The sequence below is a fragment of the Psychrosphaera haliotis genome, assembly GCF_009728465.1.
Lineage (GTDB): Bacteria > Pseudomonadota > Gammaproteobacteria > Enterobacterales > Alteromonadaceae > Psychrosphaera > Psychrosphaera haliotis.
Genome location: NZ_WOCD01000001.1, coordinates 692,059 through 800,579, shown reverse-complemented (window position 1 = coordinate 800,579; position 108,521 = coordinate 692,059). Strand labels below are relative to the sequence as shown.

Sequence of the window (108,521 nt, the reverse complement as noted above, 5' to 3'; positions counted from 1 at the left end):
TGGATGGCTAGAGTGCGACAGAGGGTGGTAGAATTTCAGGTGTAGCGGTGAAATGCGTAGAGATCTGAAGGAATACCAATGGCGAAGGCAGCCACCTGGGTCGACACTGACGCTCATGTACAAAGCGTGGGTAGCAACAGATTAGATACCCTGGTAGTCCACGCCGTAACGATGTCTACTAGCAGTTTGAGCTTAAGCTCTGTCTTGCGCAGCTAACGCATTAAGTAGACCGCCTGGGGAGTACGGCCGCAGGTTAAAACTCAAATGAATTGACGGGGCCCGCACAAGCGGTGGAGCATGTGGTTTATTCGATGCAACGCGAAGAACCTTACCATCTCTTGACATCCAGAGAATTTAGCAGAGACGCTTTAGTGCCTTCGGGAACTCTGAGACAGGTGCTGCATGGCTGTCGTCAGCTCGTGTTGTGAAATGTTGGGTTAGTCCCGCAACGAGCGCAACCCTTATCCTTTGCCAGCACGTAATGGTGGGAACTCTAAGGAGACTGCCGGTGACAAACCGGAGGAAGTGTGGGCGACGTCCAAGTCATCATGGCCCTTACGAGATGGGCTACACACGTGCTACAATGGCAAGTACAAAGGTTGCAAACTCGCGAGAGTAAGCGGATCCATAAAGCTTGTCGTAGTCCGGATTGGAGTCTGCAACTCGACTCCATGAAGTCGGAATCGCTAGTAATCGTGGATCAGAATGCCACGGTGAATACGTTCCCGGCCTTGTACACACCGCCCGTCACACCATGGGAGTGGGCTGCAAAAGAAGTGGATAGCTTAACCTTCGGAGGGCGTTCACCACTTTGTGGTTCATGACTGGGGTGAAGTCGTAACAAGGTAGCCGTAGGGGAACCGCGGCTGGATCACCTCCTTATATACGAAGTTCACCTTCGAAGTGTTCACACAATAATTAATTACGAATAATGAGCGAGAAAGCTGCAAGCTGTTAGCTGCATTCGAGAGTTGTAGCATAAACGATAGGCCTGTAGCTCAGCTGGTTAGAGCGCACCCCTGATAAGGGTGAGGTCGGCAGTTCAAGTCTGCCCAGGCCTACCAAAATCTCACCTGACTGCGTTATTTCGTTACTTGTTTAGATAGTCTAAACCGCGTAACAAATGCCTTGTCAATGTGATTTGGACAATCGTTTTAATGACGTGACTTCAGTATGGGGCTATAGCTCAGCTGGGAGAGCGCTTGATTGCATTCAAGAGGTCCGCGGTTCGATCCCGCGTAGCTCCACCATACTGACACTCAGTTTCTCGATTCAAAACCCTAAACCTACACATTAGTTAGTGTGCATCGTTTAGAGTTTTTTTATAAACTCATGCTCTTTAACAATTTGGAAAGCTGATAAAAAAATAAGGTAAACATTTTGTTATTTTATTTGTTATTCAACAACTAAAAAATAATTTGATTATCACTGTAAGAGAAAACTCAAGCGTTATTTTGTCAGGTTCTTGACCTTATACAAGTCAAGTAACCAATAAATATGACACATAAATACGACTGAATCTGCGAGAGCATTAAGGTTGTATGGTTAAGTGAATAAGCGTATACGGTGGATGCCTTGGCAATTGGAGGCGATGAAGGACGTGTTAATCTGCGATAAGTCTGGTTAAGGTGATAAAAACCGTTATAAACCCAATTTCCGAATGGGGAAACCACCCTTTTTAGGGTATCGTATAGTGAATACATAGCTATACGAAGCGAACCCGGAGAACTGAAACATCTAAGTACCCGGAGGAAAAGAAATCAACCGAGATTTCCTAAGTAGCGGCGAGCGAACGGGAAACAGCCGAATCAGCATGGTTTAGTGGAATGCTCTGGAAAGTGCAACGATAGTGGGTGATAGTCCCGTACACGACAAGCCATGTTGGACATATTAAGTAGGTCGGAGCACGAGAAACTTTGACTGAAGATAGGGGGACCATCCTCTAAGGCTAAATACTCCCAATTGACCGATAGTGAACCAGTACCGTGAGGGAAAGGCGAAAAGAACCCCTGTGAGGGGAGTGAAATAGAACCTGAAACCGTATACGTACAAGCAGTAGGAGCAGACTTGTTCTGTGACTGCGTACCTTTTGTATAATGGGTCAACGACTTATATTTTGTAGCAAGGTTAACCGAATAGGGGAGCCGTAGGGAAACCGAGTCTTAACTGGGCGAATAAGTTGCAAGGTATAGACCCGAAACCCGGTGATCTAGCCATGGGCAGGTTGAAGGTTGAGTAACATCAACTGGAGGACCGACCCACTAACGTTGAAAAGTTAGGGGATGACCTGTGGCTAGGAGTGAAAGGCTAATCAAACCGGGAGATAGCTGGTTCTCCCCGAAATCTATTTAGGTAGAGCCTCGGACGAATACTTACGGGGGTAGAGCACTGTTTGGGCTAGGGGGCCATCCCGGCTTACCAACCCCATGCAAACTCCGAATACCGTAAAGTAATATCCGGGAGACACACGGCGGGTGCTAACGTTCGTCGTGGAGAGGGAAACAACCCAGACCGCCAGCTAAGGTCCCAAAGTTTATGCTAAGTGGGAAACGATGTGGGAAGGCTTAGACAGCTAGGAGGTTGGCTTAGAAGCAGCCACCCTTTAAAGAAAGCGTAATAGCTCACTAGTCGAGTCGGCCTGCGCGGAAGATGTAACGGGGCTAAGCATAACACCGAAGCTGCGGTAGCGAATTTATTCGCTAGGTAGGGGAGCGTTCTGTAAGTGGTTGAAGGTGGATTGAGAAGTCTGCTGGACATATCAGAAGTGCGAATGTTGACATGAGTAACGATAATGGGGGTGAAAAACCCCCACGCCGAAAGACCAAGGGTTCCTATCCCATGCTAATCAGGGTAGGGTAAGTCGGCCCCTAAGGCGAGGCAGAAATGCGTAGTCGATGGGAAACAGATTAATATTTCTGTACTTTTAATCATTGCGATGGGGGGACGGAGAAGGCTAGGTGAGCACGGCGATGGTTGTCCGTGTGAAAGTGTGTAGGTAGGCTGCTTAGGTAAATCCGGGCGGCTAATACTGAGACACGAGACGAGTCACTAAGGTGATGAAGTCATTGATGCCATACTTCCAGGAAAAGCCTCTAAGCTTCAGATGATTAAGAACCGTACCCCAAACCGACACAGGTGGTCAGGTAGAGAATACTAAGGCGCTTGAGAGAACTCGGGTGAAGGAACTAGGCAAAATGGTACCGTAACTTCGGGAGAAGGTACGCCCACGTAGGTGAAGGCACTTGCTGCCGGAGCTGAAGTGGGTCGCAGTGACCTGGTGGCTGCAACTGTTTATTAAAAACACAGCACTGTGCTAAATCGAAAGATGACGTATACGGTGTGACACCTGCCCGGTGCCGGAAGGTTAATTGATTGGGTTATCTTCGGAGAAGCTCATGATCGAAGCCCCGGTAAACGGCGGCCGTAACTATAACGGTCCTAAGGTAGCGAAATTCCTTGTCGGGTAAGTTCCGACCTGCACGAATGGTGTAATGATGGCCACGCTGTCTCCACCCGAGACTCAGTGAAATTGAAATCGCAGTGAAGATGCTGTGTACCCGCGGCTAGACGGAAAGACCCCGTGAACCTTTACTACAGCTTGACACTGAACATTGAACCTACATGTGTAGGATAGGTGGGAGGCTATGAAACTTGGACGCCAGTTCAGGTGGAGCCATCCTTGAAATACCACCCTTGTATGTTTGATGTTCTAACATTGGCCCCTTATCGGGGTTGTGGACAGTGTCTGGTGGGTAGTTTGACTGGGGCGGTCTCCTCCCAAAGAGTAACGGAGGAGCACGAAGGTTTGCTAAGTACGGTCGGACATCGTACGGTTAGTGTAATGGTAGAAGCAAGCTTAACTGCGAGACGGACATGTCGAGCAGGTACGAAAGTAGGTCATAGTGATCCGGTGGCTCTGTATGGAAGGGCCATCGCTCAACGGATAAAAGGTACTCCGGGGATAACAGGCTGATACCGCCCAAGAGTTCATATCGACGGCGGTGTTTGGCACCTCGATGTCGGCTCATCACATCCTGGGGCTGAAGTCGGTCCAAGGGTATGGCTGTTCGCCATTTAAAGTGGTACGCGAGCTGGGTTTAGAACGTCGTGAGACAGTTCGGTCCCTATCTGCCGTGGGCGTTGGATGATTGAGAGGGGCTGCTCCTAGTACGAGAGGACCGGAGTGGACGAACCGCTGGTGTTCGGGTTGTCATGCCAATGGCATTGCCCGGTAGCTACGTTCGGAATCGATAACCGCTGAAAGCATCTAAGCGGGAAGCGAGCCTCGAGATGAGTCATCCCTGACAGTTTAACTGTCCTAAAGGGTCGTTGAAGACTACAACGTTGATAGGTAAGGTGTGGAAGTGCTGTGAGGCATTAAGCTAACTTATACTAATTGCCCGTGAGGCTTAACCATACAACGCTTAAGTGTTCTTGAGCACTGATGGTCAGAATTATTACAAACAATATTACCTTATTTCAGCTTTCTAATTGTTAAGACAATTTAAGTAAGCGGTGTTTATAAAACATCGATTACAAACAGCTTTGCCTGGTGGCAATAGCGCTGTGGACCCACCTGATTCCATTTCGAACTCAGAAGTGAAACGCAGCTGCGGCGATGGTAGTGTAGCATTTGCTATGCGAGAGTAGCTCACCGCCAGGCTCCCAATTGAATAATCCCTCGTACATATGTGCGGGGGATTTTTTCGTTCTAGGCGTTAAGCAATTAAGGCGGCTCGCTAAAGCTCTAGATTGCTCGTTCCCGACGCAATCAACCGACTGCATCCATGCAGTCGACCGGCAGGCTCCCATACTGACCCCTTGCACGTTGTGCGAGGGGTTTTTATTGCCTGCGATTTATCCAATTCACTCGAAATGCGCTCTCCCTCGGTCGCTCCTAGGCATCCATGCCTTCGCAGCACTTGAGTACCCTGTTTTGCGTCGGGGTTTTATTGCTTGGAATTCGACTGACGTCTCTGTTATCTCGTTTTTTTGGTTTATTGTTTCTACAACGTTCTTCCAACGAACGCTTCCTTCCTATGAACTTTTTTAAAAATCATGAATAATTGCGCAATAACTTTGGAAATTAGCGCTTTTTATGTCTACTTTTATCACTAAGCCATGCGTGGTTTTATTCTTGTAGCGTTTTTAAGCTAATTAATAACTGTGAATGATGGCTATTTTACTTTGAATAGATTCGAACACGGAAAAGCTTTGTGAGATGACTGGGGCGGAATAAAAACCAGTAGAAAAAGAGGTTGTCCTATAGTCTAGTTTTTTTAGTTTATACCCATAAAAGCGTCAAACACGCTTGTATTTGCAGTCCCAAGCGGCCAAACACTCGGTATCTATAAACGCTGGCAATACATTGCAGCTGGTTCCAAACAGCATTAAGTAGAGTGATTTTTTAATCAAAACTGACAGTTGTCGTATGAAAACAACCCATATCGATACATATTTAGCCGAACAACAAGAAAAACACACTTTTTTAACAAAAGCGCTTGCGCAACGTAATTAGATCTCTATAATGCGTCCTCGTTGTCAGGGAGACATCAAACGGCTTGAAACGTTAAGTGAAGGTGGTTTGGATTGACTCAAAACGGTTTAGAAAACTTCTTCAAAATAACGAAAAAGATTTACTAAAAACGTTGACAACGAATTAGGGAAGTGTAGAATGCGCATCCCGGTTGAGACAGAGTCGAGACCAAGAGCAGAAAGGCTCTAAACGTTCTTTAACAATTTGTAATTAATTATTTGTGTGGGCACTCCGATGAGTAGTAACAAAACACACTAAGGTTCTTCTTCGGAAGGCAGCTTAGTACTTGTAACTATCAATTGAGTGTCTGAACGAAATTTATTTGAACAGAATTCAATGGGTAGCGATTAAACTTTTAAGTGAAGAGTTTGATCATGGCTCAGATTGAACGCTGGCGGCAGGCCTAACACATGCAAGTCGAACGGTAACAGAACTAGCTTGCTAGTTGCTGACGAGTGGCGGACGGGTGAGTAATGCTTGGGAATTTGCCTTTAGGTGGGGGACAACAGTTGGAAACGACTGCTAATACCGCATGATAGCTACGGCTCAAAGGGGGCTTCGGCTCCCGCCTTTAGAGAAGCCCAAGTGGGATTAGGTAGTTGGTGAGGTAAAGGCTCACCAAGCCCACGATCCCTAGCTGGTCTGAGAGGATGATCAGCCACACTGGAACTGAGACACGGTCCAGACTCCTACGGGAGGCAGCAGTGGGGAATATTGCACAATGGGCGAAAGCCTGATGCAGCCATGCCGCGTGTGTGAAGAAGGCCTTCGGGTTGTAAAGCACTTTCAGCGAGGAGGAAAGCTTAGTCGTTAATACCGGCTAGGTGTGACGTTACTCGCAGAAGAAGCACCGGCTAACTCCGTGCCAGCAGCCGCGGTAATACGGAGGGTGCGAGCGTTAATCGGAATTACTGGGCGTAAAGCGTACGCAGGCGGCCATTTAAGTCAGATGTGAAAGCCCCGGGCTCAACCTGGGAACTGCATTTGAAACTGGATGGCTAGAGTGCGACAGAGGGTGGTAGAATTTCAGGTGTAGCGGTGAAATGCGTAGAGATCTGAAGGAATACCAATGGCGAAGGCAGCCACCTGGGTCGACACTGACGCTCATGTACGAAAGCGTGGGTAGCAAACAGGATTAGATACCCTGGTAGTCCACGCCGTAAACGATGTCTACTAGCAGTTTGGAGCTTAAGCTCTGTCTTGCGCAGCTAACGCATTAAGTAGACCGCCTGGGGAGTACGGCCGCAAGGTTAAAACTCAAATGAATTGACGGGGGCCCGCACAAGCGGTGGAGCATGTGGTTTAATTCGATGCAACGCGAAGAACCTTACCATCTCTTGACATCCAGAGAATTTAGCAGAGACGCTTTAGTGCCTTCGGGAACTCTGAGACAGGTGCTGCATGGCTGTCGTCAGCTCGTGTTGTGAAATGTTGGGTTAAGTCCCGCAACGAGCGCAACCCTTATCCTTAGTTGCCAGCACGTAATGGTGGGAACTCTAAGGAGACTGCCGGTGACAAACCGGAGGAAGGTGGGGACGACGTCAAGTCATCATGGCCCTTACGAGATGGGCTACACACGTGCTACAATGGCAAGTACAAAGGGTTGCAAACTCGCGAGAGTAAGCGGATCCCATAAAGCTTGTCGTAGTCCGGATTGGAGTCTGCAACTCGACTCCATGAAGTCGGAATCGCTAGTAATCGTGGATCAGAATGCCACGGTGAATACGTTCCCGGGCCTTGTACACACCGCCCGTCACACCATGGGAGTGGGCTGCAAAAGAAGTGGATAGCTTAACCTTCGGGAGGGCGTTCACCACTTTGTGGTTCATGACTGGGGTGAAGTCGTAACAAGGTAGCCGTAGGGGAACCTGCGGCTGGATCACCTCCTTATATACGAAGTTACACCTTCGAAGTGTTCACACAAATAATTAATTACGAATAATGAGCGAGAAAGCTGCAAGCTGTTAGCTGCATTCGAGAGTTTGTAGCATAAACGATAGGCCTGTAGCTCAGCTGGTTAGAGCGCACCCCTGATAAGGGTGAGGTCGGCAGTTCAAGTCTGCCCAGGCCTACCAAAATCTCACCTGACTGCGTTATTTCGTTACTTGTTTAGATAGTCTAAACCGCGTAACAAAATGCCTTGTCAAATGTGATTTGGACAATCGTTTTAATGACGTGACTTCAGTATGGGGCTATAGCTCAGCTGGGAGAGCGCTTGATTTGCATTCAAGAGGTCCGCGGTTCGATCCCGCGTAGCTCCACCATACTGACACTCAGTTTCTCGATTCAAAACCCTAAACCATACACATTAGTTAGTGTGCATCGTTTAGAGTTTTTTATAAACTCATGCTCTTTAACAATTTGGAAAGCTGATAAAAAATAAGGTAAACATTATTGTTTATTTATTTGTTATTCAACAACTAAAAAAATAATTTTGATTATCACTGTAAGAGAAAACTCAAGCGTTATTTATGTCAGGTTCTTGGCCTTATACAAGTCAAGTAACCAATAAATATGACACATAATATACTACTGAATCTGCGAGAGCATTTAAGGTTGTATGGTTAAGTGAATAAGCGTATACGGTGGATGCCTTGGCAATTGGAGGCGATGAAGGACGTGTTAATCTGCGATAAGTCTGGTTAAGGTGATAAAAACCGTTATAAACCAGAATTTCCGAATGGGGAAACCCACCCTTTTTAGGGTATCGTATAGTGAATACATAGCTATACGAAGCGAACCCGGAGAACTGAAACATCTAAGTACCCGGAGGAAAAGAAATCAACCGAGATTTCCTAAGTAGCGGCGAGCGAACGGGAAACAGCCGAATCAGCATGGTTTAGTGGAATGCTCTGGAAAGTGCAACGATAGTGGGTGATAGTCCCGTACACGACAAGCCATGTTGGACATATTAAGTAGGTCGGAGCACGAGAAACTTTGACTGAAGATAGGGGGACCATCCTCTAAGGCTAAATACTCCCAATTGACCGATAGTGAACCAGTACCGTGAGGGAAAGGCGAAAAGAACCCCTGTGAGGGGAGTGAAATAGAACCTGAAACCGTATACGTACAAGCAGTAGGAGCAGACTTGTTCTGTGACTGCGTACCTTTTGTATAATGGGTCAACGACTTATATTTTGTAGCAAGGTTAACCGAATAGGGGAGCCGTAGGGAAACCGAGTCTTAACTGGGCGAATAAGTTGCAAGGTATAGACCCGAAACCCGGTGATCTAGCCATGGGCAGGTTGAAGGTTGAGTAACATCAACTGGAGGACCGAACCCACTAACGTTGAAAAGTTAGGGGATGACCTGTGGCTAGGAGTGAAAGGCTAATCAAACCGGGAGATAGCTGGTTCTCCCCGAAATCTATTTAGGTAGAGCCTCGGACGAATACTTACGGGGGTAGAGCACTGTTTGGGCTAGGGGGCCATCCCGGCTTACCAACCCCATGCAAACTCCGAATACCGTAAAGTAATATCCGGGAGACACACGGCGGGTGCTAACGTTCGTCGTGGAGAGGGAAACAACCCAGACCGCCAGCTAAGGTCCCAAAGTTTATGCTAAGTGGGAAACGATGTGGGAAGGCTTAGACAGCTAGGAGGTTGGCTTAGAAGCAGCCACCCTTTAAAGAAAGCGTAATAGCTCACTAGTCGAGTCGGCCTGCGCGGAAGATGTAACGGGGCTAAGCATAACACCGAAGCTGCGGTAGCGAATTTATTCGCTAGGTAGGGGAGCGTTCTGTAAGTGGTTGAAGGTGGATTGAGAAGTCTGCTGGACATATCAGAAGTGCGAATGTTGACATGAGTAACGATAATGGGGGTGAAAAACCCCCACGCCGAAAGACCAAGGGTTCCTATCCCATGCTAATCAGGGTAGGGTAAGTCGGCCCCTAAGGCGAGGCAGAAATGCGTAGTCGATGGGAAACAGATTAATATTTCTGTACTTTTAATCATTGCGATGGGGGGACGGAGAAGGCTAGGTGAGCACGGCGATGGTTGTCCGTGTGAAAGTGTGTAGGTAGGCTGCTTAGGTAAATCCGGGCGGCTAATACTGAGACACGAGACGAGTCACTAAGGTGATGAAGTCATTGATGCCATACTTCCAGGAAAAGCCTCTAAGCTTCAGATGATTAAGAACCGTACCCCAAACCGACACAGGTGGTCAGGTAGAGAATACTAAGGCGCTTGAGAGAACTCGGGTGAAGGAACTAGGCAAAATGGTACCGTAACTTCGGGAGAAGGTACGCCCACGTTAGGTGAAGGCACTTGCTGCCGGAGCTGAAGTGGGTCGCAGTGACCTGGTGGCTGCAACTGTTTATTAAAAACACAGCACTGTGCTAAATCGAAAGATGACGTATACGGTGTGACACCTGCCCGGTGCCGGAAGGTTAATTGATTGGGTTATCTTCGGAGAAGCTCATGATCGAAGCCCCGGTAAACGGCGGCCGTAACTATAACGGTCCTAAGGTAGCGAAATTCCTTGTCGGGTAAGTTCCGACCTGCACGAATGGTGTAATGATGGCCACGCTGTCTCCACCCGAGACTCAGTGAAATTGAAATCGCAGTGAAGATGCTGTGTACCCGCGGCTAGACGGAAAGACCCCGTGAACCTTTACTACAGCTTGACACTGAACATTGAACCTACATGTGTAGGATAGGTGGGAGGCTATGAAACTTGGACGCCAGTTCAGGTGGAGCCATCCTTGAAATACCACCCTTGTATGTTTGATGTTCTAACATTGGCCCCTTATCGGGGTTGTGGACAGTGTCTGGTGGGTAGTTTGACTGGGGCGGTCTCCTCCCAAAGAGTAACGGAGGAGCACGAAGGTTTGCTAAGTACGGTCGGACATCGTACGGTTAGTGTAATGGTAGAAGCAAGCTTAACTGCGAGACGGACATGTCGAGCAGGTACGAAAGTAGGTCATAGTGATCCGGTGGCTCTGTATGGAAGGGCCATCGCTCAACGGATAAAAGGTACTCCGGGGATAACAGGCTGATACCGCCCAAGAGTTCATATCGACGGCGGTGTTTGGCACCTCGATGTCGGCTCATCACATCCTGGGGCTGAAGTCGGTCCCAAGGGTATGGCTGTTCGCCATTTAAAGTGGTACGCGAGCTGGGTTTAGAACGTCGTGAGACAGTTCGGTCCCTATCTGCCGTGGGCGTTGGATGATTGAGAGGGGCTGCTCCTAGTACGAGAGGACCGGAGTGGACGAACCGCTGGTGTTCGGGTTGTCATGCCAATGGCATTGCCCGGTAGCTACGTTCGGAATCGATAACCGCTGAAAGCATCTAAGCGGGAAGCGAGCCTCGAGATGAGTCATCCCTGACAGTTTAACTGTCCTAAAGGGTCGTTGAAGACTACAACGTTGATAGGTAAGGTGTGGAAGTGCTGTGAGGCATTAAGCTAACTTATACTAATTGCCCGTGAGGCTTAACCATACAACGCTTAAGTGTTCTTGAGCACTGATGGTCAGAATTATTACAAACAATATTACCTTATTTCAGCTTTCTAATTGTTAAGACAATTTAAGTAAGCGGTGTTTATAAAACATCGATTACAAACAGCTTTGCCTGGTGGCAATAGCGCTGTGGACCCACCTGATTCCATTTCGAACTCAGAAGTGAAACGCAGCTGCGGCGATGGTAGTGTAGCATTTGCTATGCGAGAGTAGCTCACCGCCAGGCTCCCAATTGAATAATCCCTCGTACATATGTGCGGGGGATTTTTTCGTTCTAGGCGTTAAGCAATTAAGGCGGCTCGCTAAAGCTCTAGATTGCTCGTTCCCGACGCAATCAACCGACTGCATCCATGCAGTCGACCGGCAGGCTCCCATACTGACCCCTTGCACGTTGTGCGAGGGGTTTTTTTATTGCCTGGAATTTACCACCTGACTACTTTTTCTCGGTTTTATGTTTGGAATTCAGCGTTTAAACCTTTGGAATAGCTATTATAAATTTACAACCCTTTCCTATTGCTGTTTCTAATTTGATTGACCCTTTTAATGAAGTCGCGACAATATTAAAGATAATATGGCCGCCTAAGCCACTGCCGCCTGAACCTCTTTTTGTGGTAAAAAATGGGTCAAAGAACTTTGTACTTTGCTCTTCGTCCATACCTTTACCATTATCTTTATAGATAATCTCTAATTTACTATCTTGTTCAGTGACTATTATCTCAATTTCACCACGCTTGACGTCTTCAAAACCGTGAATAAATGAGTTAGTAATTAAATTAGTTATTAGTTGCGATAGCGCACCGGGTTGGGTTTTAAGTTCTAAACAATCAGGGCTGGTTACGGTAATAGAATGTTTAGTTTTTTTAATGAGAGGGTTTAGTGATTGGATAGTTTCGTTAATATAGTTTTTAATATTAATTAATCGTATTGTTTCTGATGACTGGTCGACTGCGACTTGTTTAAAGCTTGAGATTAATCGACTCGCTCTCTCAACATTACTTTTAATGATGCTGCAAGTTTCACCTACATCTTCGATAAAATTGTTAAATTGCTTTTCAGTGACAAGCCCGTTTACAGCTGCTTTTTTGAAGACGGTATGCTCTTCATAAAGGTTTGATATACCAGTTACACAGACGCCAAGAGGGGTATTTATTTCATGTGCTATACCTGCAACTAGTTGGCCCAATGAAGCCATTTTATCCTTTTGTAACATTTCCTCTCTAATTAGTTTATCCTCGGCCTCAATTCGTTTTTGTTGCATTAAAATATTTATGTTTGAGCCGACAAAAGTCAGAATTTCTAAGTCTCTTTCGCTATAGGTAAAACTAGGTGAGTAACTTTGGACTATTATTAATCCAAAAACGTCTTTGCCATTGATAATAGGAATGCCGATCCAACTATGGCACATGGTTCCATAGATACGCTCTATTTGACCACTGCTTTGAAGCTTTAATATCTCGCTTTGGTCAAGTTTAATAGGTTTTTTTGCGTTAATAGCAAATGCTGATAGGCCATTTCCAATATCTATTGTTTTATCTTGAAATGAGTTGCCATCCATTTCGTCAACAAAATAATTCAGTTTCATTGTTTGGTTAAAGTTATTAACCTCTGCTATTGCTATATTGCGAACCAAGATCACTTTGCTTATGATTTGGTGTATTTTTTCATATAAATCAGAAGATTTACTTTTTTCTGTGATAAGTTTCGAAATGTCAATTAACGCAGTAATAATATCTTTATCTGATACAGCAAGACTGTTATCTGAAATAGTATTGGAAGGCATAATAGATACTACTCCTCGCTATCAGTGAGTTCAGTATTTGCTATTATGAGCTTTTCAATGCACTCAAAAAATGCATCTACCACTTCAGGATCAAAATGCTTACCTCTTTGTTCTTCTATAAGGCTAAGAACATCGTTAAGAGTCCATGCAGGCTTATAGCAACGCTTGTGAAGTAATGCGTCGAATACATCTGCGACAGCAACTATCCTTGAATATATATGGATCTCACTTCCCTTTAGCCCATGGGGATATCCGCTACCATCAAACTTTTCGTGATGTTGATGAGCTATCGTCGCTGCAGCTACAATAATGGGGAGTTCTGAACCAGCTAATATCTCATAGCCGATGGTGGCGTGCTGCTTCATTATTTCAAATTCTGACAAGTCCAATCGTCCCGGTTTAAGCAAAATACTATCCGGTGTCGCAATCTTTCCAATGTCGTGCATTGGAGTTGCTAATTCTAGGATTTCACACTCATAAGTAGATAGTTTTAATTGCTCAGCGATAATACCTGAGAAGGCAGACATTCTTCTTATATGGTTCCCTGACTCTTTGGACCTAGACTCTACGGCATTTCCTAAACGATTAATTACTTCAGCTTGGGTGTTTTGCACTTGGGTTTTCATCATCAGATTGTCGAAGGCTATACCTGCGCTTCTACAAAACATTTGCAACAGTTTGATATCTATTTCTTTGATTTGGTTTAAATCAACACCTTTGAGATAAATAAGGCTTTCTTGCGCTGATAGAGAGGGTAAATAAGCGATAAAGGTATCATCTTCAAATACGGACTCCTCAATTTTTATTGCAGTGTTCATGAGGTTTTTAAGATTCTCATCTAACTGATTTTCTAGATCAGTTCCAATTTGAGTTATGACTTTAAAATCACTTTTGTCATAAATTGTTCCTCCCGCATTGGTAATTTTTATTAATGCCCCCTTTTGTTCAAACCTTAAAATAGATAAAACTTGTTGAAGTAACCCTTGGAAAAAGCTAGTCAACCTCTGTTCTTCCATGACATTTGCTGTTGCTTCAATTACTTTTTCAAGGCCATGTTTAAACTCTTGTTCATACTTCCTTGTTTCATCAATCTCTCTGAGGTCACGGTAGCCTCTTAAAGCTGAAATAACTGCGGTAAAAAGACGTCTTCTATCAAGCTCAGTCTTTTGTTTATAATCATTAATGTCGTATTTCATAATGACTTCTTCTTCCGGCGCTTGACCAGGCTGCCCGGTTCTTAAAATCACTCTTGTCATTTGGTTTTTATTTTCGTTTCGAAGCCATTCTACAAATTGAAGGCCAGCATCATCCGTTTCCATAACGACATCTAGAAAGATAAGTGCTAGCTCTTTATATTCTTGTAATGTTTCGCGAGCTTCTTCAGCACTGTAAGCACTAATAAAGTTAAGTGACTTTCCCTCAAATTCAAAGCGCTTTAACGCCATTTTGGTAATGGTATGAATATCCTCTTCATCATCCACAATGAGAACATTCCATTGTTCTTGAGGAACGTCGATGTTGCTTTTAGATAAGAAATCAAGAGTCATATGGGAAGTTCAAGTTAGTATATGTAACTTTAAATATAGACACTGTTTATAAATTTATGCGGGTTTGTATTTATTTGAGGTAAAAAAAAGCCACTGCGTTTAGCAATGGCTTTTGATGATATTCGTTTTAACTAAAACGAGTTGTGATGCTTACTTACCTTTTGGCAATAGGATTCGAGGTTCTTTAGCCTGTTTGAACAGTACTAAGGTTTTACCTATAAGCTGAACTTTAACCGCTTTGCTCTCACGAATAATAGCATCCACATAAAGGTTTAATTCTTCTCGGTCTTGAGCCGGGATTTTAACTTTTATAAGCTCGTGAATTTCTAAAGAGTTTTCGATTTCAGCCAAAACACCTTCAGTAAATCCATTTGAACCTAATTGAACGACAGGCTTAAGCGAATGCGCTTCGCCACGTAAAAATTGTATTTGTTTATTAGTTAATTTCATCTAGTCTCAAATTTAACAATGATAATTACTTGAATTAACGATATTCTACCCCACCTTAAGCTTATTACCAATTTATAAACTGACATATGGCAAAAGATAAACGTTCGGCTAGTAGTAAACGCTGGTTAGAAGAGCACGTAAATGACAAATACGTAAAAGAAGCGAATAAACGCGGATTGCGTTCACGTGCCTATTTCAAAATAGAAGAGCTTCAAAAGAAAGACAAGTTGATGAAGCCAGGTGATACTGTGGTAGACCTCGGTGCAGCCCCTGGCGGATGGTCTCAGTATGCGGCTGATTACATTGGTAACAGCGGTACTCTTATCGCTTGCGACATATTGCCTATGGATCCAATTGTAGGTGTTGACTTTTTACAAGGCGACTTTAGAGAAGAAAGTGTTCTAAATGCGTTGTTAGATCGTATAAACGGACGTACTGTAGATTTAGTTATGTCTGACATGGCTCCAAACTTAAGTGGTAATGACGCGATCGATCAGTCAGGTTCTATGTATTTGGTAGAACTGGCACTTGATATGTGTAATCAAGTACTAGGAAAAGATGGCAAGTTTGTGGTTAAAGTGTTCCAAGGCGAAGGCTTTGACCAGTTTGTAAAAGACATGAGAGCAGCGTTTAAAGTTGTGAAAATAAGAAAACCGGAATCCTCAAGAGCGAGATCTCGAGAGGTGTACGTAGTAGCGACAGGTTACAAACTGTAGTAATCTTAAATTAATTAATAACAGGAAGAGGTTATTCCTTTGAGTGATATGGCTAAAAATTTAATAATCTGGTTAGTTGTGGCTGTCGCTTTGATGTCAGTGTTTAACAACATTACACCGAGTGAATCCGCTAGTGGCGCTGAAAACTATACGCAGTTCATCAAAGACGTTCGTCAGGGTCAAATTCGTGAAGTTAAAATTTCAGATCGCCAGATCAAAGGAATTAAACGCAGCGGTGAAAAGTTTGAAACTTTAATTCCAACTGCATATGACAAAGACTTACTGAATGATTTAATCGAAAACGACGTAAGAATTATTGGTGTTCCGCCTGAAGAGCCATCGTTGTTTACGTCTATTTTAATTTCTTGGTTCCCAATGTTACTACTAATTGGTGTTTGGATTTTCTTCATGCGCCAAATGCAAGGTGGGGGCGGTAAAGGCGCCATGTCATTCGGTAAAAGTAAAGCTCGTTTAATGGGCGAAGACCAAATCAAAACGACATTTAAAGACGTAGCTGGTTGTGACGAAGCTAAAGAAGAAGTTCAAGAGTTGGTTGATTACTTAAAAGACCCTTCTAAATTCCAAAAGCTTGGCGGTAAAATACCGAAAGGCGTATTAATGGTAGGCCAGCCTGGTACAGGTAAAACGCTATTAGCAAAAGCGGTAGCTGGTGAAGCAAAAGTACCGTTCTTCGCAATTTCTGGTTCAGACTTTGTTGAAATGTTTGTTGGTGTAGGTGCTTCTCGTGTAAGAGACATGTTTGACCAAGCTAAAAAGTCGGCTCCATGTATTATCTTTATAGATGAGATTGATGCTGTAGGTCGTCAACGTGGTGCTGGTATGGGCGGTGGTCATGATGAACGTGAACAAACGCTTAACCAAATGTTAGTTGAAATGGACGGTTTTGAGGGTAATGAAGGTATCATCGTTATTGCTGCTACTAACCGACCTGACGTATTAGACCCAGCGTTACTTCGCCCAGGTCGCTTTGATAGACAAGTTGTTGTTGGGTTGCCGGATGTTCGCGGCCGTGAACAAATACTAAATGTTCATATGCGCAAAGTTCCTTTAAGCAATGATGTAGAGCCTGCACTTATTGCACGTGGTACTCCTGGTTTTTCTGGTGCTGATCTAGCGAACCTAGTGAATGAAGCTGCTCTGTTTGCTGCAAGAAGTGACAAGCGTTTAGTTGATATGACTGACTTCGAAAAAGCAAAAGACAAGATCATGATGGGTGCTGAGCGTAAGACCATGGTAATGGACGACGCTGAAAAAGAAATGACGGCATATCATGAAGCTGGCCACGCAATTGTTGGCCGCATGGTTCCTGAACACGATCCAGTTTATAAAGTAAGTATTATACCTCGTGGTAGAGCCCTTGGTGTAACTATGTACTTGCCTGAAAAAGATCGTTTTAGTCACTCTAAACAGCATTTAGAAAGTAATATCTCTAGCTTATATGGTGGTCGTTTAGCTGAGCAAATTATCTACGGTGATGAAAAAGTTTCTACTGGCGCGTCAAACGATATTGAACGTGCAACTGATTTGGCATCTAAGATGGTGACTCAGTGGGGTCTTTCTGAAAAACTTGGTCCTTTACTTTATGCCGAAGAAGAAGGTGAAGTATTCATGGGTCGCAGTTCTGCGAAGCATAAGAATATTTCAGATGAGACTGCTCGTTTAATCGATAAAGAAGTACGTGCCATTATTGATAAAAACTATGAACGTGCTCGTCAGATTTTACAAGACAACATGGACATACTTCATTCAATGAAAGATGCATTAATGAAATATGAAACTATTGATGCAAAACAAATTGATGATTTAATGGAGCGTAAAGAAGTTCGCGAACCAGCGGGTTGGAATGAAAAAGGTGATAAATCTAATAACTCTAACAATGACAATACAGAAGAACAGAAAGAAGAGTCTTCTACGTCATCGGATCAAGAACAACCAAAAGACGCATAATTAAATACGAATAATTTGATAAGGCTCCTAATTATAGGAGCCTTTTTTATTTAACATCTAGAAATAGCAAGCAGGATACTTTTGTGAGTAATTTATTCGACTTCAAACAACCTAAAATTATGGGCATCTTAAATGTTACGCCAGATTCTTTTTCTGATGGTGGCGAATTTAACTCGTTAAATAGGGCTCTAAAGCAAGCCGAACGAATGTTAAAAGACGGTGCTGATATTATTGATATAGGTGGGGAGTCAACTAGGCCAGGTGCACCTAAGGTGAGTGTTGAAACTGAACTAGCTAGAGTCATTCCAGTAATAAAAAAACTCAAGTCGGAATTTGATTGTATTATTTCTTTAGATACTTCTAAAGCCGATGTAATGGCTGAAGGTTTGGCGAATGGAATAGACATAATTAATGATGTTTGTGCATTGGGGCAACCTGGTGCGTTAGAGGTAGCTGCGCAGGCTGAAGTGCCTATTTGTTTAATGCATATGCAAGGTACCCCGCAAACGATGCAAAACAAACCAGAATATAAAAACATCGTCGGCGAAATTAAGCACTTTTTTGATCAAAAAATAGTTGAATGTGAACGTGCAGGAATCGTCAAAGAGCGGCTTTGGCTTGATCCAGGCTTTGGTTTTGGCAAGACACTGGATGATAATTACAAACTTTTGGGTGATTTAGATCAATTTGTTACATATAAAATGCCAATTTTAGCCGGTTTATCGAGGAAATCGATGATTGGTAATTTATTAAATGTAGAAACAAATGATAGAATGCTGGGAAGTGTAATAGCTGCTACGTTAGCCCTAAGTAACGGGGCAAACATTCTTCGAGTCCATGATGTCGCAGAGACTCACCAAGCAGTTACCATTTACAATGCGATGAACAAAGGAATTATTAATGAGTAAAAAGTATTTTGGAACAGATGGAATTAGAGGCTTAGTTGGACAAGGTGCAATTACACCTGAGTTTGCACTAAAACTAGGTTGGGCTGCCGGCAAAGTTTTTGCTAGCAATGGCAACAGAAAAGTACTTATTGGTAAAGACACACGTATTTCCGGTTACATGTTAGAAACGGCGCTTGAATCAGGTTTAATCGCTGCTGGTGTAGATGTAGGATTGCTTGGGCCTATGCCAACACCTGCAATTTCATATTTAACTCAAACGTTCAGAGCTGACGCTGGTATTGTTATTAGCGCATCGCACAACCCATATTATGATAATGGTATTAAATTCTTCTCAGCAGAAGGTACTAAATTACCGGATGACGTAGAGCATGAAATTGAAAGAATGATTGAGCAAGAGCTTACTTGCGTAGAGTCTGAAAAGTTAGGCAAAGCCTTTAGAATAAATGATGCTGCTGGTCGATATATTGAGTTTTGTAAGAGCCGTTTTGCTCTTGAATCACTAAAAGGCATGAAAATTGTTGTTGATACAGCAAACGGGGCTACCTACCACATCGCACCAAATGTATTTAGAGAGTTAGGTGCAGACGTTATTTCTATTTTTGCTGAGCCAAACGGTTTAAACATCAACGATCATTGTGGAGCAACGCACACAGATGCGTTGCGACAAGCCGTTCTTCAGCACAATGCTGATGTTGGTATTGCATTAGATGGTGACGGTGACCGTTTGATTATGGTTGATGAAAAGGGCATGGAAGTCGATGGCGACGAACTTGTCTTTATCTTAGCGCGTCAAGCCCTTAAAAAAGGTGAGCTTAAAGGTGGTGTTGTTGGCACATTAATGTCTAACTTAGGTTTAGAAGTAGCACTTAAGAATCTTAGTATACCGTTTAAAAGAGCAAATGTTGGCGACCGCTACGTTATGCAACTTTTAAAAGAAAATGGCTGGACAATAGGTGGTGAGTCTTCGGGGCATGTTATTAATCTAGATCATATACCAACCGGCGACGGTACTATTTCTGCAGTTCAAATTTTGGCGGCTATTGTAGATACCGGCATGACGTTATCTGAACTTAAATCTGGCATGGAAAAGTACCCTCAAAAATTAATTAACGTTCGTACAGCGCCTAATAAATATCCACTAGAAGTTGATGAAGTAAAGTTAGCAATTCAAGCTGCAGAAGTTGAATTAGGTGATGAAGGTAGAATATTAATTAGAAAATCTGGTACAGAACCGCTTATTCGAGTTATGACTGAAGGTAAAGATGGTAAGTTAATAAAACGAGTAGCACAAAAAGTAGCCGACAAAGTGGCGGAACACGCAGAATAACGAATCCATTACTTGTACTTTTTGGGGAGTTTGTTACTATCTCGCCGCTTAAATGAAGGAGAGGCTAATGGCCATTCGATTACCGCTAGTAGTAGCGAATTGGAAACTAAACGGCGATAGCCAACTGCTAACTGAAATGGTTAACAATATCCAACAGTTAGATGCTGATAATGTTGAAGCTGTGCTTTGCCCACCGTTTGTTTATCTTAATGAAGATACACAAGACGTTAAAAAAGGCGCACAGACAATAGCTATCCAAGATTCAGGCGCATTCACAGGTGAAATTTCTGGAAGAATGTTGAGGGATGTTGGCTGTCAGTATGTTATTGTAGGTCACTCTGAACGTCGTTCATTGTTTAATGAAACAAATGAGATAGTTGCAAAGAAGGTTTTATCTACTTTAGCCGCTGGTCTAATACCGATAATTTGTATCGGTGAAACAGATGAACAAAGAGAAAATGGTGAAACAACAGCTGTAATAACTGAACAAGTTAAAGCTGTGTTAGATGTATTACCAAATTACTCCGACAGTATTGTATTTGCTTATGAGCCTGTATGGGCAATAGGTACGGGTAAAACAGCAACAGGCGATCAAGCAGAAGAAATTCACGCGATGATCCGCAAAACGTTAGCTGGTTATAGCCAAGAATTAGCAGATTTAACACGCATCTTATATGGTGGCAGTGTTAAGGCAGAAAATAGTGAAGAATTGTTTTCCAAGGAAAACATCGACGGCGGCCTAATTGGTGGCGCGAGTTTAGATGTGGAAGCGTTCAGAAACATTTGTAAAAACGCAGTAGCTTAAGGTAAAAGCATGTACGAAATTTTAATAGTAGTTTATTTAATTATCGCAATAGCATTAGTTGGACTTATTCTTATTCAACAAGGCAAAGGCGCAGATATGGGCGCGTCGTTTGGTGCTGGAGCATCAGCAACGTTGTTTGGTTCTAATGGTTCAGGTAACTTCCTGACGAAGACAACCACATTTCTAGCAACTGCATTTTTTATCCTAAGTATTTTCTTAGGTAGCATGACAGCAAACTCAGTAAAACAAGAAGATGCGTTTAGCGATCTTTCTGTTCCAACTGAAACAGCGCCAGCAACGATGGATATGGAGTTACCTTCTGAAATTCCTGCTGGAGATGCGCAAGAGTCTAACGGTTCAGACGACGTACCAGTTAACTAATTTTTGCATATAAATATGCGGATGTGGTGAAATTGGTAGACACGCAGGCATGAGGTGCCTGTGCCGCAAGGCGTGAGAGTTCAAGTCTCTCCATCCGCACCATTATAAGGTTCATTAAGAACCACAAAAGCCAGAATAGCTTAGTAAAATAGGCATTCTGGTTTTTTTATGCCTCAAATTCTTCAAACAAGAGAGTGAAAAAGCCCCCTCAATTAGGTAGAATCCGCGGCCGTAATTTATATAGTAGGCAGTTTTAATGATAGGTTTTGACTACGGCACTTCAAATTGTGCTGTTGCGACAATGCAAAATGGGCAACCAAAAATGTTAACGTTAGGTGAGCACGGCAAATTTATGTCTTCGTCACTTTATGCCCCAAGTCGAGACGTTATCCCAAACTGGTTACATAAAAATATCAACGAACCTTATAAGTCCACATTTGCTAACTCTCGAGGTTTCTTAATTTCGAAAGGGCAAGAGGCCTTAGAGGACCTTCGTTATGATGGTATACCGGAGCATCTATCTTTTGGTAAGTCGGCCTTAGAACGCTACTTAGACGATCCAAGTGAAGGTTATTATATAAAGTCTCCTAAATCATTATTAGGGACGAGTGGCTTGCTGCCTCAGCAAATTGTATTTTTTGAGCATATTGTTGCAGCTATGATGGCACACGTTAAGCATCACGTTGAAGAAGAGTTACAGCACGACGTCACTAAAGTTGTAATAGGGCGACCAATTAATTTCCAAGGTCGTAATAGTGAACAAAGCAACAAACAAGCAATTGAAGTATTAACGAATGCCGCTAGACATGTTGGTTATCAAGATATTGAGTTTCAGTATGAGCCTGTGGCTGCAGGTTTTGAGTACGAAGCAAGTTTAAAACAAGAAACAAGAGTATTGGTTGTTGATATTGGTGGTGGTACCACGGATTGCTCAATGCTTCTTATGGGACCAGAGTTAATGAACAAAGCCGATCGTTCAGCGGCTCTGTTGGGACACAGCGGTTTAAGAGTCGGCGGGAATGACTTTGATATTCAGCTGGCTTTAAAAGGTGTTATGCCTAACCTAGGTATCAACGGTAAGTTAAAGTCTGGCAAACCAATGCCAGTGAATAGTTATTTTAAAGCAGTGGCTATTAATGACGTAAATGCTCAAACAGACTTTTATAGTGACGCAAACGGACGCTTTTTAGAGCAGTTACAACGAGACTCTGAGCAACCAGAAATATTGGGTCGATTATTAAAAGCTTACAATGAAAAGCTTAGCTACCAGCTCGTGAATAGTGCGGAACAAGCTAAAATATTATTAACAGAAAGTAATTCAAACAATATTGATTTAGGTTATCTAACGGAAAATCTAAGCCAAGATGTGGACCGAAACCTTTTTTTAGAAGCGTCAGAGAATCAGCTTAATAGTATTGCAAAGCTAATGAGTGAAGCGGTCAACCAAGGTGGTGCAGAGCCTGATGTTATTTTTGTTACTGGCGGTACGGCAAAGTCACCAGTCATTAACGACTTTATAAAATCTAAATTTGGTAATAAGCCTGTTGTTGTTGGCGATCACTTTGGTAGCGTTACGGCAGGATTAAGTCGTTGGGCTGAAACTATATTCAAATAAACGGAAAGTGCAGTGTTGCCTAATCCTAACCTTACAAAATTAAAGTATATAAGTAATTATCCCGGCTCAATTATTGAGTCGGTTCAACACCTTATTGATACTAAAAAGCTCACGGCATATTTAAAAAATAAATACCCACATCCGCACCATTTTAATAATGACAAATTACTGCGGGAATATGTTCTCGAACTTAAAGCCCAGTTTTTAAAAAGTCTCAACCGATCAGTAAGATTGAATACGACAACAAATTACATGTTATAAAAAATGCGTTAGGGACTCATACCAGCATAGCAAGAGTTCAAGGTTCTAAGCTCAAACGTAAATATGAAATAAGAATAAGTTCTATATTTAAGAATGCACCGCCAGAATTTCTCGCTATGATAGTGGTACATGAACTCGCTCACTTTAAAGAGTATGACCACAACAAAGCATTCTATAAACTTTGCGAGTACATGTTACCTAACTACCATCAACTAGAGTTAGATGTGCGTATTTACTTAACCCACTTAGAGTTAATAGGTGAGGTTTACTAAATCAAGGCTAACCTGATCTAAACTTGCTGATGGTCGTCACCTATTCAAACAGTAAGGAGTTGTTATGTCAGAAAATACCTATACGCCACCAAAAGTTTGGAGTTGGGATAAAGAAAATGGTGGAGAGTGGGCTAGTTTAAATAGACCAGATTCCGGCTCTCGTTTTGAGCAATCATTACCTGTAGGAGAGCATCCATTCCAACTTTATTCATTAGCGACCCCGAATGGTGTAAAAGCCACCGTTATGTTTGAAGAGTTGTTAGCGGCAGGTGTAGCCGGTGCAGAGTATGATGCACATCTAATAAAGATCCAAGACGCAGATCAATTCAGTAGCGGTTTTGTGGATATTAATCCTAACTCAAAAATTCCAGCGTTAGTTGATAAGTCAGGGACCAATAACGTCAATGTATTTGAATCCGGCGCTATTTTATTGCACTTGGCTGAAAAGTTTGGACGCTTCATTCCAAGCTCACCGAATGATAAAGCTGCTTGTTTGTCTTGGCTGTTTTGGCAAGTTGGAAGCGGGCCTTATTTAGGTGGAGGATTTGGTCACTTTTACGCTTATGCCCCTGAAAAGTTTGAATACCCGATTGACAGGTTTACCATGGAAACGAAAAGGCAACTTGACGTTTTGGACAAGCATCTTGCTAATAATGACTACATGGCAGGCAAAGAATACACTATTGCTGACATTGCTATTTGGCCATGGTACGGAGCGTTGGTTTTAGGCGAATTGTATGACGCCGCCGAGTTTTTAGATGTGGAAAGTTATACACACTTAGTGGCTTGGGCAGAAAAGATAGCACAAAGACCTGCGGTAAAACGAGGTAAGATTGTAAACAAAACCTGGGGTGACGAATCCCAGCAGGTGCATGAACGTCATTCTAAAACTGACTTTGATAACATCAAATTCTAAAGCACTAAATTCTAAATCACTAAATTTTAAAATACGGGCTTCTAAAATGTGGGCTTTTAAAGCACTGACTTTTAGAATACGGACTTTTAAACCTGATTGAACTTTAAGTTCGCACCTTCGTTGTTTTTGACTATCTTAAATATAACTTAAGAATTAAACAGAAGGTGCGATGACTTGTTTTTGTTAAAAACATTGATAGTAGGTATAACACTGTCTATTTCTTTTTCTGCATTTAGTAATGAGTCCTATTCTGCAGAGGGAGACACGATTCGTATTGTTTCTTCAGTACCCTTAAACTACAACTCAGTAGACTACTACTCTGAGCTTCTACAGCTTGCACTCACTAAAACCGAGACTGAATTCGGACCCTTTAAAATTAATTACGTTAATCGAGATATAATTCAAGAACGTGCATTACACGAGTTAAACACAAGGCGAAGCATTGACGTTTACTGGTCTGTATCAACTAAAGCTAGGGAGGGCGTCGCAAGGCCAATAAGGATACCTTTGTTAAAGGGGTTAATAGGTTATCGTGTTTCCTTGATATTAAAAGATCGCCTTCAAGAGTTTCAAAACATAGAGAGCATCGATAAATTTCGGGAGCTAGCCGCAGGACAAGGGCACGATTGGCCGGATTATGACATCTTAAAGTTTAATAAATTTAGTGTTTTCCCCGCAAGTTTATATGGTTCAATTATTGAGTTGTTGCACCTTAAAAGAATTGATCACTTCCCGCGTGGGTTAAATGAAATATTAAGAGAGTTTGAGCTTATGAATGATGAAAGCATAATGATCGAACCAAAATTTGTTTTACATTACCCGTCATACGTTTACTTTTTTGTCGCGATGGAAAATATGCGGCTTGCTGAACGTATTGAAAAAGGCCTTCTATTGGCACAACAGGACGGCACTTTTAATAAACTGTTTAGAGAGTTTGTTCATTTTGATAAATTGAATGAGGTTTTGAATTTAGAAAGTCGTAAAATAATTGAGCTTAAAAACCCAATAAGCACAAAAGCTAAAATTAAAGGAGAAAGCCCGATAAAAGAGCTCTCTAAGTTAATTAGCAGTTAAATGCTTAGGAATTATATAGCGGCTGATATTTGGGCTTTAAAAGACTCAAGCAACACAATATATTGCTCAAATTGAGAATTGATAACGTCCCCATTGTTTTCCTTACCTGCCTTTTCTAATTCAGCGGACGCGTCTTGAACTATATGCGCACCTACACTAGCAGCCGCACCTTTGATGCCATGACAAGCCTTGCCTAAACCTATCCAGTCTTGGGTATTGTAAAACTGTCTAACCATTGGAATATCTTGGTCTAATTGAATAACGAACATTGAGATAACATCTTTATAAAGTTGTTCATCATCCATGCAATTTGTAAGGCCTGTTTTTAAATCTAAGCCGTCAATCGACTGCAGTGCTGCAATTGTCATTGTTTTCCCCGTTAGGCGCCAAATTGATTATATTTTGGACTCAAAAATTTCATCGTAAATAATAGCTAAAGACTATAGCAAATTAATTAAATTCAAAACAGAAACCTACCAATCTGTAGACCAGTCTTTTAGCTCAATCACATCGTTTACCTGCACGTTACTCATAAAGTCTTTATCCAAGGATTCAGCAATCGCAGAGTTTTCATACACTTTTGTTATTCGAACTCGATAAGGACTAATTACAAAGTTGGTCAGCAGGTTCCCTGAGTTATCTATAATGTCAGCACGATAAGAGACTCGGTATTCTTGGCCTATAAAAACGCCTTGACCACGACCAATATTGAGCTGGATTTGTTTCCCTTCTTGAATTGCTAATATTTTGCTTTGAAGTTGCTGACAGCTAAGTTGCCCAAGAATGTCATCTCGCATGTCAGTTAGGTTACGCTCAATGGCCGAGCCATATTCAGAGTTCCAGAATTTACGGCTATTAACATTTACAGTCTCCCTCATGTCAAAAGTCCATTCGGCTTCCGTGTGGAAACTGTTTTTATATATAACTTCATGAGTAAGTGCGTTTGCAATCATAAGTTCGAAAGTGAAAAAGCGCTCAAACTCATCGTCTTCCCAAAAACTATAAGAATTAGACATATCGCCAAAAGACAAGTCACTGATACGACCAAACATGACAAATTGCGAGTTGGCGTTTTGAGCAACGGCATCAATCAGTTCATGGCGAACTTTTCCCTGCTGGTCAAAATCTTGATGCACACTAAGTTTTTTATCTAACCACGCAACTGGGTATATTGTTGAACTGCCGGACTGAAGCATAGCCACAATTTTTCGAGGGATCTCTTTTTCTAGGCCATATAGGCCACCTACTTTAGCGTGTTCCCAATGTTGAATTGGGAATTGAGTGATGGCTACTTTTTTGCCAAACTCTGCAGCATAACAAGCTCTTTCTTCAGGAAATATATCGGCTCGTATTGTTACCGATATAGAGTCACCTTTTTGCTGTTCACTTACAATTTCTATACGATTGACAGCGCCATTAGCTCTAACTTGGATAGAATCGTCAACTAATAAACCTTTTGAAATCTGTTGAATGCTTGCAACATTAGCGCCCGCAAATAGCATAGCCTGCTTAACGGCATCTTGTGTGGCTCTGGTTTTAGCGCTAGCGACATCGCCATATCTTACTTTTGCTTGTCCAGTTGCCTCATACCAATCAGCCTGTGCCGCAAAAGACAAAACTAAAAATAGTGCTAATGCTATGAATTTATTTAATGCAGGGTTAATCATGTTTTGCTTCTCTTCATGGTTAGGTTCTACCCGTCAAAGTATTGTCGTTTGAGTTTAAACGATAAAGGCAATACGTAGTTTGTAGTCAATTCTGCAATTTACAGACCATTTTGGCATCATAACTTGCTAACCGGCCTGTACTAATTGTTAACTGAGAGCCTACGGATAAACTGGCCTAAAATTTGAATGGTTTGCTATCAATAGATTGGGCTTGAAGGTGAATTATGAAAATTCGAATTATTGCGATGTTGTTTTTAGCACTGTTAGTAACAGGTTGCACATCATTGCTGGATAAACATGTTAGTTGGGAATATGAAAAGCCTGAGCAGTTTCCTGTTCTTCGGGCGGTAGGTTATGCACCAATATCAGCTCAAGGCGGCAATGATCCACAAATTAGGCAAATAATGGCAATGCGAGCATCAAAATTAGACGCTTATAGAGAATTAGCCGAGCAGGTTTATGGTTACCAGATCAAAGGAAAGTCGGAAGTTAAGAATTTAATCGCTCAAGATGATCAACTTAAAGCAAAAGTTGAAGGTGTGATCCGAGGTGCCAGACTAGTCAAGTCTTATCCTGTTGGAGACACTTACGCCACAGAACTTGAACTCGATATGAAACTAGTTTTCGATTTGTATCGTATCAATACCCGCCCAAGAAAAATAAAGAAAGTAGAATACTACTAACAATCTGTAAATGTTCAGATAAGGTGATTGAAACTCAAGCCAAATCACATGGCTGATTTACCCCAATAAGGTATGATTCTACTATAATTTTTAAATCATTTATTAGTAGGATCTATTCATGTTCAGAAACCCAATTCTTTGGATTGTTATTGTTTTGTCAGGTATGTTGGCTATCGCTTTTTGGCCAGCAGAGCAAAAGAGTGGAATGCAACGAGGTGGTGGCTCAATATTAATAGAAGTAGCTGAAGCAAAAACAATTCCATACAACGAGGAAATTGCAGCACTCGGTACCGCACAAGCCAATGAATCGATTGATTTAAAAGCCAATAGCACAGACAGAGTTGATATTGTTCACTTTGACGATGGTCAGTTTGTTGAGGCAGGACAATTATTGGTAACAATGCGTCACGATGAAGAAAAAGCCAACGTAAATGAATTCAAGGCAACCTTAAACGAACACAGAAGACAACTTAAGCGTTTAAAAGATCTTGAAAAGCAAAGCGCGACGGCGGCCAGTGCAATTGAAAAGCAAGAAAGCTTGATCGAATCCACAGAAGCACAACAGCAAGTTGCGAAAGTCAGACTCGATGAAAAGTTCATCAAAGCCCCATTTTCAGGTCAAGTTGGCCTACGTCAAATAAGCCCAGGGCAACTGATAACAACAAGCACTAATATTGTTACTTTAGATGACGTAAATAAAATAAAAGTCGAATTCCAATTATCTGAAAAGTACCTAACTGCAGTAGAAGTTGGCCAACAGGTAAGCGCCATGCATGTTGCATTCAAAGCGCCCTTTGTAGGTGTCATAGACAGTATCTCTTCAAGAGTCGATAAAACTTCAAGGGCGTTTTCAGTAAGAGCCATTTTTAATAACGAAGCTAAGTCTTTAAGACCTGGCATGTTACTGCAAATAAAGGTAACTACAGAAGCAAGCAACGCTTTGGTTATTCCAGAATCTGCAATTATCCCAATAAATAACCAGCATTTTGTTTATGTTTTAAATGGCGATAATAGTGTTTCTAAAACAGAGGTGGTTTTAGGAAGAAGAAAGCCTGGTTCAGCGGAAGTGGTGAAAGGTTTGTCAGCCGGTGCTCAAGTCGTATTTAAAGGTGTACTAAAAGTGCGTGACGGCGCTCAAGTGACAACACCGAATAAGGATGCGTAATTATGTTGCTCTCTGATATCTCCGTAAAACGACCGGTTTTTGCAACGGTTGTAAACCTACTGCTAGTTACCTTCGGTATTGTTGCCTTCTTTATGTTGGCCCTTAGGCAATACCCTGATATTGACCCTCCAATTGTGTCGGTAAGTACTTCCTACCCTGGTGCGTCAGCAGAAATAGTTGAAAGCAAAATAACTCAAATCCTAGAGTCTCGTATATCGGGGATCTCAGGTGTTAAAAATATTAACTCGAGCTCACGTAATGGTCGCTCAAACATCACCATAGAATTTAAAACAGCGGTGGATATTGATGCCGCAGCCAATGATGTAAGAGAACGAGTTTCTAGAGCTCTGCGCAGTTTACCTGACCAAGCGTTACCACCAGAAGTATTCAAAGCCAATGACGATGAAGATGTGGTTGTATGGTTTGTATTGAACTCAGAAACCATGAATACATTAGAGCTGACAGACTATGCTAAACGTTACATTGTAGACAGATTTGCTGTTGTAAATGGGGTTGCTCGTGTGAGGCTTGGCGGAAGTCGAGATTACTCGATGAAAGTATGGCTGGATAAAGATGCCATGGCCGCTCGTGGAGTGACGGTTGCTGATATTGAAAATGTACTTCGTCGCGAAAATGTGGAATTGCCAGCGGGCGAAATAAAATCTATTGATCGCGAATTTAACGTTCGAATAGCAAGAGCTTATAAAACCCCAGAGCAATACCAGTCTATGGTAGTAGCAAAAGGTGATGATGGTTATTTAGTAAGGTTAGGCGACGTTACAAAAGTTGAGTTAACCGCACAAGATGATGAAAATACCTTTAGAGGGAACGGCGCAAACATGATTGGCTTAGGGATCATTAAACAGTCCAAAGCCAATACGTTAGATGTTGTAGAGGCCGCGAGAGCTGAGATGGACAATATCCGAGCGACATTGCCGGAAGGGACATCAATTGAAGACTCCTATGATTCATCGGTTTTTATCGCTAAGTCTATTGATGAAGTTTATAACACGCTATTTATCGCTATATTTTTAGTGGTTCTGGTTATCTACCTATTCTTAGGTAATGTGCGCGCTACCTTTATTCCAGCTATTACTGTGCCAGTTGCATTGGTTTCTACCTTTACGGTACTTATGGTTTTAGGCTTTTCTATTAATTTACTTACTTTATTAGCGTTAGTTCTAGCCATTGGTTTGGTAGTAGATGACTCTATTGTAGTGCTAGAAAATATTTATCGAAGAATGGAAGAGGGCGAACCACCACTATTAGCTGCTTATCAGGGCGCGAGAGAAGTAGGGTTTGCCGTTATAGCCACTACACTAGTATTGGTTGCGGTATTTATACCGCTGGTATTCTTAGAAGGAAATGTTGGTCGCTTATTTGTTGAGTTTGCCATTGCTGTAACCGCCGCTGTTATATTTTCAAGCTTTACGGCACTGACATTGTCACCGATGTTGTGTTCAAAAATATTACAATACCGAGAGCGCGAATCAAAAGTAGGCCAGTGGTTAGATAAAGGTTTTCATAAATTAGAAACAAGCTACGAAGCACAGCTGAACAAAACCGTGTCTAACAAAACTGGTTTAGTTGTTGTTATGCTTATGTCTCTTGCTCTTATTTACGGGCTATTTAAAACAATCCCACAAGAACTTGCACCACAAGAAGACCGTGGTAACTTTTTCATGATCGTACAAGCAGCCGAAGGTGCGAGCTATAAAAGTAACTTGGCCAATATGGACAAGGTTGAAGAAAAGCTACTGAAGTATTACGAACGCGGTGAAGTAGACCGAGTAATTGTGAGAACACCAGGCTTTGGTGGTGGTGCCGGTATTGCGATTATTGGTATGCCAGATTGGGACCACCGTATAAAACCGACTGAACAAGTGATGGGCGAAATTTCTGCGGAAATGCAGTCGTTAACGGATGTTCGTGCGTTTGCCATTATGAGAAGTGGTCTTGGCGGACGAGGTTTAGGTCGACCGGTTCAGTTTGTATTGCAAGGCGATACTTATGAGCAATTAGCACAATGGCGAGACATAATTTTAGAAGAAGCTCGTAAAAACCCTAAATTGCTTCGTTTAGACAGTAATTATAAAGAAACTTTGCCACAGGTGCTGGTGGAGATTGATACGCTGAGAGCTGCGGATTTAGGTGTGTCGGTTTCGGATATTGGCCGCACATTAGAGGCAACGTTGGGGCAACGTCGCGCGACAACTTACATTGAACGCGGACAAGAATATGAAGTGGTTTTAGAAGGCCCAGATGAAGCATTTGCAACACCTTCTGCGCTTAATGATTTGTACGTGAGATCTGCTAGAACGCAGCAACTCATTCCATTGTCTAACTTAGTTACTATTAAAGAACAAGCGACAGCGGGCACGTTAAATCGTTATAACAGAATGCGCAGCATTACTATTGAAGCAAACTTGGCCGATGGATATAAGTTAGGCGAGGCGTTAGATTTCCTAAATCAAGTTGTTGCTGAGAATATTACTGATGCGGTTCAAGTTGACTATAAAGGTGAGTCTGCGCTTTACAAAGAGTCAGGCAGCTCTATTGCATTTGTTATGTTGATGGCCATGGCTATTACTTACTTGGTGTTAGCGGCACAGTTTGAAAGCTTTGTTCATCCACTGGTGATCATGTTGGCGGTACCATTAGCTGCCGTTGGAGCTTTGATGGGTTTGGAAATCGCGGGCCTAAGTTTAAACATTTACAGTCAAATTGGTTTGGTGATGTTGATAGGTTTAGCCGCCAAAAACGGGATACTCATTGTCGAGTTTACCAATCAGTTGCGAGATAAAGGCGGAGACTTTAAAACGTCGTTAATACGCGCTGCTAAGCAACGTTTACGCCCAATTGTTATGACATCATTCTCTACGGTAATGAGTGCGGTTCCGTTAATGTTAGCCAGCGGTGCTGGCGCGGAAAGCCGAGAAGTTATTGGTGTTGTTATATTTTCTGGTGTTGCCTTTTCTACTGTGCTTACGCTTTATGTTGTACCAATGGCTTACTTTTGGATTGCCAGAAATACAGGTTCCCCTAAAGCGGTTGAAAACAAATTAAATGAGCAGTTAGAACAGCAGGCAAACCCTAAAAGTTAATTAAAAGTGACTGAGAACTTAAAACCAGACTCCTTTTTTAATAGGATTTGTTTTAAGCTGATGGAATAAATACAGCGACATAACTAAATGAAGGATGTTGATAGTGATGACAGGCAACCAAAAATTGGCTTTTCGCGTGAAGGCGTGGCAAAAACTATGTGCAGTAGTGTTGGTAAGTTGCATATCGGTGGGCTCATTATCAGCGGTTGCCGGGCCAGGTGAAAAAGCACCAGAAAGAAAATCGAGCGAAGGCCTTCAAGCTGATCGTATTATTTTTCGAGGTGGTATTTTAATAAATGGTGAAGGCGCACCAGCCAGAGGTCCTGTTGACATCCTAATTGAAAAAGGACGAATTAAAAACATTCGTTCAGTAGGTTACCCTGGAGTGCCAATAAAAGAACAGGGCAGACTAAAAGCAAAGCCAGGCGATGTTGAAATTGATATTGAAGGTCAATTTGTACTACCAGGCTTTGTTGATATGCATGGTCACATTGGAGGCTCAACTGACGGAGTACCAGCAGAGTATGTATTTAAGTTGTGGCTTGGCCACGGTATTACCACTATTCGTGAACCGGGTAGTTTTAACGGCTTGGATTGGGTGCTAGAGCACAAAAGACGCAGTGAAAAAAATACCATTGTTGCACCTCGCATCGTACCTTACGTTGGATTTGGAATGGGTCATAAAGGGCCTATTTATACTGCTAAACAAGCCAGAGAATGGGTTCAGTTGATAGCAAGTAAAGGCGCAAAAGGCATTAAGTTTTTTGGCGCAACACCTAAGGTAATGGCTGCGGCGCTAGATGAAGCAAAAAAGCAAGGTCTAAGAACCATGATGCATCACGCTCAGCTTAACGTAATGAGCATGAGTGCTTTAGATTCAGCACGTTTAGGTCTTACGACAATGGAGCATTGGTACGGATTACCCGAGGCTTTATTTGAAGACAAGACTATTCAACATTACCCTGCAAACTACAATTACAACAACGAACAACATCGTTTTGCCGAAGCTGGAAAGCTTTGGAACCAAGCTACCGATATTGGCTCTGAGCACTGGCAGCAAGTTCGTGATGAACTTATCAGTCTCGATTTTACATTAAACCCAACCATGACCATTTATGAAGCAAGCCGCGATCTTATGCGAGAGCGACAAGCGATTTGGCATGAAGAATATACCTTACCTGTGCTGTGGAAGTTTTTTGAACCAAGCCGCTACGCACACGGAAGCTATTGGTTTGATTGGACTACGGCCGACGAGATAAATTGGAAAAACAACTTTAAAAAGTGGATGACGTTTTTAAACGATTATAAAAACCATGGCGGTCGAGTTACTACCGGCTCCGATTCGGGCTATATTTATAAGATATTTGGTTTTGGTTATATTCGTGAACTGGAATTATTACAAGAAGCTGGATTTCATCCGCTAGAAGTGATTCAATCCGCAACCTTAAACGGCGCAGAAGCGCTAGGTATGGAAGATGAGATAGGCAGTATCAGTATTGGTAAACGAGCCGATCTAATTATAAGTACTGAAAATCCGTTACATAACTTTAAAGTTTTGTATGGAACTGGACATTACAAGTTGGATGATAATAACCAGCCAACCAGAGTTAAAGGTTTACGATTTACGGTTAAAGACGGCATAGTTTACGACTCTCAACAGTTGCTAAAAGATGTGCGTGAAATAGTTAAAGACGCAAAGAATTCAAAATAAAAGGTTACCCATGGCACAAATGTCATTACAAGAGCAGCTTTTAAAGGCTGGCTTAACAAACGAAAAAAAAGCAAAAAAGGCTAAAAAAGCCAGTAAAAAAACACGTGATATGAAGCGTGAAGTAAAAGCTGCCGCTGAAGAAAAGCGTGCGGCGCAATTAAGTAAAGATAAAGAGCTAAATAACCAAATCAAGCATCAAGCTGAGCAAAAAGCGTTAAAAGCGCAAATTAAGCAGCTAATTGAAATGAATATGCTTGAGCTAAGAGGTGACGTTACTTATAACTTTATGGATGACAATAAAGTTAAAACGTTGAAGGTCAATTCAGCCGTTCAGAAACAATTGGCTAATGGCCTTTTATCCATTGTTAATTATAACGATGATTATGCCGTTATCCCTTCTGTGGTCTCCGATAAAATTGCACTAAGAGATGACTCAGCGTTAGTATCACAAAATGAAATAGAAGAGCCGGACGAGGACGATCCGTACGCTGACTATGTCATTCCAGATGATTTAATGTGGTAATAGCTCAATAGCTAGGCATCTTGCCAGTTTTTGAAATGCTCTACTAAATAATCTATTGCCAATCGAGCTCTAGCGGGCAGGTACTGTTTGTTTGCATAAACAATCCAAGTAGGTATCTGCTTTTTCCAATAGGGCTCTAGTATTGGCACTACGCTCTTATCAATTAAGCTGGTTCCATAGCTAGATTGAGGCATATAAGAAATCCCCATACCTGACTCAACAGCTTGAACTAAACTACGGCCACTATTAGAGCGCCACTTAGGTTTTACTTTTACCGTAATTTCTTTTTTCTCATGCTCAAAACGCCAATGATCCGATATCGCTACAATACAGTCATGATTTATTAACTCTTGAGGCGTCTGGGGCGTGCCAAATTTTTCCAGATATTCAGCACTGGCTGCCGCTACGAGTTGTCTATCAACTAACTTTCTGGCAATCAAAGATGAGTCTTTAAGCTGACCATAACGTATTGAAAAGTCGATGCCCTCTTGAACAAAGTCGACATATTTTGAGTTGAAATCGATATCAATATTTAGGTTTGGGTGTAACTTAGCGAAGTCTAACAAAACGGGCACTATGTAAAGCTCAGCAAACTCTCCCGCGGCGGAGACTCTTAACGTGCCTGTAAGCTCAACTTGCTGATAACTTACCTCTTCATTGGCTTGCGCTAGGCCATCAAGTAAACCTTGGCAGTGCTGGTAATAATTAAAACCCGCGTCGGTCAGTTTTACTTGTCTTGTTGTTCGAGCAAAAAGCGCAACGCCTAAATGCTTTTCAACTTTAGCGATCTGTCTACTAATATGAGACGTAGAAACATTGAGTCGTTTAGCTGCACTTGTGAAACCGTGAGTTTCAGCAACGGCAACAAATTCAGAAATACCGTCAAATGAAAGAGAAGTGCTCATAGTTAAAACCTTTGATAAATGTGATTGTTGCATTATAGCAATAATGTTTTCTAGATAAAGGTTATTATCATAATTGAGGAAACGGTCTACTATATTGATACACACTTATAAATAATCGATAAGGAAAGAAGATGTCTTCAACTTCAAACAAGATTTTAGTATTAGTTACAAATCACGCAACACTAGGCGAGACTGATGAGGCTAATGGCACATACGCGCCAGAAATTACACACGCAATTGATGTATTCAATAAAGCTGGATTGGAATATGACATAGCATCAATTAAAGGCGGTTCAGCTCCTTTATACGGCACTGATGCAGAAGGTGATGACGTTAATGCCGCAATCTTAAAAGATAAAACCTTTAGCACAAAAATTGAAAATACACTACTTGCTTCATCGTTAGAACTAGGGCAATACAACGCGGTATTTTACCCTGGTGGTTTTGGTTTATTAACAGACCTGGCTAGCAATGAAGATGTTGCTAAACAGACAGCAAGCCTATACGAATCTGGTGCCGTTGTTGGTGCTGTATGTCATGGTCCTGCTGGCTTATTACCAATTAAATTATCAAACGGTAAGTTACTAATTGAAGATATTGAAGTAACAGGTTTTACTCGTGAAGAAGAAGTTGAGTTTGGTACTATTGACAAAATACCATACGTATTAGAAGAAAGCCTTACTCGCACTGCTGGCCGTTATGTTAAGACTGCGCCGTGGAGTGAATTTGTTTCTAAACAAGACCGAGTAATTACAGGTCAAAACCCAGCGTCTGCTCATGCTGTCGCAGTTGCAATGGTTGAACGCTTAAATGCGTAATTGATCATAGCTGGCTTTAATCAGGTATTGAATTAGAGAATAAAAAGATTGAGGGGGAATAACATGACGACAAAAACCATTTCTAACACAAAAGCGTTACTAAAGGATCCAACTTTAGTTAAAACAGGCTCTTATATAAATGGTGAATGGCATCAGTCCGATGTTACGTTTGATGTTATTAACCCTTACGACCAATCTTTGTTGGTTTCAGTCAGTGAAGTATCGAAAGACAACGATATGAGCTTGGTCAATTCTGCAATTGGTGCTGCAAAAAAAGCACAAGCGGAATGGCAAAGTAAAACGGCCTATGAGCGTTATGACTTAATGATGGCGTGGTTCGACTTGATGCAAAAACATAAAGACGACCTCGCTATTATAATGACCTTAGAGCAAGGGAAACCGCTTAAAGAGTCTCTAGGCGAAGTTGAATATGGAGCCAGTTACGTGAGATGGTTTGCCGAAGAAGGTAAACGAATTTATGGCGATACGATCCCAGCTTTAGCGCCAAATCAAACCATAACAGTCATAAAGCAACCTGTAGGTGTGGTCGCGGCAATTACGCCATGGAATTTCCCAAACTCAATGTTAGCAAGAAAAATAGCGCCAGCGATAGCTGCAGGTAATACAATTGTTGCCAGACCAACAGAGTTAACGCCTTTATCAGCATTAGTTCTAGCGGAATTAGCCGAAAGAGCAGGTGTTCCAAAAGGTGTTATTAATATCGTTGTTGGAAGCAATGCCAAGGAAATAGGCGAAGTATTAACCACTCATGATGATGTAGATAAATTCAGTTTCACCGGCTCAACTAATGTTGGTAAGCAGTTGATGAAGCAGTGCGCATCAACCGTTAAAAAAGTGTCATTTGAGCTTGGAGGCAATGCGCCCTTTATCGTTTTTGATGACGCGGATATCGATGCCGCCGTTGAAGGTGCAATTAAAGCTAAATTTAGAAACGCGGGTCAAACCTGTGTTTGCGTCAATCGTATATTAGTCCATTCAGCTGTTCATGATGAATTTGTTGAAAAGTTTATAGAACAAACAAAATTACTCGATGTTGGTAATGGTTTAGATGATGTAGATATTGGACCCTTGATACATAAGCAAGCTGCGGACTCCGTTCGAGAGTTAGTGGCCAGCGCCATTGAGCAAGGAGCAACCCAAAGTTACGGACAAATCCTAAGCGATACAATGCAGTCGCCTATTGTATTAACCAATGTTAACAACGAAATGGAAATTGCTCAGAACGAGATATTTGGTCCAGTCGCTGCTATTCAAAAGTTTGAAACCGAAAAACAAGCTGTACAACTAGCCAATGATACGCCATTTGGATTAGCCTCCTACTTTTACAGCCAAAACATTAGTAGAGTAGAGCGTGTTAGCCGAGCCTTAAAGTACGGTATTGTAGGTGTTAATGAAGGGCTAATATCTAACGCTGCCGCGCCATTTGGCGGCGTAAAACAATCAGGATTTGGTAGAGAGGGCTCTTTGTACGGACTCGATGATTATTTAAATATTAAGTACATCTGCACAACCTATTAACGGTTCCGTTTATTGGTACTTGGCTTGCTAAATATCAAATGTGTTATTAGACTTGGTGTTTATTTAAACGTTTACGTTCTATTTGTAACAAGGAAACGTTATGAACATTAAACTATTGTCAGTACCAATAGCAGTACCACTACTACTTTCGGTCTTATCACTGTCTGGATGCCAAACCCACAATACAAAATCGACAAACCTAACCAATAGTCAAAATGCTGAAGGCCAAGTAACAGTAGAGCAAATGCTAAGCCTTGCCTCAAATCAACTCAATAAAACATTACCTAAAATGATAGATACCGAAACTCGGTTAGATAATTCATATGTAAAAGGGAATCGCTTCTATTACAAAAGCACTTTACTAAATTATTACGTAGATAATATGGATGTTGATGTTTTTAATGAAGAAATGTCAGAGAATACAGGGAACTACATTTGTAACTCGTCTGATATGCTCTTTTTTAAAGAGAATAAAATAATTCTTGTATATTCTTATTACGACGACGACGCTAAGTTTATAAGTGATGTGATCATTGATACTGGAGCTTGCGACAAATTAACGTCAGCAAGCTCAGATACTGAAGAGTGAGCCTTAAGGCTACTTTTCATCTAATTTAGCGCGCAAGTATTTCAACTCTTTAAGAATGTCATCCATTTTATCGTCTTGTTCTGCGGCATGCTCTTCATTAAGGGCTTGTTCCTTTTCGAACCTAGCCTTTCGGTGCTCCTCTTCCATTACATTAACCACAATACCAATAACCATGTTTAAAAAAGCAAAAGCCGTAAAGAATATAAAGGTTAAGTAGAATATCCAGCTCATTGGATAAACGGCCATTGTTTCGTACATTACATCAGTCCAATCCTCAAAGGTCATTACCCTGAATAAGGTAAGTAGGGAAATGGTAATATCGCCCCAAAGATCAGGATTTATATCTTCGAATAACGTACTTCCTATTGCTGCATAAATGTAGAAAATAATAAACATCAGCAGCATGACATAACCAAGCTGAGGCATTGCCTTTATTAAAGACGTTAACAAAATACGGAGCTCTGGAATGAAGGAAATCATTCTTAATACTCTGAACACCCTAACCAGTCTAGCGATAAGGGCCATGTCAGTATTTTCAATTGGTATTAAACTAATTGCCACGATAATCGTATCGAACAGATTCCAAAAGTCATGAAAGAACCGCTTTTTATTGTCTTCAGTACTGAACCTTATGGCGATTTCAACGATAAAAAAGGCGGTAATAAACCAGTCTAAGTAAACCGTGACTTTGTGCATAGTTGAAGAAACGTCATAAGTTTTCACACCAACTAATAGTGCAGACGCAATAATGACGGATATAACAAATAATTCAAAAAGCTTGTTATGACGAATTTTGACTAATTTGTTTTGGATGGATTCTAAGTTCATTTGTTTCTATTTCTCTAGGGTTCGATATTGAAATTGATGTGCAACGAGTAAGTCGGTTAACGTTGATAATTCTGCCTCTGGTATTTCCATTGTTACATTTACTTCTGACTGATAATTAACTTTTAGGATGTTTCCAGACAACTGATCGCACTGATGCCTCAACCACTGCTCGTTGGCAAATGGTAAAACTATGTCAAGAGTGGCTTTTGGTACAATAGGGAGCAGTGTAGCGAGTTGAAAGCTTTGTTCAACAGCTTGAGAGTAAGCTCTTACTAACCCTCCTGCACCAAGTTTTATTCCTCCAAAGTAACGTATAACAATAACCATTACATTATTGGCTGGCTTATGTTGCAGAACATTCAGCATTGGCTTACCGGCCGTTCCACTCGGCTCACCATCATCAGACATGGCGGCTGATTGTGAATTTGGCGAATCGCCTAAAACATAGGCCCAGCAATGATGCCTTGCGTCGGGGTATTCCGTTTTTGATTTTGCTAACCACTCCATTCCCTCTGCACGGTCGGCAATAGGAATAAGCCACGTTATAAACTGACTCTTTTTTATTTCTAATGTGTTTTTTATTGTCTCAGCTAACTGATAACGCATTAAAGACTCTGCTTAGTTGGGTTTAATTTTGGATTAATTACTGATAAGTTAGGAACAGTAATTTAAATGGCGAGATTATGCCACGGCATAGTAAACAAAGGCCAGATACATCTAATTAGAAATTGATATGGAAGTTTCATGAAAACGCTTATGTTGTTGCTAACACTTGGCTTATTAATAGTAAGTCCGTTCAGCCAAGCTGAGATATTCAAATGTATTGAAAATGGAGTTGCTAAGTTTTCGGCATATCCTTGCAAAGATCCTGCTTCGCAAGAGGCTTACGATATAAATCGTTCAGAATCTATGTCGTCATACTTTTCTCGTCAAAAAGAAAAGCTGCAAATCAAACTAGATGAACAACGAGCTCGTGCTGAAAAGTATATATCGGGCTATCCAGCCATACCTAAAGACATCAAAGAAGCCATATTAGAATGTAAAATAATAAGAGGCATGACCAAAAAGCAGGTTTATTATGCTTGGAGTATTTACCAGAAGAACATAAAAGTAGTGTTACAAGAGAGTCTTCACTGACCTACTACAAATACAAACGTGCGCCTATCTGTGCCAACGATAGGTTTAAAGAAGCTGATCTTACTTTTGACAACCGCACTAAATTATTGGTTGGCTGGAACATTCAATACTAACTATGACAGACTTTGCAAAAAAGATAAGTGCAATCCGCTCGTACTCGAGAAACGCGAGTACTAATTATGACCATCAGTATTTATCAGAGCAATTTGAAAGTGATCGTGGCCGAATTATCCAATCGGCGGCAATAAGAAGGCTACAGCAAAAAACGCAGGTTTTCCCTCTAGAAAAGAATTCAGCAGTTCGAAGCCGATTAACGCACTCTTTAGAAGTTCAGCAAACGGGCAGACACATTGTTAGAACCATTTTTAAGAAATTAACAAACGAGCAGTCTGTAGCGATAGGCCTAAAAGATTTTGAAAGAGAAGTAGAAACCTTAGTTGAAATGGCTTGCTTAATGCACGATATAGGCAACCCGCCATTTGGTCACTTTGGTGAATCTGCAATTAATCATTGGTTTGAGTCTGAGTTAGATAACCACGTTGTTTTAGTCAAGCCAACGACAAGATGCTAGGTTTGCAGTTAAAGTTAGAATTAAAGAGTTTTGAAGGTAATGCGCAGGCATTCAGGATTATTTTCAATTTATTGAAGTTAAATTTAACCTATTCACAAGCGGCCAGTATTCTTAAGTACACGCGCAGCGGTCTAGAAAGAAAACCAGATAAAGACAAACCACTATCGTATTTGAAGAAAAAAGTTGGCTATTACTATTCTGAGTTAGAAGACATTAATGCGATGCGTGAGCACCTAGAAATAAAACTAGGACACAGGTTTCCATTAGCGTATTTGATGGAAGCGGCCGATGACATCAGTTACTGCTTAGCGGATATTGAAGATGGCGTTGAAAAAGGCATTTTGGATTGTCAAAAGCTAGCCAGTAAATTAAAAGAAACCTTTGAATATATTGCTGGTGAACAAGCATCAACTCCATTGGCTAAAAATAAAACCTTTGCCGATGCCGTTGACTATGCATTAAGTCGAAGTGAAAAAGAGCCAATTAATAAAGCGCATGAATTTTTTGTATGGCTTAGAGTTCAGTTGATTCACCCGTTAGTAGAACATGCTGCACAAACATTTATTGATAATGTTGATACGTGTTTTGATGGCAGTCTAAATAGAGCGCTCTTAGAAGACAGTAGCGTGTTCCATCATATGATTGAAACCTTTAAGTCCGTTGCTATACGATATATTTTTAGTACTAATGAAGTGGAAACCAAAGAGCTTCAAGGTTATCGAATTATCACTGGTCTTTTAAATGCATACTCACCTTTACTTAAATACCCACACGAAAAGTTTTTAGCTATGGTGGATGGCAGTGAACGTGGTGGTTTAATAGAGGCTAGGTTATACAAACGTTTACCTAAAAAGCATTTAAAAGCCTACCAAGAAGCGTTAAAAGAACGAAGAAGCAGCCACGATTTTGCTGTTTTGAGTTTTACTATCGCTGCCGTTTAATTCAAGATTTTGTTAGCGGCATGACTGATCAGTTTGCACTGGAAGAAGCCAATAACTTGTCAGCCATATAGCGCGTTAAGCTGTATTGATGAGTATATTAAATTGAAATCGTTAATCGCGATATAGTGATAGCGGCTATTAGCAAAATAAGCTAACAAATCTCCAACAATTTTGACCATCGGGATTCAAAACTTACTCGGCTTGCAGTACACTGCAGGCCATTATTTTTCCAATTAAAAAGCATGACTCATGACAGATATCAATCAAGCGTTTGCTGAGATAAAACGCGGAGCAGATGAAATTCTGCCAGAACAAGATCTAATCGACAAACTTAAGACAGGTAAAACGTTAAAAATTAAAGCCGGCTTTGATCCAACAGCACCTGATCTTCACTTAGGTCACACCGTTTTAATTAATAAACTAAAAACGTTCCAAGACTTGGGTCATGAAGTCATTTTTTTAATCGGTGATTTCACTGGTTTGATTGGTGATCCTACGGGTAAAAGTGCAACTCGTAAGCCGTTAACCAAAGAAGATGTTTTACAAAATGCAGAAACCTACAAAGAACAGGTTTTCAAAATCTTAGATCCAGCGAAAACAACCATTGCATTTAATTCAACGTGGTTTGATAAATTTGGCGCAGCGGACATGATCAAACTTGCAGCACGTCAAACTGTTGCGCGTATGTTAGAGCGTGATGATTTCAAAAAGCGTTATGCTGGTGGCCATTCAATCGCAATACATGAGTTTTTATACCCATTAGTGCAAGGTTGGGACTCGGTTGCCTTGGAAGCTGATGTTGAGCTTGGTGGAACAGACCAAAGATTTAACCTATTAATGGGTCGTGAGCTTCAAAAAGATGAAGGTCAAACACCTCAAGCTGTTTTGATGATGCCATTATTAGAAGGTTTAGATGGCGTTCAAAAGATGTCAAAGTCGCTTAATAACTACATTGGCATTACAGATGCACCAAATGACATGTTTGGTAAAGTAATGTCTATTAGTGATGAATTAATGTGGCGTTATTACGACTTATTAAGCTTCCGACCTTTAGCTGAAGTGGCAGAACTAAAAGCCAAGGTAGAAGCCGGTGCAAACCCACGTGATACTAAAATTGAATTAGCGAAAGAGCTTATTGCTCGTTTCCATTCTGAAGATGATGCTGAAGCGGCGCACGCTGACTTTATCAAGCGATTCCAAAAAAATGCATTACCTGATGACATTCCGGAAATAGCAGTTGCGGCGACAGAAGCAATGGGAATTGCTAATGTACTTAAAGAAGCTGGTTTAGTGGGCAGTACTTCTGAAGCAATGCGCATGATAAAACAAGGTGCGGTAAAGCTTGATGGAAAAGAGAAAGTAACTGACAGTAAAATGATGGTTGAACTTGGCTCTACTCAAATATTCCAAGTAGGTAAACGTAAGTTTGGTAAAATTACGTTAGGGTAGGCATAAACGCTACTTTACCCAGCTGAATATATTTCCAGCGGGTTATATTTAAAAAAGCCAGTCTTAGACTGGCTTTTTTGTTATTTGATCGGGCAAATGCCCACAACCAATAAAATCAGTGGTAGTGTTGGTATTAGAGTAATAATAAGTTTTAATTATTCATAATTAATCTAAAACATATAAAGGGGAGAGCCTAGCAATGTTAGTTAAAAAGCTTACTTTGCTAATGACTGCAGCGTTGGTTGTAACGGGTTGTGCAAGTATTGACAGTTCGCCTACAGCAGAACAAAAGTCGCAGGAATTATCACTAGAACGAATTTATCAGGACCGTGAGTTTAAAAGCGAACGTGGTACTTATTTTAAATGGTTAAAAGACGGGTCGGGTTATACGGTACTAGAACGTCGTCAAATTGAGAAAAAGGTCACGCCCGTCAAAGATGGTGAAGTGGCCAGTGATATTGATGCGCTAGATGATAAAGATGCTGATAGTACAAAGGGCATTTCAGGCAATGACATTGTTTTTTATAACCCTGATAGTACAGGCCGTAAGGTATTAGTTAATTTTGAAAACCTAATTCCTGAAGGACAAGACAAGCCGTTGAGCATCGAAAGCTACGACTGGTCTAAAGATGGTAAATGGCTAATGGTTTTTACCAATGGTCAAAAAGTATGGCGCTCACGTAGTCGTGGTGATTTTGGTTACTTAATTTAGAAACCAACAAGTTAATGCAACTAGGCGGTGAAGAGCCTGCAAGTGCAAAATTAATGTTCGCTAAGTTTTCTCCAAACAGTGAAAAAGTAGCTTACGTTCAAGACAATAATATTTTTGTTCAGCCAGTTGGCAGCAACAAAGTCACTCAGCTAACAACCGACGGCAGTGACATTATTGTAAATGGTAATTTTGATTGGGTTTACGAAGAAGAGTTCTCAATTCGAGACGGTTTCCGTTGGAGTCCAGATAATAAAAGTATTGCATACTGGCAGTTAGATACGTCGGGTGTAAAAAACTTTATCATGATCAATAACACGGATGAGCTGTATCCTACGTTAACTCAATTTCCATATCCTAAAGCCGGCGAGCAAAACTCAGCCGTTAAAGTCGGTGTGGTAAGTTTAAGTGATAAAAAAACACGCTGGGCTGAGTTAAAGGGCGACAACAGAGATCGCTACATTCCAAGAATTTCTTGGGCTGGCAACGGTGACTCACTATTAATACAAGATGTAAATCGTCCACAAAATACTAATAAACTGTGGGTGTTTAACTGGAAATCTGACAGTTTAACTAACATTTACACTGATAAAGACGAAGCGTTTCTTGAGTGGTTTTACGACGCTCAATTTATTAATGAAGGCAAAGACTTCATTTGGCACAGTGAACGAGACGGTTGGCGTCACCTTTACAAAGTGTCTCGTGATGGCAAAAGCATTGTTGATTTAACACCAGGCGAGTTTGATATTGTAGACATGTTAGGTTTGAGCGAAGAAAACAATGCGATTTTCTTTACTGCAAGTCCGGATGATGTTTCACAGCGTTACTTATTTAAAGCGACGTTAGACGGCTCTGCGCCAGTGACTCGAATTACCCCAACGGAATTTTCGGGTACGAACAACTATTACATGTCAGAAGACACTTCTTGGGCAAGACATTCATTTAGTAGCTTTGCTAAACCAACTATGCGCCAAGTTATTTCAGTAAATGATCACAAGGCAATAAAAAGCTTAGTGAAAAATGAAGAACTTACGGCACAGTTAGCCAAAGAAAACTTACCTACACACGAGTTTTTCCAGGTGAAAGCGCGTGATGGCGTAAAGTTAGATGGTTATATTATGTTTCCTCCAAACATGGATAAATCAAAAAAATATCCAATCATTTTTTATGTTTACGGTGAACCATGGGGACAAACAGTAAAAGACAGCTGGCGTGGAAATAGCTATCTGTGGGATTCGATGATGGCTCAAAAAGGGTACATTATTGCCTCGGTAGATAACCGTGGTACGCGTGCTCCCAAAGGTCGTGATTGGCGAAAGTCTATCTATAAAAAGCTAGGTGACATTACTGCTAGAGATCAGGCCGATGCATTAGGTGAAATGGCAAAACGCTGGTCATTTATAGATACTGATCGTGTTGGCGTTTGGGGTCACTCTGGTGGTGGTACTCAAACATTAAACTTGTTGTTCCGTCACAATGACAAGTATAAAGCAGGTGTAGCCGTTGCAGCGGTTCCAGACCTAAGCTTGTACGATACTATTTATCAAGAACGTTATTCGGGTAACCCTAAAACAGATCCTGATTCGTACAAAAATAGCTCAGCATTAAACTTTGCTGATGGCTTAGAAGGTAAGTTACTACTGATCCATGGTACAGGAGACGACAACGTTCATTATCAAGGCGCGGAACGTTTAATTAATGAGTTGATTAAACACAATAAGCAATTTGAATTTATGTCTTATCCAAACCGCAGCCATGGTATTTACGAAGGTAAAAATACCACGCTTCATTTGAAGACAATGTTACGAGACTTTTTCATCGAAAACTTGTAATCAAATAACGTGGATGAGATTTCAGCTAACTAGGCTAGTTAATAGTTAATAGTTAATAGTTAATAGTTAATAGTTAATAGCTAGCTGGAATTCATGAGCAATAGAAATTTACTTAGAAGAGGCGCTTAGCGCCTTTTTTGTGTCTGTAGTTAGCACTAAAAACTAAAACGCTTTATTAATTTCGGCAGGATGTTAAAGCTAGTTATTTGTTTAAATAAGGAAATAACTGGTTTACTTCATCCGTGGTCAATTGTTCCATTTTCTCCATATTGCGCTCTGGAATTAGCTCAGGATCAGGATACTGCTTGAGTACTCGGCTCATACTACCTTCTCTAATAATATGAATTATTGGATAAGGAGCTCGGTTCGTTAAGTTTTCTCTAGCGTCTGCTTCAGCACCATCAAATTGATAGTCTGGGTGGAAACTGGCAAGCTGAAACACACCTTCAAACCCTAAGTCAGAGTTAATGGTATTTGCACTGTCCAAGAAGTCTAAATAAACATAAAAGTCTTCTAGTAAGTGTGGGATAACAAAAACTGTTGTATCTGTTTGTTCAGCCGGTGTTTTACTGAGTTTGAGTAACGCTTTTTCAAAATCTTCGCTAATAGCCACCATCGACGGTTTATTACTAACATGCAATTCGATTTGTTGTTGCGTTCTTGGCTTTTTGCAAAGGGACACAAATTAAGTCCAATCACCACAGAATCTAACCATTGCCATACTTCTGTTTCAATTGCAGAATTAACATCGGTATTAATAGCTGAATCAATATTACTGCTAATCTTAGGAGTAACGTTGTTCTCTAGACAGGGCTTTTGAACGTCAGATATATTTTTACTTATTTTATTAGACGGCATTGTGTTTCCTGTTTAGTTTGTTCTAGGTTAGTTTGATAGTGTTTAGCTTTTAAGGCCTGACTGACTCCGCTATGTTATGGTTAGTCTAAGTTAAACTGCTGTTTTAATAGTTCATGAGTAAATTGGCTGCGCAAGTAAAACCCTTTTGGTGGAGCCATCGTTGGCGAACCATCATTACTTATTGCTGCGGTTTCTTATGCTTGAATCTGCAGCTTTAGGTCTGAGCTGTATTACTTCGCCGTGGTGTGCGGTAATTTTATCATGCTCACCCATTACAATAAATTCAGTTAACTCTAGCCAGTCTTGTTGAAGCTTTTGCTCCGATTTAGCGTCCATTTGCCATAAAAAGGGCATAGCTATTTGACGGTCAGGAACGGGAATATGGCGCTCGGCAATAATAGGCACCCATAAAACATGGCGTAGTTTTTTATATACGCCGCTGTCTTGCCATTGATGTCCGGCTGCTAGCAATAATGGCGCGACACAAACAAACGTAGTTTCTAGAGGCTTTCCTTCGGCATTGATTGGTAAGGTTTTTAGTTCAATACCAAGCTCTTGGAAATCAGGCTCAGGCAAGTTACCCGCTGTTGCGCCTAAATAAGCTTCAAGCAATTGTCCGCTCCAACCTTTATCAACTAACAAGTTTTCTGGCACTGCCACTTGCAACTCTTCGGCAATTTCACCCAAAGACAAACCGGCGACAGCGTCGATACGTGATTGTAATTCTTCAATAGTTTTTGGTGGATTGGGTAATTTCATATCAATTAGCTTCGTTATTTTGAATCTATATTATCTATCGTCCATTTAATTGATGCTAGTGCTAATTTACGTTTGCGCTAATACTTCGTTTGTGGAAGAATCAAGTCATATATAAGAATTAGAAGACAGGTGAAACTGTGATTGATGCCGAAGGGTTTCGACCTAACGTTGGCATCGTGATTTGCAACCACAAAGGCCAGGTGTTTTGGGCTCGTAGATACGGACAACACTCTTGGCAGTATCCTCAAGGCGGTGTGGATGAAGGCGAAACGCCTGAACAAACAATGTACCGTGAACTTGAAGAGGAAGTGGGGCTTAAGCCAGATGATGTAGAAATTCTGGCGGTGAGTAAAAACTGGCTTCGTTATCGTTTACCTAAGCGACTTATCCGTCGCGAAAGTATGCCGATATGTATAGGTCAAAAACAGAAATGGTTTTTACTGCGCTTGCGATGCAAAGAATCCGATGTAGATTTATTAAAGTCAAACCATCCAGAATTTGATGATTGGCGCTGGGTAAGTTACTGGTATCCAATTAGAAATGTCGTATCGTTCAAAAGAGACGTTTATCGACGTGTAATGAAAGAGTTTGCTCATATTGTGATGCCTATGGGAAGACAGCAGTCATCACGTGGTGATCATATGGGTAATAAGTCGGCTAATCACCGATTTAAACGACGAAATCAAAAGTCTCAACAACCAAGGAATAAAGCTCAAAAACAACAATAACGTTTTTATATTATGCTAGACGAACTGAGACGCATCACCCACAACTTTGTTCAAGAGCCAAATTTAGACTTGGCTCTTGCAAGTCTCGTCAGCGATATAAAGTACTGTTTGAATACAGATTGTTGTTCTATCTACCTTGCCGAACCAGATCAAAAATTATTACGCCTCAAAGCCACTGATGGATTAAATATTGACGCTGTTGGTCAAACTATAATGCGGTTTGACGAAGGATTAACGGGTTGGGTCGCTGAACGTGGCGAACCCATTAAAGTTCATAATGCGCTCCAACATGCTCGCTTTAAACAATTCCCTGCAATAGAAGAAGATACTTATTCTGGCTTTTTAGGGGTGCCAATTATGCACCGTAGAAAAATACTCGGTGTTATTTCACTTCAACAATCAGAGTCTCGATATTTTGAGCAACAAGAAGAAGCCTTCCTGGTTACCTTGAGTGCTCAACTAGCCTCAACCTTTGCTAACGTAACATTACGACTGCGCTCTCAAGACGTTCAAACTAATGAACATGCCGGTTTGGTTTTACAAGGCGCATCCGGTGCTCGCGGTGTTGGCATAGGCCATTCATATTTAGTCCAAACGAACATTGAATTCTCTGACGTTTCATTAAAAAAGTAAGTGAAAGCGAACCAGAAAAGGCGCGTTATTTTAATGCGGTAGAAAATACTCGAGCAGACATTATTCAAATGACGCAGCGTATGTCAGATCAACTGCCTAAAGACGCTCTGGCTATTTTTGATGTATACCAACAGCTATTGGATGCTGCGAGTTTAGGCAATGAAGTTGTTGATAAAATTAATCAAGGCTGGTGCGCTGTTTCAGCGTTGAAGATTGTCGTTGAAAAGTACATCGCCGAGTTTGAAAAAATGGATGACCCATACATCCGCGAGCGCGCCGTTGATGTAAAAGACTTAAGTCGACGTTTACTTGAACATTTAACGGCAAAAGCGAATAGGGCGTTGGCAATTCCTACATCGGCAATTATTATTGCGGAAGAAGTAACAGCGTCAATGTTGGCTGAGATCCCTCGTGAACAAATCACTGGCATTGTATCTTTTAAAGGTGCTGAAAACTCTCATGCAGCCATTATGGCCAGAGCGCTGGGTATTCCTGCGGTGATAGGCGTTAGAGATGTGCCTATTTTGCAACTTGACGACGTTGATATCATTGTTGATGGTTACAGCGGCAAAGTATTCATCTGCCCAAATGAAGCTATTTTAGACGAATACAGAAAGTTAGAGTCTGAAGATAAAGCCTTCGCCGATTTATTAAAACAAGAAGCCGATGAGTATGCTCAAACGGCATGCGGTCGTCGAATTTCAATGTATATTAATTCAGGTATGGGTTTTGAAGGCGACATTGCTGAACAACAACACATTGAAGGCATAGGTTTATACCGAACAGAATATCTATTTATGATGCGTCAGCGTTTTCCATCAGAGCAGGAGCAACAAGCTTTTTACCAAGAAGTTTTAGGTGATTTTGATGGTAAGCCAGTAATCATGAGAACACTGGATGTGGGTGGTGATAAACAATTGCCATACTTTCCAATTATCGAAGAAAACCCTTTTTTAGGGTGGCGGGGTATTAGACTTACGCTTGATCATTCAGAAATATTTTTAGTTCAAATTAGAGCCATGATCAAAGCGAATATCCTGACTAATAATTTACACATTATGTTGCCAATGGTATCGGATATTGGTGAAATTGAAGAAGCGTCAAGGTTAATCAAACAAGCGCATCGAGAAGTCGAAAAAGAAATGTTTGACGCTGATAATGCGGCGCGTGTACCAATGCCAAAAATTGGTGTGATGATTGAAGTACCAAGCATGATTTTTCAATTGGATAAATTAAAAGGCAAGATTGATTTTTGCTCCATTGGTACAAATGATTTAACCCAATATCTATTAGCAGTTGATCGAAATAATGATAAAGTGTCGGGTCTTTATGATGCTTATCACCCTACGGTTTTAACGGCGATTAAAATGATTGCAGATGAAACCAAAAAAATAGGTATTCCCTGCAGTGTGTGTGGTGAGTTAGCAGGTGATCCCGGTGGCGCAATGTTGTTGACGGGTATGGGTTTTGACCAACTGAGTATGAATACTCAAAACGTATTACGTGTTAAATGGGTATTGAAAAAAGCAGATCATCTAGTACTGCAAAAATTGGTTGAAGATGTACTCGATTGCACCAGACCAGACCAAGTTAAATTTAGAGTAAACAGAACCATCTTAAACATCGGTGCGGCTGGCATTCTTAGAGCCGGCAATTAAATTGGATTTAACGTGACAGACCTACTTATTTTTACGCCTATTCTTGGCATTATTGCTGGCTTTTTGTCGGGCCTTTTAGGTATAGGCGGCGGTATTGTTATTATACCTGTGCTGCTTTATTTATTGCCTCAGTTGCCTCAGGTTGATGAAAGTAATGTGGCTATTATCGCAATTGCTACTTCGCTATTTACTATTTGTATCACTGCATTTTCGTCAGGACGTAGTCATTATAAAAATGGCAATGTAGATTGGCTAATAACGCGACCAGTTATTGTAACTGTCGGTTTATCAGCAATGATTGCATCACAAATTGCGGTACAATTATCCTCTGCTTGGTTAACCAAAATATTTGCTGTATTACTTATTATTCTTGCAATACTAATGTGGCGTGGAAAACATGATGTTGCTGATGAAGATCATGAAATAAATAATACTAAATTAGGCTTTGGTGGCATTTTAACTGGCACCTTAGCTGCAATGGCTGGTTTAGGCGGTGGCGCAATTCTTGTTCCATATATGACCTTTATAGGTGTGCACGTAAGGCAAGCTATAGCAACCGCTGCCATTTCCGGTGTTATAGTTGCAGTGTTTGGTACCATTGGCTATTTATGGGCTGGCTGGGGTTGGACAGACTCCGTAGACTTTTTAGGTTATGTTCATTGGCCAACGGCCCTTATGATCATGGCTTTTTCATATTTTTCAGCGCCATGGGGCGTTAAAGCAGGACAAAAATTACAACAAGCGCAACTAAAGAAGGTTTTTGCTGTCTTTATGATGCTTGTTTCAATTAAATTATTATTAGAGGTATTGCAGGTTTGGTAGATCCGATTATATTCCCACAGATTGATCCCGTTATATTTTCAATTGGCCCTTTAGCCGTTCGTTGGTATGGATTGATGTACTTAATAGGATTAGGCTTTGCTTATTTCCTAGGTATGAAAGCCGTTAAAAGTGGTCGTTCGCCATTTACAGAGCAGCAACTTTCTGACCTTTTGTTTTATGGATTTATGGGTGCAGTACTAGGCGGTCGTCTAGGTTATGTATTCTTTTATCAGTTTGAACGATTTATCGAAGATCCATTATATCTATTTATGATCCATCAAGGTGGTATGTCTTTCCATGGTGGCTTGTTGGGCGTAATTGCTGTGTTGTTCATATTTAGTCGAATTACTAAAGTATCGTTCTTACAAATTGGAGACTTTGTTGCGCCACTGGTTCCAATTGGTTTGGGTGCTGGTAGATTAGGCAATTTTTTAAATGCAGAGTTGTGGGGCCGCACTACAGATGCACCATGGGGCATTGTATTCCCTAACGCTGGGCCTTTACCTAGACACCCTTCGCAATTGTATGAGTTCTTTTTAGAGGGATTTGTCTTATTCTTTGTTGTTTATTGGTATTCAAAAAAACCAAGAGCCGTTGGCTCTGCAAGTGGTTTGTTCTTAATGGGTTATGGCTCGTTTCGTTTTATCGTTGAATATTTTAGGCAGCCAGATGATCACTTAGGCCTACTTACTTTAGGTATGTCGATGGGACAGTGGTTGTCATTACCAATGGCATTGGCTGGACTTGGCTTAATGGTGTGGTCTATAAAAACCAACCCAAAAGCAGAAAATGGAAAGTTGATTACACCTTAAGATGTAAAACTTTAGGGCCTTAAATCCTAGCGTCTTACACTTCAAGACTTTTAAGCTGGTCTTTTAGCAGATTTTTTGAGAATTATTATGAAACAGTATTTAGATTTGTGTCGCCGAATAGTAGAAGAAGGCGAGTGGGTAGAAAACAAGCGCACAGGTAAGCGCTGTCTTACGGTGATTAATGCTGAGTTAAATTATGATGTGGCAGGTAATAAATTTCCGCTTATCACTACGCGCAAAAGTTTTTGGAAAGCAGCCATTGCTGAACTACTTGGTTACTTAAAAGGTTATGACAACGCCGCAGACTTTAGAGCTATTGGATGTAATACTTGGAACGCAAATGCCAACGAAAATGAAGCTTGGCTAAACAACCCACACCGTAAAGGTGAAGATGACATGGGTCGTGTTTACGGTGTTCAAGGCCGTGCATGGGCAAAACCGGATGGTGGTTTTGTAGATCAGTTGAAGAAGCTGGTGGATGATCTTTCAAACGGTATTGATGACCGTGGTGAGATTTTATCTTTTTATAATCCTGGTGAATTTCACATGGGTTGCCTACGTCCATGTATGCATACCCACACGTTTTCACTTTTAGGCGATACATTACACTTAACTAGTTATCAACGTTCTTGCGACGTGCCGTTAGGCCTTAACTTTAATCAAATTCAAGTATTTGTTTTATTAGCATTAGTAGCGCAAATTACTGGGAATAAACCGGGCAAGGCGTATCATAAAATTGTTAACGCACATATTTATGAAGATCAACTTGAGTTGATGCGAGATGTTCAGCTTAAGCGTGAACCATTTGAATCTCCTAAGCTGCATATCAACCCAAAAATCAAATCGTTAGAAGATATTGAAACCTGGGTTACCTTGGATGACTTTACCGTTGAAGGTTATGAGTGCCACGAAGCTATTAAATATCCTTTTTCTGTTTAGTTAGAGAGGGGTAACCTGTATGAGAACCGTTATTACATTGTTGTTGGGTTTGTTATTGTCTTCCTGCTCAAAGAAGCCGACATTTGAAGACCTAGTGAATAACTATCAACTCAACAGTAATGTATTTAACGAGCTCTCAGCACTGGCTTGTAAGCTAGCAAAGTCCGCTAGAATTGAAAGATATACTCCTAGAAAAAATAACCAAGAAAGTTCTACTGAGCTCGATCAACTATTGGCTAAGGTTTCTGGAAAATACATTGAATATAGAATAGGAAACGATAGTCAATGTACCCTTGAAGTATTGGTTTATGCTGAGGGTTTTGCTGGGGTTGGGCAAAAGTTCTCATACACTTATCAAGTTCAGCCATCTAAACTATTCAACAAAAAAATCCACACCTACGATAAAATCATTGCTGCAAGAGACAATACAACATTTGATATGCCGTTGATTGCAAATGACAAATTTACTGGATGGTATTTTAATTTTACTTACAACCATAAATTTTAATTTTCTTCACAAAGTTCTCCGCTAACTTTTATTTGTCACTGAAGTTAAATCTCAATCAATTCACTTTCGCTGCAAATAGGCAGTGCTAGCAAGGTGTTTTTCTGGTTATTTTTTAATTTAAACAATCACTTGTATTAAATGGTATTCCAGCTTTGTGCTGGGTTTTTTGTTACAGTTGGCCAATAGACAAATTAAAAACTTGTGATAGTCTGAATAAATAATAATAAAAAAATAGCAATTAGCTACTTCAGAAAAGAGAGATGGTATGAACTTTGTCGCCATTGCAATTCCATTCTTTTTGTTGCTTGTAGGCCTAGAGTTACTCGTCAATTGGTGGCGAAAGACCAACTACTATTCAACAAATGATGCAATAAACTCGCTGCACCTAGGTGTTTTAAGTCAGTTAACTGGACTTGCTAAAAAAGCAGTTCAATTCTCTGTATACGCTTGGATCTTTCCTTACATATCTTTATTTGAGTTAAACAGCCAATCTGTTTGGGTTTGGGTTGCCGGTTTTGTTGTATATGACTTCTGTTATTACCTTTATCATCGCTGCTCGCACGAAATAAATGGTTTATGGGCGTCGCATGTTGTTCATCATCAAAGCGAAGAATACAACCTAACAACAGCGTTGAGACAAACCAGCGGTGGAGTCGTTAACTTTGTATTTTATATTCCATTGGCAATTTTAGGCTTTGAGCCGATTATATTTATTGCGGTAGGCTCACTGAACCTTGTATACCAATTTTGGGTTCACACAAGGCATATAGATAAAATGCCAGCTTGGTTCGAGTTCGTTTTTGTGACGCCAAGTAATCATCGAGTCCATCATGGCCAAAACCCTGTTTATCTTGATAAAAACCACGGCGGCGTTTTCATTTTGTGGGATAGACTTTTAGGCACATACCAAAAAGAGTTAGATGAAGAGCCTGTTATTTATGGGGTTACAGTCCCTCTTGCGAGTTGGAATCCAATTTGGGCAAACTTTGAAGTTTACTGGGTGCTATTGCAAGACTCAGTTAGAACAAAAAAATGGTCGGATAAATTTAGGGTTTGGTACAAAAAAACTGGCTGGCGTCCCGATGACGTTTCTGAAAAGTATCCTGGCCCTAAATTTGACCCTTATAAGCAAGTTAAATTTGATGTCGCCAATTCAATAACAACAAAAACTTATATTCTGTACCAACATATAGTGACACTTTGTTTGTCGTTAGTTATTTTGTATCAAGCTCCAAAGGTGGACAATTCCTTTAATGTAGTTAGCATGATAGTTATAGGGTTTGGTTTGTTTACATTAGGTAAATTACAACAAAACACAAAATGGTCTCATCAGCTTGAAACGTTAAAAATTGCTCTTTGGGGAAGCTTTATTGTTTTGTCACCGTACCAATTTGAATGGCCGTTAGAAATTTCGATGCTTTATGGTCTCAGTAGTTTGATTTGGCTGGCAGGAAGTTACCGGTCAAAAAGTAATAACATAAATATAAAAAAAATAATTCCAGGAAATTAACATGTTAAATAATTCTTCAGTAGTTAGCTTTAAGAAAAGCAAATTGTCACTCGCGGTTGTCTTTTCATTGCTATCTTCAGGCGCATACGCCATGGATGAAGTTCCAGAAAAAAAAGTCGGTTTAGAAGTAATCGAAGTGAGTGCCCAAAAGCGAGTGGAAAGTATTCAAGATGTTCCCATCACAATAACGGCCTTTGGTGAAGCTGATATAGAGAAAATGGGCATTCAAAGTGCGAATGACCTTGGTCTTATTACCCCTGGATTAGAGACCAATAATGCCACGGCAACACAAACCACTTTTAATATTCGTGGCATAACAACAAACGACATGGGAATTGGCCTAGATGCTGCTGTTGCTGTGTATATTGACGGTGTTTATGTTGGTCGTAGGGGTACTTCAAATCTTAACTTTAATGATGTTGAAAGGGTTGAGGTTCTTAAAGGGCCACAAGGTACTTTATTTGGCAGAAACTCCGCCGCAGGCGCTATCCATATTATTACTAAAAATCCAACAGATGATAACGAAGGCGGAATTAAGTTTACGGTTGGAGAATATAACAAACGTAAAATAGAACTGTGGGCGAATACACAAATTAATGAAGAGTTGTCTTTTAGAGGCAGTTTTAACTCAAACCATCGCGGTGGTTATTTAGATATAAAAGACAGTGAAGAAAAGTACGGAAACCAAAGAGATTGGTCAGCTCGTGGTGCGTTATTATGGCAAGCAGCTGATGACTTAGAAGTGATTTTCAGGGGCGATATAAACGATACTAATCAACAAGGTAGACCTGCAGTTACGTTAAACACTTCTTACGGCAGTGGCGACCCATTTGCACCTATCGAATTTGACTTTGAAGGTAAAGAAACACGCCAGGCTGGTGGTATCTCTGCGGAAGTGAATTACTTTGCAGATGGCTTAACGTACACCTCCATTACCGGCTATCGCCAGTTTGAGCGTTATAATGCAATGGAAGATGATGGCTCTGCAATGCAGAGAGCTTATTTTGAAAGTTTGCTAGATGAAGATCAAAGCCAGTTCAGCCAGGAGTTTAGAGTAGTAGACTCTGAAGGTGACTTTAAGTGGACTGCAGGCACAACCTTCTTCTATGAAGATATTGAGCAAGATGTTGTTGCTAACTTTAATACGCTAAGCTTTGATGCATTAGCGATTGTACAGCTTGGCTTGGACCCTCGTATTTTGCCAGACTTTCCATTTGGACAAGGCGTTGCTGGTTCTTATATGACGTTAGGACCAATTGAAGCGCAACAAGCTATTGGTTTAGAAATTCAACGCCGCATGATGGCGGGTCAGGACTTTGAAACAGCGCAGGCAACCGTTGGACAAGACTTGATCAATGCCAATTTAACTAAGGTTTTTGGTCAGCATGAAGAGCGCTTTTATCATCATGCAACGACTTCAAGTTTTGCGGCATACTTTGACGGCACCTATGCCGCGACTGACAAGTTAGATTTAACATTTGGTTTACGTTATACCTACGATGATAAGAACTTCAAGCTATCTTCTGTGCCACAAAATACTTACTACGTGCCATTTGAAGGTGCCGATGCTCAAATTGTTGGTGATGTGCCGCTAGCGGTAGCTTTCCAACCTGAAGATGCTCGACAAGAAGAGAGTTGGGATAAGTGGACACCGCGTGTTGTTGTTGATTACAAATGGACTGATACCTTCATGACATTTGCTTCGTACGCCGAGGGCTTTAAATCAGGCGGCTTCAATGGTGTAGGCAAAGCGCCACCAGTAAAAGAAGAAACCGTTAAAAACACGGAAATTGGGGTTAAGTCTTCATGGTTAGATAACCGTATTAGACTCAATGTGTCGGCCTTTGAATACAAATATAAAAACCTTCAACAACTTGAGCTATTTGGTGCGCCAATACCTACTTATAATCTTCGAAATGTAGATGCAGAAGGGGAAGGGTTTGATATTGAAACGGTTATCCAAGTAACACCAGATTTAATTGTTACGGCAAATTATGGAAAAACGATTGCCGAATATACTAAGTGGGACTTCTTTGAGGGCGAAGATGTTAACGATGGTCGAGTTGGTGAACCGATTTCAGGCATGCCAGAAGATCAAAGTAATATTCGCGTAGACTATTTCTTTGAAGGTCTAGATGGTCAATTTAACCTCCATGTTAGTTACGCTGACACAGGTGAGAGAACTCAAGGCGTAGAAGGACCTGCATTGCCAGTGTTACCTTTTGAGCCAGGTACAGTGACGGGCTTAAATGCAGATAATAGAATTTCTGGATACAGCTTAGTAAATACGCGTATTAGTTGGCAAAGTGACAACCACCCAATTTATGCCGCCTTTTTTATTAATAACCTAACGGACGAAAAATACTTAATTCAAACAGGCGGGCAAGCTATGGCGCTTGGTTCTCCTATCGCAACGCCAGGACTTCCTAGAATGTATGGTTTTGAGTTTGGAATGGAATTTTAAGGTTTGTTTCTAAAATAAATACGGTTATTATCGGCTCCATGATGGAGCCGTTTTTATAGATGAAGGAGTAACATAAATGGCCTACTTGGATACACTTGGTGAACTAATCTTAATTTTTTCGCTGCTGGCGTTTGTAATCAATTTAAACAAAACAAACTCTTTTGAGTCACCGTATAGACTCCTATTAACCCTTGGTTTGTTGTTCATTGTTATCACTGCTTCTTTTGGTGCTGTGCGTTTTGCTGGTGTAGATCAAGTAATACCCATCCATGACTATTTGTCTTTATTAAGTACAAAGGTTGCTATGGTGATTTACGTATTTAGTCTTCCTATGGTGATTCTATCTTGTAAAAGTAATGACGCCATCTTCAATACTAATATGTCTTCTTCAACTACTGAAAAAGAAGAATTAACAGGTAACCAAAATGCGCCTGTTAGTACTAAATTAGAGTACTTAAATGGTCACTTTTCGGAGCAGGGGATTGTTAAAGTTGCGAAGTTTGTAATGGTATTTTTGCTGACGTTTAATATTCTAACTGTAAGTTTTTCCATCGAAACTAATAAGCTAATTACAGATGCAAGTATCATTCTCGGATTTGTTTTGTTTGCTTTAGTCGCTAAAGAAAAAGGGTTAGTGTTCTTATCTATTGTCACGCTTTTGTTGGTTCCAGCGTCGACGACACTGCACATTAGTGATGATTTAAGTATGGCTATTTTCCATTTACTGCTTGCCATCCATTTTTTACTTATAAATAGAGTGTTCACCTTAGAGCTGTCACAACCAAGTTTTAATGAAGTCAGCGAGCAAAATCGCCTATAATGGCTAATAGACTTTAAAAAGGTGATGTATGACAGAAACTAAACTAGATCCAAATCGATTTGTTGAAATCAAAAGCTGGAGCCAAGATAAGCGTTTAAAATACTTATTAATGCAAATACTGGAACAGCAGCAGGTTTGGATTTTAACCGACGAACACGGCGCTGTGATGCTAACAACGGATGATGAAGACTGCATTCCAGTTTGGCCTCATTTTGAATTTGCTCACGAATGGGCAACGGGTGATTGGAACGGTTTTGAACCTAAAGCTATTTCATTAAAAGATTGGCAGAAGAAGTGGAGTCATGGCCTTGAAGATGATGAATTGTTAATAGTGGCATTTCCAGTCCCTGATGAAGACGGCATTATCCTTGAACCGTTTGAGCTAGAAGATGAATTAGAACAGCAAAAACGAAAGCTTCACCCTCGCTAGAATCAAAAGCCCAAGTCTACGATTTGGGCTTCTTCAAAAAGATAACATCCTTATCTACAAACTCTAAAGTTAATCCAAATTTCTTCGCAATAAACTCAAAGGTTGGTTGGCTGAAAAAGCTGATATGAGTAGGATCGTTTTTATAGTGCCAATTGGCAAAACGTTGTTTATCGATGACGAGTTTTGTCATTATGGCTAGTAACCCGTCAGGCTTTATCATCTCAATAAGTTGGCTCAACTCTTTACTTGGGGTATTAAAATGCTCTATTACTTCTGTACTGGTTATAAAGTCATATTGCTTGTTGAGTAGTGATTTATCGTCGGCGTAATAAATATCATATTCGCTGATGTTTAAACCAAGTCTCCTAAGCTCAAATGCCAAGGCAGGTCCAGGTCCACAACCAAAATCGAGACCAGTGAGGTCGCCTTTCTTTTTACCTAAGGGCTTTTCATTTAAACGTTTGTCATTTTCAAACTTTCCATCTGATGTGACAAAGCTAGCAGAGTTAATAGAGTTAACAAGATTATTGGAGTTTGAAGAGTTAATAGAGTTGGAGTGAGAACTATAAGATTCCGGCTTAGAAAGTTGACTAGCAAACTCGCCAGCAAAATCAGCGTCAACCAATTGCGTTAACAGCGGCTTGGCTAACCGACTAAGAAAAGTTAGGTATCCTAAATCTTCAAGCTGGTTTTCATGTTTGTCATACTCTGACTTTTCATTAGATGTTGATAGGTGAAATTCGGCAGGAACAAAAACCAAGGAGCATTGTTGGCACTGTAGGTAATCACGTTTTTTGTCAGTAAAATAGTGTGCGACCTTTGTATGGTCGCACAATGGGCATAAGTGATTAGTCACTTACTACCTCAAAACTTAACATTTTCATATACTTTGCCATGTCTTCAGCTGATTTAGCTGGGCGCACGTTTTTATCGATCATGACAATTTTGCCTGTCTTGTCGATGTAAAATGTATGACGCTTTGCATATCCCATAAAGCTGACATCGTAAGCATCTGCAACTTCGCCTTCAGGGTCGCTCAATAACGGAAAGTCGGCTTTAGTTTCTTGCGCAAATCGCTCATTGTCTGACGCGTCATCTGTACTTGCCATAAAATATTGAGCATTAAACTCTTTAAGCAAATGTCCGTTTTCCGCTAACGATTTACATTCAATGGTACAGCCCGATGTAAATGCTTTTGGAAACCAAGCTAAAACAACGTTTTGTTTTCCTTTGTAGTCAGATAGTGAATAGGTTTTTCCGTCGCTTCCTTTCATTGTGAAATCAGGGGCCTGATCTCCAACTTTTAGCGATGCAAACGTTGTGACACTAAATAACAATGCCGAAGTTAGTGCGATAGTACTTAATAGTCTTTGTAACATATTGCGTTTCCTTATTAATAATCTGACGGTTGTACGCAGTAATAACCTTGGTCGATCAGTTTGTTACCGGTAATTGTTTGAATGTAGAGATAACAAAATCCAGTGTAACGACAAAAGGGATTTTTGCTTTTAGTGTTGTTAAATTTTCTTCTGACGTTTTCCACCCAAAAGGCGTCATCGTCAATAAATTACTGAGGTCCGATTCTTCAGTAATTTGAGTCTCCATGCTAACCGAGTCATGTTTTTCTAACTCAAACATATCGGGTGCTTTAGGTGTTTCGTGTAAATCAGCAGTAGGGTAAATGACCTGCTTAATTTCAAATAGATGATGCGGGCCAGGTGAAACGGATAATATTTTCCCTTGCTCCACTAAAATACGCTGGCATTCTTTGCCAATAAGAGGTGCGAAAACGTTCATTACTAAGTCTACACTGTCTGTAGCTAATGGCACGTGAGCATTTGTTGCTACGGCGTAATGAACTTGCTTGTTTCTCTTGGCGGCATATTTCACGGCAGATTTGGAAATATCAAAACCGTAAACGGCTTTATCGTCCATCTGTTTTTTAACTTCACTTGTGTAATAACCTTCACCACATCCTAAGTCAACAACAGTGTTTGGTGATAACTCAGCAATAAGTTCTATTAACTTGCTGCGCATAAACTCATAGTGACCTAACTGCAGAAACTCTCTTCGTGCTACCACCATGTTTAAGTCGTCACCTGGTTGAAGCGACTTCTTTAGCTGCACTGGTAATAAATTAACGTAACCTTCTTTGGCATAATCAAAAGCATGATTATTTGAACATCTTAATGTTTGTCCCTCTTTCTCTAATGAAGAAGAGCAGATAGGGCAGGTAAATTTAGCGTGTTCAGACATAAAAACTTATTCAAATAATTCAAAGACAACGCAATTATAACGCAGAGCTACTAAAATTGGTTTTAGTTTTAACAGTTGGTTTGTACATTAAATGTCCGAACGAGCGGTAAACCGTAAAATAAATGAAATTTACCCTTTACCTTAGGCATTCGCACAGTATAATTGCCGGACTTTGATGCAGGGGCGTAGTTCCAATTGGTAGAACAGCGGTCTCCAAAACCGATGGCTGGGGGTTCGAGTCCCTCCGCCCCTGCCAAGTCAAAGAAATTAAACCGCTTAGTTGCGGTTTTTTTGTGCCTGAAGTTTAGGATGTTTATGTAGCATCGAATTAGCCAGTTAGCTGCATGATTTTAGAACAGCGGTCTCCACTCTTCATAAAAGACGCGATGGCTGAGGGTTCGAGTCCCTCCGCCCCTGCCAAGTCAAAGAAATTAAACCGCTTAGTTGCGGTTTTTTTGTGCCTGGAGTTTAGGATGTTTATGTAGCATCGAATTAGCCAGTTAGCTGCATGATTTTAGAACAGCGGTCTCCACTCTTCATAAAAGACGCGATGGCTGGGGGTTCGAGTCCCTCCGCCCCTGCCAAGTCAAAGAAATTAAACCGCTTAGTTGCGGTTTTTTTGTGCCTAAAATTCACGAGCTCAAACGCTTCATTTAAGTGCTTTGCTAACATGGACAGTTAATTTAGTTAATTAAATCTCTAATGGCTCAACTCCGTAAATTTAGATATCATTAATTTTTACTTCTTAATTTTGGTTCAACTGTGTACACACCTCATCAAATAGAATGCATGAAAAAGCTTGGCATTAAATTTCTGCAAGCTGGCTCTCTCGATGCATCACCAGAAGAATCGTTGACTAAAGATATGGTGCTAGAGCCATCATTTGAAAAAGACTTGTTGGTTCTCTTTCCTCAAATGAAAGTGGTGGGCCAAAAGGTTCAGCTTACCGAAAGCTTTTCGTGGTTGATTGAAGGTAAATCTACCCGTGTTATCGCTACTAAAACACAATTAATAACAGCACCGATAAGTGATTTATCAAGCGCTCAAAAACAGCAGGTTTGGTCAACGTTGGCACCTTTGGTTAGCCAGTAATAAAAAACTAAAAACAAACACTAGCCGATGAATTTAAGCTAATAAAAGCCAGCTCATGAAAACAAGAATAGAACCATTAAACCATTCTCATATCTCCGAAATTATGGAAATTGAAAACACTGCGCACTTAGCACCTTGGAGTGAGCGTATTGTTTCTTCTAGTTTTGGCCCGCGTAGTCATAATATGGGCTTGTTTAAAATAGAGAAAAAACAATATCAACTTATCGGATATTATTTTTCAGACCATGTTGCTGGCGAAGTGTCTTTGGAAAACATATGTATTGCCAAAGATCACCAAGGTAAAGGCTTAAGCAAAGCGTTAATGAATGATTTGTTTACGTATAGTGAAAGCATACAGGCAGAAGAAATTTGGTTAGAAGTGAGAGAGAGCAACCAAGCTGCGGTTGCTCTTTATGAGTCATTTGGCTTTGTAATACAGAGCGTCAGAAAAAATTACTACTCAGTGCCTAACAGCGTTGAAAAAGAACACGCACTGTCTATGAAAAAAGCACTGTAGCAAGCAGCACAAACTCTAGTTAAGCTTTAATACCGACAACAAGCTTGAGTAATCGTCGGTCCAATTAACGGTTGCTCCGTCAGCCATTAAAATACCTGAGCCTAATGACTTTACCGTTGGTTGAGCCAAGTACTTCTTATTATTAGTAAATACTACCCACTCAGTTGTGTGAATGTTTGCATCTTCAGACTCGGCTTTAAAATAAACCGCCGTCATTTTTAATTGCTTAGCAATACTTCGCATCACAGGTTTTAGGTTTAAATAGCTATTTGAAATATGGAATGCCATTAAGCCATTTTGTTTAAGATGATGTTGGTAAAGGTTTATTGCTTCCTCAGTAAGCAAGTGAACCGGAATGGCATCACTCGAAAAGGCATCAACCACCAACAGATCAAACTGCTGGCTACCCTCATTATTCATCTCTTGTTCCAACATGACTCTAGCATCACCTAATTTAATATCTACCTGAGCGCGCGAACGCTTTAGATAATCAAAATAGGTATTGGCCACAAAAGCCACGTCGGGATTTAACTCATAAAATACATAATTATCATTGGACTGACCGTAATAGGCTAATGCACCAACACCTAAACCAATAAGTCCTACTTTTCGTGACGCTTGCTGTGTAGGCATTTGCAAAGTGAGACCAATACCCGATGCCGGACGGTAGTAACTAAGAGGTTCTAAATCAACTTTTTCAGCAGAGCTCGACGAGTCATTTATGGCAGGCAGGCGTTGAGCGCCATGTGCGGTATAACCATCAACCAGTCGACGTTCTGGCGGTGAGATATTCAGTAAATCTTTAACTGCGAGTGAGCCGTAAAAGTTGCGACTTTCATAAACATTAAACTGATTAAATTGAGCGTTTAAAAAGTTGAAAAAGAAACCAAAAACGACAAACCCAGCAAGACTAGTGAATGTCAGCTTATTGTCTGGTTTGGCGTTGAACGAGGCTGCATCAATATCAGTCTCTGATCTTTTCAGTGTTTTATTATGGCTAAAAATAGACAGGGGCAACAAAGCGTAAATCGCCATAAAGCCAATAATGTATTCATAGTTTTGCGTGAAAAATTGAGTAGCAAAAAAGGAAGCGAACAAACTTCCTGCTGCGCCGCCTGCGGCTAGTAATAAATAAAACAGAGTAAGGTGCTGAGTATCGGGTTTTGTTTTCACCAATTCGCCATGACAAACCATGGTGGCAATAAACATGGTTAATAAATAAAGTGATATTTGTGAAATAGCACTGAAATGTGTGCCTATATAAAACAGCAGCAATGCAATAACGGAGCTAACTATAAACGCCGCCAGCCAATACCAGCGGGCGTAAAGTCTTTCATTATGGAAGGTTAAAATAAACGTCACGAGGTAAACCGCAAGTGGTGTGATCCATAAAAAAGGAATAGGTGGAATGTTTTGTGTCATTTTGCTGGTGGTAGCAATCAGCAATACAACGCCGGCAGCGGACAGCAGAAACCAGCTAAGCATTTTCAAAAAGCTTGGCGTCGCCTCAATGGAATGTGCTTCTGTCTGCTCCGGTAAACGCTCCGGTGCCAGCTTTAACGCGGTATATATACTTAAACCAATCGTCGCGGAAAAAAGCAAGTAAACACCAGACCAGTAAAAGGTTTGATTGTTGAGTGTCAGCTGGTGCTCAATAATGAATGGGTAACTAAATAAGGCGAGCAGCGCGGCAATGTTAGAAACTGAATATAAGCGATAAGCTTTAGACTTTAATGAAGTTTGCCCTAACCAATGCTGAATCAAAGGGGCCGTTGTTGATAATACAAAATACGGCACGCCAATAGTGTAAAACAACAGTTTAAATACGTCCCAAAATGGCGATTGAACGTCAACAAATATGGCGTTAGACCAATCATTGGAAACGGGCATTAAGGTGGCGGCAATCAAAACTATCACCGCATGAAACTTGGCTTGAAAGCTAGTGTTTTTTAACTTACTTAAAATAAATGAGTAAAGGTAACCAGCCAGTAACATTGTTTGAAAAAACAATAAACACGCGGTCCAAACGGCACTGCCACCACCTAAGTTCGGCAATATCAGTTTTGCGTAAATAGGTTGAATTGAGAAAAGTAAAAATGAACTGAGAAAAATGGTTAAAACAAAAGACGCTTTCAAGTTGTTGTTCACTCGTGTGATAGCCGAAAACAGGCATGATACACGGCTTTTAGCTAAGGTTAAAATAGTGGCAGAAAAAACGCAGTTTAAGGTGAATCAGCGCCTTACTTTTAATCCTAATTCGGCTATAATACGCGGCTAAAATTTTATTCTCTTTTTCAATTCATATTTAATACAGGTAATTTGCATGTCTGCGCAACAACAGCAAGTCGACATTCGACGCACATTCGCGATCATCTCGCACCCGGATGCCGGTAAAACAACTATCACCGAAAAGGTATTGTTGTTCGGACAACACCTTCAAACAGCAGGTACTGTTAAAGGTCGTGGTTCAAACCAGCATGCAAAATCTGACTGGATGGAGATGGAAAAAGATCGTGGTATTTCAATTACTACGTCTGTTATGCAATTCCCATATAACGAATGTTTGGTCAATTTACTCGATACTCCAGGACACGAAGACTTCTCTGAAGATACTTACCGTACATTAACTGCAGTTGATTCCTGCCTAATGGTTATTGATACCGCGAAGGGTGTAGAAGATAGAACTCGTAAGTTAATGGAGGTTACTCGCCTTCGTGATACACCAATCATAACGTTCATGAATAAATTGGACCGTGACATTCGTGATCCAATGGAAGTTATGGATGAAGTTGAATCGGAACTAAAAATTGCATGTTCACCAATCACTTGGCCAATCGGTTGCGGTAAATTGTTCAAAGGTGTTTATCATATTCTTCGTGACGAAGTTATTTTATATGCCACAGGCCAAGGCCACACAATCCAAGAAGTTCGTACGATTAAAGGTGTTGATAACCCTGAGATAGATGCCGCAGTAGGTGAAGACCTTGCAGAACAATTACGTGAAGAACTAGAGCTAGTGGTTGGTGCGTCACATGAATTTGATAGAGAGTTGTTTTTAGCAGGCGAATTAACACCAGTATTTTTTGGTACCGCTTTAGGTAACTTTGGTGTCGACCACATGCTAGATGGTTTAACTGAATGGGCGCCAACGCCAATGCCTCGTGAAACTAACGAACGTTCTGTATCAGCAGAAGAGTCAAACTTCAGTGGTTTTGTATTCAAAATACAAGCAAACATGGATCCTAAACACCGTGACCGTGTTGCCTTCATGCGTATCGTTTCTGGTAAATATGAAAAAGGCATGAAAATGAAACACGTTCGTTTAGGAAAAGACGTTCGAATTTCAGATGCGTTAACTTTTGTTGCGGGTGACCGTGCCCAAGTTGAAGAAGCATGGCCGGGCGACATCATTGGTTTGCATAACCACGGCACTATTAAGATTGGTGACACCTTTACACATGGTGAAGACTTTAAATTTAGTGGTATTCCAAACTTCGCACCAGAATTATTCCGTCGTATCCGTCTTAAAGATCCACTGAAGCAAAAGCAGTTATTAAAAGGCCTTATTCAATTATCAGAAGAAGGTGCTGTACAGGTATTCCGTCCGCTTGAAAACAACGATTTGATTGTAGGCGCGGTTGGTGTACTTCAGTTTGATGTTGTTGTTCAACGATTAAAATCGGAATACAACGTTGAAGCAATTTATGAAAATGTAAACGTGGCAACTGCTCGTTGGGTAGAGTGCGACGATGACAAAAAACTAGATGAGTTCCGCCGTAAATGTGCTACTAACTTAGCGTTAGATGGTGGTGACAGCTTGGCGTACATTGCGCCGACAAGAGTGAACTTAAACTTATCGATGGAACGTTACCCAGATGTACGTTTCTTAGAAACTCGTGAACACTAATTAGGCACTAAAGAAAATGAATGTATTTCAATTAGTTCAAGACAGATTTAAACAAGCATTAAGCAACATTGAAGGCGCAGAAGGCGCACCAGCACCATTGGCTCGCAGTACTCGACCTGAATTTGGTGAATATCAATTTAACGGTGCTATGGCACTGGCGAAAATTTTAAAACAAAAGCCTCGTGATATTGCAGAGACTATTGTTGAGCAAGTAAACCTAGATGATATGGCTGATAGCTTAGAAATTGCTGGTCCTGGTTTTATCAATGTAAAGCTTCGTCCTGAGTGGTTAGCCGCACAGGTTGAAACAGCACTGGCAGATCCTCGTTTAGCCATCGAAAAAGAGTTGGCTAAAAAAGTTGTTGTTGATTTGTCTTCACCAAACCTAGCCAAAGAAATGCACGTTGGTCACCTTCGTTCAACGATTATAGGTGATGCCGTTGCACGCGTTATTGAGTTCTTAGGTCACGATGTGATTCGCCAAAACCACATGGGTGATTGGGGAACACAGTTCGGAATGTTGATCGCGCATTTACAAGACAAGCTGCAAGCATCTGAAGTTGCAACAACGGCACTGTCAGACTTAGAAGACTTTTACCGCGAAGCAAAAATTCGTTTTGATGACGAACAAGGGTTTGCTGACCGAGCTCGTGAGTATGTTGTTAAGCTTCAAGGCGGTGACGCTGAGTGTAAAGCTCTGTGGCAGCAGTTTATCGAAGTGTCTATTCAACACTCAGAAGAAGTATACGAGAAGCTGAACGTTAAGCTAACTAACGATGACATTATGGGCGAAAGTGCTTATAACCCAATGTTACCAGGTGTGGTTGCTGACTTAAAAGAGCAAGGCATTGTGGTTGAAGACCAAGGTGCGCAAGTTGTATTCATTGAAGAGTTAGCGAATAAAGACGGTGAGCCATCAGTATTTATCGTTGAAAAGTCAGGCGGTGGTTTCTTGTATTCAACCACTGATTTAGCGGCAATGAAGTATCGCTCATTTGAATTAGATGCGGACAGAATCATTATCTTTACCGATGCTCGTCAAGCTTACCACTTTAAGCAAGCTGAAATAGTTGGCCGTAAAGGTGGATTGTTACGTGAAGAAACGACCTATGAGCATGGCCCATTTGGCATGATGTTAGGTAAAGACGGCAAACCATTTAAAACTCGTACTGGCGGTACGGTAAAACTAGCTGATTTATTAGATGAAGCCGTTGAGCGCGCAGGCAAATTATTAGCAGAACGAAATAGTGATCTATCTGCAGATGAGCAAAATGAGATTGCTCGTAAAGTCGGTATTGGTGCTATTAAATATGCAGACTTAAGCAAAAATCGTACAACGGATTACATTTTTGACTGGGATACCATGTTGAGCTTTGAAGGCGATACGGCTCCTTATTTGCAATATGCATTTGCGCGTATTCAAAGTATTTTCCGCAAAGCAGGAATTAATACTGAAGATTTTTCTGCCAATGTTGTTATTGCAGAAGCTCAAGAAAAAGCGTTAGCAATGAAGCTATTGCAGTTTGTTGAAGTAATGAATGCGGTTAGCCAAAACTTAACGCCTCATGTGTTATGTACTTACCTTTATGAGTTAGCTAGCTTGTTCATGACATTCTACGAAGCGTGCCCAATCTTAAAAGATGGTGTGCCAGAAGAAACAAAACAAAGCCGTTTAGCGCTAAGCTTGTTGGTATCTAAAACAATGAAGCAAGGTTTAGACTTGTTAGGCATTGAAACAATGGAAAAAATGTAAGTATAAAATGTTTAAACCTGAACTCTAACCTTGGGTTTAGATTTGTCATATACTTTCTGAAAAGCGGAGCCTAGTGCTCCGTTTTTTGTTTTGACTTTAAACGATGCCGTTTACTGTTGTGTCCTGAAGCTAGACTAGGTGAGTTATTTCCAAACTAAGCTTGGCATCAACTGGGTGTTGAAACTCATCACCTATTTGTTTGGATTTCATGGCTCCGCCCAGGGGTGACGATAAGGTAATGACGGTAACGACTTCGTCTGATACCTCGATTTTTAAACCACCAGAATAATTGCCGATTAAAAACATTTTTGAAATTTCATCTGAATCAATGAGCTCAACTAAAGCCCCTGCGTCGATACTAGACTCATTACTGAATACTTTGTGTTGTAAAACTTTCCAATCCTCTATGGCATTGGCTAAGTCTGCAGCACGTTGTGAATGGCCATGTGCTAAATATGAAGCTTCGAGTCCAACCGTATCATACTGAGTTTCTGGTTTACTCTGTTCGTGAGTTGCCAATTGACGCGCCCCTTCTGCAGCATCGGAGGCTGCGAGAAAGGACTTTTCTAACTGAATAAATAATTCTGAAAATACTGCTAATTTGTCAATGTTCATAGATTGGTTTAAACAATTTCCAATGTGTCTGGTTCTTTCACAAAGTATACCGCAAGCATGGCTAAGGTGAATGGAAATAGCAGTAAATTAAATACAGAGAAAATCACAGTTACTTGTAGAATGCTCACCACTAAAAGCAATACAGAAAAGACTTTCAACATACTGCTGATTTGTTGGTGGTTGATTAGTATTACAATACTGCAAATAAAGGTAGAAAACGCTAATAAAACTAGTGCAGCAATGCCGAAAAACAAACCCACTGCAACTATGCTATCTGTTGATGAGTTTGGTAACGCACCACTTGTCATCGCTAAAGCAACATCAAAGATCACCGTTCCATGAAATAGGGCACTGGCTATCGCCATTACAATAAGCAAAATAGAAGCAAAGCGCGAGTTAAGTTGGACTTTTAGTGCTTTGCTTAAACTCAAATAAACGTAAACTTCAAGTGCGCCCATGATCACAAACATCAAATCACTGAAGCCAAGTGTCATCATATCGGCTTTTATAAATGCAAAAATATCATTATTAAAGCTTGCTGAGTAAAACGCACTGCTCCAATAAATGGGGAATACGATGGCGAGCAGCAAAGTGGCTATCGCTGGTTTTATGTATTGATTGTTCATTTAAATCTCCAGTTTTAAAATAAGTAAAGTCAGAGTTAGTTAATCGACTTTTAAAATAGATTAACTCCCATCTTTCTCTTTAATTTCATACACCAAAATATCGCCGGGCTGACAACTTAATGCCTTGCATATAGCCTCTAGCGTACTAAATCGAATCGCTTTAACCTTGCCGTTTTTCAACAAGGATAGATTAGTCATTGAAATGCCGATTTGTTGAGACAATTCAGTTAATGACATTTTCTGTTTCGCGAGTTCTATGTCTAAGTTAATTCGTATATTCATGTTATTTACAATAGTGACTTGTTTTATGTTAGTCAAATTAAATTTTATGATAAACGTAAATTTTATTTCGATTAGCATAAGGTGTCGTGGTTTGAGAACACAACTTCATTGACTAAATTTACACAGGAAAGTGAGCATATGTAAGTACTAGCTGGTGGTTTTAAAAATTTAAATTGGGACGATACTAACTGCGAATGCAATTAAATGGATATTGGCTGAGAATAGTTTACACAGAGGCATTCAAATATATAAAAACGGCTCGCTATATATTATTATTATCAGTTATTAAGGTTGGTAAAGGCTATCCTATATACTGCCAACTAAATCAGAGCGTTAAGGAACAATTATGTACGACTTGCCAGTGGTCAGCTTAAAAGACTCAGTGTCTGAACAAGAATGGCAGACGCGTGTGGAATTGGCCGCATGTTATCGATTATTAGTGATGCACGGTTGGGACGACTTAATTCATTCTCATATCTCAGCTCGCATTCCGGGTACAGATCATTTGCTGTTGAATGCTTTTGGCCTTACGTTTGACGAAATTACAGCATCAAATTTAGTTAAAATTGATATTGAAGGCAACATTGTTCAAGAAGACTGTCCTTTTACGATTAATCCAGCTGGCTTCACTATTCATAGCGCATTACATGAAGCAAGGCATGAAGATCAATGCACCTTGCACGTTCATACAAATGAAACCGTTGCAGTTGCAAGTTTAGAAGAAGGTTTATTGCCGTTGAGTCAGTATTCAATGTTTGCATTGGCGTCCCTTGCTTACCACGACTATGAAGGTTTAGCTGTTAATGATAAAGAAAAACAAAGACTCAAAGATGATTTGGGTAATGCTAATTTTTTCCTGCTTAAAAACCATGGTGCAATCACACTAGGTAAAACTATTGGTGATGCCTTTATGCATATGTACGATTTAACTCGTGCTTGTGAGATTCAATTGCAAGTTCAAGCAACGGGTCAATCTGCGTTTATGGTCGATCAAAGCATAGTGGATGGTATAAAAGCGCAGGCGAATATCGTCCATTCAGGTCAAACTGGTGGTCAAAAAGCATGGCCAGCCATGATGCGAAAAGTTAAGCGCGCCTATCCTGACTTTGATAAGTAAAGAGTAATAGGTAAAGGCGGATAATTAAGACCGACATCTAATTTGAACGCGTGACCAAGGGTCGCGAACAAAAACAACAAAGAATTTAATTAAAAGAGACCAAAATGAAAATCACTCACGTAGAAATATTTGATATTCACTGCCCAGAGCGCCCACCATGGAATCCTGTTTTTATCCGTATTCACACTGACGAAGGCATTTCAGGCGTTGGTGAGGCTGGTTTAGCCTACGATTGGGGACACAGTGCGGCTGCCGCTATGATTAAAGAAATAGCTGAAGCGGTTTTAATTGGTTTTAACCCGTTTAATACTGAATTGTTGTGGAGTCGTATGCTGCGAGAAAGCTTTTGGGGCTTAGGCGGCGGACCGGTTTTATATTCTGCAATGAGTGCAATTGATACAGCATTGTGGGATATCAAAGGTAAAGCCTTTGGCGTTCCTGTTTATCAATTATTAGGTGGTAAAACGAATGACAAGTTGAGAACTTATGCCAGCCAATTACAGTTTGACTGGGATAAAGACATCACTAAGCTTATTCAGCCAGAACAGTACGCAGAAGCGGCATTAAAAGCCGTTGCTGAAGGGTATGACGCAGTGAAAGTTGACCCAATTGTTTATGATGCAGATGGTGGCTCGTCGTTTGATAGAACTAAGTTATTCACAAAACCACAAATGCGCTTATTTGGTGATCGCCTTCGTGCAATCCGAAATGCGGTAGGCGAGGACGTGGATATTATCTTTGAATCACACTCGTTAATGGGCGCGGCTTCTGCAATTCAAATGGGTGCGATAGTGGAAGAAGTGGGCTGTATGATGTACGAAGAGCCTGTGAATTATTTAAATTCAGCGGTTCACAAAAAAGTGTCTGATAACGTAAATGTTCCAATTGCTGGTGGCGAACGCTTATATCATCGCTGGGATGTGCGTCCTTATTTTGAAGATCAAAGTATTGACGTTTTGCAGCCAGATGTTGGTTTATGTGGTGGTTTCACAGAAGCGAAAAAAGTGTGTGATTATGCCGATGTTTACGACATTCGTGTACAAGCGCACGTTTGTGGTGGTCCAGTTGCAACGGCAGCGTCATTACATTTAGAAACGGCGATTCCAAACTTCTTAATTCATGAGCACCATACTTATGCAATCAAGTCGTGGAACCGTGAGCTTTGTATTCAAGATCCACAACCGGTTGACGGTTTTTTCCAAGCACCTGATACTCCGGGAATTGGTATTGAACTGAATGATGACGTTGTTAAACGTTCGCCAAATGTGACGGTTAAGTAAGTTTTTTTAAGTGCCGTGTCTTTTGACGCGGCTTTTTTTTTGATTGAGAGACCTATTTGTTAAGGAGAGGGTGTCGGTTTATTTCGTTTGCAGCGCTCAGAGCAATAAATGACATTGTCCCAATTCTTTTCCCATTTTTTTCGCCAATTGAAAGGGCGATTGCAGACTGGGCAAGTTTTAGATGGTAAATGAAGCTTTTTGTGAGCCATTAAATAACATCCCCAAAATGCATGAACAGTCGATTTTATTTGAAATAGAAAGCAACGGCATTGTCATGAAGTAGCTTCTGCTGATGAGCTTGCGGAATATTTAGATTGTTTAACACCAAAACTATATTTTGCCAATATTCTGCATAGGTCTTGCTGAAAGTACATAACGGAAAATTGCTGGCCATCATGACACGTTCAATCCCAAATACATTTATGACACTTTTAATCTTAAGCTCCATAGCAGCAAGCGTGTAATTTCGGTTACTCATTTCCCAGCCTGAACACTTTATCGAAACGTTTGAAAACGCGCTTAATCGTTTAATCCCAGCAAGCCAGTTGGCCCATTCGTCTTTGTTGTGATTAGGATCTGAAGGGGGAAACCCAGCATGATTAATAACAACTTTTAAATCACCGAGCGGTAAAGAGCTCAATGATTTTGTAATACTGTCTACGATGAGTATATCGAATAGGTTCGCCTGAAGTTCAAAGATTAAATTTTGAGACTCTAAATAACTGAGATTGCCTAAGCAATTAGCTGAGTTAAGAATGGCAACTGCGTTTTCATCTAAAATATGGCGCACACCAGCAACAGAAGAATAAAGCTTAAGTTCGCTTATCTGACTTTTAAATTCTTCAGGCTCCAAAAGTAAATTGGCAGTGGCGATAGATTTAAAAGGCTTAGTGACGGTTTTTTCCAACCATTCGACTTCTTGGCTTGGGTGTTCATTGTTGAATCCAGCTTCAATGTGAACAAATGAAGATAGCTCAAATTGCTCAAACACGATTAGGTTCTGCTCCGAAAAGTCCCGATTTATTTTAGACTTATCGCTCCAAAAAGGAGGATACTCTGGCTTCAACCATTGATATTCGCCTTTGACCAGATCAAATAAGTGGAGGTGTGGGTCACTAATTTTCATTTATTGCGCCGTATACCCGCCATCAATAACTTGCAGGCTACCAGTTATAAAACTGGCCTTTTCACTCGCTAAAAATAGGGCAAACTGAGCGACTTCTTCTGGTTGGCCTAATCGACCAATTGGCTGGAGAGATGCTTCTTCTCGATGGATTTCGTCTTTATTTGCCCCTGAGCGCGCAACGTAATTGTCGATAGCCTTATGGTATAAAGGGGTTTCAATGGTGCCAGGGCATAATGCATTTGAGCGTATATTAAATTCGGCGTAATCGAGGGCTGTTGTTTTGGCCATAGAAGCCAACGCAGTTTTACTAAGGTTGTAAGCAAAAGAGTTTTGTTTAGCTATCAAGGCTTGGTCTGAAGCAATAAGTATTATTGAACCGTCGCGATGCTTTTTCATGCTCGGTAAAACGGCTTGTATTGCCGCATAAGCACCTTTTACATTGATATCTAAAACCCGATCAAATTCAGCGTCAGATGTGTTTTCAATAGTACCGGAGAAATGAATTCCCGCATTGGATATCAGAGTATCGATTTTATAACTACGGGCAATATTAGAAATGCTTTCGCGTACGGCATTCAGGTTCGTTATATCACAATGTATATACTCACCTTTGTCGCTAGGTTGTAAATCAAGATTAAAAACTTGGTAACCATTTTCTAGGAACAGTTCGACGCAACTAAGGCCAATTCCCGAAGAGCCACCCGTGATAATGCATGTTTTTTTCATTTCTAATAAAACCCTAAAATTAACCTACGGAATAGACCGCTAATTATGCAGAAAAAAGCACGCCGCCGCACGGTTAATTTTAAAACTGAGCTCTATTGAAGCTCTGTATAAATTTTGTCTAACACTGCTATTAACTTGTTCTGATTTGATTCGTTTGTCGCATAGCTATCTGGAGTCGCAAAGGCTTTTTTATCATTATCAAAATACTTGCCGTTGGATTCTTTAAAGCTGTCAGATAACGAAGCGTCCGTTAACAGGTTTACTCCAATAGAGATGTCATTACCTTCAACACCAAAACCCGCTTTCACCATTTTTGTTGCTAGCAATGAACCTGGGTTTACCGCTAAGAAAACCTGCCTTTTGGTGTCTACTAACTTTGCCATGGCTAACGTCCACGCCGTGATTGCAAGCTTACTTTCAGCATAGGCTTGCATTTCGTTGGAATAGCTTTTTGTTCCAAGAATACCGTTTAAGTCAAATGGCGTTTGGGCGGCTGAGGACAAATTAATCACTCTGGCATCGTCTGATAAGTGGCTATGCAAGGCTTTTGTAAATACATAAGGTGCAATCGTATTGACCATAAGTCGAGGGTCAACTTTATCTTTATCAATTGATGCGGGGTTTAATTTGAATACACCGGCATTGTTGATTAAAACATCGATTGACGCGTAATCAGATTTAAGTGTATTGGCTAACGCTAACACAGAGCTTAAGTCCGAAAAGTCGGCCTGGTATGCAGAAACTTGCGGCGATATTTTTAATAATGATTGGTGAACTGACGCCAGCTTTGCTTCATTTCGGCCGTGAATTATAACTTGATGACCAAGTTCTAATAATTTTGTCGCGGTTGCTAAACCTAAGCCATCGGTTGAACCTGTAATTAAAATTGTTTTCATCTTTATTCCTTTGAATAACCTATTAAAGGTATGGTTAAGCTAAATCATCTTTGGCTTCAATCAAGTAGTGTTTGAATATTAGTCGACAATTGCTATATTGATAATCCTCTTTAATGAAGAATCATTTTTTAGATATTATTGATAATGAATATTGAACATTTAAAACTATTTGTCCGAGTCGCTTCAACACTAAATATCAGCTCAGCAGGGCATGAATTAGGCTTGTCTGCAGCTGTGTCTAGCGCGCACATAAATAAATTAGAGCAAGAGTTAGGTATTCGTCTTTTGCATAGAACAACCAGAAATGTGTCGTTAACTGAAGAAGGAAAGGTTTTTCTTCCTCACGCAGAAGAGGTTCTAGTTGGTATCGAAGCCGCAAAAGCCTCGGTAGGCGTTGGCAATGCATCTCCTATGGGTACGCTAAGAATTACAGCACCGGCATCATTTGGACGGCAACATTTAGTTCCTGCTTTAGCAGAGTTTTTAAAGCGATACCCTTTGATCAATATTGATCTAAGCATGTCAGATACCATTGTGGATATGGTTGAAGGTGGTTTTGATATTGCGATTAGAAATGCTGAATTAAAAGACTCTAGCCTAATAGCCAGTAAATTAGCGGTGGATAAGCGAATTATTTGTGCCGCACCAAGTTATATTGAAGAGTTTGGCATGCCGAAAACGCTAGAGGATTTAAAGACACATAACTGTGTAAACCTCAGAAGCTTTGATACGTGGGCATTAAAGTCAGAAGGTAAAACGGTAAACATTAAAACGCATTCCAAGCTTCGAACGGATAACGGTGAGGCGATGCGAGATGCAAGTGTACAAGGGCTTGGTTTATCTATTAACTCTACTTGGAATGTTTATAAGCACTTGAATAGTGGCGAATTAGTGAAGGTTTTAGAGGATTATCCGTTGGCCTCTGATACTGCTATCTGGGCCGTTTATCCGTCGTCGAGATTGTTAGCACCAAAAGTTCGAGTATTGATAGATTTCTTAAAAGACTGGTATGGCACCCCGCCATATTGGGATACGGAATAGTATGAAAAACTGTAATCAGTGCGGAAAGTGTTGCATTAAATATGGTGGAGGAGATTTATCCGCCACCTCCGAAGAGATTGAAATGTGGGAGATTTTTAACCCCGACATATACGCATACGTGAAGGACGACAAAATATGGTTTGACCCAAAATCAGGAGAACCTTTAAAACAGTGTCCATTTTTAGGCATAGAGCCTAAGTTAACACCGGATTCACCAACACTATATACCTGCAGTATTTACCTCGATCGCCCAGAAGATTGCCGACATTACCCAAGCTTAATATCGGAAATGATTAGGGACGAATGTGAAATGATAGAAGTAACCGATTTAAACAACCCCTCAGCGGCTCAACTTAAATTGAATAAGCTTATGGATGATAGTCATCACAACCGTTAGGATCTTGGTGTACTAGAGCCATTGTCATCACGGTCGTCTTTAACATCGAACATAAAAAAAGCAGAACAAATGTTCTGCTTTTCGTAATTATATAACGCATTAGTAGTCTATACGTTCTGAACCGTATTTTTACATTTGAGCTTGTAAGTAATTAGGTAGGCCAATTGTTTTAATTAAGCCTAACTGCTGCTCTAACCAGTGTGCGTGGTCTGTTTCTGTATCATCGATAAGAACTTGAAGCATATTACGAGTTACGTAGTCTTGTTCTTTTTCACACAGTGCCATGGCGTCTTTTAACGCTTTGTCTACGGCATATTCAACACGAAGATCGCTCTCTAACATCTCAGGTACATCTTTACCTATGTACAAACCATCTCGGTTTACCATGTTAGGGATACCTTCTAAAAACAAGATTCGCTCAATTAATACTGACGCATGGCCTTTCTCATCATCGAATTCGTGATCAATACGTTCGAATAGCTTAGTAAAGCCCCAATCTTCGTACATACGAGAGTGAATAAAGTATTGGTCCATTGCTGCTAACTCAAATGCCAAAAGGCCATTTAATGCATTGATTACGTCTTTATTGCCTTTCATAACGAGGTCCTCTTTATAGCTGTGCTTGAAGGTACTTTTCAATACCTAAGTTTTCAACTTGATAGTCTTGAGTTTCTAGCCAATCTAAATGTTCTTCTTCACCTTCAAGAATATCAGTCAATAAATCTCTAGAAACATAATCTTGCTGCTCTTCACAAACCGCAACTGCAGCTCTCATTTGAGCAATTTGAGTCAATTGGAACTGAGAGTCACACTTGATCATTTCTACCGTATGTTCACCGATAGACAAGGCGCCAAGCTTTTGTAAATTTGGTAGACCTTCCAGAAACAGAATTCGTTCAATTAATTTGTCCGCTTGCTTCATATCTAAAATAGACTTTTTGTAACATTTGTCATTCAGTTTGCTAAAGCCCCAGTTTCTTGTACATGCGTGCATGCAAGAAATATTGATTAATGGACGTTAACTCCACCGTTAAAATGTCATTTAATGTGGTGATAATAGTTCGATTAGATTGCATAAAAAAATCCTAATAACGGGTAATAGGAACATTATAGATGATTATGCGGTTTTTGCAAAAATTCTTAATAAAAACAGGGGGTTAATAATGAGAATCATTATTAATTAGATTGAGGTTTTGTAACTAGCTGACTTCTTTAAATAAAGACTCATCCATGATCATTTTGTCTACAACCATTTGCGCAACCTTAGTACAGTTACCACACTCAGAACCAACAGGCAGGTGTTGTTTTAATTCACGAAGGTTACCAACACCGTGCTGGTTAACAACATCTTGAATATCTTTATCGGTGATACCTTTGCATAAACAAACGTACATTTTGAATCCTACTGGTTACGGCTAACTTCAATGCAAGTGATAATAGTTCTCATTTAGTTTGAAGGCAAGTGTTTTTGTCTGTTTTTGTGCTATTTTTAAGCATTGTGTTTTTCCGCTTTTGGGAAAGCAAGAGTACAATATTACCTATATTGATAATTTCGATAGGTTTAATCGAAAATTCACCTTGGTTTATGAAATTTTAACTATATATACTGTGCACAAGAATTTATTAACAATAACCACATTGGAGAAACCCATGGGCGTATTAGTAGGCCGTCAGGCACCAGACTTCACTGCAGCTGCAGTATTAGGCAACGGCGAAATCGTTGATACATTTAACTTTGCTGAAGCAACTAAAGGTAAAAAAGCAGTTGTTTTCTTTTACCCACTAGACTTCACTTTCGTTTGTCCTTCAGAGCTAATCGCTTTTGACAAACGCTTAGCTGAGTTCAACAAGCGCGGTGTTGAAGTAATTGGTGTTTCTATTGACTCACAATTCAGCCACAACGCATGGCGTAACACTGCTGTTGCAGACGGTGGTATTGGCCAAGTTGGTTACACACTAGCAGCAGACGTTAAACACGAAATCTGTAAAGCGTATGACGTTGAGCATCCAGAAGCTGGCGTTGCTTTCCGTGCATCTTTCTTAATTGATGAAGAAGGCATGGTTCGTCACCAAGTAGTTAACGATCTTCCTCTAGGTCGTAACATTGACGAGATGTTACGTATGGTAGACGCATTAAACTTCCACACAGAGCACGGCGAAGTATGTCCTGCTGGTTGGGAAGAAGGTAAAAAAGGTATGGACGCAACTCCTGCAGGCGTTGCAGCGTTCTTATCTGAGAACTCTGAATCTCTATAATTTTAATTTTAGTTTGATGGGTTATTTTGCTCATCAATATTAAATATCAAAACTCTCGACTTGTTCGGGAGTTTTTTTTTGCCTGAAATAAATGTTGGTAGGTACATTCTTAACTGACGATAGTTTTGTTAAACTTCGAGCTGAATATTTCTTTTAAGGTGTGTGTTGGTGAAGCAGTCGGTTAATCAGTGTTTTTCAGATGAAGGGGCGTTAGCAAAAGCGATCCCTGGATTTAAAGCTCGCCAATCACAATTAGACATGGCTAATGCGGTGGCCAGCGCCATCAAAGATAAAAAGCAGTTGGTTGTAGAAGCCGGCACTGGAACAGGTAAGACATTTGCTTATTTAGCCCCCGCTATATTAGATGGCCGAAAAATTATTGTGTCCACAGGGACCAAAGCTCTGCAAGAGCAACTTTTCCACCGTGATTTGCCATTAGTTAAACAAGCAATAAAGCCTCGATTAAAAACGGCATTGCTCAAAGGCCGAAGTAATTACCTTTGTATCTATAGAATGAATCAAAATGGTCAGCATCCACCATTTGAAGACCCTGACTTTATTACAGACTTGTCTAAAGTTCGTCGGTGGAGCTCAGAAACAGACTCTGGTGATCTTGGTGAATTAACATCCATAGAAGAAAATAGCCGTGCTATCCCTTACGTGACAAGTAGTGTAGATAATTGCCTTAGTAAAGACTGCCCAAATATTGGTGAATGTCATGTAGTTAATGCGCGTAAAAAAGCATTGGATGCAGATTTAATTGTTGTGAATCACCATTTATTTTTTGCTGACATGGCCTTAAAAGATACTGGTTTTGGTGAACTAATTCCTGAAACGGACGTTATTATTTTTGATGAGGCTCATCAAATTCCGGATATTGCGGCGGAGTATTTTGGCGAGCATTTTTCCTCGCGCCAAGTTTTTGAATTATGTAAAGACATTCAAGCCGAATATCAGATGAACTTGCGTGACTTGTCGCAGTTAAATAAAGCGGCCATGAATTTAGAAAAAAATATTTTAGATATGCGCTTAGCCTTTGCTTATGATCCAGAACGAGGTAATTGGCGAGATAAAGCGCCTCAGGAAGAAGTTGTTGCGGCCATGCAGTTGGTCCATAAGTCCTTCGACTTTATTTACGATGTATTAAAACTAGCGGTTTCAAGAACGGAAGCGATTGATGCTTGTTTTGACCGTTTGTGTCAATTAAGAGGCAAGTTTGATCGTGTGAATCAAATTGAAGAAACCGGCTTTAGTTATTGGTATGAAACCAGCAAAAGGCACTTTACGCTTCACACAACTCCTCTGTCTATTGCTGATAAGTTTGGTGGTTTTGTTAAAGAGTCTGATTCAAGCTGGATTTTTACCTCTGCTACCGTATCGGTAGATGATGACTTTGAACACTACACGAATCAATTAGGCTTACCAGAAGCTAGAACACAAATACTGGGAAGCCCATTTAACTATCAAGAACAAGCATTGTTCTGTGTACCAAGGTATTTCCCTGAGCCAAACGACAAATCCGCAGTTCGAGCGTTTGGTGAACTAGCGTTGGAGTTAATTGAAGCTAGTCAAGGTCGAGCGTTTTTACTGTTCACTAGTCATAGAGTGATGTCGTTAGTAGCAAAAATGCTTGAAGATAAAACCAGGTTACCTTTGCTGGTTCAAGGCACAACAAGTAAGCGTTTATTATTAGAGAAGTTTACTAAACTTGGCAATGCCGTATTACTTGGAACAAGCTCTTTTTGGGAAGGGGTGGATGTACGTGGCGACGCACTTTCTTTGGTGATGATTGATAAATTACCTTTTGCTTCGCCAGATGATCCACTGCTACAAGCTCGTATGGAAGATTGTAGATTAAAAGGTCAAGACCCGTTTAAGCATGTTCAAATTCCTCAAGCGGTAATCTCTTTAAAACAGGGAGTTGGCCGGTTAATTAGAGACGTAACAGATAGTGGTGCATTAGTTATATGTGATCCACGGTTAGTGACAAGACAATACGGTGAAACTTTCATGAGAAGTTTACCCGACATGAAGCGAACTCGAGATACAGACAGAGTCGTTAAATTTTTAGAAACGTTATAGTGTAAAAAAATGAATTTATTAGCATTAGATGCTGCAACTGAAGCTTGCTCAGTAGCAATAAAAACAGAAGATAAAGTAATTGGTTACTACGAGGTTTGTCCTCAACAACATTCTCAAAAATTGTTGCCAGCCGTTGAAAACTTGCTAAACGAATCAAGCCTAACACTTGATGACTTTGATGGTATTTTATATGGGTGTGGTCCTGGCAGTTTTACCGGCGTTCGCATTGGCGTTTCAATTACCCAAGGCTTGGCCTTTGGTGCCAATTTACCCGTGCTCGGTGTCTCAAACCTAGCGCTCATGGCTCAACAGGCAATAGATGACCTTAATGCACCTCAAGTGATTGCTGCCATTGATGCCCGAATGTCGGAAGTGTATTTTGCGATATACGATAATGTAGACGGTAAAGCAGTAGCACGAGTCAAAGACGTTGTTTGTAAGCCAGAAGAAATCAATATTGAAAGCAGTGAAGTGTTAGATGGTGCTGTTTCAGTTGGTACAGGCTGGGAAACCTATAACGACATATTAAGCGATAAATTTAATGTTAAAAGTACTGATATTTTACTACCGAATATAAAATATGGTTTTAAGCTTGTTGAAACAGAGTTTAAAAATGGTGAAGGCCTACCCGCTGAATTAGCGCAACCCAATTATGTTCGTGATGAAGTAACATGGAAAAAATTACCAGGTCGATAAATTGAACTTTTTGGTTAATTTTAAGCCAAAGGTAAGGCATAATTAAAACCGACCAGTCGGTCGTTAATATTTGAGAGCATGAAATGGCATTAAGAGATCCTGATAAAACCCGTAATAATTTGTTAGAGATAGCATCATGTTTATTTCAACAAAAAGGGTACAACGGTACTAGCCTTACCGATATTATTAGCAAGGCTAATGTGTCTAAAGGCGCGCTTTATCATCACTTTTCAAATAAACAAGATTTGTTGTATGCCATCATAGATGAGCTTTTCAAAGAGCAATCTAAAGCTCATTGGGAATCAATTACTTCTGCAAGTGATCCAATTGAAGCCATCGCTAAGTCAATTGAAAAGCAGGCTATCGATGCCTCGCAAGAAGACATGTGCAATGGCTGTCCTATTCATAACTTACTAGCCGAGCTTGGATCAACTAATGATGGTTTAAGAATGCGTGTTGATGCTATTTTTTGCGCGGTGCAGAAATCAATTTACGAAGCTTTTGAAAGAGCGAAAGTTCTAAATATAGTGAGCGACAGTACTGATAGTAAAAGAGTTGCTATGTTAATCATGTGCACTATGAACGGTATGCCGCAAATGGTAACGAGTTGTCAAAACAGAGATGTTTTCAAAGAAATATCTGCAGCGTTATCAGATTATATTCGCAGTTTTAAAATCGTTGACTAAACTTAAACTAACTTAGTTATATTTGGGAGATAGTTATGACAGAAGGTGTCGGTTATGGACCTAGCGCTGGTGGTAACCTGAGAGCTGAACAACAGCTTATTCAGCAGCAAAGGCAAAATAGTGATGACTCTGTTCAGCGCCGTAATCAGCAAGAACAGTCGGTAGATAATCAGCAGCGATTAGAGTCAGTTAGAGAACAAGATGCCGTTCAAACTGAGAATACACAAACCGAGCAACGCCAACGTCAAGAACGTCCTAATCAAGAAGCAGTTGAAGTTTCCAGTCAACTTCGAGCACCTGATTCGCAAACCATTCAACAGCTAGAACTAAATGCAGCAAATAGAAGAGAGCAACAACAAAACTCTTCAGGTTTGGGGCAAACCGCAGTCAATTCCTACAATAGTCTGCAAGTTACAGAAAGTAACCAAAGTCTTTCAGAAAAAATAAAGGTTGATATTACCGCTTAATTTGCCTAATACTACCTGTATATATTTAGAGAGGTAGGTAAATGAACTTTTTTAAGAAATTGTTGTTAAGTATCAGCATTGCAACGGTCATTGGCGGGTGCGCTAGTTACCCTGATTCGGTTAGTATTCCTGAAGGCACTAATTTAACAGCATTTTCGTCAGTTAAAGCGGACGATAATTCTTTAAACGGAAGTCAGGCCCGTTGGAGCGGTGTTATTGCAGCCGTTAAAAATGAAGCTAACCGAACACGACTTGACGTTTTATATTACCCATCAAAAAGAGCCGGCAGACCAGATCTAAAAGAAGATCCTGCTGGTCGATTCCGTGTTTATGCCGATGGCTTTTTAGATCCAGCTGTTTTTAAGAAAGGTAAGTCAATTACGGCACTAGGCACAATCAAAGAAAACGAGTCGCAAAAAATTGACGAATATGAGTATTCTTACCCTACGTTAAATGAAGCCAAGGTACACCTTTGGAAAAAATTAGATCCTCCAACAAGCGTTGAGTTTCATTATGGTTGGTATGGGCATTACCCTCATTGGCGATGGCAGGGTGGCACTAGACATCGTTATGTCATTGGTGGAGCAAAAACAAAAGTTGCCCCAACTGGTGTTGTTAAGTCAAAAGACAAAAAACAATAATAAAACACACTAAATAAAAAGGTAAGTTAATGTTTAAAACAGGTTGTTTGGCTGTGTTAATAAGTGCAGCATTGAGCTCTAACTCTTTTGCCATGAGCAATGAAGTTGAAACTAATGTTGATGGGATTGCTCCAATACTTAGTGGCGATCATAGAAGTGAAGTAAATAAAGCAAGGGATGCGTATCGTCACCCTCAAAAAATAATAGAGTTTTACGATATTAAGCCGTCGGATACCGTATTAGAAGTATGGCCGGGTAATGGTTGGTATAGTGAAATTTTAGGTCCATACCTTAAAGATAAAGGTCAGCTAGTTGCGGCGACGTTTGGCATTAACAATGAAAACTCTAAAGACAAACGTTTAGCCTTTTGGACTAAAATTGCCATCGAATATCGCGAAAAAATGTCAGATGAAGAGTTGTATGGTGAAGTTGTATTTACGGAGTTTGAGCCACCGGAACGCTTAGATGTTGCCGAGGTTGATTCTATTGATAAAGCTTTAATCATAAGATCGTTGCATATCTGGGACGAAGTAGGTCAAATGCAACAGGGTTTGCAGTCTGTATTTAAAGCGTTAAAACCAGGTGGCGTATTAGGTGTTGTTCAGCACAGATCAACACAAATTTCAGATTTTGCCTCTTCTGCTCCAGAAGGTTATCTAGCCGAAAACTATGTAATTCAAGCAGCCGAAAATGCAGGGTTTGAGTTAGTGGCAAGCTCAGATATCAATAGTAATCCTAACGATACTAAAGATTACCCTAAAGGGGTTTATACACTGCCACCAACGTTGGCAATGGGAGCGCTTGACCAAGATAAGTATATTGCTATTGGTGAAAGCGACAGAATGACATTGAAGTTTGTTAAACCTAAATAATTTGAAAAGTCATTTTATAAAAATATCCGGTGGAGAAGTAGCGGCACTTAAGAGTGCCGTTTTTGACTCTAATACAGCACCAACAATAATTGCATTGCATGGCTGGTTAGATAACGCCGCGAGTTTTACTCCCTTAATTAATGCTTTACCTCAATTTAACTGGATAGCTATTGACCTTCCTGGTCATGGTCATTCATTTCATCGCGCTAATAACAGTTATTACCATTTTATTGATTGGGTGTCTGATGTTATTGAAGTGATTGATGCACTTAACCTTCCGCAGCCTCCTATTTTAGTTGGTCATTCTTTAGGCGGTATGTTAGGGACTGTTTTAGCTGGTTTATACCCGGATAAAATATCTAAGTTAATTCTGATTGATTCAGCTGGCTTGGTAATACAAGACGATGCTAATGCATTAGTTAATATTCGTGCTGCAATGAATTCTAGGTTGGATTTAGTGCATAAAAAGCCTCGTCATCACGAAGATATTAACGCGGCAATAAAAGCGCGACAAAAAGCTGGTGGCATTTCACTGGATTCGGCAAAGATACTGGTGGAGAGAAACACAGAGTTAAAGGATGGCGGCTACCGCTGGCGCACAGACATAAGGCTTAGAACTGGATCGCCTGTTCGAGTGAATTTAACGGCGGCACAACAAATAATAGCAGCTATTGAAGTGAAGACACTGATAATATTAGCTACCGACGGTTATGAGTCAATGCAGACTAATTATTCAAAATTTCAATCGTTTTACCGAAATCATAAAATGGTTGAAGTAAGCGGAAGTCACCACTGTCACCTAGATGACCCGTCTGAAACATCTCAGCAGATTGCTGAATTTTTACTATAATTGCCGGATTATCAAACAAAATAGATGGTTTGATTGATTTTTAGTCTAACTAATTTGTCTGATCGGATGAGTTGGAGTATTGTAACGGACTATTTTGGCTTTAATAAAATAAAAGCATAGCAAATTGATTCAGGAGAGCGTTTTGGACAAGATCTGGTTAAATAAATATCCTAAGAATGTACCAGCAGAAATAAACCTTGATCCGCAGCATTCGTTATTAAACGTTGTTCAAGACAGCGTCGCTAAGTTTGGCGACAAAGAAGCTTTTATGAATATGGGCAAAACCATATCTTATAATGAGCTAGATAGAGAAGCTGAGGCGTTTGCCGCTTATTTGCAAAATGAGTTAGGTATTCAAAAAGGTGATGCCATCGCCATTATGATGCCAAACTTACTTCAGTACCCAGTTGCACTTATTGCAGCACATCGAGTGGGTGCAATTGTTGTAAATGTAAACCCGTTGTATACACCGCGAGAATTAGAACATCAGCTTAATGATAGTAAAACTAAAGCTATTATTATTGTTGAGAATTTTGCGAATACCTTAGAGCAAGTATTAGAGAAAACACCAGTTGAACATGTAATCCTAACTAAAATGGGTGACATGTTAGGCATGAAAGGTTTTGTGGTCGACTTCGTGGTCAAACATGTGAAGAAGATGGTACCTGATTATTCACTTCCAACTTCAATTCCATTTACACAAGCCTTAAAGAAAGGTCGTCAGTTATCTCTTACTCCTGTAGAAGTGGTTGGTGAAGATTTAGCCTTTTTACAATATACCGGTGGCACAACAGGTGTTTCCAAAGGTGCAATGCTTACCCACAGCAACATGGTTGCTAACTTAGAGCAAGTATCTGCATTATTAGGTCCATGTTTAGAAGAGGGTAAAGATACGATTATTACCGCTTTACCTCTTTATCATATCTTTGCATTAACGGCTAACTGCCTGCTGTTCTTAAAGTTTGGCGGTACCAATGTACTTATTACCAACCCTAGAGATATGCCTGGCTTTGTTAAGGAACTAAGTAAAGTTAAATTCACCGCAATCAGTGGAGTTAATACCTTATTTAATGGGTTGCTAAACACTCCAGGATTTTCTGAGTTAGACTTTTCGTCATTAAACCTTAGTATTGGTGGTGGTATGGCTGTACAGCGTGCTGTAGCCGAACGTTGGTTAAGTGTTACAGGTTGTGATTTACTTGAAGGCTACGGACTTACTGAGTGCTCTCCTGTGGTATCTTTTGTTCCTTACGATATTGGTAAATATACTGGCAGTATCGGCGTGGCTGTACCTTCAACGGATGTTCGCTTAATTGGCGAAGATGGTGAAGACGTTAAAGCAGGCGAACCAGGTGAGTTATTAGTTAAAGGCCCTCAGGTTATGAGAGGTTACTTAGGTCGAGCAGAAGCAACGGCTGAAGTGCTTAATGATGGCTGGTTGGCAACAGGTGATATTGCTAAAATTGATGAAGATGGTTTACTTTATATAGTGGACCGTAAAAAAGACATGATTTTAGTATCTGGTTTCAACGTATTCCCTAATGAAATTGAAGACGAAGCTGTCACTCATGAAGGTATTCTAGAAGCTGCTGCTATTGGTATTCCTCATGAAGTCTCAGGTGAAGTTGTTAAGATTTTTGTGGTAAGAAAAGATCCTAACTTGACGGAACAACAGGTAATCGATCATTGTCGTGAAAGATTAACAGGATATAAAGTTCCTAAACTGGTAGAATTCCGTGATGAATTACCAAAGTCTAATGTTGGTAAGATCTTACGTCGTATGCTTAAAGATTAATCTTTTCTTTGATTAAAATAAAAGCTGACTGAGGTCGGCTTTTTTTGTTTTTAAGAGTGAATAAAATAGTGAATGACTCACAATCCGAATATCAATATATTGATTCCCAAGTTGAGCTTAATACGTTCTGTGCTCAAGCAGCTAAAGCACCGGTTTTAGCATTAGATACAGAGTTTGTCCGTACTCGTACCTTCTATGCCCAGTTGGGCCTCATACAAGCTTATGACGGCAAAGACTTAGTATTAATTGACCCTCTTGTTGACCTAGATTTAGAACCATTCTGGGAACTCCTAACGAATAAAAATATTGTTAAAGTTTTGCATTCTTGCCATGAAGACTTAGAAGTTTTTAAAGTATATTCAGGTCGACTACCACAACCACTTTTTGATACTCAAATTGCGGGTCAGTTTTTGAATGATGGCGCTGTTTTGGGGTTTGGAGCGGCGGTTGAAAAAACAACGGGCACTGTTTTAGACAAAGGCGAAGCACGAACTAACTGGCTAAAGCGACCGTTAGAAAAAACGCAATTGCATTATGCCGCGAACGATGTCAAATACCTCCTTCCTTTGTATCATGCATTTAATGATGAGCTCGTATCAAGAAATTTAGACCAGTACAATTTGATTGAAGCTGAATTAAAAGTAGAGCAAAAACGCAAAGACAAAATTCCAGCGGAGCTTTATCAAGACTTTGGTAATGCTTGGCAATTAAAACGACGTGAATTAGCAGTATTAAAAGAGCTAACAGAATGGCGTTATGAAGTGGCCATCAAGAAAAACCTAGCATTAGGTTTTGTAGTGAAAGACGCAACTCTTTTTGTTTTGTGTCAGCGCAGGCCTAGCGACTTAGCTAGTCTTAAAAACATCCCGGACATTCACGCGAGTGAAATTCGTATACATGGCAAGGCACTCTTAGAGTGTATTGCGAAGGGCAAACAAGTTGAACTTGAAGACTGTCCAGCAGTCATACCTAGATTGACGGACTTTCCTGAATATAAACAGGCGTTTAAATTACTTAAACAATTAGCTGCTGAGGCGAGTGAAAAACACAATGTTCCATTACCCTTGTTAGCAACTAAAAAGCAATTAAACCAATGGATTAAATGGACTTGGAAAGTGCCGGGGCAAGAGCTACCCGACTTTGCACAACCGTGGCGTCATGCGCTTTTAAAAGATGTACTAGACGTTTGGAATGATAAATACGAGCTAGATAAATTATCATTTAATCCACTGGCTAAAAAAGGTTAGTTATGCAACTTTGTACAATATATAAAAGCTCAAAAAAATCTGAAACTTACCTTTACGTTGAAAAAACAAATGATTTTTCTAAGGTGCCTGAGCCTTTAATGGCGTTAGTAGGTAAATTACAACTGGTCATGACATTAGATTTAGATCGTCGCAAAGAGCTTGCAACGGCAGACCTTTCTAAAGTAAAACAAGAGTTGTTGGATAAAGGTTATTATTTACAAATTCCGCCACCGGAAGAAAACTTATTAGAAACTTTTAAAAAGAACCAAAAACATCCCCAAGAGGATGTATAGGAGAAGTTACATGAAGTTAAAAACAATTATCGCAGGACTTATTTTGTCGTCGCCTATTTTTACGTCTTTTGCGGCTGACAAACCATCATTTGAGCAGTATGTAAAAGGCTTAAAAAAAGAAGCGATTGAAAAAGGCTTTGAACCAGAGTTTGTTGAAACACATTTATCAAACCTAAAATACTTGAAAAGAGTAGTTAAGGCAGATAAAAATCAGCCAGAGTTTGTTGAAACCTTAGATACTTATTTACCAAAACGTGTGCCTGAGTGGAAAGTTAAAAGAGCCCGTGACGCATATGTAGAAAATCGTGAACTACTTGAAAAAATAGCAGCAGAATATGGCGTTCAGGCTCGTTTTATTGTCTCTTTATGGGCACTGGAAACAAACTTTGGTCGTATCCAAGGAAAAATGCCAATTATAGATTCAATAACGACCCTCAGTTATGACGGCAGAAGAGAAGCGTTTTTCAAAAAGCAATTATGGGCGTCGCTACAAATTTTAGATGAAGGCCATATCAGTAAAGAGAAGTTCGTAGGCTCTTGGGCTGGAGCGATGGGACAGTGCCAGTTTATTCCAACCTCATTTCTTGCTTATGCTGCCGATGGCGACAAAGACGGTAAGAAGGATATTTGGACAAATAAAACAGACGTTTTTGCATCAATTGCTAACTATTTGAAGCAAGAAGGCTGGGATAACAACAAAACTTGGGGTCGACAAGTTATGTTACCTGAAGGTTTTGACAGTAAGAATATTATGGCGAAAAATAGTAAAGGTCGTCGTGGTTGGTTGAATAACTTTAAAGATAATGAACGTAGTTTAAAAGAGTGGCGAGCGCTTGGCGTTACTCGTATGGATGGTAAACCACTACCTGATGTTGATATCACTGCTGCGTTAATCATGCCAGATGATGCCAAAGGAAGAATGTATTTAGCGTACGATAATTACAAATCATTAATGCATTGGAACCGTTCATATTACTTTGTGACATCAGTTGGTTATTTAGCTGATCGAATTGGTTACCCAAAGCTTTAATATGACGACAACTAACTCAGTGCCATTTTGGCAAGAAAAGTCATTAGAGGAAATGTCTCGGGTTGAGTGGGAGTCTATTTGTGATGGCTGTGCTAAGTGCTGCCTACACAAATTAATAGACGACGATGCTCAAGATGAGGTCATTGATACGACTCACATGAATGATCAAGAGGAGTTACACTTTACCTCGGTAGCGTGTCGTTATCTCAATGATAAGAAGTGTGAGTGCACTGTGTATAAACAGCGCACTCAGCTTGTGCCTAGCTGCATTCAGCTAACACAAGACAACCTCGAACAAGTGTTTTATATGCCAACCAGTTGCAGTTATAGGCGCTTGCAAGAAGGTAGAGGTTTGCCAAGTTGGCACCCTTTGCTGAACAAAGGCAAAAAGTCGGCGATGCATAAAGCTGGTATGTCTGTTAGAGGCAAAATTATCTTTGACGATATGATTACTGAGGAAGAGTTTGAAGATTATATTGTTGTGTGGCCGTTAAAGGATCTAGATTAATAGTCACTGCATAAAAAAAGCCCGCTTAAAGCGGGCTTTTTTTATGCAACATGACCTATGATTTTCATAGGAGTCAGCTTGAGCTAACTCACCATGAAGTGTCTAATTTGATTTTCAACACCTTTGCCATCAAGCTCTAGCTCTTGGTAGATTTCTTGCTGAGTGCCATGCTTAATAAAGTTATCAGGTAAACCAAGGTTCAATACTCGGTTGTCATACCCACGCATGTTCAAATACTCATTTACATACGAACCCGCGCCACCTGCAATTGCGTTATCTTCTAATGTAACCAAAACATCATGACTCGCTGCTAATTCATCAATAAGTGCAACATCTAAAGGTTTTACAAATCGCATATCAACAACAGAGGCGTCTAACTCTTTAGCGGCATAAATAGCTGAGCCTAAGAATGTACCAAAGTTTAGAATTGCGATGCTTGTTTCATTGCACTCAGAAGCGGTCTCCGTTGAAATAACTCGACCTTTACCGATTTCAAGTGCTGTCATGCTTGCTTCAATATCAACGCCCATGCCTGTGCCTCTTGGATAGCGAACCACTGCAGGCTTATCTAGTTTATGGCCAGTAAATAACATCTGGCGACATTCATTTTCATCGCTAGGGGTCATAATCACTAGGTTAGGGATGCATCGTAAAAAGCTTAGGTCAAAAGAGCCTTGGTGAGTTGGTCCATCGGCGCCAACAACACCCGCTCTATCAACAGCAAATAACACTGGTAAGTTCATAATGGCTACATCATGAATTAACTGGTCGTAAGCGCGTTGTAAAAAGCTAGAATAGATAGCAACAATAGGATTGTAACCTTCACAAGCCATACCGGCAGCCAAAGTAACCGCATGCTGCTCAGCAATAGCTACATCGAAGTATTGTTTAGGGAATTGTTTTGCAAATTCCACCATACCAGAGCCTTCTCGCATAGCTGGCGTAATAGCCATAAGCTTTGGATCAACAGCGGCCATGTCGCACAACCACTCACCAAATACTTTTGAATAGGTCGGCCCTGATGGTGCAGACTTTGGCAATGAATCTAAGCTCGGATCAAATTTTGGAACTGCATGGTATTTTATAGGGTCTTGCTCTGCAGGATCGTAACCTTTGCCTTTTTTAGTCACAATATGAAGAAATTGCGGGCCTTTTAAATCACGCATGTTTCTTAACGTATCTACAAGTGCGTCAACGTCGTGTCCGTCAATTGGACCAATATAGTTAAAACCAAGCTCTTCAAATATTGTGCTTGGCACAACCATACCTTTAAGGTGTTCTTCAGCTCGGCTTGCTAGTTCTTTAATTGGCGGAATGCCGCTTAATAGCTTCTTACCGCTTTCTCTAAATGTAGTGTAAAGGTTTCCTGATAAAAGCTTAGCCATGTGAGTGTTTAACGCGCCTACATTTTCAGATATAGACATGTCGTTGTCGTTTAATACTACAAGCATATCAGGCTTAATGTCGCCAGCATGGTTCATGGCTTCAAAAGCCATACCAGCCGTCATTGCTCCATCGCCTATTACAGCACAGACTTTTCTTATATCTTCACTTGGGTTTGCGTCGTGCTGAGCTTCAGCTGCAATTGCCATTCCTAACGCTGCGCTTATTGATGTTGAAGAGTGGCCAACACTTAATGTGTCGTACTCACTTTCTTCTCGCCAAGGAAAAGGATGAAGACCATCTTTTTGACGAATAGTATGAATTTTGTCAGCTCGACCTGTGATAATTTTATGAGGGTAAGCTTGGTGGCCAACATCCCAAATTACACGGTCGTATGGAGTGTTATAAACATAATGCAAAGCTACAGTTAGCTCTACGGTGCCAAGGCCGGAAGCAAAATGCCCTGAGCTTTTACTAACACAATTTAAAAGATACGCACGTAATTCATCACAAACAGAGTGAAGTTGCTCTTGTGGCAATTGACGTAAGTCGGTTGGCAATAATGCCTTTTGTAAGTTCGGATAATCCGCCATATTAACAGTCATAAAATTACTAATGGTCTCTTTCTATAATGTATTGCGCCAATTGGCTTAATGAAGATGTATCTGCGTCGATTTGTTCTAACGTAAGGTTGGCTTCATTGACCAATTGCTGTGCTTTTAATTTAGCTTCACCTAACCCGAGCAAGGCTGGGTAAGTAGATTTGTTTGCTTGTTCGTCTGAGCCTTGTGGCTTGCCTAGTGTTTCTGTATCCGATGTAATATCCAATACGTCATCCCAGACCTGAAAGGCCAATCCAATTGCATCTGCGTATTTAGTTAATGCTTCTATTTGACCTTGAGTTGCATTGGCGGTAATTGCCCCTGCTAATACAGAAGCTTTAATAAGTGCCCCTGTTTTCAGGTTATGCATCGCCTGTAAATTTGCCAAAGTCATTGGCTTTTTGTCAGTGTTTAATAAATCAATGCTTTGCCCAGCACACATCTTGGTTGCCGACTTAGCAATAATGTTGACCAATCTTAGTTGATTTTCAGCGGAAACGTCGTGGTAAGTGTGAGATGTCACTAGGTCAAAGGCAAAAGATTGCAAAGCATCACCCGCAAGAATGGCTGTCGCATAGTCAAACTTTTTGTGGCAAGTAGGTTGGCCACGCCTTAAGTCATCATTATCCATAGCAGGCAAATCATCATGAATTAAGCTGTAAGTGTGAATTGCTTCTATTGCTGCAGCCGGTGCGTCAAGATCTTCATTAGATGCACCCAGTATTTGCCCTGTGGTATAAACTAAAAAAGGTCGTACTCTTTTTCCACCTAGCAACAAAGAGTATTGCATAGCATCTTTTAATTGCGAGTCTTCAATATTTGCATTGTTTAAGAAGGCATCAAGGTGAGTTACCGTACGTTCTTGCACGGCCTTGATAGCAGACAAAATAGTCATTCTAATTATTCGCCTTGTCCAACGTTTTCAGAAAAAGGTTGAAGCTCTAAGTTGCCCTGCTTTTCCATTAAAATTTGTACTTTTTGCTCAGCTTCTTGCAAACGGCCTTGGCTTAGTCGAGTTAATTCAATACCACGCTCAAATAACGCCAACGACTTCTCGAGTTCTAGGTCTCCAGATTCAAGTTGATTAACTATAGTTTCTAATTCACTTATTGCCGTTTCAAACGTAATATCTTTAGGAGTTGCCATAGGTTGATTTTCACTTGGTTAAAAGCTGCCAAAATTAGCCGGTAAAGGTATCGCAAATGGCATGGTTATTCAATTATATTGAGCTAGAATAAATGTAAATCGATTAAACTTTGTTCGGTTAAGTCATTAAGTTGCCGATAATATTTAAGTTGCTAGTTTTGCTGTCGATAATTAAACTTAGTAATACAAATCACCTTCAGGAGTAAATTGTGGATTTAGCAAGTATAGTTGGCATGATCGGAGCCATCGGCTTTATTGTTTTAGCCATGATATTAGGTGGTGGTTTAGGGATGTTTATTGACGTTCCTTCAATTGCCATTGTTTTCGGTGGCTCAACATTTGTACTTATGTCTAACTACACACTCCCTCAATTCATCGCAGTAGGCAAAATAGCGGGTAAAGCTTTCTCATTTAAAATTGAAACTCCTGAAGAACTCATTGAAAAAATTGTTGAACTGGCTGACTCTGCTCGTAAAGGTGGGTTCTTAGCGTTAGAAGAAGCGGAAATCAGTAACCCATTTTTACAAAAAGGCGTGGACCTTTTAGTTGATGGCCATGATGGTGAAGTGGTCCGCGCCACTTTATCGAAAGATATCTCTCTGACTACTGAACGCCATGAGCTTGGCGCCGGTATGTTTAAAACTCTAGGCGATATTGCACCAGCAATGGGCATGATTGGTACTTTAGTCGGCCTTGTAGCAATGCTATCAAACATGGATGACCCTAAGTCAATTGGACCAGCAATGGCAGTAGCACTGTTAACTACGTTATACGGAGCTTTCCTAGCAAATGTAATCGCATTACCAATGAGCTTTAAGCTTGGACTTCGAGTTGAAGAAGAAAAGCTAAACCAAAGTCTAATTATGGATGGGGTACTTGGTATTCAAGACGGTCAAAACCCGAAGGTTATTGAAGGTGTTCTGCGCAACTACCTGGCAGCTTCCAAACGTGAAGTTAATACTGAGGAATAGCAGATGTCTGAAGAAGAATGCCCAAAATGTCCACCCGAGGGTCTGCCCGGGTGGATGGGTACATTTGCAGACTTAATGTCACTGCTAATGTGCTTTTTTGTACTGTTATTGTCATTTGCCGAAATGGACGTGCTTAAGTTTAAGCAGATTGCGGGCTCCATGAAGTTTGCCTTTGGTGTTCAAAATAAAATTGAAGTAAAAGATATTCCAAAAGGAACGTCTGTAATCGCGCAGGAGTTTCGTCCAGGTAGGCCAGAACCGACGCCAATCGAAATTATTCAGCAACAGACTATTGAAATTACTCAGCAGGTTTTAGAATTTGAAGAGGGTGAAGATGAGTCCGCCGGTGGTCGCCAGGAGCAAACAGCAGAAATGCGTGGTGGCATGAGTTCAGCAACCGCTGAAGCAGAGTCTGAGTCTTCGGCAGAAGCCGCCGCTGAACAAGAAGAAGTAAATGAGCTATTGAAAAAAATAGCACAACAGATGCAGCAAGAAATTATTGATGGCGCCATTGAATTGGAATCATTAGGGCAACAAATCATTATTCGAATCCGAGAAAACGGCTCATTTCCATCGGGCTCTGCGTATTTGCAAGATCAGTTTAAACCTATTATTCAAAAAGTAGCGCGTGTATTAAATGATGTACCAGGTGAGATAACTGTTTCTGGACATACTGACGATATTAACGTGACCAACGAACTGTTTTTCAATAACTGGGATTTATCCTCACAGCGAGCCGTCGCCGTTGCTACTGAAATGGTGAAGGTACCTACCTTTGATAAAAACCGAGTTATCGTTGTTGGGCACGCTGATACAAGACCGCTATTACCTAATACATCTGCTGCAAATCGCAAAATTAACCGCCGCGTTGAAGTTTCGATAATGCAAGGTAAAGCAAAAGAATCTGAGCAAATTAACATTACAGAACAATAGGCTAACAATAGATATCTGATTGTTGCTTTTCGATGGTCGGGCGTGTGTGTATAATATGCGCGCGCTGAACCGCGAGAAACTGACCTAAAAATGAGATATTATGAAGTTAATTGTTAAATACCATCCTGAAATAAATATAAAAAGCCGCTCGGTTCGAAAACGGTTTTATAAACTACTTGAATCTAATTTACGCATTATTTTAAAAAAGGTTCACCCAAAAGCGCATATTATTTCTCGCTGGACTGATATTTTGGTAGACGCGCCACTCGCGACGCCAGAAGAGCGCGAACAATTATTAGATTTAATCGTTAGAATTCCTGGTGTTGACCAATTTAATGAAGTTGTTGAATATCCATTTGTCGATTTTGATCAAGCTTATAAAGACGTATCTAGACACTGGCAAGATGAAATTGCGGGTAAGTCATTTTGTGTTCGCATTAAGCGCACCGGTAAACATGATTTCACCTCATCAGAATTAGAGCGTTACGTTGGCGGTGGCTTAAATCAGGCAGTAGAGTCTGCTCGCGTTCAACTTAAAAAACCTGAATTAACCATTAAAGCAGAACTACGTGATGACGTATTTCATGTTATCAAAGCTAACCATAAAGGTTTAGGTGGTATGCCTCTGCCAAGCCAAGAGGATGTTTTGGCATTAATGTCAGGTGGTTTTGATTCTGGTGTTGCGGCCTATCACCTAATCCGCCGTGGTGCGAGAACCCATTTCTGTTTCTTTAACTTAGGCGGGAAAGAACATGAAATAGGCGTAAAACAAGCTTGTCACCAAGTTTGGAATGCATATAGCAGTTCACACAAAACACGATTTATCTCAGTTAATTTTGAGCCTGTAGTAGCAGAAATACTGACTAAAATTGACAATGGCTTGATGGGTGTTGTACTTAAGCGAATGATGATGCGAGCAGCGTCAAAGGTTGCCGATAAGTTAAATATCAAGGCATTAGTTACCGGTGAAAGCTTAGGCCAAGTATCGTCTCAAACATTAACAAACCTTAATGTTATTGACCGTGTAACAGAGACGCTAATTCTAAGGCCATTAATTCACATCGATAAGTCAGAGATTATTGATACCGCTAGAAAGATAGGCAGCCATGACCTAGCTGCGGCAATGCCTGAATATTGTGGAGTAATATCTAAAAAGCCAACCACGCGTGCCGTACTAAGTGAAATTGAAGCTGCAGAAGCAAACTTTGATTTTAGTATTTTAGACGATGCTATTTATCACGCGAACATGATGGACGTGCGTGAGATAGAAAATGAAACTCATGAAGAAGTCAAAGAAGTTGAGCAAGTTACGGATTTATCAAGTGACTCTATTGTACTAGATATACGCAGCCCAGAAGAGACAGATAATGCACCTCTTGATTTGGGCGATATCGAAGTGATTGAGCTGCCATTCTTCAAACTTGCCACTAAATTTGGCGACTTAGATCAAACTAAATCTTACTACTTATATTGTGATAGAGGAGTCATGAGTCGTTTGCAAGCCTTATTACTTCACGAACATGGTTATACTGACGTTAAAGTTTATAGGAAAGGTTGAGAACAAAAAGGCGATTAATAATCGCCTTTTTTAGTTAGTGCTGTTTGACCTAGAATTACAGGTTCAAAGACTAGTTATACTGAAAAGTCACTTTCTTCAGTAAGTCTGTTGTTTGAGTATAACGAGTGGTCATCTCTTCCATTGACTCTGTGTCTGGGTTAATCCCTTTTGTTTCCAAAAACTCATTATTATAAAGTTTAGATACAGAGCGCTCTCCTAAATCACAAGCCAAAGTCACTACATGCTGTTTAGCTCCACCGGACAGAGGGCCTTTTTGTACTGCAGTGTAAAAAGCGGCAGCAACATTTAAAGCACTAGAACTTCCCAGTACTAGACCGTCTTGTCGCCTTACATAATTTGCTAGGGTGACAATGTCGCTGTCCGGCAAAGTAATAGTTTCGTCAACCTTCGCCTCTCTAAAGTTATCTACTAGGCGCATAATACCAATCCCTTCCGTGAAAGAGCCGCCTTGCGTTGCTTTATATTCACCTGACTGTAAAAAGTTAAAAACACCCGAACCATTAGGATCAACACATACAGTGCTGATTTGTTCGTTTTGTTCTTTTAAGTATTTAGTAATGCCACCTATGGTGCCACCTGTACCAGCTGCTGACACAAAGTAAGTTATGTCACCATTTGTTTGCTCAAAAATTTCAGGACCCGTAGTCAAGTAATGTGCATCCGCATTTGCAGTGTTTTCAAACTGATTGGCCCACCAGAAGTCTGTATTTTCTTCAGCTATTCGTCTTGCTGTATGGTAAAAGTGGTTTTCATTGGCAAATGGTACTGGGTCAACCAAAATGAGCTCAGCGCCATGCAGTTCAATCATTTGTTCTTTTTCTTTTGCTTGGCCTTTTGGCATGACAACTTTTAAATTAAAGCCAAGTGATTTAGCAACCACAGCTAAACCAATACCAGTATTGCCAGCAGTGCCTTCAACAATTGTCATTCCTGGCTTTAAATCACCACTTTCAATTGCAGATAAAACCATTTGCAGCGCAGCCCTATCTTTTACAGAACCTCCTGGGTTTTGAAATTCACACTTAACGCTGATATCACATTGCGTTAATTTGCTAAGGCTTGGAATCGTTAATAGGTCGGTATTACCAATTAGCTGCGAAAGTTTGTTTGCTGATCCATTGGCTGGCATAAAAGTTGGCCTCTTAATAATAGAATTGGCTGAAGTCTTAAATTGTATTTGTCGCATTATGCCAAGTTAATACGCAATATCACAAATATGAATTGATATTTATTACATCAAAACGGCATATAGAAACGAGAGTTGAAAATTTAAGTCTACATAAGCGGTGAATTTCAATATTTAGCAAGGTTTAACTTGAATGTATTTCAATAGCCAGTATAATCCCCGCATCAAATCTTTTGGAGGGCTTTTATGAGGCATTTCCATAAAGTAGTCGTTAAAACCGACTGTAAATGTTTTTAGTCTACTGGCGCGGGATGGAGCAGTCTGGTAGCTCGTCGGGCTCATAACCCGAAGGTCGTCGGTTCAAATCCGGCTCCCGCAACCAAATACAGGTAGCTTTTAAATTAATCAATTGCGAATATGTATTATAGTAGAACCAGAAACTTTGCCTCGAGAGATTCGGGGCGCTTTAGTTTCTGTTAACAGTTTATGTGGTGTGCGTTTAAATTAGCACATGCAACTGGGGCTTTAGGCCCTTTTTTTGTATTTAAAATTAGTGATAGGAGTGGTGATTTGACTAACCTTGAATTGCGTTTAACTGAAATGTTACAACCTGCAGTTGATGCTTTAGGCTTTGAATTGTTAGGTGTTGAATTTATACGAGCTGGAAACCATTCAACGTTGCGTATTTATATTGATCATGAAAATGGTATTTCAGTTGATAACTGTGCTGATGTAAGTCATCAAGCTGGCGCAATACTAGACGTTGAAGACCCAATTTCTACTGAATATAGTTTAGAAGTTTCGTCACCGGGCATGGATCGTCCATTGTTCACCGTTGAACATTTCGCCAAAGTGGTAAACGAAACTGTGAGTGTAAAATTAAATGTGCCGCAAGATGGCCGTCGTAATTTTAAAGGGACGCTTGTTGAAGTTGAGAGCGATATGATCAACATCAACGTGGATAATCAAGTGTTCTCTATTTTAATTGATAATGTCCAAAAAGCACATTTAGTTGCTCAATTCGACTAACCAGATAAAAAGGAGCGAAGTATAATGGCAAAAGAACTATTACTGGTGGCAGAAGCGGTATCGAATGAGAAAGCCGTTCCACGCGAAAAGATTTTTGAAGCGCTTGAGTTTGCTCTAGCGGCTGCAACAAAGAAAAAGCACACTGCTGAAATAGAAGTACGTGTTTCTATTGACCAAGAAACTGGCGAGTACGACACGTTCCGTCGCTGGTTAGTTGTTCCTGATGATCACCAAATGGAAAACCCAAGCGCAGAAATGAGCATATCAGCTGCTCAATACGATGAGCCTGAGCTTCAATTAGGTGATTTTGTTGAAGAACAAATCGAATCTATTAAATTTGACCGTATTACGACTCAAATGGCGAAACAAGTAATCGTACAAAAGGTACGTGAAGCTGAACGTGGTCAAATTGCTGAGCAATACTATGACCAAGTTGGCGAGCTAATTACTGGTATCGTTAAAAAAGTAAATCGCGATAACGTTATTTTGGACTTAGGTGCTAATGCTGAAGCCGTTTTATATCGTGAAGATATGATTCAGCGTGAAACATTCCGTCCAGGTGACCGTGCAAGAGCATATTTATATGCGGTTAAGCCAGAAGTGCGTGGCCCTCAGTTATTTGTGAGCCGTACTAAGCCTGAAATGCTAATTGAATTATTCCGCATTGAAGTACCAGAAATTGGTGAAGAAATGCTAGACATCATTGCAGCAGCTCGCGATCCAGGTTCACGTGCAAAAATTGCAGTTAAATCAAACGACCGTCGCATTGACCCAGTTGGAGCGTGTGTTGGTATGCGAGGCGCTCGTGTGCAAGCAGTATCTGGTGAACTTAACGGTGAGCGTGTTGATATTGTTTTATATGACGGTAACCCTGCGCAGTTTGTAATTAACGCAATGGCACCGGCAGAAGTAGCATCAATTATTGTTGATGAAGACAGCAAGTCTATGGATATTGCCGTTGCTGCAGACAATTTAGCTATGGCCATTGGCCGTAGTGGTCAAAACGTCCGATTAGCTAGCCAATTAACTGGCTGGGAATTAAACGTAATGACAGAGGCCGATATGGCTGAAAAACATCAAGCAGAAAACAGCAAAACGATACAGCTGTTTACTGAAGGGTTAGATATTGATGAAGACTTCGCAACGATGTTAGTTGAAGAAGGTTTCTCATCACTAGAAGAAGTTGCCTACGTACCAGTTTCTGAGTTACTTGAAGTTGATGGATTAGACGAAGATACAATAGAAGAACTGCGCGCACGTGCAAAAGCAACACTTACAACAAAAGCGCTTGCAAATGAAGAGTCGCTTGAAAATTCAGAACCTGAAGAAGACTTACTAAACCTTGAAGGTGTCGATCGTCACTTAGCTTATGTGTTCGCAAGTAAAGGTATTACTAACCTTGAATTGTTAGCAGAGCAAGGTGTTGATGAACTTAGTGACATTGAAGAGATTACTGAAGAAAAAGCGGGCGAGCTAATTATGGCTGCACGTAACATTGTTTGGTTTAGTGAAGAGCAATAGGTTCAACGGAGGTATTTAGAAATATGACAGAAGTTAGTTTAGATAAACTAGCCCAGGACGTGGGCACTCCGGTTGAGAAGCTGGTTTCACAATTCGCAGACGCTGGTATTAAAAAAGCGGTTGGCGACATGGTTAATGAAGCTGAGAAAAAGCAATTACTTGACCATTTAAGCAAAGCTCATGGCGGCGAAGGTGCTGAACCTACAAAGATGACTCTGCAACGTAAAACTAAAAGCACATTGAGTGTTAATAGTGGTTCAGGCAAGGCTAAAAACGTACAAGTAGAAGTTCGTAAAAAGCGTACTTTTGTTAAGCGAAGCCCAGAAGAGTTAGCTGCGGCTGCAGAAGCGGAAGAAAAAGCAAGACTTGAAGCTGAAGAAGCGGCAAAACGCGAAGCGGAAGAAAAAGCAAAACGCGATGCAGAAGCTAAAGCTAAGCGTGATGCAGAAGCTAAAGCTAAAAAAGAAGCAGATGATAAGCGTAAAGAAGCGGCTAAAGCAGCAAAAGCGAACAAGCCAGCTGAAAAGAAAGCTGTCAAAGAAGAAACTGCAGAAGAACAAAGAATTCGTTTAGCGCTAGAACAAGAAGCTCTTAAAAAAGCGGAAGAAGAAGCGGCTAAACTTGCTGAAGAAGCTCGTAAACTTGCTGAAGAAAAAGGCAAAGAGTGGGAAGAAGCAGAAGCTCAACGTAAATATAAGTTAGAGCATGAGAAAGAAGAAGATCTTCATGTTCATAGCTCTGTATATGCTCAGTTAGCTGAAGATGACCAAGATAAGCAAGAAGAGAAAAAGTCTCGTCGTAAAGCCAAGAAAAAAGGCGATAAAGATGAAGCGAGTACTCTTACTGGTCGTCGTAGAAAAGGTAAGCAAGCTAAAAACCAACACGGTTTCCAAAAGCCTGCATCACCTGTTGAGCAAGTTGTTAAGATTAGTGAAACAATTACCGTTGCAGAATTAGCGAACAAGATGGCCGTTAAAGGCGCATCAGTTGTAAAAGCTATGATGAAAATGGGCGAAATGGTTACTATTAACCAAGTTTTAGACCAAGAAACAGCAAGTCTTGTTGTTGAAGAAATGGGTCATAAATTTGTATTAACTAAGTCAAATGAACTAGAAGAGTCTGTATTAGCGGATCGTGCTTCTGGTGAAGGTGACGCGGTTTCTAGAGCGCCAGTTGTTACTGTAATGGGTCACGTTGACCATGGTAAAACATCGTTACTAGATTATATCCGTAAAGCAAATATTGCTGACGGAGAAGCCGGTGGTATTACTCAGCACATTGGTGCTTACCACGTTGATACGTCAAATGGCATGATCACATTCCTAGATACTCCGGGACACGCGGCCTTTACGTCAATGCGTGCTCGTGGTGCTAAAGCAACGGATATTGTAGTTATTGCGGTTGCCGCTGATGATGGTGTTATGCCACAGACTAAAGAAGCGGTTCAGCATGCTAAAGCTGCTGGCGTTCCTTTAATCATCGCAGTTAACAAAATTGATAAAGAGTCAGCAGATCCAGATCGTGTTAAAAACGAATTGTCTGCACTTGACGTAATCCCTGAAGATTGGGGTGGCGATACTCAGTTTATGCACGTATCTGCAAAAACAGGTGAAGGTATTGAAGCGCTACTTGAAGCTATTAGCTTACAAGCTGAGCTACTTGAACTTACAGCGGTTGATCACGGTGCAGCACATGGTGTTGTAATTGAGTCACGCTTAGATAAAGGACGTGGCCCAGTAGCAACGGTTCTTGTTCAAGAAGGTGAACTTAAGCGCGGCGATATCGTTCTATGTGGTTTTGAGTATGGTCGTGTTAAAGCGATGAAAGACGAAAACGGCAAAGAGATTGATAGAGCGGGTCCATCTATTCCAGTAGAAATACTTGGTCTATCTGGTGTACCACAAGCTGGTGACGAAGCAACTGTTGTTCGTGATGAGCGTAAAGCTCGTGAAGTAGCTAATAAGCGTCAGGGTAAATACCGTGAAGTTAAACTAGCGAGACAACAAAAAGCGAAACTTGAAAACATGTTTGCGAACATGGAAGAAGGTGACGTTTCAGAACTTAACATCGTTCTTAAGACTGATGTACAAGGTTCACTAGAAGCAATTACTGACTCACTAACTCGTCTATCTACAGATGAAGTTAAAGTGAACATCGTTGGTAGTGGCGTTGGTGGTCTTACTGAAACTGATGCATCTTTGGCGCAAGCTTCAAATGCAATCGTTGTTGGCTTTAACGTTCGTGCAGATGCAACGGCTCGTCGTTTAATGGAACAAGAAGATATTGATTTACGTTACTACAGCGTAATCTATGACCTGATTGATGAAGTTAAACAAGCAATGTCAGGCATGTTAGCGCCAGAATTCAGACAAGAAATTATTGGTCTTGCTGAAGTTCGTGATGTATTTAAGTCTCCTAAGATTGGCGCAATCGCTGGTTGTATGGTTACTGAAGGTAACATCAAGCGTAACAATCCAATCCGTGTACTTCGTGATAACGTGGTTATCTATGAAGGTGAACTTGAATCACTACGTCGCTTTAAAGATGACGTACAAGAAGTTCGTAACGGAATGGAATGTGGTATCGGTGTTAAGAACTATAATGACGTTAAAGTTGGCGACATGATCGAAGTATTCGAGATTGTTGAAATACAACGTACTTTATAATTGCCTTTTAACGGCTGACGTATAAAAGGGGCTAACGTGCCCCTTTTTTGTTGGCTAGTTACAAAATTAACGTCACATTTATGGCTTGAAACTATTTTTATATAATTAAGTCATTAACTTAAAGAGGAGAGAAAAGTGGATAAGAACTTTTCTAGAACAGATCGTGTAGCACAACAGGTGCAACAAGAAATTGCGATGATATTACAACGTGATTTTAAAGACCCACGTATTGGCTGGGTTACAGTATCAGAAGTAGAAGTCACCAAAGACCTTGCTTACGTTTCAGTATTTGTCACGTTTTTTGGTAAAGAAGAAGAAGAAATTGCAGAAGCGTTGGAAATATTAAACAAAGCCAATGGTTTTTTCCGTATGGAAATTGGTAAGCGCATGCGTTTACGTATCGTACCTGAAATCAAATTTATCTACGACAATAGCTTAGTAACTGGTATTAAGATGTCGAATAAAGTTGATGAGGCTATTCAGAAAGATAAAGTTCGCAGAGCTGAGTCTGGCAAAAACCCAGCGGAAGATTTGGACGACTAAGATTTATGGCACGTAGGAAAAAAGGCCGTGCGATTAACGGCATTGTATTGGTTGATAAGCCTGAAGGTGGTTCTTCAAACAATATACTACAAAAAGTGAGAGCAATTTTTAATGCTCAAAAAGCTGGGCATACTGGTGCGCTTGACCCTCTAGCAACTGGCATGTTGCCTATTTGTTTAGGTGAAGCAACAAAATATAGCCAGTACCTACTAGACTCAGATAAGAGTTACTTTGTGACGGCAAAGTTTGGTGAACGTACGGATACCAGTGATGCAGAAGGTGAAATTGTTGAAGTTCGAGAGGTAGATATTACCCTTGATCAAATTAATGAATTTAAAGAAACGTTAACAGGACCAATAAAACAGGTCCCAACTATGTTTTCAGCTTTAAAGCATAATGGTCAGCCACTTTACAAACTGGCGCGTCAAGGCATAACGGTTGAACGAGCAGCTAGACCTATCACCATCTATGAGTTTGAGTTATTAGATTTCCGTGGTGATGAAGCTGATTTTCAGGTTCGTTGTTCAAAGGGGACTTACATCCGTACACTGGTCGACGACCTTGGCCAGTTATTAGGTTGTGGTGCTCACGTTAAAGTACTGCGACGTACTCAAGTAGCTAATTATCCTGTTGACAAAATGCTTACCCTTGATCAAATTCAAAAGCTAAAAGATGACAACTTTATTGACGGAAACCCGGAAAATGAAGTGGATTATACTGAACTTGATAGTCACTTATTACCAATGCAAACCGCGTTAATTGGGCTGCCTGAAATTAAGTTATCAACCAGAGCCTTTGAAATATTAAGATTTGGTCAGACAGTACCTATTGATGCTGCAATGGTGGACTTAAATGCCGACTTGTTTCAACAGTACTCGATGAAAGATGAGGAAACGGAGTTTACCGCTTATGACTCAGAGACCGCTGAGTTTGAGGGTGTTGTTTGTTTTTCTCAAGGACATGTAAAGGTTAAGCGGTTGGCAGTAAAAACACCTTGAGTTTTTCATAGAGTTGCGTAGAATGCGCGTCTCTCGTTAATTCGAGTTTATCCTGTAGCGGCTGAGTTAGTGATTGGCTGCTACCACATCATATTTTATTTTGGAGAGACTTATGTCACTAAGCGTTGAAGATAAAGCTAAAATCCTAGCGGATTTCGGTGCAAACGAAAAAGATTCTGGTTCTGTTGAAGTTCAAGTTGCATTATTAACTGCAGACATCAACAAGCTACAAGGCCACTTTGCAGCACACAAAAAAGACAACCACTCACGTCGTGGTCTTTTACGTAAAGTTAGCCAACGTCGTAAGCTTTTAGACTATCTTAAAAGCCGTAGCCTTGAGCGTTACAACGACCTAATCAAACGTTTAGGCCTACGTCGCTAATTAAATCTGAATTCAGATTTTAAAAAGGAGCATTTATTGCTCCTTTTTTTGTGCCTGTCACTTAATTTTAATGGTATTAGAAATAGTCGTGCGTATAATATGGCGCGAACTTATATGAAAATAATAGATTTGGTCGGCGTGGGTGTATGTGAAGTTAAATGCATCCGAAATAAAAGCGCTCTAAAAAAATAGCCAAATCGCAATGAAAGGAAATAAATGTGACTCCAATTATTAAAAAATTCCAATATGGTCAGCATGAGGTCACTCTTGAAACTGGCGTGATTGCACGTCAAGCTACTGCTGCAGTAATGGCTAGCATCGGCGATACATCAGTATTCGTAAGTGTTGTTGGTAAAAAAGAAGCGGCTCCAGGCCAAGACTTCTTCCCATTAACTATCAACTACCAAGAAAAAGCCTATGCAGGCGGTAAAATCCCAGGCGGTTTCTTCAAGCGTGAAGGTCGTCCAGCTGAAGAAGAGACATTAATTGCGCGTCTAATTGACCGTCCTTTACGTCCACTTTTCCCTGAAGGATTCAAAAACGAAGTACAAGTTGTTTGTACAGTTATGTCGGTAAACCCTGAAATTCAACCAGACCTAGTGGCAATGATCGGTGCATCAGCTGCGTTATCTATCTCTGGTATTCCATTTAATGGTCCTATCGGTGTTGCTCGTGTTGGTGTTGTAAATGACCAATACGTACTTAACCCATCTCAAACAGAACTTGCAACTAGTGACTTAGACTTAGTTGTTGCTGGTACTGATAACGCTGTACTTATGGTTGAATCAGAAGCAGCTGTGCTTTCTGAAGAGACTATGCTTGGTGCTGTTGTATACGGTCATGAGCAGTTACAAGCTATTGTTACTGCAATAAAAGAATTTTCTGCTGAAGTAGCAACTCCTGCTTGGGAATGGACTGCTCCTGCTGAGAACACAGAATTGAAAACGAAAGTTGCTGCGTTAGCAAAAGACGGTATCGATGCTGCATACTCAATCGCTGACAAAATGGCGCGTTATGACGCCGTTGGTGAAGTTAAAAAATCAACTGTTGCTGCACTTGCTGAAGAGTTAAGCGAAGAAGATTTTAACGAAAAAGAAATCTCTGAATTAGTACATGATCTTGAAAAAGACGTTGTTCGTTCACGTATCCTAGCTGGCGAAAAACGTATTGATGGTCGTGAACCAGACATGATTCGTGCTCTTGACGTGAAAACAGGTATTTTACCTCGTACACACGGTTCTTCACTATTCACACGTGGTGAGACTCAAGCAATTGTTACTGCAACATTAGGTACAGAGCGTGATTCTCAAATCATCGATTCGCTACTTGGCGAACGTCGTGACCCGTTCATGCTTCATTATAACTTCCCTCCGTACTGTGTTGGTGAAACTGGTTTCATGGGCTCACCTAAGCGTCGTGAAATTGGTCACGGTCGCCTTGCGAAACGCGGTGTTGCTGCAGTTATGCCTTCACAAGCTGAATTCCCGTACACAGTACGTCTAGTTTCTGAAATTACAGAATCTAACGGTTCATCTTCAATGGCTTCTGTTTGTGGTTCATCTCTAGCGCTTATGGATGCTGGTGTTCCAATTAAAGCATCAGTTGCTGGTATTGCGATGGGTCTAGTTAAAGATGATACAAACTTTGTTGTACTTTCAGACATCCTTGGTGATGAAGATCACTTAGGTGACATGGACTTTAAAGTTGCAGGTACTGCTGAAGGTATCACTGCACTTCAAATGGACATTAAGATTGAAGGTATTACTAAAGAGATCATGGACAAGGCGTTAGTTCAAGCTAAAGCTGCTCGTTTACATATCCTTACAGTAATGGACGCTGCTATCGGCGGTCACCGTGAAGAAATGTCTGAATTTGCTCCACGTATCTACACAGTTAAAATTCCTCAGAAGAAAATTGCTGACGTTATCGGTAAAGGTGGCGCAACTATTCGTGCTCTTACTGAAGAAACGGGTACAACAATTGAAATTGAAGATGACGGTACTGTAAAAATTGCTGCAACTGACGGCGCAAGTGCACAAGCTTGTATCGAACGTGTTAAGCAATTAACAACTGACTTAGAAGTTGGCAGAACGTACAACGGTAAAGTTGCTCGTATCGTAGACTTCGGTGCGTTTGTAAACGTACTACCTGGTAAAGACGGTTTAGTTCACATTTCTCAAATCTCACAAGAGCGTGTTGAGAATGTTTCTGACGTTTTATCTGAAGGCCAAGAAGTTGTTGTTAAAGTTCTTGAGATTGATCGCCAAGGTCGTGTTCGTTTGAGCATGAAAGAAGCGGTAGCTGAAGAAGCACCAGCAGCTGAGTAATAACTCACCTAAACATAAATGAAGTTTTAGCTTCATAAAATGTTGAAATAAAAAGAGAGCTTCGGCTCTCTTTTTTGCATCTAGGCTTATGCTAAGCAGGCTTTTATGTTATTAATAATGGCGAATTTTGAAGGAGTTGATATGAAACGAGTAAGTCTATCATTAGTACTGCTATCTACGATTGTTACTGGCTGTGCAAGTAAACAATCAGTGCTTGATAATAGTGAGCCACACGTTGTTAATAATGTTGTTATTTCTGAGCCGTTAAACGTTGATTATAAAAGTGAATTGGCGATCGCTAAGCTTACTCAAATTATAAGTCATGCAAAACTAGAGAAAGAAAAATTAGCAGAGTTACTGTACGATCGTGGTGTTATGTATGACAGTTTAGGACTGCGTTCATTGGCACAACTCGACTTTAGACGAGCTTTAGAGCACAAACCTGATTTTGCTGATGCATATAATTTTATTGGCATTCACCTTACGTTGATGGGTCAATACGCTCAGGCCTTTGAAGCTTTTGATTCAGCATTAGAAATTGATCCAGAACATCAGTATGTTCACTTAAACCGTGGTATTGCGCTTCATTATTACGGCCGAAATGGTCTGGCAATGGAAGACTTAGAAACCTTTTACGTCAAGAAGCCAGACGACCCATATCGAGTTATATGGTTATATTTTTCTGAAGTTGAAAACGATGCAGAAGGCGCAAAGTTACGCTTGATTTACAATGCAAGCCAGCTAAACCCTAACAGTTGGTCATATCAGATTGTTGAATTACTACTTGGCAACCTAACAGAGCAAACCTTTATTAATAACATGGGTAAAAACTTAAAGAGTTCTCGAGAGCTCGTTGAGCGTTTATGTGAAGGTTATTTTTATTTAGCTAAATTCAAACTAGCAATGGGTGATGAAGAAGCCGCTAAAAATTATTTTCGTTTAGCGTTAGGGACCTCGGTGCATGAATTTGTTGAGCATAAGTACTCAAGATTAGAACTAAATAAACTGTATGAAATAGCTAGGCAACGTTATGCAAACGTCGAAGCTAGCCAAGAGACAAATTAGTAAACATCTCTGTGAAAGTTAAGACTGCAATACAACTGGCGCTAATTGCGCCTTTTTCTCTTTTATTAGCTGATAGTCTAGTGCTTTCGGCGTCTCAAGTTAGTTACCACTATAATAAATCATCGAGTTATCTCAATAGTGCAGCATCGTTAGGAGAAACTTCAGCGATTTATGAGCTTTATAAGGCTTCGGGCGATAAAAGTTGGCTTTCAAAAGCGGCGAAGTTAGGTCACGCTGAAGCTGCATGGCAAATGTACTTGTTAAGCGACCGTGCTATTAAAAGCGACCCTTCTATTAAAAGTAATCTCGCTATTAAAAGTAATCCCGCAATTAAAAGTAATCCTAGTGTTACGTATCAAGAACGAACTGATTGGTTTGAGCTAGCGTTAAAAAATAATCACCCAGGTGCTTTAATTCAACAATTAGAGATGTTGGTCATAACTCAAAATTGGCAACTGGCAAGTGGTCAAATATTTAAAATTGAGCAAAGGCTTAATGACTTCCCAAATTACAACATAGACGAAAATCTGCTAGAGGCGTTAATACAGACAATTGAACTAGGAGCTCTGAATACCCAAATAGTGCTACCGGAATCATATAAAAAGAGCATTCAAAAACTTAAGAATCGACTAAAACAGTTAGAAAAAAATAATAATGATAGGTTTGATAGGACTGACTATTTAGCGGCTTTTAATTCGTCATGTGAAGTTAAAGTGTTGGTGATGGTAAACAGTAATCACGCAAGAATAAAAACTGAGCAACTTATAGCTGAGTTTCACAACATGCTACCAAACTCCAAAGCAAAACTCTGTTTTTCAAAGGTGAGCACTACTTATCAATTGAACGCGCTATGTGAGAAGTCAAAAATCGGTTTGTTAAGTTGCAAATCAAAGGGTATTAAAGCGTTGGTAAATAAAAGTGAGGTGGGCCCAAGCGTCAGCTTGGCAGATAATAAATTAAGGCTTTTAGTTGTAGCGAACGAAGGTAAGGCGAACAGCAGGGGTCCTGTAATATTTATGGATAAAAATGACAATGCTCAAGTGTTATTGCATGAAGTAGGGCATTGG

At 40.5% G+C, this 108,521-nt stretch carries 92 protein-coding genes, 7 tRNA genes, 6 rRNA genes and 4 pseudogenes (1 of these 109 running past the window's edge); 81 read left to right on the top strand and 28 right to left on the bottom strand.

Annotation, left to right across the window (positions count from 1 at the left end; all coding sequences use genetic code 11):
* The 10 genes from GNP35_RS03620 to rrf (GNP35_RS03575) form a co-directional block, all read left to right on the top strand.
* Positions 1–882, top strand: a 16S ribosomal RNA gene (locus tag GNP35_RS03620); the annotation flags it as partial.
* A gap of 105 nt (positions 883–987) precedes the next feature.
* Positions 988–1,064: transfer RNA gene (locus tag GNP35_RS03615), tRNA-Ile, on the top strand.
* A gap of 111 nt (positions 1,065–1,175) precedes the next feature.
* Positions 1,176–1,250, top strand: a tRNA-OTHER gene (locus tag GNP35_RS03610).
* Between the two features lie 293 nt (positions 1,251–1,543).
* Positions 1,544–4,417, top strand: a 23S ribosomal RNA gene (locus tag GNP35_RS03605).
* A gap of 131 nt (positions 4,418–4,548) precedes the next feature.
* Positions 4,549–4,663, top strand: a 5S ribosomal RNA gene (rrf, locus tag GNP35_RS03600).
* A 1,229-nt stretch (positions 4,664–5,892) separates the two neighbouring features.
* Positions 5,893–7,426: ribosomal RNA gene (locus tag GNP35_RS03595) — 16S ribosomal RNA — on the top strand.
* Between the two features lie 108 nt (positions 7,427–7,534).
* A tRNA-Ile gene (locus tag GNP35_RS03590) sits at positions 7,535–7,611 on the top strand.
* A gap of 113 nt (positions 7,612–7,724) precedes the next feature.
* Positions 7,725–7,800, top strand: a tRNA-Ala gene (locus GNP35_RS03585).
* 298 nt (positions 7,801–8,098) lie between these two features.
* Positions 8,099–10,977, top strand: a 23S ribosomal RNA gene (locus GNP35_RS03580).
* Positions 10,978–11,108: 131 nt separating this feature from the next.
* Positions 11,109–11,223 (top strand): 5S ribosomal RNA (rrf, locus tag GNP35_RS03575).
* A gap of 243 nt (positions 11,224–11,466) precedes the next feature.
* Here the strand turns inward: rrf (GNP35_RS03575) and GNP35_RS03570 are convergent.
* The 3 genes from GNP35_RS03570 to yhbY form a co-directional block, all read right to left on the bottom strand.
* The gene (locus GNP35_RS03570) at positions 11,467–12,777 is read right to left on the bottom strand and encodes a GAF domain-containing sensor histidine kinase (RefSeq protein WP_230961268.1); all 1,311 of its coding nucleotides are present in this window, start codon (positions 12,775–12,777) and stop codon (positions 11,467–11,469) included.
* An 8-nt stretch (positions 12,778–12,785) separates the two neighbouring features.
* Positions 12,786–14,324: an HD domain-containing phosphohydrolase gene (locus tag GNP35_RS03565; RefSeq protein ID WP_155694565.1), complete on the bottom strand. Its 1,539-nt coding sequence runs from the start codon at positions 14,322–14,324 to the stop codon at positions 12,786–12,788.
* Positions 14,325–14,474: 150 nt separating this feature from the next.
* On the bottom strand, positions 14,475–14,774 hold the full coding sequence (gene yhbY / locus GNP35_RS03560) for a ribosome assembly RNA-binding protein YhbY (RefSeq protein WP_155694563.1): 300 nt from the start codon (positions 14,772–14,774) through the stop codon (positions 14,475–14,477).
* Between the two features lie 86 nt (positions 14,775–14,860).
* On the opposite strand from yhbY, the gene rlmE reads away from it, so the two are divergent.
* The 11 genes from rlmE (at position 14,861) to GNP35_RS03505 (ending at position 25,017) form a co-directional block, all read left to right on the top strand.
* Positions 14,861–15,490, top strand: coding sequence for a 23S rRNA (uridine(2552)-2'-O)-methyltransferase RlmE (gene rlmE / locus GNP35_RS03555; RefSeq protein ID WP_155694561.1), 630 nt, complete (start codon positions 14,861–14,863; stop codon positions 15,488–15,490).
* A gap of 39 nt (positions 15,491–15,529) precedes the next feature.
* Positions 15,530–17,458, top strand: a complete 1,929-nt coding sequence (gene ftsH / locus GNP35_RS03550; RefSeq protein ID WP_155694559.1) for an ATP-dependent zinc metalloprotease FtsH — start codon at positions 15,530–15,532, stop codon at positions 17,456–17,458.
* A 119-nt stretch (positions 17,459–17,577) separates the two neighbouring features.
* Positions 17,578–18,366: a dihydropteroate synthase gene (gene folP / locus GNP35_RS03545; RefSeq protein WP_155694624.1), complete on the top strand. Its 789-nt coding sequence runs from the start codon at positions 17,578–17,580 to the stop codon at positions 18,364–18,366.
* Complete coding sequence (gene glmM / locus GNP35_RS03540) at positions 18,359–19,693, top strand: phosphoglucosamine mutase (RefSeq protein ID WP_155694550.1); 1,335 nt, start codon at positions 18,359–18,361, stop codon at positions 19,691–19,693. Before folP ends, glmM begins: the two co-directional genes overlap by 8 nt.
* 67 nt (positions 19,694–19,760) lie before the next feature.
* Positions 19,761–20,498, top strand: coding sequence for a triose-phosphate isomerase (tpiA, locus tag GNP35_RS03535; protein ID WP_155694548.1), 738 nt, complete (start codon positions 19,761–19,763; stop codon positions 20,496–20,498).
* Between the two features lie 9 nt (positions 20,499–20,507).
* Complete coding sequence (gene secG, locus GNP35_RS03530; protein ID WP_155694546.1) at positions 20,508–20,879, top strand: preprotein translocase subunit SecG; 372 nt, start codon at positions 20,508–20,510, stop codon at positions 20,877–20,879.
* Between the two features lie 17 nt (positions 20,880–20,896).
* Positions 20,897–20,981 (top strand) — tRNA-Leu (locus GNP35_RS03525).
* A 154-nt stretch (positions 20,982–21,135) separates the two neighbouring features.
* A complete protein-coding gene (yegD, locus tag GNP35_RS03520; RefSeq protein WP_155694544.1) occupies positions 21,136–22,494 on the top strand; it encodes a molecular chaperone in 1,359 nt (452 codons plus the stop codon).
* A 221-nt stretch (positions 22,495–22,715) separates the two neighbouring features.
* Complete coding sequence (locus tag GNP35_RS16220; RefSeq protein ID WP_330997701.1) at positions 22,716–23,027, top strand: M48 metallopeptidase family protein; 312 nt, start codon at positions 22,716–22,718, stop codon at positions 23,025–23,027.
* 64 nt (positions 23,028–23,091) lie between these two features.
* Positions 23,092–23,943, top strand: coding sequence for a glutathione-dependent disulfide-bond oxidoreductase (gene yghU / locus GNP35_RS03510; RefSeq protein ID WP_155694542.1), 852 nt, complete (start codon positions 23,092–23,094; stop codon positions 23,941–23,943).
* A gap of 174 nt (positions 23,944–24,117) precedes the next feature.
* Complete coding sequence (locus GNP35_RS03505) at positions 24,118–25,017, top strand: hypothetical protein (protein WP_155694540.1); 900 nt, start codon at positions 24,118–24,120, stop codon at positions 25,015–25,017.
* 11 nt (positions 25,018–25,028) lie between these two features.
* Here GNP35_RS03505 and GNP35_RS03500 read toward each other — a convergent pair whose 3' ends face one another.
* Together GNP35_RS03500 and GNP35_RS03495 are read right to left on the bottom strand one after the other, a co-directional pair.
* Complete coding sequence (locus tag GNP35_RS03500) at positions 25,029–25,385, bottom strand: Hpt domain-containing protein (protein WP_155694538.1); 357 nt, start codon at positions 25,383–25,385, stop codon at positions 25,029–25,031.
* Positions 25,386–25,490: 105 nt separating this feature from the next.
* Positions 25,491–26,684 carry a flagellar assembly protein T N-terminal domain-containing protein gene (locus tag GNP35_RS03495; RefSeq protein WP_155694536.1) on the bottom strand — a complete coding sequence of 398 codons (1,194 nt, stop codon included), beginning with the start codon at positions 26,682–26,684 and terminating at the stop codon, positions 25,491–25,493.
* 224 nt (positions 26,685–26,908) lie between these two features.
* Between GNP35_RS03495 and GNP35_RS03490 the strand changes: the two genes are divergently transcribed.
* The 5 genes from GNP35_RS03490 to GNP35_RS03470 all read left to right on the top strand — a co-directional run bounded on the left by GNP35_RS03490 (position 26,909) and on the right by GNP35_RS03470 (position 33,870).
* Positions 26,909–27,367 carry an LPP20 family lipoprotein gene (locus GNP35_RS03490; RefSeq protein WP_155694534.1) on the top strand — a complete coding sequence of 153 codons (459 nt, stop codon included), beginning with the start codon at positions 26,909–26,911 and terminating at the stop codon, positions 27,365–27,367.
* 118 nt (positions 27,368–27,485) lie between these two features.
* A complete protein-coding gene (locus GNP35_RS03485; RefSeq protein WP_155694532.1) occupies positions 27,486–28,532 on the top strand; it encodes an efflux RND transporter periplasmic adaptor subunit in 1,047 nt (348 codons plus the stop codon).
* Positions 28,533–28,534: 2 nt separating this feature from the next.
* A complete protein-coding gene (locus tag GNP35_RS03480) occupies positions 28,535–31,636 on the top strand; it encodes an efflux RND transporter permease subunit (RefSeq protein WP_155694531.1) in 3,102 nt (1,033 codons plus the stop codon).
* Between the two features lie 106 nt (positions 31,637–31,742).
* Positions 31,743–33,347, top strand: a complete 1,605-nt coding sequence (locus tag GNP35_RS03475; RefSeq protein ID WP_155694529.1) for an amidohydrolase family protein — start codon at positions 31,743–31,745, stop codon at positions 33,345–33,347.
* A gap of 10 nt (positions 33,348–33,357) precedes the next feature.
* A complete protein-coding gene (locus tag GNP35_RS03470) occupies positions 33,358–33,870 on the top strand; it encodes a DUF2058 domain-containing protein (protein ID WP_155694527.1) in 513 nt (170 codons plus the stop codon).
* 11 nt (positions 33,871–33,881) lie between these two features.
* Here the strand turns inward: GNP35_RS03470 and GNP35_RS03465 are convergent, their stop codons facing one another.
* Positions 33,882–34,775 carry a LysR family transcriptional regulator gene (locus GNP35_RS03465; protein ID WP_155694525.1) on the bottom strand — a complete coding sequence of 298 codons (894 nt, stop codon included), beginning with the start codon at positions 34,773–34,775 and terminating at the stop codon, positions 33,882–33,884.
* Between the two features lie 131 nt (positions 34,776–34,906).
* On the opposite strand from GNP35_RS03465, the gene GNP35_RS03460 reads away from it, so the two are divergent.
* From GNP35_RS03460 to GNP35_RS03450, 3 genes are all read left to right on the top strand, one after another.
* Entirely contained in the window at positions 34,907–35,593 is a 687-nt protein-coding gene (locus tag GNP35_RS03460; protein ID WP_155694523.1) for a type 1 glutamine amidotransferase domain-containing protein, read from the top strand.
* Between the two features lie 63 nt (positions 35,594–35,656).
* A complete protein-coding gene (locus tag GNP35_RS03455; RefSeq protein ID WP_155694521.1) occupies positions 35,657–37,132 on the top strand; it encodes an NAD-dependent succinate-semialdehyde dehydrogenase in 1,476 nt (491 codons plus the stop codon).
* Between the two features lie 100 nt (positions 37,133–37,232).
* Positions 37,233–37,721 carry a hypothetical protein gene (locus GNP35_RS03450; protein WP_155694519.1) on the top strand — a complete coding sequence of 163 codons (489 nt, stop codon included), beginning with the start codon at positions 37,233–37,235 and terminating at the stop codon, positions 37,719–37,721.
* 9 nt (positions 37,722–37,730) lie between these two features.
* Here GNP35_RS03450 and GNP35_RS03445 read toward each other — a convergent pair whose 3' ends face one another.
* Positions 37,731–38,549 (bottom strand): ion transporter, encoded by an 819-nt coding sequence (locus GNP35_RS03445; protein ID WP_155694517.1) that lies wholly within the window; start codon positions 38,547–38,549, stop codon positions 37,731–37,733.
* 6 nt (positions 38,550–38,555) lie between these two features.
* A complete protein-coding gene (locus GNP35_RS03440) occupies positions 38,556–39,155 on the bottom strand; it encodes a YigZ family protein (RefSeq protein ID WP_155694516.1) in 600 nt (199 codons plus the stop codon).
* Positions 39,156–39,293: 138 nt separating this feature from the next.
* Between GNP35_RS03440 and GNP35_RS03435 the strand changes: the two genes are divergently transcribed.
* From GNP35_RS03435 to GNP35_RS03420, 6 genes and pseudogenes are all read left to right on the top strand, one after another.
* Positions 39,294–39,686: a hypothetical protein gene (locus GNP35_RS03435; RefSeq protein WP_155694514.1), complete on the top strand. Its 393-nt coding sequence runs from the start codon at positions 39,294–39,296 to the stop codon at positions 39,684–39,686.
* Positions 39,687–39,801: 115 nt separating this feature from the next.
* Entirely contained in the window at positions 39,802–40,257 is a 456-nt protein-coding gene (dgt, locus tag GNP35_RS15975) for a dGTP triphosphohydrolase (RefSeq protein ID WP_269139905.1), read from the top strand.
* Positions 40,258–40,259: 2 nt separating this feature from the next.
* Entirely contained in the window at positions 40,260–41,198 is a 939-nt protein-coding gene (gene dgt, locus GNP35_RS03430; protein WP_269139904.1) for a dGTP triphosphohydrolase, read from the top strand.
* Positions 41,198–41,269: a hypothetical protein gene (locus GNP35_RS16465; RefSeq protein WP_414153667.1), complete on the top strand. Its 72-nt coding sequence runs from the start codon at positions 41,198–41,200 to the stop codon at positions 41,267–41,269. The genes dgt (GNP35_RS03430) and GNP35_RS16465 overlap by 1 nt, the downstream gene beginning before the upstream one ends.
* Before the next feature lie 178 nt (positions 41,270–41,447).
* Positions 41,448–42,647, top strand: a complete 1,200-nt coding sequence (gene tyrS, locus GNP35_RS03425) for a tyrosine--tRNA ligase (protein WP_155694512.1) — start codon at positions 41,448–41,450, stop codon at positions 42,645–42,647.
* A 199-nt stretch (positions 42,648–42,846) separates the two neighbouring features.
* Positions 42,847–45,188, top strand: a pseudogene (locus GNP35_RS03420) (S9 family peptidase).
* A 202-nt stretch (positions 45,189–45,390) separates the two neighbouring features.
* On the opposite strand, the pseudogene GNP35_RS15465 reads toward GNP35_RS03420, so the two are convergent.
* Both GNP35_RS15465 and mutH read right to left on the bottom strand, forming a co-directional pair.
* Positions 45,391–46,046 (bottom strand): annotated as a pseudogene (locus GNP35_RS15465) (DUF1415 domain-containing protein).
* An 80-nt stretch (positions 46,047–46,126) separates the two neighbouring features.
* A pseudogene (gene mutH, locus GNP35_RS03410) lies at positions 46,127–46,805 on the bottom strand (DNA mismatch repair endonuclease MutH).
* A 137-nt stretch (positions 46,806–46,942) separates the two neighbouring features.
* On the opposite strand from mutH, the gene rppH reads away from it, so the two are divergent.
* The 11 genes from rppH (at position 46,943) to GNP35_RS03360 (ending at position 58,129) form a co-directional block, all read left to right on the top strand.
* The gene (gene rppH, locus GNP35_RS03405; protein ID WP_330997684.1) at positions 46,943–47,533 is read left to right on the top strand and encodes an RNA pyrophosphohydrolase; all 591 of its coding nucleotides are present in this window, start codon (positions 46,943–46,945) and stop codon (positions 47,531–47,533) included.
* A gap of 12 nt (positions 47,534–47,545) precedes the next feature.
* Positions 47,546–48,166: a GAF domain-containing protein gene (locus tag GNP35_RS15460; RefSeq protein WP_230961267.1), complete on the top strand. Its 621-nt coding sequence runs from the start codon at positions 47,546–47,548 to the stop codon at positions 48,164–48,166.
* Positions 48,154–49,824 (top strand): phosphoenolpyruvate--protein phosphotransferase, encoded by a 1,671-nt coding sequence (gene ptsP, locus GNP35_RS03400; protein ID WP_330997700.1) that lies wholly within the window; start codon positions 48,154–48,156, stop codon positions 49,822–49,824. The genes GNP35_RS15460 and ptsP overlap by 13 nt, the downstream gene beginning before the upstream one ends.
* Positions 49,825–49,836: 12 nt before the next feature.
* The gene (locus GNP35_RS03395) at positions 49,837–50,646 is read left to right on the top strand and encodes a sulfite exporter TauE/SafE family protein (protein ID WP_155694510.1); all 810 of its coding nucleotides are present in this window, start codon (positions 49,837–49,839) and stop codon (positions 50,644–50,646) included.
* Positions 50,640–51,458 (top strand): prolipoprotein diacylglyceryl transferase, encoded by an 819-nt coding sequence (gene lgt, locus GNP35_RS03390; protein ID WP_155694508.1) that lies wholly within the window; start codon positions 50,640–50,642, stop codon positions 51,456–51,458. The genes GNP35_RS03395 and lgt overlap by 7 nt, the downstream gene beginning before the upstream one ends.
* Positions 51,459–51,545: 87 nt before the next feature.
* Positions 51,546–52,397, top strand: coding sequence for a thymidylate synthase (locus GNP35_RS03385; protein WP_155694506.1), 852 nt, complete (start codon positions 51,546–51,548; stop codon positions 52,395–52,397).
* Positions 52,398–52,416: 19 nt separating this feature from the next.
* Positions 52,417–52,905, top strand: coding sequence for a hypothetical protein (locus GNP35_RS03380; protein ID WP_155694505.1), 489 nt, complete (start codon positions 52,417–52,419; stop codon positions 52,903–52,905).
* Between the two features lie 265 nt (positions 52,906–53,170).
* Entirely contained in the window at positions 53,171–54,415 is a 1,245-nt protein-coding gene (locus GNP35_RS03375) for a sterol desaturase family protein (RefSeq protein ID WP_155694503.1), read from the top strand.
* A 1-nt stretch (position 54,416) separates the two neighbouring features.
* Positions 54,417–56,879: a TonB-dependent receptor gene (locus GNP35_RS03370; protein ID WP_155694501.1), complete on the top strand. Its 2,463-nt coding sequence runs from the start codon at positions 54,417–54,419 to the stop codon at positions 56,877–56,879.
* Between the two features lie 76 nt (positions 56,880–56,955).
* Positions 56,956–57,699 (top strand): hypothetical protein, encoded by a 744-nt coding sequence (locus tag GNP35_RS03365; protein ID WP_155694498.1) that lies wholly within the window; start codon positions 56,956–56,958, stop codon positions 57,697–57,699.
* Between the two features lie 28 nt (positions 57,700–57,727).
* Entirely contained in the window at positions 57,728–58,129 is a 402-nt protein-coding gene (locus tag GNP35_RS03360) for a DUF2750 domain-containing protein (RefSeq protein ID WP_155694496.1), read from the top strand.
* Between the two features lie 16 nt (positions 58,130–58,145).
* Here the strand turns inward: GNP35_RS03360 and GNP35_RS03355 are convergent, their stop codons facing one another.
* The 3 genes from GNP35_RS03355 to GNP35_RS03345 are packed head-to-tail and all read right to left on the bottom strand — an operon-like array spanning position 58,146 to position 60,385.
* Positions 58,146–58,985: a class I SAM-dependent methyltransferase gene (locus GNP35_RS03355; RefSeq protein ID WP_330997683.1), complete on the bottom strand. Its 840-nt coding sequence runs from the start codon at positions 58,983–58,985 to the stop codon at positions 58,146–58,148.
* Positions 58,978–59,508: a peroxiredoxin gene (locus tag GNP35_RS03350; protein ID WP_155694494.1), complete on the bottom strand. Its 531-nt coding sequence runs from the start codon at positions 59,506–59,508 to the stop codon at positions 58,978–58,980. The genes GNP35_RS03355 and GNP35_RS03350 overlap by 8 nt, the downstream gene beginning before the upstream one ends.
* A gap of 55 nt (positions 59,509–59,563) precedes the next feature.
* The gene (locus tag GNP35_RS03345; RefSeq protein WP_155694492.1) at positions 59,564–60,385 is read right to left on the bottom strand and encodes a putative RNA methyltransferase; all 822 of its coding nucleotides are present in this window, start codon (positions 60,383–60,385) and stop codon (positions 59,564–59,566) included.
* A gap of 179 nt (positions 60,386–60,564) precedes the next feature.
* Between GNP35_RS03345 and GNP35_RS03340 the strand changes: the two genes are divergently transcribed.
* The 3 genes from GNP35_RS03340 to rimI all read left to right on the top strand — a co-directional run bounded on the left by GNP35_RS03340 (position 60,565) and on the right by rimI (position 61,994).
* Positions 60,565–60,641 (top strand) — tRNA-Trp (locus tag GNP35_RS03340).
* Between the two features lie 506 nt (positions 60,642–61,147).
* The gene (locus GNP35_RS03335) at positions 61,148–61,477 is read left to right on the top strand and encodes a hypothetical protein (protein ID WP_155694490.1); all 330 of its coding nucleotides are present in this window, start codon (positions 61,148–61,150) and stop codon (positions 61,475–61,477) included.
* 55 nt (positions 61,478–61,532) lie between these two features.
* Positions 61,533–61,994, top strand: coding sequence for a ribosomal protein S18-alanine N-acetyltransferase (rimI, locus tag GNP35_RS03330; protein WP_155694488.1), 462 nt, complete (start codon positions 61,533–61,535; stop codon positions 61,992–61,994).
* A 15-nt stretch (positions 61,995–62,009) separates the two neighbouring features.
* Here rimI and GNP35_RS16215 read toward each other — a convergent pair whose 3' ends face one another.
* The gene (locus tag GNP35_RS16215; RefSeq protein ID WP_155694486.1) at positions 62,010–64,142 is read right to left on the bottom strand and encodes a fused MFS/spermidine synthase; all 2,133 of its coding nucleotides are present in this window, start codon (positions 64,140–64,142) and stop codon (positions 62,010–62,012) included.
* Between the two features lie 175 nt (positions 64,143–64,317).
* Between GNP35_RS16215 and prfC the strand changes: the two genes are divergently transcribed.
* Entirely contained in the window at positions 64,318–65,901 is a 1,584-nt protein-coding gene (prfC, locus tag GNP35_RS03320; protein WP_155694484.1) for a peptide chain release factor 3, read from the top strand.
* Between the two features lie 16 nt (positions 65,902–65,917).
* Positions 65,918–67,654: an arginine--tRNA ligase gene (argS, locus tag GNP35_RS03315; RefSeq protein WP_155694482.1), complete on the top strand. Its 1,737-nt coding sequence runs from the start codon at positions 65,918–65,920 to the stop codon at positions 67,652–67,654.
* Positions 67,655–67,783: 129 nt separating this feature from the next.
* Here argS and GNP35_RS03310 read toward each other — a convergent pair whose 3' ends face one another.
* From GNP35_RS03310 to GNP35_RS03300, 3 genes are read right to left on the bottom strand one after another with little or no spacing between them, the layout of a single operon-like run.
* The gene (locus GNP35_RS03310) at positions 67,784–68,269 is read right to left on the bottom strand and encodes a transcription elongation factor (RefSeq protein ID WP_155694481.1); all 486 of its coding nucleotides are present in this window, start codon (positions 68,267–68,269) and stop codon (positions 67,784–67,786) included.
* Positions 68,270–68,277: 8 nt separating this feature from the next.
* Positions 68,278–68,895, bottom strand: coding sequence for a hypothetical protein (locus GNP35_RS03305; RefSeq protein WP_155694479.1), 618 nt, complete (start codon positions 68,893–68,895; stop codon positions 68,278–68,280).
* 60 nt (positions 68,896–68,955) lie between these two features.
* Positions 68,956–69,177: a helix-turn-helix domain-containing protein gene (locus GNP35_RS03300; protein WP_155694477.1), complete on the bottom strand. Its 222-nt coding sequence runs from the start codon at positions 69,175–69,177 to the stop codon at positions 68,956–68,958.
* 346 nt (positions 69,178–69,523) lie between these two features.
* Here GNP35_RS03300 and GNP35_RS03295 point away from each other — a divergent pair, with 346 nt between their 5' ends.
* Positions 69,524–70,294, top strand: a complete 771-nt coding sequence (locus GNP35_RS03295) for a class II aldolase/adducin family protein (protein WP_155694475.1) — start codon at positions 69,524–69,526, stop codon at positions 70,292–70,294.
* Positions 70,295–70,398: 104 nt separating this feature from the next.
* Positions 70,399–71,574, top strand: a complete 1,176-nt coding sequence (locus GNP35_RS03290; protein ID WP_155694473.1) for a mandelate racemase/muconate lactonizing enzyme family protein — start codon at positions 70,399–70,401, stop codon at positions 71,572–71,574.
* A gap of 59 nt (positions 71,575–71,633) precedes the next feature.
* Here the strand turns inward: GNP35_RS03290 and GNP35_RS03285 are convergent, their stop codons facing one another.
* The 4 genes from GNP35_RS03285 to GNP35_RS03270 all read right to left on the bottom strand — a co-directional run bounded on the left by GNP35_RS03285 (position 71,634) and on the right by GNP35_RS03270 (position 74,322).
* Positions 71,634–71,783, bottom strand: a complete 150-nt coding sequence (locus tag GNP35_RS03285; RefSeq protein ID WP_155694471.1) for a DUF2256 domain-containing protein — start codon at positions 71,781–71,783, stop codon at positions 71,634–71,636.
* Between the two features lie 35 nt (positions 71,784–71,818).
* Positions 71,819–72,700, bottom strand: coding sequence for an amidohydrolase family protein (locus tag GNP35_RS03280; protein WP_155694469.1), 882 nt, complete (start codon positions 72,698–72,700; stop codon positions 71,819–71,821).
* Positions 72,701–73,426, bottom strand: a complete 726-nt coding sequence (locus GNP35_RS03275; protein ID WP_155694468.1) for an SDR family NAD(P)-dependent oxidoreductase — start codon at positions 73,424–73,426, stop codon at positions 72,701–72,703.
* 92 nt (positions 73,427–73,518) lie between these two features.
* The gene (locus tag GNP35_RS03270) at positions 73,519–74,322 is read right to left on the bottom strand and encodes an SDR family NAD(P)-dependent oxidoreductase (RefSeq protein ID WP_155694466.1); all 804 of its coding nucleotides are present in this window, start codon (positions 74,320–74,322) and stop codon (positions 73,519–73,521) included.
* Positions 74,323–74,466: 144 nt separating this feature from the next.
* Between GNP35_RS03270 and GNP35_RS03265 the strand changes: the two genes are divergently transcribed.
* Both GNP35_RS03265 and GNP35_RS03260 read left to right on the top strand, forming a co-directional pair.
* Positions 74,467–75,363: a LysR family transcriptional regulator gene (locus tag GNP35_RS03265; protein ID WP_155694464.1), complete on the top strand. Its 897-nt coding sequence runs from the start codon at positions 74,467–74,469 to the stop codon at positions 75,361–75,363.
* A gap of 1 nt (position 75,364) precedes the next feature.
* Positions 75,365–75,760 carry a YkgJ family cysteine cluster protein gene (locus tag GNP35_RS03260; protein WP_155694462.1) on the top strand — a complete coding sequence of 132 codons (396 nt, stop codon included), beginning with the start codon at positions 75,365–75,367 and terminating at the stop codon, positions 75,758–75,760.
* 129 nt (positions 75,761–75,889) lie between these two features.
* Here the strand turns inward: GNP35_RS03260 and bfr (GNP35_RS03255) are convergent, their stop codons facing one another.
* From bfr (GNP35_RS03255) to GNP35_RS03245, 3 genes and pseudogenes are all read right to left on the bottom strand, one after another.
* Complete coding sequence (gene bfr / locus GNP35_RS03255; protein WP_155694454.1) at positions 75,890–76,357, bottom strand: bacterioferritin; 468 nt, start codon at positions 76,355–76,357, stop codon at positions 75,890–75,892.
* A 13-nt stretch (positions 76,358–76,370) separates the two neighbouring features.
* Positions 76,371–76,836 (bottom strand): annotated as a pseudogene (gene bfr, locus GNP35_RS03250) (bacterioferritin).
* A gap of 123 nt (positions 76,837–76,959) precedes the next feature.
* On the bottom strand, positions 76,960–77,154 hold the full coding sequence (locus GNP35_RS03245; RefSeq protein ID WP_155694452.1) for a (2Fe-2S)-binding protein: 195 nt from the start codon (positions 77,152–77,154) through the stop codon (positions 76,960–76,962).
* A 256-nt stretch (positions 77,155–77,410) separates the two neighbouring features.
* Between GNP35_RS03245 and GNP35_RS03240 the strand changes: the two genes are divergently transcribed.
* The 13 genes from GNP35_RS03240 (at position 77,411) to GNP35_RS03180 (ending at position 89,183) form a co-directional block, all read left to right on the top strand.
* Complete coding sequence (locus GNP35_RS03240; protein ID WP_155694450.1) at positions 77,411–78,016, top strand: peroxiredoxin; 606 nt, start codon at positions 77,411–77,413, stop codon at positions 78,014–78,016.
* A gap of 168 nt (positions 78,017–78,184) precedes the next feature.
* Positions 78,185–80,098, top strand: a complete 1,914-nt coding sequence (locus GNP35_RS03235) for an ATP-dependent DNA helicase (protein WP_330997682.1) — start codon at positions 78,185–78,187, stop codon at positions 80,096–80,098.
* A gap of 9 nt (positions 80,099–80,107) precedes the next feature.
* Positions 80,108–80,794: a tRNA (adenosine(37)-N6)-threonylcarbamoyltransferase complex dimerization subunit type 1 TsaB gene (gene tsaB / locus GNP35_RS03230; RefSeq protein ID WP_155694446.1), complete on the top strand. Its 687-nt coding sequence runs from the start codon at positions 80,108–80,110 to the stop codon at positions 80,792–80,794.
* A gap of 83 nt (positions 80,795–80,877) precedes the next feature.
* Positions 80,878–81,480, top strand: a complete 603-nt coding sequence (locus GNP35_RS03225; protein WP_155694444.1) for a TetR/AcrR family transcriptional regulator — start codon at positions 80,878–80,880, stop codon at positions 81,478–81,480.
* Positions 81,481–81,515: 35 nt separating this feature from the next.
* Complete coding sequence (locus GNP35_RS03220) at positions 81,516–81,947, top strand: hypothetical protein (RefSeq protein WP_155694442.1); 432 nt, start codon at positions 81,516–81,518, stop codon at positions 81,945–81,947.
* A gap of 41 nt (positions 81,948–81,988) precedes the next feature.
* Positions 81,989–82,588 carry a Slp family lipoprotein gene (locus tag GNP35_RS03215; RefSeq protein WP_155694440.1) on the top strand — a complete coding sequence of 200 codons (600 nt, stop codon included), beginning with the start codon at positions 81,989–81,991 and terminating at the stop codon, positions 82,586–82,588.
* 29 nt (positions 82,589–82,617) lie between these two features.
* Positions 82,618–83,460, top strand: a complete 843-nt coding sequence (locus GNP35_RS03210; protein WP_196492401.1) for a class I SAM-dependent methyltransferase — start codon at positions 82,618–82,620, stop codon at positions 83,458–83,460.
* A gap of 1 nt (position 83,461) precedes the next feature.
* Positions 83,462–84,310, top strand: coding sequence for an alpha/beta fold hydrolase (locus GNP35_RS03205; RefSeq protein WP_196492400.1), 849 nt, complete (start codon positions 83,462–83,464; stop codon positions 84,308–84,310).
* 142 nt (positions 84,311–84,452) lie between these two features.
* On the top strand, positions 84,453–86,105 hold the full coding sequence (fadD, locus tag GNP35_RS03200; protein WP_155694436.1) for a long-chain-fatty-acid--CoA ligase FadD: 1,653 nt from the start codon (positions 84,453–84,455) through the stop codon (positions 86,103–86,105).
* Positions 86,106–86,173: 68 nt separating this feature from the next.
* Positions 86,174–87,352 carry a ribonuclease D gene (rnd, locus tag GNP35_RS03195; protein ID WP_196492399.1) on the top strand — a complete coding sequence of 393 codons (1,179 nt, stop codon included), beginning with the start codon at positions 86,174–86,176 and terminating at the stop codon, positions 87,350–87,352.
* A gap of 2 nt (positions 87,353–87,354) precedes the next feature.
* Entirely contained in the window at positions 87,355–87,645 is a 291-nt protein-coding gene (locus GNP35_RS03190) for a YcgL domain-containing protein (RefSeq protein ID WP_155694432.1), read from the top strand.
* A 10-nt stretch (positions 87,646–87,655) separates the two neighbouring features.
* On the top strand, positions 87,656–88,675 hold the full coding sequence (locus GNP35_RS03185; protein WP_155694430.1) for a lytic murein transglycosylase: 1,020 nt from the start codon (positions 87,656–87,658) through the stop codon (positions 88,673–88,675).
* Between the two features lies 1 nt (position 88,676).
* Positions 88,677–89,183: a YcgN family cysteine cluster protein gene (locus GNP35_RS03180; RefSeq protein WP_155694428.1), complete on the top strand. Its 507-nt coding sequence runs from the start codon at positions 88,677–88,679 to the stop codon at positions 89,181–89,183.
* An 83-nt stretch (positions 89,184–89,266) separates the two neighbouring features.
* Here the strand turns inward: GNP35_RS03180 and dxs are convergent, their stop codons facing one another.
* Genes dxs through GNP35_RS03165 form a run of 3 tightly spaced genes read right to left on the bottom strand, consistent with a single transcriptional unit; the run spans position 89,267 to position 92,314 of the window.
* Complete coding sequence (gene dxs / locus GNP35_RS03175; RefSeq protein WP_155694426.1) at positions 89,267–91,171, bottom strand: 1-deoxy-D-xylulose-5-phosphate synthase; 1,905 nt, start codon at positions 91,169–91,171, stop codon at positions 89,267–89,269.
* A 7-nt stretch (positions 91,172–91,178) separates the two neighbouring features.
* Positions 91,179–92,063, bottom strand: a complete 885-nt coding sequence (gene ispA, locus GNP35_RS03170) for a (2E,6E)-farnesyl diphosphate synthase (protein WP_155694424.1) — start codon at positions 92,061–92,063, stop codon at positions 91,179–91,181.
* A 5-nt stretch (positions 92,064–92,068) separates the two neighbouring features.
* Entirely contained in the window at positions 92,069–92,314 is a 246-nt protein-coding gene (locus GNP35_RS03165) for an exodeoxyribonuclease VII small subunit (RefSeq protein WP_155694422.1), read from the bottom strand.
* Positions 92,315–92,523: 209 nt separating this feature from the next.
* Between GNP35_RS03165 and pomA the strand changes: the two genes are divergently transcribed.
* The 3 genes from pomA to thiI all read left to right on the top strand — a co-directional run bounded on the left by pomA (position 92,524) and on the right by thiI (position 95,776).
* Complete coding sequence (gene pomA / locus GNP35_RS03160; RefSeq protein ID WP_330997681.1) at positions 92,524–93,285, top strand: flagellar motor protein PomA; 762 nt, start codon at positions 92,524–92,526, stop codon at positions 93,283–93,285.
* A gap of 3 nt (positions 93,286–93,288) precedes the next feature.
* A complete protein-coding gene (locus tag GNP35_RS03155) occupies positions 93,289–94,218 on the top strand; it encodes a flagellar motor protein MotB (protein WP_155694420.1) in 930 nt (309 codons plus the stop codon).
* 97 nt (positions 94,219–94,315) lie between these two features.
* The gene (gene thiI, locus GNP35_RS03150) at positions 94,316–95,776 is read left to right on the top strand and encodes a tRNA uracil 4-sulfurtransferase ThiI (RefSeq protein ID WP_330997699.1); all 1,461 of its coding nucleotides are present in this window, start codon (positions 94,316–94,318) and stop codon (positions 95,774–95,776) included.
* Positions 95,777–95,846: 70 nt separating this feature from the next.
* On the opposite strand, the gene GNP35_RS03145 is transcribed toward thiI, so the two are convergent.
* The gene (locus tag GNP35_RS03145) at positions 95,847–96,926 is read right to left on the bottom strand and encodes a cysteine synthase A (RefSeq protein WP_155694416.1); all 1,080 of its coding nucleotides are present in this window, start codon (positions 96,924–96,926) and stop codon (positions 95,847–95,849) included.
* Between the two features lie 302 nt (positions 96,927–97,228).
* Here GNP35_RS03145 and GNP35_RS03140 point away from each other — a divergent pair.
* The 10 genes from GNP35_RS03140 to GNP35_RS03095 all read left to right on the top strand — a co-directional run.
* Positions 97,229–97,305 (top strand) — tRNA-Met (locus GNP35_RS03140).
* A gap of 188 nt (positions 97,306–97,493) precedes the next feature.
* Positions 97,494–97,952 carry a ribosome maturation factor RimP gene (rimP, locus tag GNP35_RS03135; RefSeq protein ID WP_155694414.1) on the top strand — a complete coding sequence of 153 codons (459 nt, stop codon included), beginning with the start codon at positions 97,494–97,496 and terminating at the stop codon, positions 97,950–97,952.
* Between the two features lie 24 nt (positions 97,953–97,976).
* Positions 97,977–99,473, top strand: coding sequence for a transcription termination factor NusA (gene nusA, locus GNP35_RS03130; protein WP_155694412.1), 1,497 nt, complete (start codon positions 97,977–97,979; stop codon positions 99,471–99,473).
* A gap of 23 nt (positions 99,474–99,496) precedes the next feature.
* On the top strand, positions 99,497–102,139 hold the full coding sequence (gene infB / locus GNP35_RS03125) for a translation initiation factor IF-2 (protein ID WP_155694410.1): 2,643 nt from the start codon (positions 99,497–99,499) through the stop codon (positions 102,137–102,139).
* A 135-nt stretch (positions 102,140–102,274) separates the two neighbouring features.
* Positions 102,275–102,682: a 30S ribosome-binding factor RbfA gene (gene rbfA / locus GNP35_RS03120; protein ID WP_330997680.1), complete on the top strand. Its 408-nt coding sequence runs from the start codon at positions 102,275–102,277 to the stop codon at positions 102,680–102,682.
* 5 nt (positions 102,683–102,687) lie between these two features.
* Positions 102,688–103,680 (top strand): tRNA pseudouridine(55) synthase TruB, encoded by a 993-nt coding sequence (gene truB / locus GNP35_RS03115; protein ID WP_155694408.1) that lies wholly within the window; start codon positions 102,688–102,690, stop codon positions 103,678–103,680.
* Between the two features lie 112 nt (positions 103,681–103,792).
* Positions 103,793–104,062 carry a 30S ribosomal protein S15 gene (gene rpsO, locus GNP35_RS03110; RefSeq protein ID WP_155694406.1) on the top strand — a complete coding sequence of 90 codons (270 nt, stop codon included), beginning with the start codon at positions 103,793–103,795 and terminating at the stop codon, positions 104,060–104,062.
* A 218-nt stretch (positions 104,063–104,280) separates the two neighbouring features.
* Positions 104,281–106,389: a polyribonucleotide nucleotidyltransferase gene (gene pnp, locus GNP35_RS03105; RefSeq protein ID WP_330997679.1), complete on the top strand. Its 2,109-nt coding sequence runs from the start codon at positions 104,281–104,283 to the stop codon at positions 106,387–106,389.
* A 141-nt stretch (positions 106,390–106,530) separates the two neighbouring features.
* Positions 106,531–107,454: a lipoprotein NlpI gene (gene nlpI / locus GNP35_RS03100; RefSeq protein WP_155694404.1), complete on the top strand. Its 924-nt coding sequence runs from the start codon at positions 106,531–106,533 to the stop codon at positions 107,452–107,454.
* A gap of 11 nt (positions 107,455–107,465) precedes the next feature.
* Positions 107,466–108,521, top strand: the 5' portion of a protein-coding gene (locus tag GNP35_RS03095) for a hypothetical protein (protein ID WP_155694402.1). The gene runs 318 nt beyond the window's last position; only the first 1,056 of its 1,374 coding nucleotides appear in the window; the start codon lies at positions 107,466–107,468; its stop codon lies off the right edge, out of view.

What these genes read in the sequence shown, in the direction of transcription:
- GNP35_RS03570 (WP_230961268.1), bottom strand. Translation starts at nt 12,777, where the DNA reads ATGCCTTCCAATACTATTTCAGATAACAGTCTTGCTGTATCAGATAAA.
- GNP35_RS03565 (WP_155694565.1), bottom strand. Translation starts at nt 14,324, where the DNA reads ATGACTCTTGATTTCTTATCTAAAAGCAACATCGACGTTCCTCAAGAA.
- yhbY (WP_155694563.1), bottom strand. Translation starts at nt 14,774, where the DNA reads ATGAAATTAACTAATAAACAAATACAATTTTTACGTGGCGAAGCGCAT.
- rlmE (WP_155694561.1), top strand. Translation starts at nt 14,861, where the DNA reads ATGGCAAAAGATAAACGTTCGGCTAGTAGTAAACGCTGGTTAGAAGAG.
- folP (WP_155694624.1), top strand. Translation starts at nt 17,578, where the DNA reads ATGGGCATCTTAAATGTTACGCCAGATTCTTTTTCTGATGGTGGCGAA.
- glmM (WP_155694550.1), top strand. Translation starts at nt 18,359, where the DNA reads ATGAGTAAAAAGTATTTTGGAACAGATGGAATTAGAGGCTTAGTTGGA.
- tpiA (WP_155694548.1), top strand. Translation starts at nt 19,761, where the DNA reads ATGGCCATTCGATTACCGCTAGTAGTAGCGAATTGGAAACTAAACGGC.
- secG (WP_155694546.1), top strand. Translation starts at nt 20,508, where the DNA reads ATGTACGAAATTTTAATAGTAGTTTATTTAATTATCGCAATAGCATTA.
- yegD (WP_155694544.1), top strand. Translation starts at nt 21,136, where the DNA reads ATGATAGGTTTTGACTACGGCACTTCAAATTGTGCTGTTGCGACAATG.
- yghU (WP_155694542.1), top strand. Translation starts at nt 23,092, where the DNA reads ATGTCAGAAAATACCTATACGCCACCAAAAGTTTGGAGTTGGGATAAA.
- GNP35_RS03500 (WP_155694538.1), bottom strand. Translation starts at nt 25,385, where the DNA reads ATGACAATTGCAGCACTGCAGTCGATTGACGGCTTAGATTTAAAAACA.
- GNP35_RS03495 (WP_155694536.1), bottom strand. Translation starts at nt 26,684, where the DNA reads ATGATTAACCCTGCATTAAATAAATTCATAGCATTAGCACTATTTTTA.
- GNP35_RS03490 (WP_155694534.1), top strand. Translation starts at nt 26,909, where the DNA reads ATGAAAATTCGAATTATTGCGATGTTGTTTTTAGCACTGTTAGTAACA.
- GNP35_RS03485 (WP_155694532.1), top strand. Translation starts at nt 27,486, where the DNA reads ATGTTCAGAAACCCAATTCTTTGGATTGTTATTGTTTTGTCAGGTATG.
- GNP35_RS03480 (WP_155694531.1), top strand. Translation starts at nt 28,535, where the DNA reads ATGTTGCTCTCTGATATCTCCGTAAAACGACCGGTTTTTGCAACGGTT.
- GNP35_RS03475 (WP_155694529.1), top strand. Translation starts at nt 31,743, where the DNA reads ATGACAGGCAACCAAAAATTGGCTTTTCGCGTGAAGGCGTGGCAAAAA.
- GNP35_RS03470 (WP_155694527.1), top strand. Translation starts at nt 33,358, where the DNA reads ATGGCACAAATGTCATTACAAGAGCAGCTTTTAAAGGCTGGCTTAACA.
- GNP35_RS03465 (WP_155694525.1), bottom strand. Translation starts at nt 34,775, where the DNA reads ATGAGCACTTCTCTTTCATTTGACGGTATTTCTGAATTTGTTGCCGTT.
- GNP35_RS03460 (WP_155694523.1), top strand. Translation starts at nt 34,907, where the DNA reads ATGTCTTCAACTTCAAACAAGATTTTAGTATTAGTTACAAATCACGCA.
- GNP35_RS03455 (WP_155694521.1), top strand. Translation starts at nt 35,657, where the DNA reads ATGACGACAAAAACCATTTCTAACACAAAAGCGTTACTAAAGGATCCA.
- GNP35_RS03450 (WP_155694519.1), top strand. Translation starts at nt 37,233, where the DNA reads ATGAACATTAAACTATTGTCAGTACCAATAGCAGTACCACTACTACTT.
- GNP35_RS03445 (WP_155694517.1), bottom strand. Translation starts at nt 38,549, where the DNA reads ATGAACTTAGAATCCATCCAAAACAAATTAGTCAAAATTCGTCATAAC.
- GNP35_RS03440 (WP_155694516.1), bottom strand. Translation starts at nt 39,155, where the DNA reads ATGCGTTATCAGTTAGCTGAGACAATAAAAAACACATTAGAAATAAAA.
- GNP35_RS03435 (WP_155694514.1), top strand. Translation starts at nt 39,294, where the DNA reads ATGAAAACGCTTATGTTGTTGCTAACACTTGGCTTATTAATAGTAAGT.
- dgt (WP_269139905.1), top strand. Translation starts at nt 39,802, where the DNA reads ATGACAGACTTTGCAAAAAAGATAAGTGCAATCCGCTCGTACTCGAGA.
- tyrS (WP_155694512.1), top strand. Translation starts at nt 41,448, where the DNA reads ATGACAGATATCAATCAAGCGTTTGCTGAGATAAAACGCGGAGCAGAT.
- GNP35_RS15460 (WP_230961267.1), top strand. Translation starts at nt 47,546, where the DNA reads ATGCTAGACGAACTGAGACGCATCACCCACAACTTTGTTCAAGAGCCA.
- GNP35_RS03385 (WP_155694506.1), top strand. Translation starts at nt 51,546, where the DNA reads ATGAAACAGTATTTAGATTTGTGTCGCCGAATAGTAGAAGAAGGCGAG.
- GNP35_RS03380 (WP_155694505.1), top strand. Translation starts at nt 52,417, where the DNA reads ATGAGAACCGTTATTACATTGTTGTTGGGTTTGTTATTGTCTTCCTGC.
- GNP35_RS03375 (WP_155694503.1), top strand. Translation starts at nt 53,171, where the DNA reads ATGAACTTTGTCGCCATTGCAATTCCATTCTTTTTGTTGCTTGTAGGC.
- GNP35_RS03370 (WP_155694501.1), top strand. Translation starts at nt 54,417, where the DNA reads ATGTTAAATAATTCTTCAGTAGTTAGCTTTAAGAAAAGCAAATTGTCA.
- GNP35_RS03365 (WP_155694498.1), top strand. Translation starts at nt 56,956, where the DNA reads ATGGCCTACTTGGATACACTTGGTGAACTAATCTTAATTTTTTCGCTG.
- GNP35_RS03360 (WP_155694496.1), top strand. Translation starts at nt 57,728, where the DNA reads ATGACAGAAACTAAACTAGATCCAAATCGATTTGTTGAAATCAAAAGC.
- GNP35_RS03350 (WP_155694494.1), bottom strand. Translation starts at nt 59,508, where the DNA reads ATGTTACAAAGACTATTAAGTACTATCGCACTAACTTCGGCATTGTTA.
- GNP35_RS03345 (WP_155694492.1), bottom strand. Translation starts at nt 60,385, where the DNA reads ATGTCTGAACACGCTAAATTTACCTGCCCTATCTGCTCTTCTTCATTA.
- rimI (WP_155694488.1), top strand. Translation starts at nt 61,533, where the DNA reads ATGAAAACAAGAATAGAACCATTAAACCATTCTCATATCTCCGAAATT.
- prfC (WP_155694484.1), top strand. Translation starts at nt 64,318, where the DNA reads ATGTCTGCGCAACAACAGCAAGTCGACATTCGACGCACATTCGCGATC.
- argS (WP_155694482.1), top strand. Translation starts at nt 65,918, where the DNA reads ATGAATGTATTTCAATTAGTTCAAGACAGATTTAAACAAGCATTAAGC.
- GNP35_RS03310 (WP_155694481.1), bottom strand. Translation starts at nt 68,269, where the DNA reads ATGAACATTGACAAATTAGCAGTATTTTCAGAATTATTTATTCAGTTA.
- GNP35_RS03305 (WP_155694479.1), bottom strand. Translation starts at nt 68,895, where the DNA reads ATGAACAATCAATACATAAAACCAGCGATAGCCACTTTGCTGCTCGCC.
- GNP35_RS03300 (WP_155694477.1), bottom strand. Translation starts at nt 69,177, where the DNA reads ATGAATATACGAATTAACTTAGACATAGAACTCGCGAAACAGAAAATG.
- GNP35_RS03295 (WP_155694475.1), top strand. Translation starts at nt 69,524, where the DNA reads ATGTACGACTTGCCAGTGGTCAGCTTAAAAGACTCAGTGTCTGAACAA.
- GNP35_RS03290 (WP_155694473.1), top strand. Translation starts at nt 70,399, where the DNA reads ATGAAAATCACTCACGTAGAAATATTTGATATTCACTGCCCAGAGCGC.
- GNP35_RS03285 (WP_155694471.1), bottom strand. Translation starts at nt 71,783, where the DNA reads ATGGCTCACAAAAAGCTTCATTTACCATCTAAAACTTGCCCAGTCTGC.
- GNP35_RS03280 (WP_155694469.1), bottom strand. Translation starts at nt 72,700, where the DNA reads ATGAAAATTAGTGACCCACACCTCCACTTATTTGATCTGGTCAAAGGC.
- GNP35_RS03275 (WP_155694468.1), bottom strand. Translation starts at nt 73,426, where the DNA reads ATGAAAAAAACATGCATTATCACGGGTGGCTCTTCGGGAATTGGCCTT.
- GNP35_RS03270 (WP_155694466.1), bottom strand. Translation starts at nt 74,322, where the DNA reads ATGAAAACAATTTTAATTACAGGTTCAACCGATGGCTTAGGTTTAGCA.
- GNP35_RS03265 (WP_155694464.1), top strand. Translation starts at nt 74,467, where the DNA reads ATGAATATTGAACATTTAAAACTATTTGTCCGAGTCGCTTCAACACTA.
- GNP35_RS03260 (WP_155694462.1), top strand. Translation starts at nt 75,365, where the DNA reads ATGAAAAACTGTAATCAGTGCGGAAAGTGTTGCATTAAATATGGTGGA.
- bfr (WP_155694454.1), bottom strand. Translation starts at nt 76,357, where the DNA reads ATGAAAGGCAATAAAGACGTAATCAATGCATTAAATGGCCTTTTGGCA.
- GNP35_RS03245 (WP_155694452.1), bottom strand. Translation starts at nt 77,154, where the DNA reads ATGTACGTTTGTTTATGCAAAGGTATCACCGATAAAGATATTCAAGAT.
- GNP35_RS03240 (WP_155694450.1), top strand. Translation starts at nt 77,411, where the DNA reads ATGGGCGTATTAGTAGGCCGTCAGGCACCAGACTTCACTGCAGCTGCA.
- tsaB (WP_155694446.1), top strand. Translation starts at nt 80,108, where the DNA reads ATGAATTTATTAGCATTAGATGCTGCAACTGAAGCTTGCTCAGTAGCA.
- GNP35_RS03225 (WP_155694444.1), top strand. Translation starts at nt 80,878, where the DNA reads ATGGCATTAAGAGATCCTGATAAAACCCGTAATAATTTGTTAGAGATA.
- GNP35_RS03220 (WP_155694442.1), top strand. Translation starts at nt 81,516, where the DNA reads ATGACAGAAGGTGTCGGTTATGGACCTAGCGCTGGTGGTAACCTGAGA.
- GNP35_RS03215 (WP_155694440.1), top strand. Translation starts at nt 81,989, where the DNA reads ATGAACTTTTTTAAGAAATTGTTGTTAAGTATCAGCATTGCAACGGTC.
- GNP35_RS03210 (WP_196492401.1), top strand. Translation starts at nt 82,618, where the DNA reads ATGTTTAAAACAGGTTGTTTGGCTGTGTTAATAAGTGCAGCATTGAGC.
- GNP35_RS03190 (WP_155694432.1), top strand. Translation starts at nt 87,355, where the DNA reads ATGCAACTTTGTACAATATATAAAAGCTCAAAAAAATCTGAAACTTAC.
- GNP35_RS03185 (WP_155694430.1), top strand. Translation starts at nt 87,656, where the DNA reads ATGAAGTTAAAAACAATTATCGCAGGACTTATTTTGTCGTCGCCTATT.
- GNP35_RS03180 (WP_155694428.1), top strand. Translation starts at nt 88,677, where the DNA reads ATGACGACAACTAACTCAGTGCCATTTTGGCAAGAAAAGTCATTAGAG.
- dxs (WP_155694426.1), bottom strand. Translation starts at nt 91,171, where the DNA reads ATGACTGTTAATATGGCGGATTATCCGAACTTACAAAAGGCATTATTG.
- ispA (WP_155694424.1), bottom strand. Translation starts at nt 92,063, where the DNA reads ATGACTATTTTGTCTGCTATCAAGGCCGTGCAAGAACGTACGGTAACT.
- GNP35_RS03165 (WP_155694422.1), bottom strand. Translation starts at nt 92,314, where the DNA reads ATGGCAACTCCTAAAGATATTACGTTTGAAACGGCAATAAGTGAATTA.
- GNP35_RS03155 (WP_155694420.1), top strand. Translation starts at nt 93,289, where the DNA reads ATGTCTGAAGAAGAATGCCCAAAATGTCCACCCGAGGGTCTGCCCGGG.
- GNP35_RS03145 (WP_155694416.1), bottom strand. Translation starts at nt 96,926, where the DNA reads ATGCCAGCCAATGGATCAGCAAACAAACTTTCGCAGCTAATTGGTAAT.
- nusA (WP_155694412.1), top strand. Translation starts at nt 97,977, where the DNA reads ATGGCAAAAGAACTATTACTGGTGGCAGAAGCGGTATCGAATGAGAAA.
- infB (WP_155694410.1), top strand. Translation starts at nt 99,497, where the DNA reads ATGACAGAAGTTAGTTTAGATAAACTAGCCCAGGACGTGGGCACTCCG.
- truB (WP_155694408.1), top strand. Translation starts at nt 102,688, where the DNA reads ATGGCACGTAGGAAAAAAGGCCGTGCGATTAACGGCATTGTATTGGTT.
- rpsO (WP_155694406.1), top strand. Translation starts at nt 103,793, where the DNA reads ATGTCACTAAGCGTTGAAGATAAAGCTAAAATCCTAGCGGATTTCGGT.
- nlpI (WP_155694404.1), top strand. Translation starts at nt 106,531, where the DNA reads ATGAAACGAGTAAGTCTATCATTAGTACTGCTATCTACGATTGTTACT.